Below are 115,343 nucleotides of genomic sequence, written 5' to 3' on the forward strand. Positions count from 1 at the left end.
GCATATTGCCACGGCCAATGTGATGGCAGGGCTGGGCGATATTTATCTGGTGGGTGGGGTGGAACACCTCGGCCATGTGCCGATGACACACGATCACGATCCGAATCCGGCGCAGAATCTCAGGGTTGCCAAAGCGGCGGGAATGATGGGTTTGACGGCAGAATACCTGGCCAGGATTCACGGTATTACCCGTGAACAGCAGGATGAATTTGGCGTTCGCTCCCATCACCTGGCGGCCAAAGCACGGACAGCAGGTCGGTTTGTCGACGAAATTGTTCCGCTTGAGGCCCACGATGAGAATGGCGGTCTCTATTTAATGCAGGAAGATGAAACGATCCGCCCTGAAACCAGCCTAGAGGGATTATCACAGCTGAAAACGGTGTTTGATCCGGTCAACGGCACGGTGACTGCTGGTACTTCCTCGCAGATTACCGATGGCGCAGCGGCGATGCTGGTGATGTCTGCCGAGCGAGCTACCGCTTTGGGTCTGACGCCCATGGCAAAAATCATTTCGGTGGCGGCTGCGGGTGTTGACCCCTCGATCATGGGCTATGGACCAGTGCCCGCTACCCGTGCGGCATTGAAAAAGGCCGGACTGACCATTGCTGATATCGATTATATGGAATTGAATGAGGCGTTTGCCGCTCAATCCCTGCCGGTGTTAAAGGATCTTGGTCTGCTGGACGTGATGGACCAGAAAGTGAATGTCAATGGTGGTGCCATTGCGCTGGGACATCCGCTGGGCGCCTCCGGTGCCAGGATCAGCGGGACACTGTTGAATATTCTTCGTCAGCACAACGGTACACTGGGGGTTTCAACCATGTGTATCGGGTTGGGGCAGGGTGTGACGACTGTGTTTGAGCGCTTGAGTTAGCAGGAGGTTTTTGGTCGATTCGCGGCTAAATCTCGCCACTTGATACAACCCAAAAAAGCCGGCCTTAGGCCGGCTTTTTTGGGTTGGGAATGTAGGGATAACCCGGTTATTCCATTATTAGTTATCTTCTTCGACGGCTTCTTTGGCTTTATCCCACTGTTCGTCAGAGGCCTCTTTGGCTTTATCCCACTGTTCGTCAGAAGCCTCTTTGGCTTTATCCCACTGTTCTTCAGTGGCTTCTTCGGTCTTTTCCCATTGCTCGGAAGAGGTCTCTTTCACGTCCTCCGCCATGTTTTCCATGCCTTCCTTCGCGTCCTCTGCCATTTCTTCAACGGTCTCGCCAGTCTCTTCCATCGCCTGTTCGGTATTCTGAGCAGCCTCTTCCATCACGGGTCGCTCATCGGCTCCTTCGTCTTCTGCGCAGGCTGACAGTAAAAAAACGGCTATGATCGGTGTTGCCAGATACGCCAGTAATTTGCGTGGTTTGTTCATAATACTATCCTGTTGGTTCGGTAAATGTTGCGTGACTCGTTGTAGTGGATCTTAGGTTCTTATAATTTTTCTTCCATCAGTAAAGACACTCGATTGGCGTTCGTCAAGTTAATCGCCGCAAGACTTTCTCGACGTAGACGTTTCTCCAGCAGTCACGCCATTGATTTCACTCGGCGGGATGGCGGCTTTTTTGCTAGACTCTGCTGCAAAATGACCGGAGCTGATCAGCTTGGATATTCTCCGAACGAAAAACCCTGAACATGCCCTTGAACAATGGCTTGCCAAGTCGGTGACCCCCTGGGATTGTGTGGCTCTCCGCTATGAGTATGTGCAGTATTACCTGCCCGGTTCGCCAATCATTGAGTTACTGGCTATTTTTCAGAAACTGGAGGGTCAGACAACCTTCACGGTAACCGCGCTGGATAAATTGCTCGTCGATCAGCTGACAGTGCTGGATCACGATTGTTTCGACCTGGGTGATTTCTGTGTTGCCTATGGTTTCCCACTGCTTTTCCTCGATCGCCCCATGCGCCTGGAGCCAGTAGCCATTGACAAGCCCTGGGGGCGGGAAATCTGGTTTACCGGTATCGAGCAACGCGGCCAGTCCTATGTCAGTGATGGAGCCGCTCGCAGCCCGTTGCCCTGGGTGCTCTCGGCTGCACCACGACGACTGGCGGCTGGCGCAGAACGCCATATCAATCTGCTCAAGATACTCGACCCATTGCCGGAGGAAGTTTACGGCGACCTGTATTTTGAGCTGCATGAGGAAAAACGCGAAGTCTACGTGGTCACGCACATTGACCGCCACGCCTGGCCGGAAGGCAAGGGCGCCATCCGTTTTGGTTTTGATCCCGAGGTCAAGGCGGCCTATGCCTCTGATGATGATTTCAGGGCGGACTTTCTGGCGGCCGTGAAACGCTATGAAGTTGTTCGCCGCGAGATCGATGACCTTTTTGACGAGCGGCGCGAAGCGCTCGGTATTGACGCCAATGTGCCGGTGCCGGCCAGTAGCCTGCAGGACTGGTTCGACGAGCTGCCGGAGCACCTGCAGCAGCGGGAGCGTCAGTTGCGAGAGGATATGAACCGGTTTACGGCCCTGTTGCCACTCTCCGTAGGCAATGTGGTCAAGGTCCCGCTACTGACACCCCATGCCCTGCAACACGGGGTTCGCACGGTGGAATTCCAGACCCCAGTCTATGAGCGGAGGATTTTGTCATTCGCCCAGAAGGTTCTCACCCAGGGACATTGGGATACGGAGCAGGCGGTAGCCATGATGTTGCTTGAGACCCCGGGTTTGCCGGAGCTGACCATATTGGAGGAGAGCCTGGGTTATCTGTTGGTTGAAGTGGTGACCTTCGATGATTTCCGTGTGTGGCGGCTGACCCTGCTGCCCGGGTCAGGCTATCTGGTGCCTGCGACGGGCTGTTATGGCCTGTTGATGGCGATTGATGGTGTGGTTGTATTGGGTGGGCACCATCTCCTGATGGAAGAGGCGGTTTTGTTGCCCGCTGAACGAACGGAGACGCTGTTGATCAATCAGTCTGCAGAAGATGCTGTCGTATTGATTGCCCGGCCAACCTGACGTTTTTTAACATTGCTGCGGATCGTGATACGAGGCCATCGGTTGTTGCTCAGGTGTGTGCGCTGTGGCAAAATCCACCCCCTTTGTCGAAAGCGGCTGCCTGCCGCATGATTCGATATTACCCGGCTTATTGCGGACGTGGCGGAACTGGTAGACGCGCCAGATTTAGGTTCTGGTATCGAGAGATGTGAGAGTTCGAGTCTCTCCGTCCGCACCATGAAATTAATTAAGTTAGCGAACTATTCAGAGGACAATCATGCAGGTTTCTATCGAAACAACTTCTGGTCTCGAACGTAAAATGACCCTGGGCGTACCGGCAGAGCGCATCGACGCCGAGGTGAACGAACGCCTGAATAAAGCCAGCAAGACAGTTCGGCTGGACGGTTTCCGCAAGGGCAAAGTGCCCATGAATGTATTAAAAAAACGTTTTGGTGAGAGCATCCGCCAGGAAGTTATTGGCGACGAGCTGGGTCGCACATTTGCAGAAGCAATTGCTCAGGAAAAGCTGAAGCCCGCTGGACGTCCTGCGATAGAGTCGGTGAAAGATGAACCGGGTCAGGATCTCGAGTTTGTTGCGACCTTTGAGGTCATGCCTGAGGTTGTTTTGACAGATTTGACGAAAGTGAGCGTCACCAAGCCGCTCGCCAAAGTGACAGAGGACGATGTCACCGCGATGATTGATGCATTGCGCAAGCAGAATGCCAGCTGGGAAGAAGTCAGCCGTCCCGCTATTAATGGCGATGAGGTCAATATTGACTATATCGGTATTATGGATGGCAAGGAATTTGATGGGGGTTCCGCCAAGGAATTTATGCTTGATCTCGGTGCGGGTAAGGCGATTCCGGGATTTGAGGAAGGCGTCGTGGGCATGTCTGCCGGTGAGGAAAAAGTACTCTCATTGACCTTTCCTGAAAACTATCACGCTGAAGAGCTGAAAGGGAAACCTGTCGAGTTCACCATCAAGGTCAATGCGGTAACCGAGGCCGTCATGCCGCCGCTGGATGAAGCGTTTTTTGCGCTCTATGGCATGGAGCAGGGCACCGAAGAACGATTCCGTGAGGTGGTTCTCGTGAACATGGAGCGCGACCTGAAGCAGGCACTGCAAACCAAAACCACGGGCCGGGTCATGGAGCAGCTATGTAACCTGCACAGTGAGCAGGAAATCCCGGAGGTGCTGGTTGCCAGCGAAATCACCAAGATGAAAAAACAGATGGCCGAGCGCATGGGCGGTGGCACCAGTAACTTTGATCCCGAGTTGTTGCCCGATGACATGTTTATTGACCAGGCGAAGCGTCGTTCCATTGTCAGTTTGATCATCAATGAAATCGTTAAAACCGAGAAAATCGAAACCAGTCCTGAAAGGGTTCGGGACCGCATCGAAGAGATGGCTTCCACTTATGAGAAGCCGGAGGAAGTGGTCAAATATTACTACAGCAGCCAGGAGTTGATGAAGGGCGTAGAGTCTGCAGTACTCCAGGATCAGGTGATTGACCACGTGCTTTCAGTAGCGACAGTCAATGAAGAGGAAGTCGATTACCAGAAAGCCATTCAACCGGATCAGGACGGCACGGCAGACTTCTAGTATTCCTTTAATCAGACCACCTGGGTTTCAGTTGTGTCCCCGGTGGTGTGTAGCGACGGGCCCCAAGCTTCACGGATGTTTGGGGCCTGTTGGTTTTCAGGGACCGGGAGTAGCCCGGGCTGCTTGCCTTCTCCCTACCGCTGGTTACAATGCTTCAACAGGTTTTTTCTTGAGTAAATATCTATGAAATTTGATCTATCTTCGACGTCCGGTCTCGATGTGAACAACGCAGGTGGTCTGGTACCCATGGTGGTGGAGCAATCTGCCCGCGGTGAACGTTCCTATGACATCTATTCCCGTTTATTAAAGGAGCGTGTTATTTTTCTGGTGGGACCTGTAGAAGATTACATGGCCAATCTGGTGGTGGCGCAGTTGCTGTTTCTGGAGTCGGAGAATCCTGATAAGGATGTCCATCTGTATATCAACTCGCCCGGTGGATCAGTGACCGCGGGGATGTCAATCTACGACACCATGCAATTTATCAAGCCCCATGTCAGCACCATGTGCATTGGTCAGGCCGCCAGTATGGGTGCCTTTCTGCTGGCCGCCGGTGAAGCCGGGAAACGTTACTGCCTGCCAAATTCCAGAGTCATGATTCACCAGCCCAGCGGCGGCTCTCAGGGGCAGGCATCTGATATTCATATCCAGGCTCAGGAAATTCTCAAGATACGGGAACGTTTGAATGAGCGTCTTGCCTTCCACACCGGCCAGTCAATAGAACAAGTCGCCCTGGATACTGAGCGGGATAAGTTCATGAGTGCTGAAGAATCGAAAAAGTATGGCATGATTGACGAGGTGCTGGACAAGCGCCCCTAGAGCCGCTAGGCTTTTTAAAGAGAAGATTTGTTTTATCTATTTGATATAGAAGAGTTTTATTTTCCCTTATCGGTTAAAGATAAGTAGATTTATAGAGACAGTATTATGAGTGATGAGAAAACCGGAAAAGGGGAAGACGACGGCAAGCTGCTGTATTGTTCTTTCTGCGGCAAAAGTCAGCACGAAGTTCGCAAGCTGATTGCAGGTCCGTCGGTGTTCATCTGTGACGAATGTGTAGACCTCTGCAATGACATTATCACGGAGGAGATCCAGGAGGCTGACACAGAATCCGCTGGCGAAGACCTGCCAAAGCCCAAAGAAATCAATGCGATTCTCGATCAGTATGTGATTGGTCAGGTGCGTGCCAAGAAAATCCTCTCTGTCGCTGTCTACAATCACTACAAGCGCCTGCAGAGTGGTGCCAAGGGTACCGAAAAGGATATCGAGCTGGGCAAAAGTAACATTTTGCTGGTTGGCCCCACGGGCAGTGGTAAGACGCTACTGGCGGAAACACTGGCTCGCCTGCTGGATGTTCCCTTTACTATTGCCGATGCGACGACCCTGACGGAAGCGGGTTATGTCGGGGAAGATGTTGAAAATATTATTCAGAAATTATTGCAGAAATGTGATTATGACGTTGAGAAAGCCCAGCGCGGTATCGTCTATCTCGACGAAATTGACAAGATTTCCCGCAAATCGGATAACCCCTCCATTACCCGTGATGTGTCAGGCGAGGGCGTTCAGCAAGCCCTGTTGAAATTGATTGAGGGCACAGTTGCCTCGGTGCCGCCACAGGGTGGACGCAAGCATCCCCAGCAGGAATTTTTGCAGGTGGATACCGGTAACATCCTTTTCATCTGCGGGGGTGCCTTTGCCGGTTTGGAGAAGGTTATCCAGGAGCGTTCCGATAAAGGTGGTATTGGCTTCAGTGCCCAGGTGAAAAGCAAGGACACCAGCAAGAATATTGGCCAGACCCTGGCAGACCTGGAGCCGGAAGATCTGGTGCGCTTTGGCCTGATACCGGAGTTCGTGGGTCGTCTGCCAGTGATCGCCACCCTAGAGGAGCTCGATCGCGATGCGTTGGTGAACATTCTTGTCGAACCAAAAAATTCCCTGATCAAGCAGTACGAAGCCATGTTTGAAATGGAAGGGGTGGAATTGGATATTCGTCGCGATGCGCTCGAGACCATTGCCGAGCGTGCGCTGGAGCGGAAAACCGGCGCCCGCGGGTTGCGCTCGATTATCGAAAATGTCCTCCTGGAAACCATGTACAGCATTCCCTCTATGGATAATGTCTACAAAGTGGTGATCGATAGCACGGTAATTCGCGGTGAGTCAGAGCCGCTATTGGTTTACGAAAATAAAGAGCAGCAAAAAGCTGCCAGTGATGAGTAAGTCATTTTTTATCCCCGAAAGGCCCTGCGGGGCCTTCTTTTTTGCCTGAAGACATTTATCTGTCGTCGGTCACTTGTATTTACCCGTGTAAACCCCATATTTGCAGTAAGCTAATTTGGATTGAACCGCTCGCTAATAGAGGTTAAAGAATGGGACAGAACGCTGTGCATAATCAATTGACAATGCTGCCTCTGCGAGACGTGGTGGTGTATCCCCATATGGTGATTCCACTGTTTGTCGGTCGGGAAAAATCGATTCTGGCCCTTGAAGAAGCCATGGTGCAGGACAAGCAGATTCTACTGGTGGCGCAGAAGGCTGCGGCGGAAGATGATCCCACGCCAGATGATCTCTACCGTGTGGGAACACTTGCTACGGTGTTACAGATGCTGAAGCTGCCCGATGGCACAGTCAAAGTGCTCGTTGAAGGGGTTGAGCGCGTTACTATCCAGAAGATTGATGAATCGCCCGGCTACTTTGTGGGTGTCTACGACCTGATGTCCGACGAGGTGTTAGCCAGTAAAGAAGCCGAGGCATTGATGCGGTCGGCACTCACTCAGTTTGAACAGTATGTCAATCTGAGTAAAAAAATCCCCTCAGAGGTCGTCAGTACAGTCGCCGGCATAGAGGACCCCAGTCGTTTGGCCGATACCCTGGCCACACACATGGCTCTCAGTGTTGAACAAAAGCAGGGGATACTTGAAACACCTTCTCTGGCGCATCGACTGGAGACATTGTTGGGCCTGATGGAATCCGAAATCGAGCTTTTTGAAGTCGAACAGCGGATTCGTGGGCGCGTCAAAAAGCAAATGGAGAAAAGCCAGAAAGAGTATTACCTCAACGAGCAGATGAAAGCGATTCAGAAAGAGCTCGGCGAAGTTGAGGAGGGCGGCAATGATATCGAGCAGCTGGAAACGAAAATCAATGAAGCCGGTATGCCGAAATACGCTCTGGACAAGGCAAAGTCAGAGCTGAATAAGCTGAAAATGATGTCGCCGATGTCGGCTGAAGCTTCCGTCTTGCGCGGCTATATTGACTGGATGGTCAGTGTGCCCTGGAAAAAACGCTCTAGGGTTCGCCACGACCTCAAGCGTGCTGAACGCATTCTCCACGAGGACCACTACGGGCTCGAGGAGGTCAAGGAGCGGATTCTGGAATTTCTGGCGGTTCAGCAAAGGGTAAAAAAACTCAAAGGACCCGTGTTATGTCTGGTGGGGCCGCCGGGGGTGGGCAAGACCTCGCTGGGTGAGTCTATCGCCAAGGCGACCGGCAGAAAATACGTGCGTATGTCTCTGGGCGGTGTCCGTGATGAAGCTGAAATTCGTGGCCATCGCAGAACCTATATCGGGTCCCTGCCAGGCAAGCCGATTCAGAAGCTGGCCAAGGCCGAGGTAAAAAACCCGTTATTTTTGCTGGATGAAATCGACAAGATGGGCATGGACCATCGCGGTGATCCCGCTTCAGCGATGTTGGAAGTCCTCGACCCGGAGCAGAATAACAGCTTCAACGACCACTACCTGGAAGTCGATTACGACCTCTCCGAAGTCATGTTCATCTGTACGGCAAACTCGATGAATATCCCCGGCCCTCTGCTGGATCGTCTCGAGGTTATCCGGATTCCCGGTTACACCGAACAGGAGAAGATCAATATTGCGCTCAAATACCTGCTGCCAAAGCAACGCAAGGCCAATGGCCTGAAGCCGAACGAGCTGACCATGGACGACACCGCGGTGATGGACGTTATTCGTTACTACACGCGTGAAGCGGGTGTACGGGGTCTGGAGCGCGAATTGGCTAAAATCTGTCGGAAGGTGGTTACCCGGAACGTACGTGATGGTGTCAGGGAATCTCACCACATTACTTCCGCTGAGCTTGAAGATTTGCTGGGTGTTTACAAATATGACTTTGGTCGCGCTGAGGAAGAGAGTCAGATTGGGCAGGTTACCGGTCTCGCCTGGACCCAGGTGGGTGGTGAGTTGTTGACCATCGAGTCTTCTGCGGTGCCAGGTAAGGGGCAGGTGGTTAAAACCGGCTCCCTTGGTGATGTGATGCAGGAATCTATCCAGGCGGCGTTGACGGTAGTTCGCAGTCGGGCAAAAGCACTGGGCATCAAACGCGATTTTTACCAGACAGTAGATCTGCATATTCATGTGCCCGAAGGGGCGACACCCAAGGATGGCCCCAGCGCGGGTATCGGAATGTGTACTGCTTTTGTTTCGGTGCTCACTGGTATCCCGGTGCGCGCTGATGTGGCCATGACCGGAGAGATTACCCTGCGCGGGCAGGTATTAAGGATTGGCGGCCTCAAGGAAAAATTACTGGCCGCGCATCGCGGCGGTATTCGCACGGTGCTTATACCCTACGAAAATGAGCGTGACCTCAAAGAGATACCGGAGAATATTAAAGCAGATCTTGATATACATCCGGTCAAATGGATCGATGAAGTTCTGGAAATTGCGTTGATTCGCAAACCTGAACCGTTGTCTGATGAAGAGTATGATCGCGTCGACAAAGATGAGACAAAAACCCACGGTGACGCTGGAACCCGCATAAATACTCACTAAACTGCTTGACCGGTTTTCGGGGGGTTGGTATAACGTTGTAGTCATCTTACATGCCACAGCCTGCGGGAAAGCAGTAAAGTCGTGTGTTACAGGTGAACAGTCTTACTAAACATAACAAGGGGATTATTGTGAATAAATCTGAACTCGTTGATGCTATTGCCGATGCCGCTGATCTTTCCAAAGCGTCTGCCGGCCGCGCGCTGGATGCCGCTATTGACGCTGTAACCCGTACCCTGAAAAAAGGTGATCCGGTTTCGCTGGTAGGTTTTGGAACGTTTGCTGTTAAACAGCGTGCCGCTCGCACTGGTCGCAACCCTCAGACCGGCGCAGAAATCAAGATTGCCGCTGCCAACGTACCTAGCTTTAAAGCTGGTAAAGCTCTGAAGGACGCTGTTAATAAATAAAACGGCGTCTGCTGTTTGTCTTTGTTGTATGTTGAAAGGCGCATCAGCGATGCGCCTTTTTTTATAAAATAACCCTATCCGTTCAAACAAAACCAAATCAAGAGATTTCTATGCTGCAGGACTTTCGAGACAACCTCAAAGGCTCGGCCAAAATTGTATTGGTCGCTATTATTATTGTGCCGTTTGCCCTGTTCGGTGTGGATGCAATTTTTCTCAGCGGTAGCTCAGTTGAAGAAGCTGCCAGCGTCAATGGTGAGACCATTACAGAGCTTCGTCTGCAACAATCCGTGGCGCTTCAGAAGCAACAGATTCTCAACAGGTACGAAGATCTCGATCCATCCATGATCAACGATGAGCAGCTTCGCGGCCCCGTTCTGCAACAACTGATTCGCCAGAAAGCCGTTGAGCTTGCTGCCCGGGAACAGGGCATGGCTATCGACGACAAAATGATTTATCGCCTGCTGCTTGAGGTCCCTGACTTTCAAGTGGAAGGTAAGTTTGATGCCCAGCGCTATGAGTTTGTGCTCAGGCAGATGGGGTACACCCCGAATTCCTACAACAAATTGCTTCGTGCAGATATGTTAAACAGTCAGTTTATGCAGGGGGTAAGCAATACCGGATTTTCCACGGAGCGGGAAAACCAGCTGCTGGCCAGCATCACTGAGCAAACCCGGGATTTTTACTATCTGACGATTCCACGGGCGCCAGTATTGGAAGCGATCTCCATCACTGATGAGGAAATCGAGTCTTTCTATGAGAGCAACAAAGACCAGTTTATGGCAGACGAACAGCTGGTGATGGAGTACATAGAATTGCGTCCTGACGATCTGGTGCAGGAAGTCGTAGTGGAAGAGAGCGTTGTCAACGATGTGATCGAGGCCAGGATCAGTGCCGCCAGTGCCAAGCAATCCCGACAGGTCGCGCAGATTCTGCTTGAGAAGCAGGACGATGGCAGTCATCTCGACAAAATTTCCGACATTCAACAGCAGTTGGAAGCTGGTGGGGACTTTGCTGTGCTTGCGGAGCAGTACTCCGAGGATTACGGCACGGCTGAACAGGGGGGCGATCTTGGCTTTGTACAACGAGGCGATCTGCCGGAATCATTGAGTGTGGCGCTGGACAGCCTGTCTGTTGGTGAGATATCTGAGCCGGTTGAAACCGATCTCGGTGTCCATCTGGTCAAGCTGGTGGCAGAACAAAAGGCTGACTTGCCCAACCGCGATGACATCGAGCCGGGTATCCGGCGTGAGCTTCAACGGCAGTTGGCACTGGAGTTGTTGCCAGAGAGAATTGAGGAGCTCAAGGATCTTTCCTATAATGCGCCCTCCCTGGAAAGTGTTGCCGATAGGCTTGATCTGACACTGCAGGTTACCGAACCATTCAGCCGCAACGGTGGCGAGGGCATTGCAGGCAAACCACAGGTCATTACTGCTGCATTCAGCGAGCCGGTTCTGGAAAAAGGTCTCACCAGTGAAGTGCTCGACCTGGCAGATGACCACGTGGTCGTTTTGTCGCTTCGGGAGCGAATTCCTTCACGGCTAAAACCCCTGGCGGAGGTCAAGCCTCGTATCGAGCAGATAATCAGGAAGGATCGTGCGGACAGTCAATTGATGGAGCGTGCTGAGACATTGGTCGCCCGTGTTAAAGGGGGTGAGTCAATTGAAGAAGTGGCTAAAGAGGGGGCGCTCCAGTGGCAGGTTAATCTGAACACAAAGCGCTTTAGCGGTAAGCTCAATGAAGAGATTCGCCAGTGGGTCTTTTCCATGGCAGAGCCTGTGGATAGTGCTGTCGTTAGTGATTTTGCCCTTACCGATGGCGATCATGTGATTGTGTCTCTGACCCGGGTCACCGAGGGAGACTTCAGCAAGCTGAGTGCTGAGCAGAAGCAAGTGCTTTCCACCACGGTTGCCCTGACAGCCGCCAGTCGCGATTACCAGGCTTATGAGACCCTGTTGGTTGAACAGGCAGACATCGCATCTAAATACTAGAGAGGTGTATCGATACACCAGGATTCGTCTCACTTGCTATGGTTTATAACGGTGGCACTGGAGGTGTTGTGATAATGGGGTTGTGATGTGGTAGCCAAGATATGGTACCGAGTATACAACCGATGGATCTGGAGTTTTAAAGCATGGCAGATTATCAATATGATCTGGTAATAATTGGCAGTGGCCCGGCAGGCGAAGGTGCGGCAATGTCCGCAGTGAAACAGGGCTGGTCAGTGGCAGTAGTTGACGACAGGCCTATGGTGGGGGGCAACTGTACCCATCTGGGGACCATCCCTTCAAAAGCCTTGCGCCATGCAGTCCGGCGCATGGTGCAGTTCAATACCATGCCCATGTTCCGTGCAGTGGGCGATCCCCGTTGGTTCTCCTTCCCTGATTTGATGAAATCTGCAGATGATGTCATTCGCAAACAGGTTGAAGGTCGTACGAAAGATTATGCCCGCAATCGCATCAAGCTCCATTTAGGGCGAGCCAGTTTTACGGATGCTCATCATATTTCCATCAAACAACCTGATCACACACGTGAAACGATCAAAGCACGATTCTTTTTGATCGCAACGGGTTCAAGTCCCTATCACCCGGACGATGTGGATTTTGATCATCCCTGTATTTTTGATAGTGATTCCATCCTGAGCCTGGATCGAACACCTCGCAATATTATTATTTATGGTGCCGGGGTGATCGGTTGTGAATATGCCTCGATTTTTGCAGGGTTGGATACCCGTGTCGACCTGGTGAACAGTCGCTCCGGGCTGCTGTCGTTCCTCGATGATGAGATTTCAGATGCACTCAGCTACCAGCTTCGCGATCTGAATGTCACCGTTCGGCACAATGAAGAGTATGATCATATAGAAACCCGTAATAACGGTGTCACTATGGAGCTGAAATCGGGTAAACGGATTCACGCTGAGGCGCTGCTCTGGTCCAATGGCCGCTCTGGTAACACTAGAGGTATGGGGCTGGAAGAGCTGGGTCTGGTTGTTAATGAGCGCGGTCAGCTGGAGGTCAATGGGCACTACCAGACGACAGTCCCGCATATTTATGCGGCCGGCGATGTGGTGGGCTGGCCATCATTGGCAGGTGCGGCCTATGACCAGGGGCGGTTTGCTGCCGCACACATGTGTGGTGCCGCACGCGAATATCACGTTGAAGACGTTGCCACCGGTATCTGGACGATTCCGGAAATCAGCTTTGTCGGCAAGACCGAGTCTGAACTCACCGAACAGCAGGTTCCCTATGAGATAGGCCGGGCTTACTTCAAGAACATCGCCCGCGCCCATATTTCCGGCGAAGAAGTTGGTGTGTTAAAGATATTGTTTCATCAGGAAACGCTGGAAATCCTCGGTGTCCATTGTTTCGGTGCGGAGGCATCGGAAATTATTCATATCGGCCAGGCCATTATGAACCAGTCCGGCGACGCCAATACCATTGAGTATTTTATTCGTACCACATTCAACTACCCGACCATGGCGGAAGCCTACCGGATCGCTGCTATTAATGGGATGAATCGGCTGTGTCGCGAGTCGCGTAAACTGGTGATCTGATTGCTGGAACTGGAAAACCCTGCGCCGTTTGATTGTGCAGGGCTGCAGAGGTATTACTCTGTGGCGGTACTTTCCGGTTCGGTGCGTTTTAGCACCGAATGGAGTACGTGCTCATATTCAAAATAGACGTGGAATTCAGGGTACTCCCAGGATGAAATCGGCGGTTCTCCCACCGCGGGTTTCATACTTAAGGGCTCACCAAATTTAGCGCGAACCCTGTCCTTGCTGATGCCTCGATCTGGCTTCGCAATGGCCTGATTTTCCGCAGACTGCTGTCCAATGGGAATAATAATCCGTTCGGCGCTCGCAGCCAGGGGCAGGCTTAATAGCGCAGAAAAAAGCAGTATCAGTGGTTTATTCATGATCAAATTCCCTAGAGTTCAGGCGTATCCGGTTTGGTTCGGGGTTGCCTTTGTCGGTTTTAATTATAGTAAGCTGAAATGCGGGAAGTGCAACTGCCAAATTGGCGGGGATCAGACAAACCGTTTACCTGTCGGATAAAATGTTCCCTTGTTTGACTCCAGGGATTCCGATTTAATGCCTTCCCATGACTACTAACCTGCCTTTTTTTATCGGTCTGCGTTATATCCGCAGCAGACGCAAAAATGGTTTCGTATCCTTTATATCATTATTGTCTTTTGTCGCGATGGCACTCGGGGTGACGGCCCTCATCCTGGTTCTTTCGGTGATGAATGGTTTCGATTACGAAATCAGGCAGCGAATTCTCAATGTGGTAGCCCATGCGGCAATATTTAATGAAGACGGTGTCCACAACTGGCAGCAATTGGGTGCCGATGCAAACCTCGTCCGGGGTGTTGAGGCGTTTGCTCCCTACGTCGAGGGGTATGGGCTGTTGTCTTCAGATGCCCAGGGACAGGGTGTTTTGATACAGGGTATAGACCCGCTATTGGAAGACGCAGTCAGCCCGATCAGCGAGCATATGATGGTGGGTGAGATGGCGTTACTCCAACCGGGCGAGTACGGCATCGTTATCGGTCATCTGCTCGCCCGGTCGCTTGGGGTTATTCGGGGCGATTATGTGATGCTGTCGTTGCCTGAGCTGAATGTGACGCCGGCGGGTATTTTTCCGCGATATAAACGGTTTCGCGTATTTGGTGTGTTTCAGGTGGGTGCGCAGGTGGATTCGGGGCTGGCCTTTGTTCATTATCGGGATGCCCAGAAGCTGTTTCGCACCGGGGATGCAGTCACAGGCGTGAGGTTGCGACTCGCCAATCCCTTTGATGCAGGTGACATTGTTGCCACATTGAATAACGATATGGGTCCCAAATTCAAAGCCAAAGCCTGGACGGAGGACATGGGTAATTTATTCCAGGCGATAGAGCTGGAGAAAAAGGTAGTCAGCTTGTTGTTGGCAGCCATTATCGCCGTCGCGGCTTTTAATATTATTGCCAGCCTGATTTTGATGGTGGCTGATAAACGCCAGGATATCGCGGTGCTCCGCACCCTGGGTGTCGAGGCTGGAACGATTTCACGAATTTTTATGGTACAGGGTAGTGCCGTAGGTGCTTTTGGGGTGTTCTGTGGTGTGATCTTTGGCAGTTTGCTGGCCCTGTGGATTGGCGACATCGTCCACTGGCTTGAATATGCGGTAGGCTTCAGGGTCTTTGATCCGGATGTCTATTTCATCAGCCAGCTACCCTCCAGGCTGTTGTGGCAGGATGTCCTGATGATAAGCGGACTGGGTTTCGGCTTAAGCCTGTTGGCAACCCTGTATCCGTCATACCGGGCGGGACAGATTTTACCGGCGGAGGCCTTGCGTTATGACCACTGATTCAACCGCAGTGATGCACTGTGACAACCTAGCCAGACACTACCGTCAGGGAGTAGAGCGGATTGATGTGTTAAAGGGGTTGTCACTGGAGGTTCACAGTGGCGAGAGAATTGCGATCATCGGAACATCGGGTTCCGGAAAGACCACCCTGTTGAACCTGCTGGGTGGACTGGATGACCCGGACGAGGGCTTCGTCAATGTGATGGGGGCGGCGTTGAAGCCAATGAACGAATCGAAGCGGGCTCGCTGGCGCAATCAGCACCTGGGGTTTGTCTACCAGTTTCATCATCTGCTGGGCGAGTTCAGCGCACTTGAAAATGTCGCCATGCCGCTGCTGGTGGCAAAAACACCGGTGGCCGAAGCGAAGGCGCTGGCCCGGGAAATGCTCGACCGGGTTGGCCTGGGTGCACGTTGCGATCACAAACCCTCTGAGCTGTCCGGTGGTGAACGGCAGAGGGTCGCCATTGCCCGGGCGCTGGTGAGAAAACCGGCCTGTGTGTTGATGGATGAACCGACCGGCAACCTTGACCCTGTCACAGCAGAGACGGTGCTGGCGCTTCTGATGTCATTAAACCGTGAGTTGGCGATCAGTTTTGTGGTGGTCACCCATGATGCGCAGGTCGCGGCCCGGATGGATCGGGTGCTCTCCCTCACGGAGGGTTGTCTGACGGATGTCACTGGATCCCGCTCCACGGGTCAGGGATTGTAGCCGGCCGTGTTCAGACCCCTAACCGTCTTTATCGGATTGCGTAATTTTACCTCTGGTGCTGGCAACCGGATGGTGTCGTTTATTTCACTGCTGGCCATCCTGGGACTGGTGATGGGCGTTGCCCTGCTGGTGGTGGTGATGTCAGTGATGAACGGATTTGATCGGGAAATGGAATCTCGCATCCTCGCAGCGGTGCCCCACATACGATTGTTTAACGAGCATGGTGTTCAGCAGAGCGACAAGTTGCGCGATATTCTGGAGCAGCAGCCGAATGTCCGCGCCGTGATGCCGTTTACCCGGCTGGAGGGCATGCTGACGTCTCGTGGCAGAACCAGACCAGTGGAAGTGATGGGGTTGGAGCCGTCCCTGGCCGATCCGTTCATGGGTATGTTTGTCTCTGCGGAACTAATGGGGCAGCTGGCTGTTCATTCCAATGGCCTTTTGATGGCGGGTGAGATTGCCAAAAAACTGTCGTTGTCAGCGGGCGACCGGGTGACATTGCTGGTGCCTGCCTCCGGAGGTGGCGGGCTCCAGCAAGCCCCCAAGGTGTCGACGTTTACCTTGTTGGGTACCTTCGATACCCGTACGGCGGCTGACCAGAGCCTGGTGTTGGCCAAGCTTGAAACAGCCTCCAGGCTGGCGGGACATACGGGTCTGGCCCAGGGGTTGCAGGTGCGGGTGGCCGATGTTTTTGAGGCGCGCCAGACCGGTTATGCCCTGTTGCAAGTGCTGCCGTCCGGTTACCGGTTTTCCGATTGGATACAGACCCATGGCAACCTCTATCAAGCCATAAAAATGTCTCGTAACCTGGTTTCCCTGCTGGTTTTTCTGATTATTGCCATCGCTGTTTTCAATGTCATCTCAATGTTGATGATGACTGTGATCGACAAGCGTGCCGAGATCGCGATTCTCAAAACACAGGGGTTTGTCCGGCATGAGATTGTTGCCATCTTCCTCACACAGGGTGCGCTGATTGGTTTGTTTGGCACCCTGCTGGGTGTGCTGCTGGGTGTGGTGGGGGCCTTGAATGTGACGGCCGCAGCTCGGTGGCTTGAGTTGTTGATGGGTCGCCCGTTACTCAACTCGGAAATCTACCCGCTTGACTACCTCCCCTCGGCGCTGCTGTGGAATGATGTGGGGATGATTGTCGCAGTGGCTTTAGCACTGAATTTTCTGGCGACTCTTTACCCTGCTATCCGTGCTGCCAATACTCGCCCTGCAGATGTTCTGAGGTACGAATAATCGCTTGTTATCGGTTAAGGTTTATTTCTCTGATTTAATAGTGCGGCCGCGTGCCCCTGGCGTTTTTTCTTGCGAATACCCCAGTTTTTGACCACCTTCCACCGCCACAGATTCAAAATGGTCAGATAGCCCATGATGCCGCTGACCAACCCGCAGACCAGGCTACCGGTCAGCAATGGCAGCCAAATTCTACTACCCTGTGCAACCGCCCAGTCCCAGCTGAGCTCAATGACAAGGTGAGATTCTCTTTGACCCAGTAGCCAAGTGCCCACGCTGTAGGCAAACAGGAACATCGGTGTGATCGTCAGCGGGTTGCTGATCCAGATCAGTGCCACCGCCAGAGGCAAATTACTGCGGAATATCAATGCCAGCAACACCGCCACCAGGGTTTGTCCCGGAATCGGCAGGAAAGCACAAAATAGCCCGATGAAAAAAGACGTTGAAATCGAGGCACGGTTGATATGAAACAGGTTGGGGTCTTTCAGCAGGGGACCCATCCAGCGGATAGGGCGCACGTGAAGGATCTTGTGTGGATCCGGCAGAAAGCGGCGTAAAATTTTTTTGGGCATAAGTTCGGGCTGATGTGGTGGCGTGCGGGGCCGGAATTATGATCAGTTTTTGCCCCGTAGGCCACTGATCAGGTCAACTGGATAGTTGTTTCTACCAGCGTAACATGGTCAGATCGGTGAGATTATTTTAATCTCCTGAATCTTACCTATCATTAAAAACAGGTCAAAATAAAATATGGAATCAGTCACGTCAGGTTGGGTTTACTTCACGCTAAATTCTCTGGCCGTCATTTTTGTGCTTACTTTTGGTCTGGTAATCCTCACGCTGGTTGTCTTCTATATCATCGATATTACCCAGACTAGGCATGCGGTTCGCCGAAACTACCCCATTGTCGGTCGTTTTCGTTACCTGTTTGAACACATGGGCGAATTTCTCCGTCAATATTTTTATGCCATGGACCGCGAGGAAATGCCCTTCAATCGGGCCGAGCGCGCCTGGGTCTACCGGGCGGCCAAGGATGTGGATAGAACGCTGGCCTTCGGTTCAACCCGTGACCTGCGCCCACTCGGGTCGGTATTTTTTGTCAACTGCGCCTATCCCACCCGTGGCGAGGATGCGGTGGCGCCCAGCCCCATCACCATTGGCCCCTATTGTGAAACCCCTTTCACAACGGCTTCCATTCTGAACATTTCCGGTATGAGTTACGGTGCGCTGTCCAGGCCGGCATTGCAGGCGCTATCCCGAGGCGCGGCCAAAGCCGGTTGCTGGTTAAATACTGGCGAAGGTGGCTTGTCGTCCTACCACCTTGAGGGCGGCTGCGATATTGTTTTTCAGATTGGCACTGCCAAATTTGGTGTTCGGGATGAACAGGGGCGGCTCAGCGAAGAACGGTTGGCCGGAATTGCCACACATCCGCAGGTCAAAATGTTTGAGATCAAGCTCAGTCAGGGTGCCAAGCCGGGTAAGGGCGGTATTCTGCCCGGGGCCAAGGTCACTGAAGAGATTGCCCTGATTAGGGCCATTTCGGTGGGTGAGGACGCAATCAGTCCCAACCGGCACCTGGAAATCACCAATGCCGGGAGCCTGTTGGATATGATTGAGCAGGTGCGCAGGGTTACGGGAAAGCCCGTAGGATTCAAAACGGTCATTGGCGATACCGTCTGGCTGGAAGATCTCTTCAAACTGATATTGGCAAGGGGCATTGAATCGGCCCCCGACTTTATTTCGATCGATGGAGCAGAGGGTGGCTCAGGTGCCGCGCCTCAGGCGTTGATGGATTATATGGGGCTACCCATCCGCGAGAGCCTTCCGGCGGTCGTTGACCTGTTGCATGGCTATGGTCTCAAAGAGCGCATCAAGGTAATTGCATCGGGAAAACTGATTGTGCCCTCCGGGGTGGCCTGGGCGCTCTGCATGGGCGCGGATTTTGTCAACTCCGGGCGTGGCTTCATGTTTTCTCTCGGTTGTATTCAAGCCATGCAGTGCAATAAAAATACCTGCCCCACCGGTGTCACGACCCATGACCCAAGATTGCAGCGGGGGCTGGATCCCACCCTGAAGTCCGAGCGGGTGGCAAATTATGTGGCAAACATGACCTACGATGTCGGTATGATTGCCCATTCCTGTGGTGTTTTTGAGCCCCGCCAGTTGCGCCGCCATCACGCCAGAGTGGCTACCAGTTCCGGGCGTTCGGAAAGCCTTGAAAGTCTTTATCCTTCGGAACAGATGGGCGCCAGGTTGTTTCCCCCGGGAAATATTGATCAATGACGTCACAGCGATGTCATAGTTAAAACCGGTCAGCCGGGAGAAAAGGGGTATGGTTCATGGGGCAATCCATCGATAAAACCAGCTTCACGCCTGCTGACTTCAAGCGGTTTGAAGAAAAATTGCATCATTGCCTCGAAGCGCTGGATAGTCTTTTGGCCCGGCCGGGGTTTGGCCAGGGACGCGCCAGTATTGGCGCAGAACTGGAGTTGTATCTGGTCGACGGGCGAGGTGGGCCACTATTGCGTAATCTGGAGGTTCAGGCGCAAAGCAACGATCCCAGGTTGACCCTTGAACTGAACCGCTACAATCTCGAGTTTAATCTGTCGCCGGTGTTTGCTGCTGGCCAGCCGTTTACTGCCATCGAGCAGCAAATGCTGGAAACCCTGGCGGATTTACGGTCTCTGCTGGATAAAGAGGGGAGTGACGTCGTACCCATCGGTATTCTGCCCACCCTGGGGCCCGACCACTTCGGCGAAGCTGTGATGACTGATACGCCGCGTTATCAAGTTCTCGCCGAGGCCATCCGGCAATCGCGAACGGATGTTTTCGGCATCAATATCGACGGTCCCGACCCTATTCATCTGGTCCACGGTGATGTGACACTGGAGGGCGCCTGCACGTCTTTTCAGTTGCACTACCGCGCTGACCCCGCCCGGTTTGGCATGCTGTGGAACGCCATTCAGCTGGTTACCCCATTGCTGGTTGGTGTCGCCGCCAACTCGCCACTGTTACTGGGTCACCGACTCTGGCACGAAACCCGGGTACCCTTGTTCAGGCAATCCATTGATGACCCTGAAGTCGGGCCTGATGGCTGGAGCAAGCCGGCCCGAGTCAGCTTTGGTCACGGCTGGTTGCGGGGTAATGCACTGGAATTGTTCCGGGAAACCGTGCAACTCTACAAACCTCTGATGCCGCTGGTCAGTGCGGAAGATCCCCGGGCCGTGGTGGCAGGTGGTGGTATGCCGCTGCTTGATGAACTCTGTTTGCATGATGGAACCATCTGGTCCTGGAACCGGCCAATTTTTGATCCCGAGGACGACGCTCATGTGAGGATAGAGATGAGATCATTGCCAGCAGGACCTACGCCACTGGACATGGCGGCAAATGCGGCGCTGTTTATCGGGCTCGCCGAGGGGCTGGCCGATCAGCTGGAACCCTTGTTGTCGGCGTTGCCGTTTAGCTATGCCGAGGAGAACTTTTACCGGGCGGCCCGGGATGGTCTACAGGCCCAGGTACTATGGCCGAATGCGCGACAGAACGGTTTGCAGGAGCAATCTTTGGTCGGTGTATTAGAGCAGTTGTTACCCACTGCGGAGCGGGGTTTGGCCAGCATCGGGGTCGATGAAAAAGAGCGCCGTAAGTGGCTGAAAGTCATCAAGGACAGATTATCAACCGGGACTAATGGTGCGAGCTGGCAGTTGGCTCAATTCAATCAATTGATGTCAACCGGCATGAACCGGAAGGAGGTTTGCCGGCAGCTGTTGGCCGCTTACCAGGCGCGCTCAATAGCCAACATCCCGGTATCCCAATGGGCTGATATTGAGCAGGCAGAGGCGTGAATATGCAGTTTAGCAAGGCCTTCAGAATGCTCCAGAAGCTCTCGGCAGAAGATGTGCCTGCATCCGTTGCCGATTTTCTTGTTCAGTTAGGCGGGCCAGCGGTGATCAAGCTGGATGGTCGCGATAACCGCCGTTGCCGTTTTGTGGTCACCCTGCTGCACGGCAATGAACCCTCCGGTTTGAAAGCGATCCACCAATTGTTGCGCGAGGGCTTTGAACCGGAGGTGGATACCTATCTGGCCATTGTCTCGGTCGAGGCGGCATTGACTGAACCACAGTTCAGTCACCGCTATTTGCCAGATCAGCGTGACATGAATCGGCTGTTTGCTCCCCCCTACACAGATGCTCAAGCGATGTTGGCTGCTGAGTTGCTGGATATCATTCGCCGGGTGGGGCCCGAGGCCGTTATTGACCTCCACAATACTTCCGGTGATGGACCCGCTTTTGCGGTCGCTGTGGAAGAGCAGCCCATACATATGGATATCGCCATTCTCTTTACCCATCGGCTCATTATTACCGATATCCGTCTGGGGGCGTTGATGGAGTCACGAGACCTCAATTGTCCGGTGGTGACGATCGAGTGTGGCGGCGCTGCTCAGGCGCTGTCAGACACGATTGCCCGACAGGGATTAAAACGATTTATGACGGAAGCAGAGCTCGCCAGGCCGATGCTCCCCGACTCAGAGAAATTGGCGGAGCGGGATATCTATCGGCATCCGGTAAGGGTGGAGCTGAAACCTGCAGGATGTCTGTGCTACGCAGAGGAACCCTGCCCCGATATGGATATTACCTTGCCGCTCCACCTCGACCGGCGAAATTTCGGCATCGTCGGTCCGGATTCGCCGCTGGCCTGGCTGAGCCGACAGGGTATTGAGAATCTCAGGGTGGTCGATGCCAGTGGCCGTGATGTCATTGATGACTATTTTGTTTCACGGGAGGGTAAACTTTACCCGCGAATTTTCCTGAAGCTTTTTATGGTGACGACCAATCCTTCGATAGCGGTGAGTGATTGTATTTTTTATGCGGTGAAAGAAGTGGATCATACCCATTTGCAAACGACCCTGATGACTTGATCCGATTGCTTCTGGAGCCCGGGATTACAGTGATCGAAAGTAGTTGGGGACCAATATCGAGGCCGGTCCCTGATGGCATTCGTCAAACTGCGAACCGTTGGTCGAGGTCTCCAGGTTGAGTTCAACCGTCTGTGCCCCGGCAGCTTTGGCGATGGCAAAGAAGCCGGCAGCCGGATAGACATGACCTGAGGTGCCAATAGCAATAAACAAATCGCACTGGTGTAAAGCCCGGTGGATTTCATCCATAAAAAGTGGCATTTCACCAAACCAGACCACGTGGGGGCGGAGCGTGGCTATTTTGTCGCAGCATGGGCAGGGTATCGATGACGCAGTATGCTGGTGGCAGTCAAAAATGTTCCCGGTGGCGCTGCAACGGGTTTTCAATAACTCACCATGCATATGCAGAACATGGCTGCTACCGGCCCGCTCATGCAGGTTGTCGATATTCTGTGTGACCAGCGTGAAGTTGCCGGAGAAGCGTTGTTCAAATTCAGCCAGTGCGATATGGGCCGGGTTGGGGACGATACCCGGATCCAGCAGTTGCCGTCTGCGTTCATTGTAGAACTGGTGTACTGTGGCCGGATCACGGGCAAAGCCCTCGGGTGAGGCAACATCCTCTACCCGATGGTTCTCCCAGAGCCCATCGCTGGTTCGGAAGGTCTGTATGCCGGATTCAGCGGAGATTCCGGCACCGGTTAAAACAACGACGGATTGACAGGTTTTGGTGGACATAGGGCATCTATTCCAATTTTTTCAGTTTGGCCGGCAACTATCGCCATACCGACACTGGTTCTGTACAAGCCCGCAAGGGTCAGAAACCAGACGAATATTCGCAGGATAATACAATGAGAGATACCCGACCGTTTCTGCTCACTACCGATTTCCCCCAGTTGCAGAGAAGGGGTTTGTCGACGCTCCAGGTGAACTTGGGCTATCTCTGCAATCAGAGCTGCAGCCACTGTCACGTCAATGCCGGGCCAAACCGCACCGAACTGATGGATTGGGAGACTGTCCAGCTGGTATTGCGGGTATTGCGCGAACGACAGATTGCTACACTCGATCTGACCGGTGGTGCGCCGGAGATGAACCCCCATTTTCGCCTTCTGGTATCAGTGGCGGTCAAGCAGGGTGTTACCGTCATTGATCGGTGTAATCTGACCATCCTTCTTGAGCCAGACCAGGCCGATCTGGCGGAGTTCCTGGCAGCCCAGGGTGTAACTGTAGTCGCATCGTTGCCCTGTTACACGGAGCAGAATGTTGCCGAGCAGCGCGGCAAGGGTGTTTTTCAGCAAAGTATCGAGGCGCTGCAAAAGCTGAATGCGCTGGGTTACGGGCGAGAGCCAGACCTCGCATTAAACCTGGTTTACAACCCCAACGGGGTATTTCTTCCACCCCCGCAGCAGCAGCTTGAACAGGAATACAAAACCCGTCTGCTGGAAGATTATGGCATCGTGTTCAATCAGCTTTTTACCATCACCAATATGCCGATCAGTCGCTTCGGTGCCACGTTGCTGGCCCGGGGTAACTATGAATCCTATATGCAATTGCTGAAGGACCATTATCACCGCGAGCATCTGGAAACGGTCATGTGCCGCGATACCGTCAGTGTGGACTGGCTGGGCTATCTCTATGATTGTGATTTCAACCAGATGCTTGAGATGCCCATGTCCGCCCCTAGCGAACACATTGCCTCAGACCGTCGACCACATTTGCGCGAACTATTGCAGAATGATCTGTCCGGACGACCGATTGCCATTGGTGACCACTGCTACGGCTGTACTGCGGGCAGTGGCAGTAGCTGTGGCGGTGCGCTGGGCTAATGGCCGGTTTGCCGCTCAGTATAGTTATTCCGGTGCTCAATGAAGGTGCCGAGATAACGTCCTGTCTCCAGTGTTTACAAGGGCTTCGCCAGGCCGGGGTTGAACTGATCGTGGTGGATGGGGGAAGCTCGGATGATTCGGTGGCACGAGCCAGTGCCCAGGCTGATCTCGTCATCAGCAGCCCCAGCGGCCGCAGTTTGCAGATGAATGCCGGGGCGGCAGAGGCTTGCGGTAATTATCTGCTGTTTCTGCACTGTGATACGCGATTGCCTGACGAGTTTTCCAGCCTTTGGCTGTCGGACAATGACTGGGGATTTTTCCCGGTCAAACTGAGAGGAGCCGGTTGGGCTTTTCGGGTGATTGAGCGGGCGATGAGTTATCGGGCGCGTCTCTCCGGTATTGGCACTGGCGATCAGGCGCTGTTTGTACGCCGCGATATGTTTAATCAGATTGGCGGTTTTGCCGCTATCCCGCTGATGGAAGATGTGGAAATCTGTCGGCGCCTGAAGGCCCTCTGCCCACCCAGGGTGCTGCCTTCCCCTGTTGAGACTTCTGTTCGTCGCTGGCAGCAGCGGGGGATTGTGAACACGGTACTGCAGATGTGGTGGTTGCGGTTGGCGTTTTTTCTGGGCGTGTCCCCAGCACGTCTGGCCAGGCAGTATTACCCAGAATGATGCCCCGATCCTCCGATAACTGCCTGATACAGTTTGCCAAGGCTCCACTATTGGGTGCTGTAAAAACCCGCTTGGAACCCGTTTTGGGGCAGGCGGGTTGTGTGGCGCTTCACCGGGCGCTGGTCAGCTGGGTATTCAGCCGCCATTTGCCAGTGGGGCAGGTTGACAGCGAAGTCTGGTCTGACCGTCAGCACCCTTTTTTCGATGCTCTCCTGGATCCTGCGGGTGTGCCGTTTCGCCTGCAGGAGGGCACCGACCTTGGCCAGCGCATGTCCCACGCTTTTGCTGATCGACTACCGCATTACCGCAACGTGTTGTTGATCGGCAGCGATTGCCCGGGAATTGATGGTAATTATATTGCGGCTGCGCTCAAGGCGTTGCAGACAGTCCCCGCTGTATTGGGTCCGGCCCGTGATGGCGGCTATGTGCTGGTGGGGCTCAATCGACCTTGTCCGGGTATTTTTGAAGACGTGCCATGGGGAACCGGGAGGGTTATGGAGGTGACGCGGCAGCGCTTGATGGCGAACTGTTTGCAGTGGCTTGAGCTGGATACACTGGTCGATATTGACCGAAATGAAGATCTGCACTATCTAGTAAGTAGCGTTGAGCGGGAATTATTTTTTAAGAAATATTTAACTTGCTGATATTAAAAGAATTATTTTTCTTGACCAGTTTCTGTTTTGCGCCTATTTTTGCGCAAAATCAGTGGTGCTTGACCCCCGTCCCGCAGGGGTCGTTTTATCGGGATCCAGGAGTTTCGATATGAGTGGCGAAGAAGCTTTACAAGATGATGATTTCGATGGTGAGGGTGACGATGCCGGTCAGGAAACTGAAACGGCTGAGGTTGTCGTGAAAATAGTCAACTCAGAGGCCAGAAGGCGTCTCGAAGATCGCCTCGAAGAGCGTCGACTGCAAAAATTGATACGTGATTACGACTACGATATCGACTGACGGCCGTCATTCACGGTTTTTTCTTGATGACGGGTAACTTTTTCCCTCACCACCCCGAGTTTTGGCATAATATCGTCTGCGCTTCTGGCTGGATGTTTTCTGTTGTCCCAAACTCCACAACTGATACTGGACTCGATTGCTTTTGAACGGGACGACTGTTTGTTGTTCTCCGGGATCTGTCTGTCGCTGGAGTCTGGAGAAATTCTACAAATAGAAGGGCCCAACGGGGTCGGCAAGACCACATTGCTGCGAATTCTTTCGACAGCCTTGATGCCCACCGCCGGCAAGCTGCTTTGGCAGGGCAATGATGTGGCCCGCCATCGCCAGCTGTATTTGCAGAATCTATTATTTCTTGGTCACTTGCCTGGTCTGAAGCAATCACTGTCACCCATTGAAAACCTGATCTGGTGGCGCCGGATTTACCGGGACCGTAGCCCCCTGACAAATGAAGAAATCCTTGGCTCGCTGGGTTTGTGCGGCTATGAGGATATCCCCTGTTATGCGCTATCTGCCGGCCAACAGCGGCGGGCCGTACTGGCCCGTTTGTTGGTGACAGAAGCGCCCCTCTGGATACTTGACGAGCCGTTTACCGCGATTGACAAACAGGGGGTCGCCGACCTCGAGGCACTCCTGATTGCACATGCCCGGCGCGGTGGTATGGCAGTCCTCTCGACACATCAGGACCTGGGTATTGCCAATGTGCGCCGTTTTCCTCTGGTGGCTTCGGCGGAGGTCGTTTGAGTATGGGCTATGGTTTTGCCGCGATATTGCGCCGCGATTTGCTGTTGGCATTCCGCAACCGGGGTGAGATAGCGAATCCGATCATCTTTTTCTTCATTGTTGTGACCCTTATTCCCCTCGGGTTGACACCTGAGCCCAGCCGCCTGGCTGAAATTGCACCCGGTATTTTGTGGGTCATGGCGCTGCTGGCTTCGCTACTTTCAGTGGAGGGGCTGTTCCACAGTGATTACCGGGATGGCACACTGGAACAGTTGGTCATTTCCCCACAGCCGCTCTATTTAATGGTATTGGCAAAAATTTTGGCTCATTGGTTGATAACGGGGCTGCCATTAACCCTCCTGGCGCCGGTTTTAGGTATGATGTTGTCCCTTCCCGCGGCGGGATATCTGCCATTGGTTCTGGGCCTGCTGATGGGCACCGCAGTATTGAGTTTGCTGGGTGCGATAGGTGCCGGACTGACGGTTGCCCTGCGCAAGGGCGGATTGTTGCTATCACTGATTGTGATGCCACTGTATATGCCAGTGCTGATCTTTGGTGCCAGCGCGGTTCAGCGATCTGTAGATGGGTTTTCGGTACAGGGCCCGTTGGCGGTCATGGGCGCGCTGCTGGCTTTTTCGCTACTGATTGCACCGTTTGCCACGGCCGGTGCTCTGCGGGTCAGTATGCACGGTTGACTATTTGGTCGGTGGTTCGATCAAAAATAAGGTTAAAAACACTATGTGGCAATGGTTTCATCGCTTGGGCTCGCCCCGCTGGTTTTATCAGACCAGTGGCAAGTGGCTCCCCTGGCTGGGGGGTATCACCTTTCTATTACTGATCATCGGATTGGTGTGGGGGCTCGGTTTTGCACCCCGGGATGCGAAACAGGGAAACAGTTTCCGAATTATTTATATTCATGTGCCAGCCTCTTTTCTGGCACTGGCCGGTTACTACGTGATGGCGATTGCCGGTGCCGTGGGTCTGATCTGGAAAATGAAGCTGGCGGATATGGTGATGAAGTCAGCGGCACCACTTGGTGCAGCGCTGACCTTTGTCGCGCTGGTTACCGGAGCCATTTGGGGAAAACCCACCTGGGGAACCTACTGGGTTTGGGATGCTCGAATTACCTCCATGCTGGTGTTGTTGTTTTTATACCTGGGGGTGATGGCCCTGCAGCACTCCTACACAAGCGTCGATGCCGCGAACAGGGCGAGTGCGGTATTGTCACTGGTGGGTATGGTGAATATTCCGATTATTTATAAATCCGTTGACTGGTGGTACACACTACATCAGCCTGCGACCATCAAATTTACGGAAGCCCCCACCATGCACCCTGATATGTTTCACCCGTTGCTGGTAATGATAGCGGGCTTTTATTGTTTTTATGCGCTGGTGCTGATTCTCAATACCCGCTCGGAAATTCTGCATCGCGAGCGTCGGTCCAGTTGGGTAAAGGATGTTGTGTTACAAAATCAAAGGTGATGGACGTTGATATTCCGTTTTGACAGTTTTCAGCATTTTTTGCAGATGGACGGGCACGGTGCCTACGTATGGTCGGCCTACCTGATAGCCATCCTTGTCATGGTCTGGCTTGTAGTCAGTCCGTTATTTCGGCAATCGGGCGTGCGACAGGCTGTTGCCCGGGAGCTGCGTCGTGAAACTGTCAGGCAGGGCAGTTCAGGCCAGGCAGGTAAAGAGTGACCCCAAAGCATGCTTGCAAAAAACAGAGTTAGACTATGATGCATCCGATTCGTCGACAGCGACTGTTTTTAGTCATTTTTATTGTAGTGGCGGCATCCCTGGCCGTGGGTTTGATGACCTATGCCCTGCGGGATAACATCAATTTGTTTTATCCCCCTTCTGAGATTGCTGCTGGTGATGCGCCATCGGGTGTCCGCATTCGCGCCGGGGGTATGGTGGTAGACGGGAGTGTCGAACGGGCACGTGATTCGCTGTTTGTCCGTTTTTTGGTGACAGACGGTGAAGCCGAGGTGGAAGTCCACTATACCGGTATTCTGCCTGACCTGTTTGCTGCGGGCGAAGCTGCTGTGGTCACAGGTGAGTTGAATGAGCAGGGCATTTTTATGGCGTCTGAAGTGCTGGCAAAACACGATGAAAATTACACCCCTCCGGAAGTGGCAGATGCCATGAATGCCGCTCACGAACGGGCCCAGCAATCGGCGGATGAATCCTGACAGAAAAAACCGGGTACTAACCTATGCTTGCAGAATACGGTCACTTTGCGCTTATCCTGGCACTGATTTTAGCTTTGTTGCAGTCTGGGATACCCCTGGCTGGTGCAACTTTGGGCAACCGCTTGTGGATGGCCTCGGCGAGACCGCTGGTGGTTGGTCAGACCGTGATGGTGGCTTTCAGTTTTGGCTGTCTGGTGGCGTTATTTCTCAACGACGATTTTTCCGTGCGCTACGTCGCCGCCAACTCCAATTCTTTACTCCCGGATTATTTCAAGGTCAGTGCCGTGTGGGGCGCCCATGAGGGTTCCCTGTTGTTGTGGGCATTAATCCTGGCGGCGTGGAGTTTTGCTGTGGCACTGTTCAGTCAGACTCTGCCGAAGGAACTGGTGGCAAGGGTGCTGGCGGTGATGGGGTTGATCAGTGTCGGCTTCTACCTGTTCATGCTGTTCACCTCCAACCCGTTTGAGCGCAGCCTGCCGTTTTATCCTGCGGAAGGCGCCGACCTGAATCCGCTGTTGCAGGATGTCGGGCTGATTGTTCACCCGCCGATGCTGTATATGGGTTATGTGGGCTTTTCGGTGGCTTTTTCGTTTGCTGTGGCGGCTCTGCTCGCCGGTCGTCTGGACGCCGCCTGGGCTCGCTGGACCAGACCCTGGACCAATATGGCCTGGGTATTTCTGACACTCGGTATTGCGCTGGGCAGTTGGTGGGCCTATTACGAACTGGGTTGGGGCGGATGGTGGTTCTGGGATCCCGTCGAAAACGCCTCCTTCATGCCATGGTTGGTGGGAACAGCATTGATCCACAGTCTTGCAGTGACGGAAAAGCGTGGCGTATTTCGCAGCTGGACGCTGTTGTTGGCGATTTTTGCCTTTTCGCTCAGCCTGCTCGGGACGTTCCTGGTCCGTTCCGGGGTGCTGACCTCGGTGCATGCGTTTGCTGCTGATCCGGAGCGAGGGGTTTTTATTCTGGTGTTCCTGGCGCTGGTGGTGGGTGGCTCGTTGTTGCTTTATGCCCTGCGGGGACCTTCGGTGAAGGGAGTGACCCATTTTACCGGTGTTTCCCGGGAAATGTTCTTGCTGGGCAACAATATTCTGTTGGTCAGTGCCATGGTCATTATTCTGCTGGGGACACTTTATCCCCTGTTTGCCGATGTGCTTGACTGGGGAAAAATTTCTGTGGGGCCGCCCTATTTTAATCTGTTTTTTGTTCCGCTGATGCTCATTCTGGCAGTATTTATGGCGGTAGCTCCCGTGATGCGCTGGAAGCGGAACAGCCTTGCCGGCCTGCGGCGGTTTCTGACGCCACCACTGCTGATTTCATTGCTGGCAGGCGCATTCTCGCCACTGCTGTTTAATACGGACTATTCTCTGGTCATTGCGGTGACGATGGTCGTGGCAATCTGGGTCCTTGCGGTGACATCACTTGATCTCTGGCAGAAATCCGGCCATTCCCGTTCGAGATGGCACGGCCTGGCACGGCTCAAAGGCAGTTACTATGGTATGGTCCTGGCGCATCTCGGGGTGGTGGTCTGTATGGTGGGGGCTGCTGTGACAACGGTTTACAGTATTCAGCGGGATGTGAGGATGGTGCCGGGCGACCAGGTGGAGATGGCTGGGTATCAGTTCGAATTTGTTGAGGTCCGCAAGGTACAGGGACCCAACTATATTGCGGACCAGGCACTGATCATAGTGACCCGCGATGGAAAACGGGTGAATGAACTAAAGCCTGAAAAGCGGCGCTATGTGGCCAGTGGTCAAACCATGACCGAGGTGGGCATAGACGGAAACCTGTGGCGTGACCTTTATGTGGCATTGGCGGAGCCGTTAGAGGGTGGGGCCTGGGCGATCAGGGTGCATTTCAAACCCTTTGTCCGATGGATATGGCTGGGCGCCTTGCTGATTTCCATTGGCGGATTGATTGCCGTGCTGGACAAGCGATATCGGCGACAGCGGGTTACCCAGACCGGTTCGGGTATCCTGGCAGGCAACGTTTGAATGATCGGGTGGTGATGTGTCCAGATTAAAGCTTTTTTTGCCCTTGATGGTGTTTGTGGTGCTGGCCATTTTTTTACTCAATGGCCTGGAGCGTGACCCCAATGCCATGCCCTCGGCGCTGATTGATCGGCCCGTTCCGGTATTTTCTCTCCCGGTACTGGGTGATGAGACGCGTTCAGTGACGGAGGCGCTGTTTCAGGGTGAGCCCGCACTGCTTAATGTCTGGGCCACCTGGTGTGTTGCCTGCCGGATCGAGCACCCCTTTCTCAACAAGTTGGCTGATCAGGGGATACGTATTATCGGTCTCAACTACAAGGACGATAATGATGCGGCTAAAAAATGGCTGATGGATAAAGGTGACCCCTATGCGTTGAGTGTGATTGATGCGCGGGGACGAATGGGGCTGGACCTCGGCGTCTTTGGTGCGCCTGAAACCTACGTCGTGGATCGTACCGGCACTATACGTTACAAGCATATTGGTGTTGTGGATGAGCGCGTCTGGAGAGACAAGTTGCTGCCCGTATGGCAAGAAATTCAATGAGGTGACAGGTCGTATGTCTGAAGAAGATTATCAACGAGGAATGAGAGTGCGTCGCCAGGTGATGGGCGATGAGTTTGTCGATCGATCCATGGCGGCGGCTACCGCGTTTACGCAACCCGTTCAGGACTATATCAATGAAAACTGTTGGGGTTCCGTGTGGGCGCGTGACTCCTTGCCTCTAAAAACCCGCAGCATGATTACGATTGCCGTTCTGGCAGCACTCAAAGCACCAGCGGAGTTAAAAGGTCACGTGCGCGGTGCGCTGCGCAATGGTTGCACGGTTGAGGAGATTCGCGAGGTATTGTTGCATACGGCACCCTATATCGGCGCGCCTGCCCTCCAGGAGGCGTTTCGTGCAGCAAAGGAAATCGTTGAAGATCAGTGAGGGGGGGACACGGCACAGCCAGTCTGTTTATGTCCTCCTGGGAAACATCAGGTGATGCCTCGCCAGCTCGCTCAACGATGGACTGTTCGGATGTTAACGCAGGAAAAACGGGATCAGGTATGCACAGGGTTTTAACCGTCGGGACTTTCTTACTGTTGATGCTGGCCGGTGCCGGATCGGTCGGGGCCGCTGAAGATGTACAGACATTTTCCTCCGATGACAAACGACAACGGTTTCACGAGCTGGTGGCTGAATTGCGTTGTCCAAAATGCCAGAACCAGACTCTGGCAGATTCCAATTCCCCTATAGCCCAGGATCTCCGCGGTGAGATCTACCGGATGCTGGAAGACGGGAAAACAGACAGTGAAATTGTCGACTTTCTGGTTGATCGTTATGGTGAATTTGTCATGTATCGCCCGCCGGTCAAAAATACCACACTGATACTCTGGCTGACGCCATTGCTTCTGGTGGTGATTGGTATTGGTATTTTATGGAGGGTATATCGTCGCCAGTCCATGGATGCGCAGCCTGTAAATACCCGGCCCGACGGAGCGCTGGCAACGGCCGGCAGCAGTGAAGCATTATCGGCGAAAGAGCAGGCGCAATTACAAACGCTGCTGGGGGAGAGCGAACAGTCGGGGTCAGATGATGAGAAAAACAGCGGTGGGGTAGAGCGATGATCTGGTCAATCCTGGCTTCTCTTACCTTGCTGGCCGCTATTTTTGTGATTTATCCGCTGCTGCGAAAAGCGCCCCGCGTGCAGTCAGAGGAAGGGCAACAGGCCAACATTGTCTTGTTTCGTGAACAGCTGTCGGAGCTCGACCGCCAATTGGCCGATGGTGAAATGGATGAGCCGCAGTATCGCGAGCTGGTCGCGGAACAGAAACGCCTGCTACTGGCAGACGAGTCAGATTTACCGGTGACAGAATCCACTCGATCCCGTGGCGCCTGGTTGTTGATGGTGGGCCTGTTGCTGGTGCCCCTGTTGGCTTTCAGTCTTTACCAGCAACTGGGTTCCAGCGAGGATGTGCTGATCAGTGAGCTGATGGAGCAGCGTCTTGTAAACCGGGACAGCGAAGCAGATGCTGAAATCCGCCAGCAGCTGCAACAGAAGATTGCCGGCCGTCTGCAAGACCAACCGGATAATGTGTATTACCTTGTTACGCTGGCCCGTATGCTGCTTGAGGACGGTGAGTTTCTACAGTCCAGTGCCACTTACCAGCGTGCTGTGCGGATTGCTCCCGAAGACGCAGACCTTCAGGCAGAATATGCCCAGGCGGCTTATTTCTCCTCCGGAAACCGTTTCAGTCCTGAAGCTGATTCCGCGCTCGAGAGTGCATTGGCCCTTGACCCCAATAATCTCACCGCTCTGGGCCTGAAGGGCATCCGTGCATTTGAATCGGGCGATTATCTCGTGGCGATTGCCAGCTGGCAAAATGCCCTGCAGGCGATCCACCCCTCTACGCCCCAGGCTGAATCCCTGAAGGCGGGAATCGAGCGTGCCCGTGAACAAATGGGAGATAACTTGCCCTCCCTGCGTGTGAATGTCTCATTGGCACCGGAGCTGACTGCCGATTCAGGACAGGTGATTTATGTGTTTGCCCGGGAATGGCAGGGCTCACCAATGCCTCTGGCCGTGGCCAGATTACAGGTGGCTGACCTGCCGACCACCGTCATTCTTGATGATTCAATGGCAATGCCCAATGGCAAGTTACTCTCTTCAGCTGATCGGATTGAGGTGGTGGCGAGGGTTTCAGCAACGGGCTCAGTGGCTCCGTCAGCAGGTGATCTGGAAGGTGCCAGCGAGGTCCTCTCCATGAAAAAACAGGGCATTGCCGCAACCATCCTTATCGACAGGAAATTATAGGATCACCGTTGCTTGTGGACGCTGCCCAGCTGTGTAAAATCGCAGTTTTCCAGTCGTCCGATAACGACCGGCTGATACGGCTGTCAATGCAACAAAACTTCTGGCAGGAATGCCATTAAAAAGAGACATCATGCGCCTCAAATGTATCAAACTGGCAGGCTTCAAGTCGTTTGTTGACCCGACCACTGTGTCTTTTCCAAGCAACCTCTGTGCCGTTGTCGGTCCGAATGGTTGCGGCAAATCCAATATCATTGATGCAGTGCGTTGGGTTATGGGCGAAAGTTCTGCCAAACATTTGCGCGGCGAGTCCATGACCGATGTCATTTTTAACGGTTCCGGTGGGCGAAAACCTGTGGGCCAGGCTTCGATAGAACTGGTCTTTGACAACTCCGATAGCACTCTGGGTGGCGAGTATGCGAGCTGGAGTGAAATTTCCATCAAGCGCAAAGTCACCCGAGATGGCCAATCCCAATACTACCTGAACGGCAGCAAATGCCGTCGACGGGATATCACGGACATATTTCTCGGTACCGGGCTGGGCCCGCGCAGCTATGCCATCATTGAGCAGGGCATGATTTCCAACTTGATTGAAGCCCGCCCCGATGAGTTGCGTGTTTATATCGAAGAAGCTGCGGGGATTTCAAAATACAAGGAGCGTCGACGGGATACAGAAAACCGCATCCGTCGCACCCAGGAAAACCTGGAGCGCCTCACCGATATCCGCGAAGAGCTGGGTCGGCAACTGGGCCGACTGGAGCGCCAGGCGCAGGCCGCTGAGAAGTACACCGAATTCAAAAAGGAAGAGCGCCGAATCAAGGCAGAGCTGCAAGCGCTTCGCTGGCGATTGCTGGAGGAACAGATTGTCGAGCGCCGCCAGGTCATTTCCGGTTTTGAGTTAAAGGTTGAGGCACTGGTTACCGAACGCAGTGCTTGTGATACAGCGGTGGAGCGTCACCGTACCGAGTACACGGAGTCGGGTGACAGGTTTAACGAGGTGCAGGGGCGCTATTACAGCATTGGCGCTGAGGTGGCAAGAATCGAGCAGGCCATCCAGCATGTGCAGGATCGGGCCCGCGAACTGCAACAGGACCTGATGCAAACGGACCGTAATTTTGCCGAGTCTGAAGAGCATCTGCGTGTCGATCGAGAGAAGGCTGAGAGGTGGCAGGGTGAATTGCTGGAAATCGCGCCTCAGTTGGAAAAGGCGAATGCCGCCGAGAAGCTTTCCCAGAGTGCATTAGGTCTGGCTGAGGAAACCATGCAGGCTTGGCAATCCCAGTGGGACGAGTTCAATCTCAGATCCGGCGAGCCCCGCCAACAGGCGGAAGTAGAGCAGTCCCGTATTCAACACCTGGAACAGGCGTTGCGTCGACTGGCCGAGCGGATAGAGGCAGTGCAACAGGAATATCAGGGCCTTAGTGACAGTCCGGTGCAGGAAGAAATTGCCTTGGTACAGGCGCAGCTGGCGGAGGTCGAGCTGGCCCTCGGAGATCAGCAGGCACGTCTGGATAGCCTGAATATTGAGGTTGAAAATACCCGCCAGAAAAGTCTTGAAATTGGCGCTGAGCTGGATCAACAACGGGGCCAACTGCAGGCCATGCTTGGCAGACAGTCATCGCTGGAGGCGCTGCAGCAGGCTGCATTAGGTGGCGAGGGTGACCAGCAACAGTGGATCGAGAACCAGGAACTGACCGGACACCCGAAACTGGCAGAAACCCTTCAGGTGGAGCCGGGTTGGGAAACGGCTGTGGAAACAGTGTTGGGTAATTACCTGCAAGCGGTTTGCGTTGATGATTTCACCTCGATGAGCCGTCAGCTCGATACGTTCGGCAAGGGGCATCTGGTTTTGCTGGATCGCGCCGGAAGTGATGTGAGTCAACCGGCATTAGCCAGCTCTCTGGCCAGCAAAGTCACGGGTGAATGGGCCGGGTCATTATTAACTGGCGTGTTGGTCGCTGAAGATCTCTCTGCAGCATTGTCGATGCGCAAGACGTTGGCCGCAGCGGAATCTGTCATCACGCGAGACGGATTGTGGCTCGGTGCCAACTGGCTCAGGGTGGCTCGCGATCAGGATGCCCGTGCCGGTGTTTTAAAACGACAACAGGCACTCGAGTCACTGACCCGTGAGCTGTCTGAATGTCAATCGATTATTGATGTGCAGTCTGACGAGAAAAGTACCACAGAGCAGGTATTGCGGGAGCTCGAAGTCAGTCGCGAAGAAATTAGCCGCGACATGACTGAGCAGCAGCGCCACTACGCGGAGCTTCGCTCCGTGCTGGCTGCCAATCAGATGCAGGTGGAGCAGTTTGCTGCCCGTCGCACCCGCGCCGAAAATGAGCTCAATGAAGCGTTGCAGCAGCAGCAACTGGAGCAGGAAAATCTCAAAACTGCCCGACAATCCCTGTCAGTCGCCATTGAAATGATGGAGCAGGATAGCGTCCGGCGTGAGCAGTTGCTGCAGCAGCGAGACAGCTTTCGCGCTGAGCTCGATCAGGCGCGGCAGGCCGCCCGACACGACCGCGATCACTGCCATGAGCTGGCCATGCGGGAAAAGTCGGTCAGTACACAGTTGCACGCTATCCTCGAGGGAATTGAGCGTTTGCAGGTGCAGGTGGCCCGGCTTCAGGAGCGCCGCGAACAGCTGCATGCGGTATTCAATCAGCATGAAGATCCGACACTGCAACTTCAGGAAGATCTGGCTGAGCAATTGGAGCGGCGTCTGACAGTAGAGAGAGAGCTCACCACTGCGAGACAGGCACTGGAGACGATCGAAGAGCAAATGCGCGAAACCGAAAAACGGCGTAGCCAGCTGGAGCAGCAGATACAGACCGAACGGGTGGAGCTGGAACAGCATCGGCTTTCCGCCCAGGATCTGGCTACTCGCAGTAAAACGATTGCGGAACAAATCAGTGAGCATCGCTTTGACCTGGATGGTCTGCTGGCGGCGCTACCGGATGATGCGGATCTCTCCCAGTGGGAGGGCGAACTGGAGCGGGTGGCCAACCGCATTCAGCGGCTTGGTCCGATCAACCTCGCTGCAGTTGATGAGTTCAAGCTGGAGTCGGAACGAAAAACGTATCTGGATGCCCAAAATGCCGAGCTTGAAGAAGCGCTGCAGACGCTTGAGGATGCAATCCGAAAAATTGACAGGGAAACCCGCACCCGATTCAGGGAGACCTTTGATCTGATCAACAGCTCCCTGCAGGAACTGTTCCCTAAATTATTTGGTGGCGGTCACGCCTATCTGGAACTGACGGGGGATGACCTACTGGATACTGGCGTTACGATTATGGCGCGACCACCGGGTAAGAAAAATACTACCATTCACCTGTTGTCGGGCGGTGAAAAAGCCATGACAGCTATTGCACTGGTGTTTTCAATTTTTGAATTGAATCCTGCGCCATTTTGTATGCTTGATGAGGTGGACGCACCGTTGGATGACGCGAATGTTGGCCGCTATGCCAGAATGGTGGAAGAAATGTCTGCCAGAGTGCAATTTATTTACATATCCCACAACAAGATTGCCATGGAAATGGCCAATCAGTTGATGGGGGTTACCATGCATGAACCTGGGGTGTCACGTTTGGTCAGTGTGGATGTTAATCAGGCCGTGGAGTTGGCGGAAGCCTAGGGCCTGTTAACAGGCCCCGGTAAATTACCCCGGTTGACCAGGCGGCTATTGCTGTTGCCGTAAGGTTATTAAATTCGCAAAGCGAAATTTTGACAGGATAAAAAAGACGATGGAATTTGGTGCTCGCGAAATGATGCTTGCATTGGGCGTGCTGGTTGTACTGGCGATTGTCCTCGATGTGATCCGGCGTGTGCGTAATGCCCGTTACGACAGAATTCATATGTCTAAACGAAAACAGCCCATTTTTGATAGCGATGCCGGGCGGGATGAATACGGTAGTGAGTTGCCCGGCGGCGGCGCACGGGTTGTCGGCTATCGGAATGAATCTGATGTTGAGGAAATGAGTCGGGCTGTCAGGCAGCGTGCCGAGGCCAATAAACCTAAATTGACGACGCCCTTCAAGAAACCGGAACAATCCAGTCTTTTTCAGGAGGATCCGGTCCCACCGTCCAGACCTGTCCATGTGGAACCGGTTGAGACTGCTTCCGTTCCCACTGGGGAGGTTGCTGAGAATGAAGCTGTTGAGAAAGACGTTGTTGAAAAGGACGTTGTTGAAAAGGACGTTGTTGAAAAGGACGTTGTTGCGAAGAAGGTCGTTGAGAAGGAAGATTTCGACAAAAATGCCGCTGAGAAAACAGCATCGGGTTCAGAGCGTGCCCCTCGGAAACCCGCCTCTGTCGTCAGTGTGGTGGTGATGCATCTGATGGCAGGAGAGGGCAAGGTGTTTGCAGGGCAGTCTCTACTGGATGCCTTGCTTGCTGAGGGACTGCGTTATGGCTCAATGAAGATTTTTCATCGCCATGTCAGTGACGATGGCTCCGGGCCGGTACTTTACAGTGTGGCCAATTCTGTTAATCCCGGTACTTTTGACCTGAACGACATGGAGCAATTTACCACACCGGGTGTCAGCTTCTTCTTTGCCATGGAGGATGTTGATGATCCTGCCGCTGCTTTTGAACTGTTGTTGGGCGCTGCCAGACAGATAGCCACTGACCTCGGCGGCACCTTGAAAGATGAAAGCCGCAGTGTCCTCACCCGGCAGACCGAAGAGCACTATCGGCAGCGCATAGCAGACTATTGCCGCATCCAGTTATCCGGAATTGAGTAATGGCCTCACCGGACTCTGCCGTTCGGGAGGAAGCGGCTGCGCTGCGCAGGCAGCTGAATGATCATAACTACCGTTACTATGTGCTGGATGAGCCTTCGGTTCCGGACGTTGAATATGATCGCTTGATGCGGCGGCTCAACAGGCTGGAAACGGAGTTCCCCGCGCTAAAGACCCCGGACTCACCCACCCAGCGTGTGGGCGGCCAACCGCTCAGCAGCTTTGAGCCGGTTACCCACGAAGTTCCTATGTTGTCGCTGGATAATGCCTTCAGTGACGAGGAGCTGGTGGATTTTAATCGCCGCTTGCAGGATCGCCTTAAGAGCAAAGATTCGCTGATTTATGTGTGCGAGCCGAAACTGGATGGGGTGGCGGTCAGCCTGCTCTATGAACACGGTTTTTTGGTGCGCGCTGCCACGCGGGGCGATGGTGCCACCGGCGAAAACATTACAACGAATGTTCGCACGATTAATTCTGTTCCTCTCAGGTTGCAAGGTGAGAACTTGCCGGCGGTTCTGGAGGTAAGGGGTGAAATTTATATGCCCCGGTCCGGGTTTGAGCAACTGAATGCCAGGGCCAGATCCACTGACCAGAAACTGTTCGTCAATCCCCGCAATGCAGCAGCGGGGAGCTTGCGGCAACTGGATTCGAGAATCACCGCGTCGCGACCGCTGGAAATGATGGCTTACAGTCTGGGTCGTCTGGAAGGGCTCCCGCGGCCAGCTACGCATATGGACACGCTCCATTTGTTGAAAAAACTCGGCTTTCTGATCAGCCCCCATATTGAGTTGGCAGAGGGCATTCAAGGCTGTATTGATTACTATCAGAAAATGATCTCTGTTCGGCAGCAGCTGCCTTACGATATTGACGGGATTGTATACAAGGTTGATGACCTCGGGGTTCAGCGGCGGCTGGGCTTTGTGGCCAGGGCTCCCCGCTGGGCGATTGCCCGTAAATTTCCCGCTCAGGAAGAGGTGACCCGGTTGCTGGATGTCGAGTTTCAGGTGGGGCGAACGGGTGCAGTAACCCCTGTCGCCCGGCTGGAGCCGGTGTTTGTAGGCGGTGTTACGGTGAGTAATGCAACCCTGCACAACCAGGATGAAGTGGCCAGGTTGGGTGCCAAGCTTGGCGACAGGGTGATTGTGCGCCGTGCCGGGGATGTCATCCCCCAGGTGGTTAAAGTCATCCTCGAAGATCGGCCATCCGACGCCAGAGATGTGGTGTTTCCTGATCATTGCCCGGTTTGTGGATCACCGGTGGAACGGGTCAAGGGCGAAGCGGTAGCCCGTTGTTCCGGTGGACTGATTTGTCCTGCGCAGCGCAAACAGGCGATCAAGCATTATGCCTCCCGCAAGGCGATGGATATTGATGGCCTTGGCGACAAGCTGGTTGAGCAACTAGTGGATAGGGGACTGGTCAGCTCGGTAGCTGACCTTTACAAACTGACAGTCGATCAACTGGCGGGTCTGGAGCGAATGGCGGACAAGTCTGCTGCCAACCTGCTGGCTGCTGTGGCCGCTTCAAAGCAGACCTCGCTGCCACGCTTTATTTATTCACTGGGGATTCGTGAAGTGGGTGAGGCTACGGCGCGCAGTCTCGCAGAGTATTTTGGCAATCTTCAGGCTCTACAGTCAGCGGATGAAGAGCAGCTCCGGGAAGTACCCGATGTGGGACCGGTTGTGGCACATTTTGTGAGCACTTTTTTTCAACAGCCGGAGAACCGGCAGATTGTGGAAGCGCTGCGTGAAGCGGGTGTGCATTGGCCGGATATGGTGGCACCTGATAAATCATCGCTGCCACTGGCCGGCGAAACCTGGGTGCTGACCGGCACACTGACCTCGATGGGAAGATCCGAGGCAAAAGAGAAGCTGCAGCAATTGGGAGCACGTGTGGCGGGCACTGTCTCGTCTGCTTCTGCTTGTGTGGTGGCAGGGCCCAGCGCCGGTAGCAAGCTGGCAAAGGCCAGAGAGCTGGCGGTGCCGGTCATGGATGAAGATCAGCTGTTGGCCCTTTTCAAGACGCACGGACTGTTTTGAAAAACAACAATTTCACTGTCTCCTGAATAGCTGCTTTGTGAGCCCTTAAAGGCACTTTTTCTGACTGTTTTTATCGCAAATGACTGACAACCCTAACGCCTTAACGGAGAGTCCGACCGGCAGCTTTCGTTTTTACCTGCAGGGTATGGGCGTGAGCTCCTTTGCGCACGGTTTGCAAATCGTGCTGTTTCCCTGGCTGTTGGTCGGTGTCTTGAATGAACCGGCCGAGCGTGTTGGTATCGCGCAGATGGCCCTGATGCTGCCACAGCTGCTATTTGTATTGTGGGGTGGTGTCATGTCGGATAATCGCCACCCCGGACAGCACCTGTTTCGGCTTTACCTGCTCTATAATCTGCCTTGCCTGTTGCTGATGGGAACACTGTGGTCAGGGCAGCTATCCTTCAGTGTGATGCTGCTCTACGGGGTCTGTTTTGGCACCATCACCGCGTTTGTGCAGCCCGCCAGGGAAAGTCTGTTGTCGCGTGTTGTTGACGGTCAGTTGCAACAGGCTGTCGCGAGGGCCTCTTTTGTGCAGTTTACCGCCCAAAGTGCCGGTATTCTGCTGGCCGGCTATATGGATCGCATCGGCCTGTTGCCGTTGATTGGTCTTCAATTGGTAATGCTGGCCACTTCCGGCTGGTTGCTGCGAAACAGTCTCGGTTATTTGCCTGAGAGCAGTATGGGACGCCGCGGTTCTACGTGGGTGGACATGATGTCCGGCTTGAAACTGGTTTGGCATCACCGGCGGTTATTTCAGTTGATGATGGTGGTTGCGGCAACCGGTTTTCTCGGTTTTGGGCTCTACCTTGTTGCCATGCCCCTCCTGACCCGTGAGGTTTACCAGCAGGGGGCGTCCTTTTTTGCGTCCATCCAGTTTACCTTTATGTTGGGTGTGATCATTTCCAATGTGATTATTATTCGACTGGTGGGGCGGTTCAGACAGCCCGGCAGAGTGCTGTTGGCCAGTTTGCTGATACGTGGACTATTTCTGATCATCATCGCCCTTCACCCACCCGTCTGGCTATTATTTTTACTGGTGTTGCTGTGGGGTGGCGCCTCGGGGGTTGCAATGATGCTGGGCCGCTCTCTGACCCATGAGGAGTCACCTCAGAAGTATCGGGCAAGGGTAGTCTCTGTTTACCAGTTATCGCTGTTTGGTGCTGCGACAGTCGGTGCGTGGCTCAGCGGTCATGCCATTGCCTCCGTGGGGGTGCTGGCAGCCATTGGTACGTTGGGCGCATTGACCGTAGTGGCGGCGTTGGTTGCCATTAAGTTCAGCGATCTCTGGCAACCATTACCCAACGACTCTCGTGAAGGTTGATCGGTTCAGCAGGATTCGCGAAAAGCCAGCAGGGCTGCAGTGACTGCCACATTCAGTGATTCCACGCCATTGTGCATGGGAATACGAAGGTGGGTTGTACAGCAGTCGTTGACAGTTTTGGAAACCCCTTCTGTTTCATTGCCCAGCACATAAATGACTGGTGTTTTCGGTCGGAAATCAGTGAGTGTGCTTGCTCCGTGGGAGGACAGTGCGCAGCAGGTGACGCCCCGTTGCTTGAGCACCTCAAGCGCCTCTGTCAGATTGTCGCAGTGAATCAGTCTGCTCTTGAACAGTGTTCCCGCGCTGGCCTTTATGACCAGCGGAGAAATGGCGGCAATACCCTGGGCGGGTAACAGTAGACCATGGCAGGGGCTGGCGGTTACCGAGCGGATAATCATGCCGAGATTTTGTGGATTGGTGATCCCGTCCAGCGCAATCAGGCTGTAATTGCCCGCTGGTGGTTTGGCGAGAAAGTCTTCCAGCAACAGGTGGTGGGGGCAAGCCAGATCCGCTGCCACGCCTTGATCCTGCTTGCCGTTGCGAGAAATACGCGACAGCGCCTGACGGCTGTGAAACTTTATCTCCACGCCCCGAACTTCGGCCAGTTTCATGATCTGGGCAATGATACCCCCCGTCTGATTGGACTCGGCAAGGTGGAGCCGGTAGCAGGGAATGTTATGGTCTTCGAGTGCTTCGAGCACCGGCTTTCGCCCATAGATGGTGAGCATTTTGTCAAAGAAACGCTTTCGCTCGAGATACTCGCCCCTTTGGGCGGGCGCATTATAATGCTGTGTCATTGTGTGCAACCGGTAATCGATAAACCCGTATTATAAGCCTATGCAGAAGTTAACCGATAAACAGTTAGATCATTTCAGGGATATGTTGGAACGCTTGCGGATCGAGCTCCGTGAGTCGCTGGATCTATCCACAGATGCGAGCCGAACCGTGGCCCTCGACCAGACCATGGTCGGCAGGTTATCGAGAATGGATGCACTGCAACAGCAGCAGATGTCCCATGCCAGTAGAGCTGCTTATCGCAAGCGCCTGGTGGCGGTAGAGCAAGCTTTGCGGTTACTGGATGACGGGGAATACGGTTGGTGTGAGCAATGCGGCGAGCTGATTGATACCCGGCGGCTTGAGATAAAACCTGAATCGGCTCGCTGTATTGGTTGTCAGCAGCGCAGTGAAACCGGGGAAACCTGATGCTGCAAAGTTCGTTAACTGAAAAGTTCGTTAACTGATTTCTTGCGGATTTGTCGCCGATTCAAGAATGGCTTTGTAGGCTTTGATGGTTTCTGCCAGCCCCAGAGTAATCGCGTCCACAATCAGCGCGTGACCGATTGAGACTTCTTTCAGGCCGGGAATGGTCGAGAACCTGGGCAGGTTGTGCAGGTTGAGGTCGTGTCCGGCATTGACACCCAGACCGAGTTCTGTGGCCAGTAGCGCCGCCCGTCGGTGCTGTTGATACAGGTTTTCCAGTGTATCCGGGGCACTACTGTTCCAGGCTGCGGCATAGGGACCGGTATACAGCTCAATACGGTCCGCACCGAGCTGTTTTGCCAGCTCAATCTGTTCAGGAATGGGATCCATAAACAGGCTGACCCGGATTTTGAGAGACTTCAGTTTTTCGATAACCGGTAATAGTTTGTCTGCTGTTTTGGTCAGATCAAAACCGTGATCAGAGGTGAGTTGGTGATCCGTATCCGGCACCAGTGTGCACTGGTCGGGCAGTGCGGATTCTGCGAGCGCTGTCAGGCCTGGATAATCGCCTTTCTGTGCTGCAAACGGATTGCCCTCAACATTGAATTCTATTTCAGGTAAAGGTTTGAGCAGCTCGGCCAGTTGCAATACATCGCCGGGTCGGACATGGCGCTGGTCCGGTCTGGGGTGCACCGTGATGCCGTTCGCGCCATGGCTGATACAGGCCCTGGCATGCTCCATCAGATCCGGGTAGTTCCCTTCACGGGAGTTGCGAATCAGGGCGATTTTATTGAGGTTGACGCTGAGGGCGATACTCATGTTTTATTGGGCATCCAGGAGGGTTGCTTCAATAATCCGCACTGGTTGCCTCGGGACATCATCATGGGGGCCTGACTTCCCGACCGGGACACGGGCAATTTTGTCTACCACCTCCATGCCTTTGGTCACTTTTCCAAATACCGCATAACCGGGATTCTGCGGGGTCTTATCCAGATTCCAGTTGTCGTCAAGGTTGATAAAAAACTGGGCCCTGGCGCTATTGGGATCGGATGTTCTCGCCATGGCCACCGTGCCCCTATGATTTTTGAGTCCATTATAGGACTCGTTTTTGATCGGTTTGCTGGCGGGCTCCCTGGGACTCATGTACTCATTGAAGCCCCCGGCCTGAATCATGAAACCCTGTATGACTCGGTGGAAAATCAGGCCGTCATAATGTTTGTTTTTCAGGAGCTGGACGAAGTTGGCGACGGTCGTGGGTGCTTTTTGCGGGTCCAGTGCCAGCTGAATATCGCCCATGCTGGTTTTTAGCAAGACCTGCACAGGTTTACTGGGGGCTGCAAAAGTGGCCATTGTGCTCAACAGTAATACCGTTGCTGTTATGAGATGTTTCATTGGTTTATCCCCACTCCGAGAATCGTCTGCGTCTTTTTAACCTGGGCAGGATGACGGTTAACATTGACCCCATAAGCACGGCGAGGGCGCCATAGAGGAACCAGGTGTTTCTTTCGCTGCTCTCCAGTTGATGATTGGCTGCTTTCAATACATCGATTTCATTTTGCAATATCCCGTTACGCTCCAGCAGCTCCTGGTTCTGCGCATTCATTGAAATGGCATTGGCAGACATTTTCTTGATAGATGATAGTTCGCTGCTCACTTCATCATTCGTCTCTTTTAAGTGATCAAGCTCGGAAAGCGATTGGGCGTTCTCTTCCTCAAGCTGTGCTAGCTTTTCTGTCAGTTGCTGGACTTTTTTCTCGGCGGCAGCCAGCTGGGTTTTCATGCGTTCGACCAGGTCGCGTGCAACAGGTTCTTTCTGCAGATACTGTGATGGCATCCAGCCATCAAGGCCACTCGCCGTAGTGACATGTGTCCAGCCCTCACCGTTGGTTTCCACCAGTGTCATGCCGGTGCCGCTTTTAATGCCACGGTGCAGGATGGCACACCTCGCGCACGGTGAGGATCGCAATGGAACTGTATATTCGTCAGAGACATAAATTGTCTCCGCATTAACCGGACTTGCGAGCAGTACTAATACTGCCATTGAAAGTAGTCGCATGATTTTGAGCATAAATGTCTCTAACGGCTGTGATGAGTTCAAGGCAGTACCTTTTTAAATGGTTTGACCATAACGCTGGCATAGACCCCAGCACTGTTGTAAGGATCGGCGTCGGCCCATTTTGTTGCAGCTTCCAGTGATTCAAATTCTGCTACGATCAAGCTACCGGAAAAGCCCGCTTCGCCGGGGTTTTCGCTATCGACGGCAGGATGAGGTCCTGCAAGCAGTAATCTCCCTTCCATTTTCAGGGCCTCGAGTCTCGCCAGATGGGCGGGTCTGGAGGCCAGTCGCAGTTTCAGGCTGTTTGCTACATCCTGGCTGATAATGGCATACCACATGGGCTCATTTCTCTTTTTTATCGTGGTGGTGGATAACATCTTCAAGGGATAAACCGGTCAATTTGGTAATTCCCCTGAAGAGATAAAACAGTGCTCCCATCAACACCAACATGGCTGGAAGGGCAATGACCGGAAAACTCAGCGCCGTCATTTTGCCCAGTTGATCGTTAAATTCAACTGTACCCGGTTGCGCCGTGATCAGCAGCGTAGCCAACAGATAATTCAGTAATGATGAAAGGAAGAAAGATCCAGCTACCATCCATGATGCATTGGCCAGACATTTTTCGAAGTGCAGACCATTGCCTCTTTCTGTCAGTGCGGCGGCCACACGATCTGTTTGGAGTATTTTGTCGTTGTAGAGAAACGTTTTTACCAGTGGGTAGGGCGTTTTCAGGGAGACAATGGTGGCCAGCCCGAATATGGCGGGAATAAGCGCTTCTTTTATGGCGATATAGGCCGGGTCCAGTTCAAGAAGACTGATTCCGCCCGTCAAAAAAACACTGACCACACCCAGCGCGGAGAAGAAGTTAATTCTTCTGGCAGTAACAAAGTCTTTAAGTCCGTAGATGACAGGAAAAGCCAGCGCCACCACAATAGCGAGCCGGGTGCCGAGGTAGTCGTCACCACTGAGTTTGGTCAGAATTACTGTGGGAATAATGATGTTGAAGAGCAGGTTCAGAAGCAGGCTTTCACTTTTGCCGTTATGGGCTTCGGTGTTTTGGGGCGTTGGGGACAGTTCGTTCATTAGCGGGGTTATAAGTCAGTCTGTGTGTGGCCCGCCATTGTAAGGTAAGGCGATCAGTTTATCGACCGGAAGTGACCTTTTGTCAATACCCTTCGGGTGCCGGAAAAGAAGAGATAAAAAGCAGCCAACTTATTGAATTTTGAATAAAAATAAGGCAATAATGCAGAAATCATCGCAATAGATTTAAGAAAAAGTCTTATCTCCTTGATTAAAAAGGAAAAAAATATGGGCGTTCTCGGTATGAGTAAAAAGCCGAAGCAGCAGCTGCAAGCGGATGCGGAGTTTGGCGACCTGTTGATAGCCTACCTGGAACAGCTTGGGGTGGAGTATATATTTGGTATTCCTGGTGGAGCTATTGAGCCTCTCTACAATGCATTAGCGCGGAGCGAACGCCGAGGCGGCCCCCGTGCGGTTATCGCCAGGCATGAAACCGGTGCTGCCTTTATGGCCGACGGCTATGCCCGGAATACCGGTAAGCTGGGTGTTTGTTGTGCAACCACCGGCCCCGGTGCCACCAACCTGATTACAGGTGTGGCCTCAGCTTATGAAAACAATATCCCTATGTTGGTGATTACAGCCCAGACAGCACTGTCTACGTTTGGACGAGGTGCATTTCAGGAGTCATCCTGTACGGGTATCAATACGGTCGGCCTGTTTGAGCACTGCACTCGCTACAATACTCTCATCTCTCATGTCGAGCAGTTTGAAAGCAAGCTGGCAACTGCTGTCATGACAGCCTTCCAGTCCCCCTCCGGCCCAGTTCATCTCAGTGTGCCCCTTGACGTTATGCGGGCTGTGACCGAGACCAAAACACCTGCCTATAACCTCTCCGACCTACTGGAACGTCCGTCATTAATGGATGATCTTGCTGTCGACAAGCTTTATGAGGAGATTGTCTCTGCCAAGAATCCGGTGTTTCTGGTTGGTGATGAAGCCAGTGAAGCCATTGGCAGTATTTTGAGCCTCGCTGTCGAAGTTGGCGCGCGATTATTGGTGACACCGCACGGCAAAGGGTTGGTGAGCCCGTACCACCCTCTTTTTCGTGGAGTGATTGGTTTTGCCGGACATGGTAGTGCGAAAGAGGTTTTAGCGGATAAGTCTGTTGATCTCGTGGTAGCAATTGGAGCAAGTTTGGGCGAGTGGGCAACAGATGGGTGGGATACAAAATGGCTGCTAACCAAACGTATGATTCATGTGGAGTCTGCCGAAGTTAATTTTACCCGCAGCCCTATGGCCAAGTTGCATGTGCGCGGCCGCCTTTCTTCAATTTTTGAGCGACTGGTTTCACGCTACGAAGGTGACTGCAGGATTAAGCTACATGCAATCGATGCGAGCGTACCCAATAAAACTCATGCTGATGATGTTGAGCATGAGCGCTATTTCACCATGGACGATGAAGAGGGCTATCTTTCCAATGCCTCCCCTATTAAACCTCAACGGTTGATGAGGGAGTTATCCAACCTGTTTCCGCCCAATACACGCTACCTTGCAGATACGGGTGCGAGCTTTGCCTGGGCGACACATTACCTTCATCCCTATGATCGCCGGATTGCAGGTAAGCGAGATGCCCATGGCGGGTTATTTCGTGCAGCACTGGAGTTTGCCTCTATGGGTTGGGCGATAGGGAGTTCTATTGGTACAGCCTTGGCCCGACCGGGTAATCCCGTTGTATGTATTACGGGTGATGGCAGTGTTTTGATGAATGGGCAAGAAATTACAGTTGCCACACAGGAAAAATTACCGGTGATTTTTGTCGTGCTCAATGATGGGGGCTACGGTATGGTAAAACATGGGCAGAGGCTTACCGGCGCAGAAAATATTGGTACTGAAATACCTGAGACTGATTTTGCTGCGTTTGCCAAGGCGATGGGGGTTGAATCTCATGTCATCAATTCACCGGACGACCTGTTGTCACTGGATATCGACGTGATTTGTAATCGACAGGGTCCCACATTGCTCGATGTCAGAATAGATAGGGACGAGGTTCCACCTATCGGCGTCCGAACCAACCTGATTACACAATAATTATGATTGACGAAGATAAACAGGAAAAGATCACCACCAAAATCTGGCGTGAAGTGCCCGAGGACGACAATCCATTTGCGGCAGCTGCCTGCTATTGCGCCGGCTTTGACGTGTTTGGGGATGTGTTGCGCAATGCCAGCTACATTGATTATCTGTACCTGCTTTTCAAGCACGAGCCGCCCACAGCGGGGGCGTCAAAGCTTCTGGAGGGTCTGGCACTTGCTTTAGCCAATCCGGGGCTGCGCGACCACAGTGTACGTGCAGCGATGTGTGCGGCTGTGGGCGGGTCTACCCGGGCATCGGCACTGATTGCCTCAATTTCAGTGGGGGCGGGAAACCTGGGTGGTGGCCGCGAAGTTTATACGGCGGTTAACTGTTGGCAGGCATGCGGTACGGATCTTGCTGCTTGGGAAGCGATCATTAAATCCCCCCCACAGGAAGAACGAGTTGATGTCTGGATGCCGATGGAGCATGCCCCGGGTTTTGATCCGAATGGGGTCAGCTGCCCTAAACCTGTCAGACAAACCCTGGCGTATCTTGCTGAAATAAGTGATGGGAATAGCCTTGCCTGGCTGATGCAGCACCGTGAAAAACTTGAAGCTTTTGCGAAGGCGCCTCTGGCGATGTCCGGTGTCGCGGCTGCCGCAATGAACGATTTGTCACTCTCCGCTGAAGAATCGGAAATTCTTTTTATGCTGCTTCGGTTGCCCGGCGCAGCGGCGCATTCAATTGAGCAGGAAAAACTGGGATGGCGTCGATATCCTTTTTTTGGAAATGGCCTGAAACTTATGCCTTACGATCAAGTGAGTGATGAGGATTGAGCATGCCCGATGACCTGCAAAAGTACGAAGACAATTGGGAAACATCCATGGGGGCATGGTTCCCGGGAGAAAAAGTTACATTAAGGGGCAAAGACGTTCTAACGGAATTGAACGATTATCGCTGGTTAGAGTACCTCTTGTTTAGTGTCACTGGTCGCTATTCCCCCAGGCTGGCAAGACTCATCGAGGGCATGTGGGTTATTTGTACCAGCTTCCCGGACCCCCGTTTATGGAATAACCGTATCGCAGCTTTGGCCGGCACTGCCCGCTCTACCGGAGTTCTCGGCTCGGCGGGAGCCTTGGCTATTTCAGAGGCGACAATATACGGATTAAAGCCCATTAAAGGCGGAATGGACTTTTTATATCGTATATCAGAAAAACTTTATGCTGGAGAAGAGCTTGGGGATCTGGTTTCTGCTGAAATGAAAAAATACCGGGGTATCTATGGTTATGGTCGGCCTGTTGTCGATCAGGATGAACGCGTCGGTCCTCTGCTCACCTTTGCTCAGTCTCTTAATGCTGGCCAGGGGCCATTTACCAAGTTGGCATTTGACGTGGATGACTATTTGGCAAACTCGAGATACAAGTATCGCATCAACGCATCTGGTGTGGTCGCGGGATTATTGGCGGATGAAGGGATAGACCCCGAACAACATTACCATCTGGCTACGCTTACTTTTACGGCGGGGGTTATTCCCTGCTTTATGGATGCCAGCAAGAAACCGGAAGGTGCTTTTTTTCCATTGCGGACATCTCGTATCAATTATGAAGGCACAGAAGAATTGAGGGCTTGGGGTAAATAAACAATGAAAAAAATGATATTTGCGTCATTCTTGATAATGGCTTCATTAATAGCCATTGCCGATGAGCCGGTGGTTGACTCCGATCTGGAGCTGATGTCCCTGTATGGTGGCGAAGAATTTATCAGTATTGCCACCGGGGTGACCCAGCCCATTGCCAAGGCCCCGGCCGTTGCCTCCGTTGTTACCGCAGAAGAAATAGAAAAAATCGGCGCGCGCGATATTGATGATGTGCTGGAAACCATACCTGGATTGCACGTGGCAAAAGATAGTACTGGCTATAATCCGATCTATACCTTCCGTGGCATTTACGCGGGCTTAAACCCCCAGGTTTTAATGTTGATTAATGGCATCCCGATTACCAACCTGTTTCAAGGGGACAGAAACCTTGTCTGGGGAGGTATGCCAGTCCAGTCGATATCCCGAATTGAGGTGATTAGAGGGCCGGGATCCGCCCTGTATGGCGCGGATGCTTTTGCCGGTGTTATCAATATTGTCACTCATGAGGCTAGCGGTGAAGAGCATTTTGAGGCTGGTGCCCGGTACGGTACATTTAATACCAAGGACTTTTGGGTCAGTAAAGGTGGTTCGATAGGTGAGCTGAAATTTTACGGCATCCTGGAGGGGCAAAAAACCGACGGTTTTAACGAAAAAATAAAAGCGGACGCCCAATCCCTCTGGGATATGTTTGGCGGCACCAATGCCTCTCTGGCGCCGGGTTCCGTGAACACCCAGCGCGAAAACTATGATGCCCGATTGGAGTTGGTCTATAAAAACCTGACGCTTCGTGGTGGACTGCAGTCGCGGAATAATGCGGGTGATGGCGTTGGTGCCGCGCAGGCGCTGGCAGAAAATAACAGGTTTTCCAGCCAAAGATTCAACACTGATCTGACCTATGACAATAAGGCGATAATCAAAGATCTCTCTTTAAAGGTCCAGGCCAGTTACCTGCACACCACCCAAGAAGTGGAGGGCGATCTGGTGCTTTACCCGGCGGGATCGACGGGGCCCTTCTTTGATTCTTTCGGTGTGCCGCTCTATCCGGGTGGCTTTCCGGACGGTGTGATCGGTAGCCCGGAAGTCTACGAGCGTCACTCCAGGTTGAATGTTTCCAGTTTTTATACAGGGATTGAAAAACACGAAATTGGTTTTGGTACCGGCTATTATTATGGTGATCTATACAAAGTAAAGGAATCAAAAAACTTTGGCATCAATCCGTCCACCGGTTTCCCCATTATGCCTGGAGACCCGGTGGTGGATGTGAGTGACACACCTTTTGTTTTCCTCGAAGAAGACGAGCGCGAAAACAGCTACTTTTTTTTGCAGGATATCTGGCAGCTTGCCAACGACTGGGAGCTGACCGCAGGCGTTCGTTATGACCATTACTCGGATTTTGGCGATACGGTAAACCCGCGTTTTGCACTGGTCTGGTCCACCACCAGGAAACTGACCACCAAACTCATTTATGGTGAAGCATTCAGGGCACCCTCCTTCGCACAAACACGGAATATTAACAACCCGCTTCTTTTGGGGAATCCAACACTGGATCCTGAAGAATTGAAAAGTTACGAAATTGCCTTTGACTATCGTCCGAATTACGATCTGATACTCAACGTCAATGCGTTTTATTATGAATGGGACGATATTATTCAGTTTGTCTCTGACCCCGGTGGCAGTACCAGCACGGCCCAAAACTCGGGTGAGCAAACCGGTCACGGCATGGAGTTTGAGGCACGCTGGAATGCAACGGAGCGCCTCAAACTGATTGGCAATTTCGCCTGGCAGAAATCTAAAGACAGAAATCTCGATACAGACGCTGCAAACTCGCCGGAAAAACAACTTTATGCTCAGATGGATTGGCAGTTTTCCGAGCATTGGAATCTAAACCTGCAGGCGAACTGGGTCATGGATCGGAATCGTGCAGGGGGTGACCTCCGTTCTGATATTGATAATTATGCCCTCATCGATGTGACACTGCGTCGCAAGTCCCTGTGGAGCGGGATAGATGTGGCGTTGATTGTCAAAAATCTCTTTGATGAAAATGCGCGTGAGCCCAGCCCAAATTCGGATTTCGGGGCTTTTATACCCGATGATCTACCATTGGCGGGTCAGACTATCATGGCTGAAATACGTTATAACTATTAGGGAATGCTGCAGTCGGTCATTCGACAGGATCCAAGGATGAAACAACTTTTTCTTAACGCTTCTGTATTTTCCAGCCGCTCGTTTTTTAGGGCGGCTATGCTGTTTTCTATGCTATTTTTATCGGGCTTGAGTAGCCATACAGTCAGTGCTGAGTTGCTGGTTCTCTATCCGGAGATTCGCGCTCCTTTCTCAAAAATTTTTGAAGATATTTCGGCCGGCGCAAAAGAGGAATTCCGGGGGCGAACAACGCTTGTTTCTCTGGACGAAAATGAGCTGGCCTCGCCCATTCTTCAAGCAAATCGCCCCGATGTTGTATTGGCCCTGGGCCAGAGAAGTGTGCTAAGCCTGGCGTTGGAAAAAAATCAGATACCCACCGTGCTGGGAGCAGTCAATGATGCACAATATCCGTTTCCGGGAATTTTAATGATTCCCGATTCAAAGGTGATTCTGGAGAAACTGATTATGCTGTCTCCTGCTGTCAAGCGGGTTCATGTGGTAAAAAAAACCCAGGGAGAGGATATTCAGTTACTTGGTGCCAGTGAGTTTCTGGCCAGCCGGGGGAAGGAATTGATTATTCATCAGGGTTCAGATATCAGAGAGGCAGCCGCTATTTATGCCGAGCTGACCAAACACGCAAGCTCGGGTGATGCCGTCTGGATTTTGCAGGATGGCTCTTTTGTGAATAGCGCGATTTTATCGATGCTGTTGGATGTAGCATGGAAAAAAAATCTGGTGGTATTTTCCTCGAATCCACTGCACGTGAAACACGGTGCATTATTTGCCGTTTATCCGGATAATCGAAAGATGGGTGCAAGCCTCGGCAACCTTGCCAATAGAATACTCACCAGTGACGTTGATCAGAAGATGAGCCCGCTTCAGGACGTCCTGCTGGCGGTTAATGAGCGGACGGGAAATCACTTGGGTCTGTCTCTTTCTTCCAAGGTCAGGGACGAAGTCAATCTGTTGTTGCCAGCCAGGTAACTATTGAACTATGGGGCTTTCCAGAAACAAAACCACTAACATGAAATTCAGGCACCAACTGGCCTTGATTTTTGTGGTTGGTATTCTGGTGATGGCACTGATCACTTCTCTCGCTGTCAGCAATATTTCAAGTAAAATTTTTCGTGATGGCCAACTGCAACAGGGCTTTCAGGTAACAGAGTCGCTTGCCAGACAAGGTGAGTTGTCGCTCCTTTACCAGAGTCGTGAGAGCGCCAAGGATCTGGTGGATAACGCACTTAACTTCCCCGGCGTCAAAGCGGTAACCGTGATGCTGGAAACGGGTGAAATTCTCTATGCCGGTGGTGATGAGACGCTGCAGGTAGGAGATCACTCAGATGAAGTCAGCCTCATTCACGAAGATGATGACCACTGGGTGTTCAACGCGCCTGTTGTCGCCGGGAAGACTGAGGATGCCCTCTGGGAGGAATATTCTGATGATGGCAAATCAGAGCGGGAGACATTGGGTTATATCTCGGTTGTTGTAGGTAAGGATGCGTTGATTCTGATGGAACAAAGTATTCTGCAGAGCAACCTGTTCATTTCCATGATTATTGCTGTGATTCTGCTGTTGCTGCTGCTGGGAATTTCCCGTCGCCTGACCAATCCTCTGGAAAAGCTATCGATAACCATGAAGCGCGCTGAAGAAGGGGATTCAGTGATTCGTGCGGATCTTGGTGGCCCCGCCGATATTACCGACATGCAACACGCTTTCAACTCCATGATGGAGGCCCTGGAAAGTCGGCAGCAGGAGTTGGTGAGAGCCATGTCTGCGGCGCTGGAGTCCGCCCGTATCAAAGGAGAATTTGCGGCCAATGTGACGCATGAATTGCGCACTCCGATGAATGCAGTCCTCGGCATGCTGGATCTGTTGATGACCATGGGGTTGAGCCCCAAGCAGCTTGAGTATGTGGAAACAGCAAAGACCTCTGGTGAAGGCTTGCTGGAATTGATCGATGAAATTCTTACTTTCTCGGAAATTGATACCCATAACCTGACCATTGAGAAGGAAGACTGCTATCTTTCCGAGCTGCTGGATGAAGTGACGGGCCTGCTGGCAAATCAGGCGCTGAAGAAGAAAATTGACCTGGGATACCTGACCAGTGAGCAGGTGCCGTCCGTCATTCATGGCGATGCGTCGAGGATTCGGCAGGTACTGATTAATCTGTTGGGCAATGCGATCAAATTTACCGATATTGGGGAAGTCGCGGTCTATGTGACGGTCATTGAAAAAGATGAAAATGCCCCTCCTGAGCAGGTCATGTTGCAATTTGAGGTTCGGGACTCCGGTATCGGGATTACGGTTGAAGACCAGAATCGTATATTTGAGGCCTTTACCCAGGTGGATTCGTCCAGCACAAAACAATATGAGGGCACCGGTCTCGGGCTGGCGATCAGCAGGCAAATTGTTGAGCTGATGGGTGGCCATATCAGGGTGTCCAGTGAGCAGGGCAACGGCAGCTCGTTCTGGTTCACCTTGCCCACAGAAATAAGAGGCGCTCAAAATACCGGGACGACTACAGCTACCACCCTTTCTGGCAAGAGGGCTTTACTGGTTGATAACAGTCCCATCGTGCGCGCCTTTGGCGTACAACAACTGAATCGGTTGGGCATTCGTTGCGATTCAACCGATTCAGGATTCAAGGCACTGGAACTCATCCGCAAAATGTCTGCGGATGATGAGGTGCTGGATATTCTCTTGATTGATGAGGATATGCCGGGACTGAAGGGGCCTGATTTTCTCAAGCTGGTCAAGGAAGAGCATTCCCTGAAAGATACCTTGATAGCGATTCTCAATAATCCCTGGGTAACTGGCGGCCTCGAAAAAATGGCTGGCATGGCGCGTCTCAACAAACCCTTGAGAACCACCGAAATAAAAGGTTGCCTGGAACAACTATTCCTTGGTATCGCCGAGTCTGATGAGAAAAAAACAACCTCTAAAACGATCAATAAGCTGTATAGCCGACCGCGAAGAATTCTGGTGGTGGATGATAACCGTCCCAATCAAAAAGTAGCGATTGCCATGCTTGAGCGTATGGGGTGCCAGTGCGAGTTGGTCGAGACGGGTAAGGGCGCTGTCGAGGCGGTCATTCGCAACCGCTTTGATGCGGTTTTGATGGACTGCTACATGCCGGTCATGAATGGATATGATGCAACCAGACAAATCAGGATGTACGAAGGTGGTCATGATGACAGCCCCGGCATTCCTATTATTGCGATGACCGCCAACAATACCCAATTGGAAATGGATCGTTGCATGGATGCGGGGATGGACGACTTTTTGTCAAAACCCCTGCGGATAGATGATCTGGAAAAAATGCTCCTGAAGTGGGTGCCGGCAGACAAGGATGAATCCATCACTAACGAGACGGGTGATGATCTCTTTTCTGTTCGTGGTGTGGACGTCTCTGGATTCAGTTATGACCCGCTGGTCATTCAGGAGTTGAAAGCAAGCGTTGGGGAAGTGATCGTTTCAATGATTGAAGCGTTCCTCGAAGACACACCTGTGTACCTCCAGTCACTAAAACACGCGATTACAGAAAATGACGGGCGCCAGGTGAGAGAGCTCGCACACACGGTGAAGGGTAGCGCGTCCAACTTTGGTGCCCGGCGTGTCACAGAACTGGCCAAAATGATTGAAGAGAAAGGTGCGATAGACGATTTGACGGGTGTGGATGGCCTGTTCGAACAACTCAAAGAGGCCTTTTCTGTTCTCAGCAAGGATCTTCAGGAATACATACCCGAGTCGGACGATGCCGACAAAGTCCGCAAAAAGAGCTATCACATACTGGTGGTCGATGATGACCGCTCCATGCGACTGGCGTTAAAAAACGTTTTCAAAAATGAGGATTACGTGATTGAGGAGGCCGGCAATGGCATGCAGGCGATTTCCATGTGTCAACGTGATATGCCCGATCTGGTGTTGATGGATGCCATGATGCCCGAGGTGGATGGCTTCACTGCCTGTGAACGAATCCGTCAACTACCTAACGGCGCCAATACGCCGGTACTGATGATTACGGCACTGGATAATGAGGAAGCCATCGTCAAGGCTTTCGCTGCCGGTGCTTCAGACTACGTTCCAAAACCCATCCATTTTGCCGTGCTCAAGCAGCGTGTATCGCGATTGATTCAGGCGAATAAGGTAGAGAAGCATGTCAGACAATTGGCCTATCATGATCCGTTGACTGGTCTGCCCAACAGGACCAATCTGATGCAACAGCTCAGGGTGATGGTCAACCGTGCACAGATTGAGGAAAAGATGGTTGCCATCATGTTCCTCGACCTTGATCGTTTCAAAATGATTAACGATACACTGGGTCATGATGCCGGTGATCTGTTGTTAAAAGCCGTATCGGAGAGGATACAGCGCTGCGTAAGAAACCAGGATTTCGTGGCACGACTCGGCGGTGATGAGTTTACTGTGGTTCTCGAGGGGGTGACGGATCGGGATATCGTTTCCAAAATTGCGGGCAAAATATGCGATGCATTGGGCCAGCCGTTTGTTTTTTTACAGCAAAAAATGTTTGTCACCACCAGTATCGGCATTTCGGTTTTTCCCGATGATGGACAGGATGTGGGCTCGCTGATGAAACATGCCGACTCAGCGATGTTCCGTGCCAAGGAACACCGCAATGGCTATTGTTTCTACATCAAGGGCATGGAAGACGAAATGGTGCGTCGTATGGAAGTCGAGCGCGAGCTTCGCCACGCCGCTGCAGATGATGAGTTGATACTCTATTATCAACCCCAGATAGATACGGCGTCAGGGAAAATGATCGGAGCCGAGGCTCTGATCCGGTGGCAGCACCCCAAACACGGACTACTGTCCCCCGATACGTTTATTCCCCTCGCGGAGGAATCTGGACTGATCAACAAAATCAGTGACTGGGTTCTCGAAAATGCCTGCAGACAGCTCAAAATCTGGCGTGACAATGGCAACCAGATGAAGATGGCTGTAAATCTCTCCAGCAAGGATCTTCAGCTGGAGGATTTTCGTCAGAAAATAAGTAATCTTATCGACAAATACGAGATCAGCCCGCAATCTCTGGAGCTGGAAATTACTGAAAACACGCTGATGGAAAATCCCGAAGCCTTGGAGCCCGACCTGAATGCACTTCGCAAGATGGGCCTGACGTTGGCGATTGATGATTTCGGCAGTGGATTCTCGTCACTTAATTACCTCAAGCGATTGCCGGTCGATGTGCTCAAAATTGACCGGATGTTTATCCGGGATATCGATCGGGACGAAAATGACAAGGCGATTGTCAGCGGGGTGGTGGCATTGGCCAAGAGCATGGGGCTGAGTACGGTTGCCGAGGGTGTGGAAACGGAAGAGCAATACCGTCTTCTTCAGCAATTGGGTTGTGATACGTGTCAGGGCTATTATTTTGGCAAACCTGTTTCGGCGGCAGATTTTGAGAGGACTTTTCTTCGCCCCGCTTTTGATGCATGAATGTTTTTGATTGTTCTTGGGATTGGCGTGCCTGTTTAATGGCCCCTGACCACTTCAATCAGAAATACTTTTCTGCCTTTATTGACCGGCAAATGTGTAATAATTGCGCGGAAATTTACAGATGTTTGCCCCATGAGTCAGTTTTTCTCTATTCACCCTGAAAATCCCCAGCTGCGACTGATTCGTCAGGCCGTGGAAATTGTCCGTGCCGGTGGTGTTATCGTCTATCCCACCGATTCTGCGTATGCCCTCGGTTGTCAGATTGGCGACAAAAAAGCGCTGGACCGAATCCGTCAGATCCGCCAATTGGACAAACATCACAATTTTACCCTGATGTGTCGTGATCTTTCCGAGCTGTCGGCTTACGCCAGGGTGGACAATCAGGTGTTTCGCCTGTTGAAGACCTATACGCCAGGACCCTATACATTCATCCTGGACGCGACCGCCGAAGTACCCCGTCGGCTTATGCACCCGAAACGGAAAACGATTGGGCTCCGGGTCCCGGGTAACCCAATCGCACTGGCGCTACTTGAAGAGCTGGGTGAACCCCTGATGAGTGTCACACTGATTATGCCGACGGATGAATACCCGTTGACGGATCCCTATGATATTCGTGATACCCTCGAACATCATGTGGATCTGATCGTTGACGGGGGCTATTGTGGTCTTGAGGCGACCACCGTGGTTGACCTCTCCGGTGAGGTGCCCCAGGTTACCCGCCAGGGGGTTGGTCGGTTTGAAGACGTTATTATCTGACCGTATTATCTTCGACCAGTGGCTGTGATTGCCAGTCACCGTATAATATCCGGGCCCAATACCAGGGCCCCCATACCATCTGCCTAAAGTGATTTATGATCATGACAGCTGCTCCGGAAGGAGAGACAACACAAGCGGATCCGGTGTCCGAGATACTGCCTCACCCCTTACAGGGGGAAATGCCTTTTGCTGTCGTGTTGGGGCGTCAGATTACTGAGATACCCAAGGATCTGTACATTCCACCTGAAGCGTTGGAGGTCTTCCTTGAGGCATTTGAGGGTCCCCTGGATCTGTTGCTTTACATGATTCGACGGCAAAACCTGGACATTCTCGAGATCAACGTTGCGGAGATTACCCGGCAGTACATGGTTTACATCGAGATGATGCAATCCATGCAATTGGAACTGGCTGCCGAATACCTGTTGATGGCAGCCATGCTGGCCGAGATTAAATCCCGTATGTTGTTGCCCCGTCAGGTGGCTGAAGAGCACGAAGAGGACCCCCGGGCCGAGCTGATCCGCAGGCTCCAGGAATATGAACGCTTCAAACAGGCTTCCGAAGACATTGATGACCTGCCGCGCCTCGGTCGCGATGTGTTTCTGGCCACGGCAAAAGCACCGGATTGTCGGCAGGTACGGCCTGAGCCAGACGTTGCCATGAAAGAACTGCTGCTGGTGCTTGCCGATGTGCTGCGCCGTGCGCAGATGTTCGAGAGTCACAAGGTACAACTGGAACGATTGTCCACCCGGGAGCGAATGTCCCAGGTACTGGAAGCCCTGAGGGGTAAGCAGTTTCTGCCGTTTGTCAGTTTGTTCAAACTGTCAGAAGGTCGCGGTGGTGTGGTGGTCACTTTTTTGGCGCTGATGGAATTGATCAAAGAATCTCTCATTGAAATTGTACAGAGCGAGCCCTATGGACCTATTCATGTTAAGGCTCGCTCCTAGCAGGGGTAACAGGCGTCATAACGATGGAAAATGATCAGTTAAAAAAAATCGTAGAAGGTGCTTTGCTGGCCGCTGGGCGATCACTGGACATTGGTCATCTGCAACAGCTGTTCGATATCGATCAGGTACCGGAAAAGGATCAGCTGCTGGCGGTCATTGAAGAGATCGATGCAGACTGCGGCGATCGCGGATTTGAGTTGAAACGTACCGGCAGCGGCTACAGGATTCAGGTTCGGCAGGAACTGTCGCCCTGGATCAATCGCCTCTGGGAAGAAAAACCCAAAAAATACTCCCGTGCATTACTGGAAACCCTGGCGCTGATCGCCTATCGCCAGCCGCTTACCCGGGGTGATATTGAAGAAGTTCGGGGGGTATCTGTCAGTTCGGAGATTATCAAAACGCTTTTGGAGCGCGAGTGGATCAGGGCCGTCGGTCACCGTGATGTGCCGGGTCGTCCTGCATTGTATGCAACCACGCGCGAATTTCTCGATTATTTCAGCCTGAGCAGCCTCGACCAATTGCCGCCATTGAATGATATTCGCGATATTGATGATATCAATCCCTCATTGACACTTGATATGTCCGCACAGAAGCAGAGTGATATAGATGCTGGTGAGGTTTCAGTGGCAGCAGTTGAAACAGAGGATGCCGGGGTCGAATCCTGCCCAGATGATAATGACAATACTGAAATCAACCCACCTTCCGGCGATTGGCAACACTGATGTCTGAAAAATTACAAAAAGTACTGGCTGCTGCTGGCTATGGCTCCCGTCGTGAACTTGAGCAATGGATTACTGATGGGCGTGTGGAGGTCAACGGAAAGCCGGCGAAGCTGGGCGATCGTGTCACCGCTGAAGACGCCATAAGCGTCGACGGCAAGCGCATCAAATTAGCTGCGGCTGACCAGAAAATTCGCGTGCTGCTCTATAACAAGCCCGAGGGCGAAGTCTGTACCCGGTCTGATCCCGAAGGCCGTAAAACCGTGTTTGACCACCTGCCCAGATTGACAGGCGAGCGCTGGGTCGTGGTGGGCAGGCTGGACATTAATACCACCGGTCTGTTGCTGTTTACCAACAATGGTGAGTTGGCCAATCGTCTGATGCATCCCTCCTACCAGGTGGATCGGGAATATCTGGTACGGGTTCACGGTGCTGTTGACGACGCCATGATCAAGCGCCTGCGTGAGGGCGTGTTGCTCGAAGATGGTCCGGCCAAATTCAGCGATGTGGTGCCCGGAGAGCGGGTGGGCAGCAATGGCTGGTATACCGTAGCGCTGATGGAGGGCCGCAACCGTGAGGTGCGGCGTCTGTGGGAGTCCCAGGGCGTTGAAGTCAACCGTCTGAAACGCGTTCGGTTCGGGCCAATTTTTATGCCTTCCTATGTGCGCATGGGGCAGTGGATAGAGCTTGATGACCGTGCGTTGGCAGACCTGTTGGCTGCGACCAATATGCCTGCCAGCAAAAAACAGCGTAAACAGTTACCTGAAGACAGAAAACGCTGGGAGCGCCAGATGAAACGACTGCGTTCCAAGGGGCCATCGTCCCGATAATTCGGTCCAGCTGTGGGGTGACAGGGAATGGTGTTTTGACAAAACGAGCATTTGTAACCGGTGCCACCGGGTTTGTGGGAGGTGCGCTCTATGGTGCGCTTTTCCAGCTGGCGGCTGAATTGCCAACCCTTCAGAAAATTGCCATAGCAACGGTTGCGGGCGTTCCCCTCAGCTTACTGATCGCCACCGCCGTGTATTTGTTCGTAGAGCGGCCCTTTATGAATATGCGCGGTGGTCGCCGGCGTGAAGTTCCGGCGATGCCGGTCAGTGGTTAGGGGCAAGGCCTGGGTTTGTTTACTGCGCGTCCAGAGATTGGCCGGTTATCCCTTCGCTGGCACTGCCCATAAGGTAAAGGTAGGTGGGCATAATGGCTGCCGGAGTGGTTACGGTTGCAGGGTCTTCCGCCGGAAATGCCGTTGCCCGCATGCGAGTGCGGGTTGCCCCGGGGTTGATGCAGTTCACCCGGATGTTGCTGGTACCCTCCAGCTCATGGGCCAATACCTGTGACAAGCCTTCAATGGCAAATTTGGAGACCGCATAGGCACCCCAATAGGGTTTGCCCACTTTGCCGACACTGGAGCTGGTGAAGATAATCGAAGCGCTATCTGATTTTTCCAGCAGGGGCAGGAGCGCTTTGGTCATGAGAAATTCGGCCGTCACATTCACCTGCATGACTTTTTGCCAGCTGGCCAGCGTGTAATTGGCGATGGGTGTGCGCTGTCCCAATTCCCCGGCATTGTGAAGCAGACCGTCCAGTTGGCCGAATACCTCTTCCAGACGGTCGTGCATGTCACGGTAATCTTTCTCCACCGCACCATCCAGAGAGATGGGATAAATACCCGGTTGTGCGCCGCCAGCCTTTTCGATCTGGTCGTATACCTCTTCAAGCTTGGGGACCGTGCGGCCGATGAGGATGACGGTGGCGCCATGGGCCGCGAAAGTTCTGGCGGCCTCGGCACCAATGCCATCGCCTGCGCCGGTGACAGCGATAACCTTTCCGTTCAGCAGGTTATCGGGTGCTTGATACTGCTTGTGATTCATGGGGTTTCCTCTGAAAAATCAAGGGTGATAACTGATGGGCATCATCGACAGTATAGGTGGCCCCCCAGCTGCCCGGATCTTCGCTGTCGTCCAGATAGCCGTAGGCGGCGGCGATAGTGGCGGTGCCGGCGCGCATTCCTGCTTCGATGTCCCTGAGATGATCACCAATAAAGACGGCCGCCTCTGGAGCAATAGCCAGTTCCCGCAATGCAAGCAGGACGGATTCCGGGTCTGGTTTGGTGTGGGTGACATGATCCGGGCAAATAATGGTGCTTGGCGCGGATGTTAGGTGGAGCCGCTCCAGGAGGGCCAGGGTATACCGTTCCGGTTTGTTGGTCACAATGCCCCAGGGGATCTGATATTCAGCCAATTCTGCCAACAGCTCGACAATGCCGGGAAAGGGCCGGGTCCGTTCTGCCAGGTTATCCATATACAGCGACAGCAACTCCTGGCGCAGGGGCTCAAAATCCGGATGGCTGTTGTGTAGTGAGAAAGTCTTGCTGATGATCCCCGCCGAGCCGTGAGTCACCATTTTGCGAATGTCGCCCTCGGTCAGCAGGGGCATCCCTCTGCTGTCCAGCAACCGGTTGGTGCAGGTCAGAAAATCCGGTGCGGTATCCAGCAGGGTGCCGTCAAGATCAAACAGGACAGCCTGAAATGTTGGTTGTTTGGCCATTAAACTGGATATCCCATCAGGCGGGTTTGCGCACGCAGATCATGTAATTGACGTCCACATCGCGATCTGTCATCCGGTAGCGGCGGGTCAATGGGTTGTAGACCATGCCCGTCATGGCTTGCAGCTCGAGTCCACACTCCCTGACCCACTGACAGAGCTCTGAGGGGCGAATAAATTTGCCGTAGTCATGGGTGCCCCTCGGCAGAAGACGCAGCAGATATTCCGCACCGATAATGGCAAACAGGTAGGCTTTGGGATTGCGGTTAATCGTTGAAAAGTACAGGTAGCCACCTGGTTTTACCAGTCGCGCACAGGCGGCTATGACGGACAGCGGGTCTGGCACGTGCTCGAGCATTTCCAGGCAGGTGACAATATCAAATTGTTCGGGATGTTGTGCAGCCATATCCTCTGCAGTACTGCGCAGATAGTTCACAGCAACACCGCTTTCCAGCCCGTGCAGTCGGGCGACCGCCAGCGGTGCCTCGCCCATGTCGATGCCGGTGACGTCGGCGCCACGATGAACCATGGCTTCAGCCAGAATCCCTCCGCCACAGCCCACATCCAGTAATTTTTGCTCTGCCACCGGGGAGTAGCTGTCGATCCAGTTAGCCCGCAGCGGGTTGATGTCATGCAGGGCCTTGAATTCACTTTCCCGGTCCCACCAGCGACTGGCCAGGGCTTCAAATTTGGCGATCTCGGCACGATCGATATTGGACGATGACATGTTGGATCCCCAGTTGGACATGTGGCGAATTTAAAGGTGCTTCAGCTTTTACCGGTAAACTTGCGTTGCCATTGTCTGGCTTTGATGATGACTTCCTGTTCGTTGATGGTCTGCAGTTGCCGTTCCAGCATCAAGGCTCGACCATTGACCCACAGGTGGCTGACGCGACTTCCGGAGTTGGTGTAAACCAGTTGAGAGGCTGGATTATACAGCGGTTCAGTTTCGATTGTCCCAACCTCTATCGCTACCAGATCTGCCGCTTTGCCCGCTTCGATACTGCCAATGCGATCTCCCCAGCCCAGCGCTCTGGCCCCATTGATAGTGGCCATTTGCAGGGTGCTATGTGCATCGGCAGCACCGGGATCGCCGGAAACGGCCTTGGCGACGATCGCCGCTGTGCGCATTTCGCCAAACATATCCAGATCGTTATTGCTGGCGGCACCGTCAGTACCCAGTGCGACGTTGATCCCACGCTCCTGGAGCTGCGCCAGCGGACAGAATCCGCTGGCCATTTTCAAATTGGACTCCGGACAGTGAATAACATGCGCGTTGAAACTGGCGATGGTTTCCAGGTCGCTCTCGTCCAATGCCGTCATGTGTACACACTGGGTGAGGGGTGAGAGGAACTCCAGAGCCTTGAGTCGCTGAATGGGCCGCAATCCGTACTGGCCCAGGCTGTCTGCAACCTCACCCGCGGTTTCATGCAGATGAATCTGGACACAGGTGTCCAGCTCCTGGGCGTAAGTGGCTATCTTGCGGAGTGGCTCATCGGAGAGGGTGTAGGGTGCATGGGGGCCAAAGGCAATGCGTGTGAGGTCGCGTCCTTTGTAGTCATCCCGCAACTGCAGTCCCTTGTGGATATACTCATCGGGTCCGCGTCCCCAGGGGGAGGGAAAGTCGAAAACCGGAAAAGCGATTTGGCTGCGAATGCCGGCATGGCTGGCCACCCTGGCAGCACTTTCGGGAAAGAAATACATGTCAGAAAAACAACTGGTACCGCTGCGAATCATTTCCGCAACCGCGAGTTCAGTGCCGTCCTGCACAAAGCTGTCACTGACCCAGTGCATTTCGATGGGCCAGATATGCTCTTCCAGCCAGGTTTTCAGTGGGTAGTCGTCAGCATAGCCGCGCAGCAATGTCATGGCTGCATGACCGTGGGCGTTGACCAGCCCCGGCATTAGAATATGATTCGGCATCGACACCTGTTCACGGGCGCAGTACCTTCGCTCTGCTTCAATGCGTGGCAGCAGGGCGAGAATGTCGCCATCGCGGATAGCCACGCAGCAGTTTTCGTAAACCTGGCCTTCCGGGATGATCGGGATAATCCAGCGCGCTGAAATCAACAGATCTATGGGTTCAGGCGTCATGATGGGCCGTTCCTTGAATCGGTAGCAGGTCGCGCAGTATACCCGCAGAAAAAAGATCATTAAACAAAGGCATACAAGGGCGTTTCAGGTGTATTTTGTGGTATGATCCGGCGCTTGTTTTGGCGCCATTCAGGCGCCTGAACGTCCAAAACAAGCAGAAAGGGATCGAGCAGCAGTATGGGTGAATTAGCCAGAGAAATCCTGCCCGTCAATATCGAAGACGAATTGCGTCAGTCTTACCTCGATTACGCGATGAGCGTCATTGTCGGCAGGGCACTTCCCGATGTTCGCGATGGTCTTAAACCGGTTCACCGGCGCGTACTCTTTGCCATGAGCGTTCTGAATAATGACTGGAACAAGGCTTACAAGAAGTCTGCCCGGGTTGTGGGTGATGTGATTGGTAAGTATCACCCCCACGGTGATTCGGCTGTTTACGACACGATTGTCCGCATGGCCCAACCGTTTTCCCTGCGCTACATGCTGGTGGATGGGCAGGGTAACTTCGGTTCCATCGACGGTGACTCTGCGGCGGCAATGCGTTACACCGAAATCCGCATGTCCAAGATTGCCCACTCGTTGCTGGCCGATCTCGAGAAAGAAACCGTCAATTTTGTTGAAAACTACGACGGTACAGAACTGATTCCCCAGGTGCTGCCGACCCGTGTCCCCAATCTGTTGGTAAACGGTTCCTCCGGGATCGCGGTCGGTATGGCCACCAACATTCCGCCGCATAACCTGCGGGAGGTGGTGGCTGGCTGTTTGGCGCTGATCGATAACCCAGACATCACTATTGATGAGCTGATGGCCTTTATTCCCGGTCCGGATTTCCCTACGGCGGCCATTATCAATGGTCGAGCCGGCATTATTCAGGCTTACCGCACAGGCCGAGGTCGCATTTATGTGCGGGCCAGAGCAGAAGTGGTGCGCGATGAGAAAACCAGTCGCGAAATAATCATTATTCACGAAATCCCCTATCAGCTGAACAAGGCGCGATTGATAGAGCGCATTGCCGAGCTGGTCAAAGAGAAAAAAATTGAGGGTATTTCGGAGCTGCGGGATGAGTCCGACAAGGACGGCCTGCGGGTTGTTATCGAGCTTAAAAGAGGGGAGTCGGGCGACGTTGTACTGAATAATCTGTATGCCCAAACCCAGCTGCAGAACGTGTTTGGTATCAATATGGTGGCGCTGGTTGACGAGCAGCCCCGCACACTCAACCTCAAGGAAATGCTGGAAGCCTTTGTTCGCCACCGACGCGAAGTGGTGACACGCCGCACCGTTTATCTGTTGAGAAAGGCCCGGGAACGGGGCCATCTGCTGGAAGGTTTGGCCGTCGCCATTGCCAACATCGATGCTGTCATCGAGCTGATCAAGGCATCTCCGTCCCCCGCCGAAGCCAAAGAGCGTCTGATTGCCTGCGGTTGGGATGCCTCGGCAGTCGGCCAGTTTCTCGAGCATACCGGCAGCCACGCCTGTCGCCCCGAAGATCTGGATCCGCAATTCGGTATACGTGACGGCAAGTATTTCCTTTCTCCGGCCCAGGCCCAGGCCATTCTCGAATTGCGCCTGCACCGCCTGACCGGGATGGAGCATGACAAACTGTTGGCCGAGTACCAGGAAAAACTTGCAGAAATTGCCGAGTATCTGGCGATCCTTGATTCCCACAGTCGTCTCATGGACGTCATCAGGGAGGAATTGCGTGAAGTCAGTGAGGAATTCGGTGACGATCGCCGCACAGAAATTATCGAATCGCAGCACGATCTGACCATTGAGGATCTGATTACCGAAGAGGACCGGGTGGTGACCATCTCCCACGGTGGTTACGCAAAAACCCAGCCCCTCAGTGATTATCAGGCACAGCGCCGTGGTGGTATGGGCAAGTCTGCCACAGCGGTTAAGGATGAAGACTTCGTCGAGCATCTGCTGGTGGCCAGCACCCATAGTACGATTCTTTGTTTTACCAGCCGGGGTAAGGTCTTCTGGCTGAAGGTCTACCAGATCCCTCTGGCTGGCCGCAATTCCCGTGGGCGGCCTATGGTGAATTTGCTGCCCCTCGAAGAAAATGAGCGAATTACCTCCATTCTTCCCGTAGAGGATTATACGGCTGACCGGTTCGTGATCATGGCCACGGCCAATGGCACCATAAAGAAAACATCGCTTGATCAATATTCCCGTCCGCGCAGTGTCGGACTGCGGGCGGTGGATCTGGTGGAGGGTGATCACCTGGTGGGCACTGCGATTACGGACGGTAACTGCGATGTGATGCTGTTTAGCAGCGAAGGTAAGGCAGTTCGCTTTGCGGAGGCGGATGTGCGTGCCATGGGGCGGGTTTCCAAGGGTGTCCGCGGTATGCGGTTGCCCGCCGGTCATCAGGTGCTGGCTATGGTGATTCCCCAGGAAAACGGTTATGTGCTGACAGTGTCACAGAAAGGTTACGGCAAGCAGACGGCCCTGACTGAATTTCCCACCAAGGGTCGCGGTGGCAAGGGTATGATTGCCATGCAGTCCACTGACCGCAATGGTCCCCTGGTCGGTGCTGTCCAATTATTTGATGGCGATGAAATTATGTTGATCTCCGATCAGGGCACCATGGTTCGCACCCATGTGGGCGAAATCTCTGTGCTGGGTCGCAATACCCAGGGGGTTCGTGTCATCCGTCTCAAAGAGGGCGAGGCGCTGGTGGGTATGGCCAGGATAGAGGAACAGGAACCGTTGCTTGACGAAGAGCTGGAAGCCTAGCAGGGAGACGGTATGGCAGACGAAAACAAGCTCAGCCAGCTTCGCGAGCAAATCGATGCAATAGATGACCAGATCCTCACCCTGATCAGTGAGCGCGCCAGTTGTGCCCAGCAGGTGGCTGAGGTCAAACGTGCCGAGGGGGATACCATATTCTACCGGCCTGAGCGGGAGGCCCAGGTGCTTCGCCATGTCATGACGAAAAATCGGGGGCCGCTGGATAACGAAGAAATGGCCAGGCTGTTCCGGGAAATCATGTCCGCCTGCCTGGCACTTGAACAGCCGGTAAAAGTCGCTTTTCTGGGCCCCGAGGGCACTTTCACCCAGGAAGCCGCACTCAAGCATTTTGGCCATTCAGCACTGGCCGTGCCCCTCGGTGCAATCGATGAAGTCTTTCGGGAAGTGGCCGCCGGTGCAGTGAATTATGGTGTTGTGCCCGTGGAAAACTCCACGGAAGGCATGATTAACCACACCCTGGACACCTTTCTTGACTCCACCCTGAAGATTTGTGGTGAAGTGGAGCTGCGAATTCATCACCACCTGCTGGTCGGACCCAACACGCATCCCGACCGGATTACCCGAATCTATTCCCACGCGCAGTCATTGGCTCAGTGTCGTCAGTGGCTTGATGCCCACTACCCAAAAGCCGAGCGTGTTGCGGTCAGCAGTAATGCAGATGCGGCCAAACGTGTCATCGGTGAGTGGAACAGTGCCGCTATTGCCGGTGATATGGCCGCTGAGCTCTATGACCTGCAGAAGTTGTCAGAAAAAATTGAAGACCGGCCAGATAACTCCACCCGGTTTCTTATTATCGGTCGGGATGCCATACCGCCCAGCGGTGACGACAAGACCTCTATCATTGCAGCTGTTCGCAATGAGCCGGGTGCCCTGCATCAGCTGCTGGAGCCTTTCCACCGCCAGGGTGTGGATTTGACTCGGGTGGAAACGCGACCATCGCGGACCGGAAAATGGACTTATGTGTTCTTTATTGATTTTGAAGGACATTGTGACAATCCCAAAGTGGCGGAAGTGCTCCGAGAGGTGGCTGCTTTCGTCGCTGACCTCAGAGTGCTCGGCTCCTATCCAAAAGCCGTCTTGTAACCAGGCGTTGGGTTGATACTTATGCGTATGAACTTGAAGAGCCTGGCGTTGCCAGGCGTACAACATTTGCAACCCTATCAGGGCGGCAAGCCCCTCGATGAACTGGAACGTGAGCTCGGTATCTCCGGTGCAATTAAGCTGGCAAGCAATGAAAATCCGTTGGGTTTGAGTGAGCTGGCGAAAGCCGCTATAGAAGCCTCGTTTGAAAATGGTGCTCGCTATCCCGACGGAAACGGGTTTTATCTCAAGCGCCGGCTCGCCGAAAAATTGGCTGTTTCTGTCAGTCAGCTGACGCTGGGTAACGGATCCAATGAAGTTCTGGAGCTGCTGGCGAGAGGTTTTCTCGGTCAACAGCACAATGCCATCATTGCTGAACACGCCTTCGTGGTCTACCAACTGGTAATCACTGCGCAAAATGCCAACGCGATTGTTGTTCCGGCCAGTAACTGGGGCCATGATTTATCAGCTATGGCCGCCGCTGTGAATGAAGACACGCGCTTGCTGTTTATCGCCAACCCCAATAATCCGACCGGGACCTGGGTGTCGCTTGCATCAATTAAAGCGTTGTTGCAAGAGCTGCCAGACACTGTGCTGGTGGTGGTGGATGAAGCCTATTTTGAATATGTGGACCAACCCGGTTATGGCTCTGCCCTCGAGTTGATTGACGACTACCCCAATCTGATTGTTACCCGAACCTTTTCCAAGGCCTATGGTTTGGCGGCCTTGCGCATCGGCTACTCGGTATCTCATCCGGATGTGGCGGATATCCTCAACCGTCTTCGTCAGCCCTTCAACGTTAACAGTCCAGCACTGGCCGCCGCACTGGCGGTACTGGATGACGATGATTACCTGCAGCGCAGTATCGACGTCAATCGCGCTGGTTACGACCAGCTGGTGGCCGGTCTTGATGCCCTCGGGCTGGGGTATATTCCATCGGCAGGTAACTTTATCGCTGTTCAGGTCCCGGGGGATGCGCCGACCCTTTACGAGGCACTGCTGCGCCAGGGCGTCATTGTTCGCCCCATTGCTCTGTACGGTATGCCCCACCATTTACGGGTTTCTATCGGTCTGCCCGATGAAAATCAGCGCTTTCTCGACTCACTGGGCCGGTTGCTTGCTGATGGGGACAGAGCCTGATGAGGCCTGCCATCAACCGTCTATTGGTAGTGGGGCTTGGCCTGATTGGCGGCAGCCTGGCGAAGGCCGCCCGTGAGCGGGGACTTTGCCGGGAGGTAATTGGCAGCTCCAGAAATCCCGATACGCTGCGCAAGGCGCTGGCAACCGGTGTGGTTGACCGGATCGTAACCGATATTGGTGATCTGGCAGCGGACTTGGGTGAGGGCGACGTGGTTTTGGTGGGCGTGCCGACCCTGACCGTTCCGGATATTATGCGCCAATTGCAACCACTGCTGGCGGATAGCGTAACGGTGACCGATGTGGCCAGCGTCAAGGGCAGTGTCGTGGCCGCAGTGCGGCAAGCTTATGGCAAAATGCCCGCCCAGTTTGTGCCGGGGCATCCGATCGCCGGTTCGGAAAAAAGCGGTGTGGATGCGGCAAATAGCGCTTTGTTCGACGAGCACAGGGTGATTTTGACCCCTTTGCAGGAAACCGGTGAGGAGCATTTGCAGCGCGTCCGCGATCTTTGGCGGGGCGCGGGTGCCGTGATCAGTGAAATGACGGTGGCAGAACACGATGAGGTTTTGGCGGCCACCAGTCATTTACCTCACATTCTGGCTTACACGTTGGTGGATACACTCGCAGGTATGCGTGAAAACCGCGAGATCTTCCGTTACGCGGCCGGTGGATTTAGAGATTTTACGCGTATTGCCGCCAGTGATCCGATGATGTGGCACGACATTGTCATGGCGAACGACCAGGCGCTGCTAGCCGTGCTGGAAACGTTTACCGATCATGTGGATCAGCTGAAAGATGCTATTCAGAACAAGGACAGCGAGTACCTGCTGGGGGTGTTTACCCGCGCCAGGGAAGCGCGCAACCATTTCGCTAAAATGCTTGAAAACAAGGCTTACCTGGAGCCCATGACACAGACTATTGACTACCGGGTTTCCCCCGGCAATTCAGTTACCGGCAACATTCGTGTGCCCGGTGATAAATCCATATCCCACCGCTCGATCATGTTGGGTTCGCTTGCCGAGGGTGTCACCACCGTGACCGGCTTTCTCGAGGGTGAAGACAGCCTCGCCACGCTTCAGGCGTTTCGGGATATGGGTGTGGTTATCGAGGGTCCGCAGAGCGGCCGTGTGGTGATACACGGCGTTGGCATGGCCGGTCTCAAGGCGCCGGCCTGTCCGCTGTATCTCGGTAATTCCGGGACATCAATGCGTCTGCTGGCCGGATTACTGGCCGGTCAGGCCTTTGACGTGGAACTGACGGGAGACGAGTCTCTGTCGACGCGGCCTATGGAGCGTGTGGCAGCACCTTTGAGGCAAATGGGTGCTGTTATAGAATCGGAACAGGGTGGCAGGCCGCCGCTTCGTATCAGGGGAGGGCAGGCGCTCAAGGCCATCGATTATTGCCTGCCGATGGCCAGTGCCCAGGTGAAATCCTCGGTATTGCTGGCCGGTCTCTATGCCCATGGGACTACCCGGACCACAGAGCCGGCGCCGACGCGGGATCACACCGAACGGATGTTGACGGGTTTTGGCTATCCGGTTCAGCGAGAGGGTGCGGTTGCGCAGCTCGACGGCGGTGGAAAACTGTATGCCACGAACATCGATGTGCCGGCAGATATCTCATCTGCGACTTTTTTCATGGTGGCGGCGGCCATCGCGCCGGGTTCCGATGTGACGTTGACCCATGTGGGCGTTAACCCCACCCGCATCGGTGTCATCAATATCCTGCAGATGATGGGCGCAGACCTGGAGCTCACCAATTACCGTGAAGTCGGCGGCGAGCCGGTGGCCGATATCCGGGTCCGCTATGCGCCACTTCATGGAATTGACATTCCCGAAGATCAGGTGCCTCTGGCCATTGATGAGTTTCCCGCTCTGTTTGTGGCGGCAGCCTGTGCTGAGGGAACAACCCGCCTGACCGGTGCCGAGGAATTGCGGGTGAAAGAGAGTGACCGGATCAAGGCCATGGCAGATGGCCTGACCTGCCTGGGTATCCAGGCGCTTCCTACCCCGGATGGCATTGAAATTCAGGGTGGCACATTGCGTGCTGGAGAGGTGGACAGTCTGGGCGATCACCGTATCGCCATGTCCTTTGCGATTGCCTCGCTGAGGGCACAGGGAAATATTCTGATACGAAATTGTAACAATGTGGCGACATCATTCCCGGGCTTTGTGGCTTTGGCCAACAGTGTCGGTTTGAGAATTGTCGAGGAAATACGATGAGTGAAAAAAGAGTACCAGTCATAACCATTGATGGACCGAGTGGTTCAGGAAAGGGGACCATCTGTCAGTTGCTGGCTGCCAAATTGGGGTTCCACTATCTCGATAGTGGTGCGCTCTACAGGCTGCTGGCTCTGGCGGCAAAACGTCATGGTGTATCGCTGGATAATATGGAGTCTTTGGCTGTGTTGGCGGCCCATATGGACATTTCATTCAAGACGCGCGATAACGGCAACACGCCAAAAGTGATGCTGGAGGGAGAGGATGTGTCCGCGTTGATTCGCTCCGAGGGAGTGGGGACTAACGCCTCAGTCGTTGCCGCGTATCCGGAAGTGCGCGATGCCCTCCTGCAGCGTCAGCGAGCTTTTGCCGTGTCGCCGGGCTTAGTGGCGGACGGCCGCGATATGGGGACCGTGGTTTTCCCCGACGCCATCGCCAAAGTCTTCCTGACAGCGAGCTCGGAAGAGCGGGCGCAAAGACGTTATAAGCAGTTGATAGATAAGGGGGAAAGTGTTAGCCTTGCCGCCCTCGTAGAGCGGGTTCAAAAACGGGACGAACGGGACATGACACGCAAAGTGTCGCCGATGATTCCTGCGACCAACGCCGTGGTGTTGGACAGTTCAGCCTTGACCATCGAGGAAGTATTGCAAAAGGTGGTGGATGTGGTCGCGGCAAGCGGCATACAGCCACCGCAATAAACCGGGTTTGTGGTGTTTGGCCAGTAACGCACCATGTCACCCTGAAACCAACAGCCCGCATAACTGGTAGTGCGGTTTGAGAGTCAAATGACTCGATTTTTACAGGTACATCTCAATGAGCGAAAGTTTCGCAGATCTGTTTGAAGAAAGTTTAAAAACTATTGAAATGAACGCCGGCGCAATCGTCACCGGTGTCATTATTGATATCGACAAGGACTGGGTAACGGTTCATGCCGGGCTAAAATCCGAAGGTGTGATCCCAAAAATACAGTTTATTGATGACAACGGTGAGTTGGACATCAATATTGGTGATGAAGTCCAGGTTGCCCTTGAAGCCGTAGAAGACGGCTTCGGCGCCACTCGCCTGTCCCGGGAAAAAGCGCGTCGCGCAGAATCCTGGATTGAACTGGAAGCCGCCCACAAGGCGGATGAAGTGGTTACCGGCATAATCAGTGGCAAGGTCAAAGGCGGCTTCACGGTCGATGTCAATGGTCTGCGGGCTTTCCTTCCCGGCTCCCTGGTCGATGTTCGCCCGATTCGCGATACGGCTCATTTAGAAGACAAACCTCTCGAATTTAAAGTCATCAAGCTTGACCAGAAACGTAACAACGTCGTGGTATCACGCCGTGCCGTGATGGAAAAAGTGAATTCCGAAGAGCGCGATGAACTGCTCGCCAAACTGGAAGAAGGCATCACCCTGAAAGGTATCGTCAAAAACCTCACCGATTACGGTGCTTTTGTCGATCTCGGCGGTATTGATGGCCTGCTTCATATCACGGATATGTCCTGGAAGCGTATCAAGCACCCCAGCGAAATCGTCAATGTCGGTGATGAAATCGATGTCAAGGTGCTGAAGTTTGATCGTGAGCGCAGCCGTGTGTCTCTGGGCATGAAACAAATGGGTGAAGATCCCTGGGCCGATATTTCCGGTCGCTACCCGGAAGGTGCCCGTGTCAAAGCGGTCGTTACCAACCTCACCGACTACGGTTGCTTTGCCGAGCTGGAAGATGGTGTTGAAGGTCTGGTCCACGTTTCTGAAATGGATTGGACCAACAAGAACATTCATCCATCCAAGGTTGTTCAGTTGGGTGATGAAGTCGAGGTCATGGTGCTGGACATTGACGAAGAGCGCCGTCGTATTTCACTGGGTATCAAGCAGTGTCATATGAATCCGTGGGATGAATTCGCCATGAATCACAGCAAGGGTGAAAAAATCTCCGGCAGTATCAAGTCGATTACTGACTTCGGTATCTTTATCGGTCTGAACGGTGGTATTGACGGACTGGTTCACCTCTCCGATATCTCCTGGCACGAAACCGGTGAAGAGGCGGTACGCAACTTCAAGAAAGGCGATGAAGTTGAAACCGTGATACTTTCCATCGACCCGGAAAGAGAGCGTATTTCTCTGGGCATGAAGCAGTTGTCAGATGATCCCTTCTCTAACTACGTCACTGAAAATGACAAAGGTGCGATCGTCAATGGTGTCGTCAAGGAAGTGGATGCCAAGGGCGCAGTGGTTACTTTGAGCGGTGATATCGAAGGCTATTTAAAAGCCTCTGAAATTTCCCGTGAGAAGGTCGAAGATGCCCGCAACGCGCTGAATGTTGGTGATGAGGTGGAGGTCAAGGTGATTAATGTGGATCGCAAGAACCGCACTATCAACCTCTCTATCAAAGCCAAAGATGTCGCTGAGGAAAAGGCAGCCATCAAGGAACATCGCAAGTCTGAAACAGATAATATTGCACCGACCACCATCGGTGATCTGATCAAGGCCCAGATGGACACCAAAGAGAAGTAATGATTAGATTGGGGTAATGGAGACATTACCCCTTTTCTTATGAAATCAGAACGTTATGACAAAATCAGAACTCATCGATTATATCGTTACCCAGCAGGATCAGCTTCCCCCCAGGGATGTGGAAATTGCTGTCAAAATGATCCTGGAGCGCATGACCCATGCGCTTGTGAACAATGATCGCATTGAAATTCGCGGTTTTGGCAGCTTTTGCCTGCATTATCGTGCACCCAGGGTAGGGCGTAATCCCAAAACTGGTGATTCGGTTAAGTTGTCGGGTAAATATGTTCCTTATTTCAAACCTGGCAAGGAGCTTCGCGAACGCGTTAACAGCAGTCTCGAGGCAGATTGAGTCTGCGGGTTCGATGACACGATAAACAAGACCAACCATCGGTAGTTTGGTTACAATAAACGGCAAGTACTTTGACTTGCCGTTTTTTTATGGGGATTTTATGGCATTGCTAAAAAAACTCTGTTTGTTGTTGCTCGGTTTGGTGGCAATTCTGCTGGGTATTGGTCTGGTGTTAACCAACCCGGATACCATCACGATTGATTTCTTTGGCCGTGAGTTGGGGCCGTTGCCCCGCGGCCTCTGGCTCTTGGCGGCACTTTTTGCTGGCTGCCTGATGGGTGTGCTTGCCAGCCTGCCGATGCTGCTGCGGCTCCGGCGACGTGTCCATGTGCTAAATCAGCAGCTCATCAAATTGAGAGTGGCTCCCGCCCGCGCACAAAACAAAACGGAGTAGCCCAATACCCTACATGGTGGATCACTTATTAATTATCGGGTTATTGCTGTCTTTTCCGCTATTCTGGTTTGCCGGTTATACCCGTGGCAAGAGCAAGCGTTTGGCGAACAGTGAAGGGGACCTTGCTCGCCATTACTTTCAGGGCATCAATTTCCTCCTCAACGAACAGCCGGACCAGGCTATCGATACCTTTATCCGTTCTGTCGAAGTCACACCCTATACGTTGGAAACCCATCTGGCGCTGGGGAACCTGATGCGGCAACGGGGTGAAATAGAACGGGCCATCCGGGTTCATCAAAATCTGCTTTCACGGCCTAATCTCAATAACGATCAGTCGCAACAGGCCCACCTGGAACTGGGCAGGGATTTTTTAAAGGCAGGTTTGTTCGACCGTGCAGAACGCCTGTTTCTGGAGTTGCTGGAAGACCCTGGCAGTGATTTTCGGCAGGTGTCACTGCAACACCTTGTACAAATATACCGTGGTGAGCAGGAGTGGGAAAAAGCCATTCGCGCTGCCGGAATGATGGATAAAAAGCGGTTTTCACGGTCTGTGGATAAGCTGAATATCGAGCAGGCGCAGTTCTGTTGTGAGCTGGCCGAACAAGCGATTGATATGTGTGACCTGTTGCAGGCCAGACGTCATATTAAAGCAGCTTTGAAGTACAACAGGAATTCAGCCAGAGCGAATATACTTTGGGGGCGTCTGGAAATACACGCATCAAACAGCCGAGAGGCACTAAAGCGCTTCAGCATGATTCCCCGGCAACAACCCGAATATTTACCGGAAGTCCTCCCCCTGGTCAGGCAGTGCTACGAACAACTTGGTGATGAATCCGGACTTCTAGTGCAACTGCAGTCCTGGCTGAAAGCCTATCCCGGCACCAGTTTGCTGCAAATGGTGGCGGATGTGATGGTAAAACAGTGTGGAGAACAGCAGGCAACAAATTTTTTAATGGGCTATTTGCGAGAGCATCCGTCCATCCGGGGACTGCAAACATTGCTCAGGATCTCTGCCGACAGAGATGCCGGTGCAGAACAAGAGCAGTTTCACTTGTTGCAGGGACTACTGGACAGTTTGCTGGCGCGCCGTTCGCAATACCGCTGTGTTCAGTGTGGTTTCAGCGGCGCTCAGCTCCACTGGCTCTGTCCCCAATGCCTGCGTTGGGAAACGGTCCAACCTGTTCGGGGAATTGATGGCGAGTGACCACTGACCGAAGGCACTATTTTTAACATGAGAATAACCGATGACACACTCCACTGACAGTAAGGTAATCGTCGCACTGGACTACAATACAGCGGCTGCGGCAGAGCGATTTGTGGCCGAAGTCTCCCCCGATCTGTGCAAACTGAAGGTCGGGAAGGAGCTTTTTACCCGTTCAGGCCCACAGTTTGTTACTACCCTGGTTAACCGGGGATTTGATGTCTTCCTGGATTTGAAGTTTCACGATATACCGAACACGGTTGCCGCTGCAGTCAAAGTCGCTGCTGATCTCGGTGTATGGATGACCGATGTGCATGCGTCCGGTGGCCGACGGATGATGGAAGCTGCCCGATTGGCCAGCGATCAATCCGGTACCAATATGCTGTTGATAGCAGTGACCGTATTAACCAGTTTCTCTGCAGAAGATCTCGCGGAACTGGGTATCGGGTGTACCCCGGAACAGCAGGTGCACCGACTGGCAGCGCTGGCAAAGGCTTCGGGTATGGATGGTGTTGTCTGCTCCGCGATGGAAACCCGGGGACTCCGCAATTTGCTCGGTAACGACTTTACCCTGGTGACACCGGGTATTCGTCCTGTGTCGGCTGTGGCGGATGACCAACGGCGGGTTGTCACTCCTGCGCAGGCGATTGCCAATGGTAGCAGTTATCTGGTGATTGGCCGACCGATTACCCAGTCGCCGGATCCGGTGAAGGCGTTACTTGCCATCAATCGAGAAATTTTGCAAGATTGATTCGCGGTACACGATGTGTCGCTTCTATGAAATGGAGTGCCCCTGGCACAAGGAGTTCGAAATGAAAAATGTAAAAACACTTCCCGGCGTTCTGTTGTTATCTCTGCTTGCAGTATTACCGTTCTGGCAGTCAGTTACGGCTGAAGAGGCCTCCCCTCAAGAGGTGATGCAGCAGACCGCGATGGTCAATATCAATACCGCCACAGCTGATGAACTAGCCAGTCTGCTAAAGGGTATCGGTGAAAAGCGAGCCGTGGCAATAGTGGCTTACCGGGAGGAAAATGGCCCATTCACGACGGTGGAACAACTGCAGTCGGTTAAGGGCGTGGGTGAAAAGGTGCTGGAGCAGAATCGTGCTAACCTTTCGGTGAAGTAGTTTATACCGAAACCCCGGGGCCAGCCTTTTGGCTGGCCTTTTTCGTTGATTGAAGAGACTGAATATGAGCGGCCTGACTGACTATATCCGCCTATTGGAAACGTTGGACCGGTCGAATCTTGAGCAGTTGAAAGGGGTGCTCAGCGAGGCTGTGGTTTTTTCTGATCCGTTCAATCAAGTGAACGGTGCCGATGCTTATCTGGCGCTTTTGCGTGAGATGTTTGAGCGGCTGGACAGTGTGAGCTTTACCGTTCACGACAGCCAGCAACAGGATACTGTCGCCTATTTATATTGGACATTTTCTGGAAACAGTAATGTGACCGGCCAGTTGGAGTTTCAAGGTAGCAGTCGACTGACCTTTGATGCATCAGGCAAAATTGTCCGCCATCAGGATTTCTGGGACAGCGCCGACCTCTATGAAAAAGTGCCTGTGCTGGGCACCCTGTTTCGCTGGTTGAGACGGCGGGTTGCCTTCCGGGAGCACTGACGTTTCAGCAGTTGAACCCGGTCGTCATTGTTATCTGTTGCTTTGGTGTTCCAGTACGAACAGACCCACATCAATGGCACCTTCTTTAAACCCCCCTTCGCAGTAACTCAGATAATAGCGCCACAGGCGATAGAAACGCTGATCAAAACCGAGGCTACTGATTTTCGGCCAGCGTTCCTCGAAGCGCTCCCGCCAAAGCTCAATTGTTCTGGCATAGCCCTCACCAAACATTTCCTGGTCGACAAGACAAAAGCCGTGTTGTGAAAACTTTTCCTGCAGGGCCGTCACGCTGGGCAACATGCCACCGGGGAATATGTGGCGCTGAATGAAGTCAGCCTGCTTGCGGTAGACCTCGAAGCGCTTTTCATCGATGGTGATAATCTGCAGTACGGCCCTGCCACCGGGTTTCAATACGCCTTTGAGTTTTTTGAAGTAGCTGTCCCAGTGGGCCTCACCCACCGCCTCAAACATCTCAATCGAAACGACCCCATCGTACTGTCTTTTCAGGTCTCGATAATCGGTCAAACCGATCGTGACCCGATTTGCCAGACCTGCATCCGTGAGCTTGTCCTCGGCCCAGCGCCGCTGCTCCGAAGACAGGGTGATGCCGTGAACCCGGACGTTAGCGGTTTCGGCAGCCTGTAGGGCAAACTCACCCCAGCCACAACCAATTTCCAGCAGCTGATCCTGTTCTCTGGGCGCAAGCAGATTGAGAATACGTTGATATTTTTTCGTCTGAGCCTGTTGCAGGGATTGCCGGAGATCATCATCAAACATTGCTGCAGAGTAAGTCATCCCGGGGTCGAGCCATTCCCGATAAAAATCGTTGCCCAGATCGTAATGCGCGGCAATATTTCGGCGGCTGCCCCGGCGCGTATTGCGACGGCTCCAGTGATAGAGGTTATAGAGCAAGTCATTGACATAACCGGCTTTCGCCATACTGTTCAGCGTCGGTTCATTCTGAATCGCCCAGCGGATCAGGGCGGTCAGCTCAGCGCTGTCCCACTCACCGCCCAGATAACTGTCAGACCAGCCATTGGTGCCACCAAAGAATAACCGGAACAGGGGGGCCATTGAGTGAAGCCTGACAGAGGCGGCAGTATCACCCTGACCAAACAGGTGCCTGTGGCCACTGGGAAACTGCAGCGATAGCACTCCCTGACAGTGAGCCAGCTTTCTCCGCAACAGCCGAATAATTTGCGTTTCCAACCACGCTGGTGAACTTGCCGGTTGCCTTGGGGTGATACCGTCGGCATCGAGGTCAGAGCTGTTCATGGTGCAATACTCCATCTTTGTCCCGCCAGCTAAAATTGCGGGCGTTCTTCGTGGTTTTCCTGGGTTGCAGGGGTAACCCCTTCAGCCACAGGCGCAACGCCTGCCAGTGAATGGCACCGATAATTTTCAGGGTCATTAGCGGATGGCTGAAAAAAAGCCGCAGCAATGTCGCATCGTTGAGTGTTCGATACCGACCGTTCAAGGTGGCCAGCAGCACGTGGTTGCCGGGTTTGTCTGCCCGTTCATCGGATTGCCTGATGAAGACAGACACCTGCTGTTGGTCGGGTGGCAGAATCCGGAAGCGATAATGGGTCGCCATCGGCATGAACGGGCTGACGTACATGGCCTTGTCGGCCCGCTGGTCAACCAGGTTTGCTTTCCGCTGTGGGTCCACCGGAATCAGGTAGGTATGTTTCTGTTTGAAGGTGTTGCTGACCTCGTAGAGCACGGCAGACAACTGCTGCTGGCTGTTGTAGCAGAAATAGATACTCAGTGGGTTAAATACATATCCCAGTATCCTCGGATAGCAGAGCAGCTTGATATGGGCAGTGGCGTGACTGAAACCGCGCTCGGCCAACAACCGGCGGGTTCGTCCCCCGAGGTCTGATTTCCCGCTGCCGTGATCTTTCTCGTAAAAGGAAAACAGATTGAAACGATTGAGGGAAAAGAGCCGTAGCCGACGATCCAGTATTTCCAGCTCATCGAGGTCGAGATACAACGAGAAAACCCGGTAGGTAAACCGGTGTTTTTTTGGGCGCAGACGCTGATGCATGACCTGGCCACTGTACAGCGCCGATTCCAGTTTCTCAGGCACAGTACAATTCCGCAGCAGTGTTGGGCATTGAATCAGTATTGATTGCAATCCGGGAGTTCGGCTCTTCCAGTTGCCAGGGGCGTGCCACACCACCCAGCGCTTCGGCGACAGCCAGTCCGGATTGCAGGCCGTCCTCATGGAAACCGTAACCGAAATAGGCGCCACAGAACCAGGTATGCTGTTTGCCCTGCAGTGACCAGAGTTGCTTCTGGGCGGCCAGTGATGATTGGTCAAACGCGGGGTGGTCGTAAAAAAAACTTCTGATAATCGTGCCGGACCTGGGCATTTTCAGGGGGTTTAAAGAGACCATTACCGGTTGTTCGGTAGCAAGCGGCTGGAGCTGGTTCATCCAGTAGCTGACGGACACTTTCCTTTTCTGGTCACTGACCAGCTGCTCGTTTTTTGATGCGGGTTTGTTGCTGGTCAGATAATTCCAGCTGGACCAGACTTGTTTACGTTTTGGCATCAAATCGGTGTCCAGATGAAGAAAAGCCCGGTTGCGCTGGTAGGGGAAACAGCTGAGCAGGGCCTGCTCTTCGGTTGTCGGGTCAGCCAGCAGGGCAAGTGCTTGGTCACTGTGGCAGGCAAAAACGACGCCATCGAATATTTCCCGGTTGCCGTGAATGTCGTCCAGAGCTACCTGTTCCCCCAGTCTTGTGACGGACTGAATACGGGTATTCAATCGAATGGAACCCTGCAGTGCGGCAGCAATTTTATCCACATACTGACGACTGCCACCGACCACCGTACGCCATTGTGGTCGGTTATTTACCTGGGTCAAACCGTGGTTGCTGCAAAAACGCATAAAACTCAGGGCGGGATAATTCAGCATTTTGTCGACAGGTACTGACCAGATTGCCGCGCCCATGGGCAGCAGGTGGTTGTTGATAAAGGATTTGCCGTAGTGGTGTTTTTCCAGTAATTCCCCGAGGGAAAGTTGCTCAAGCTCGGCAGCCTGGAGCAATTTCGGTGATTGCCGATAAAAGCGCAGCAGATCGGCCACCATTCCCCAGAAAGCCGGTCGGAACAGGTTCCGTTTTTGTGCCAACAGCCCCGACAGACCACTGCCGGAATATTCGAGCTCCCCGCCGTTCACCGACACGGAAAACGACATGTCGGTATCACAGGTTGTCACCCCCAACTGCTCAAAAAACTTCACCAGGTTGGGGTAGTTGACGGGGTTGTAGACAATGAAACCGGTATCAACACTGATGGCCCGTTTGTCCAGATCAAAGGTTACCGTATTGGAGTGTCCCCCCAGTCGATCATCCTTTTCAAATAGCGTCACATTCTGTGATCTGCTCAGTAGCCAGGCACAGCTCAAACCCGAGATGCCCGAACCAATCACCGCAATATTCTTGCGGGGTGGGGCGTCTTGCGCTGAATTTTTCGGGGTGGAGGTCTTCATTGTTCAGTCCGTACCAAATGGGTTGCTGATATTACGCAGGAAGTGCGGAGAGGGATCACCCTTTTATTTGGCTTTATCGGGCGCGAGCGCTAATCTCTGTGATCTATCGAGACTGACCACGCGTAAGGAGAGTCATGCAAGACCAACCGCCGGGAGATGAAGCGTTGAGCGTCGTGGCATTAAGAGCAGAAAAGGCATCCGAGGCACCGGTGAAAGACTGGTCTGCAATGCTGGCAGAACTGGCCATTTCCCGGGACCGGCAGTTGTTTATCCGCCTGTTTCGTCACTTTTCGCCCAGAATCAAAGGTTACATCATGAAACTGGGCCTCACGGAGGCCACCGCCGAAGAATTGACTCAGGAGGCCATGTTATCCGTCTGGCGAAAAACCCATCTGTACGATCCCGGCAAGGCTGCTGCCAGCACCTGGATCTATACCCTGGCGCGAAACCTGAGCATTGACTGGATGCGCAAACAGAAATATCCGGAATACGACCTGGATAGCTGGCATGAAGAGGCGGGTGAGCCCCCTGTGCTGGAGTTGGCTGAGCAGGCTGTCATGTCTGATCAGGTCGCCATGGCCATTCGTCAACTCCCTGATAATCAGGCCCAGGTCATTATTATGTCTTTCTACGAGGGGCGCTCCCATTCGGAGATTGCCGACAGGCTGTCGATCCCCCTGGGTAGCGTCAAATCCAGAATTCGTCTGGCATCTGAAAAGTTAAAACAGGCGTTGAGAGGTAACCATGACCATTAATCATCATCTCGATGAGGCGACTCTATTCAGTTATGTGGCTGGCGCCTTGGGTCAGGGTCCCGCCCTTGTGGTCGCCTCACATCTGGCGATGTGTAATCTCTGTCGTCAACGGTGCCGCGAGCTTGAAGCAATCGGCGGTGCATTGCTGGAAAACATTGCCCTGGCGGCGGTCAGTGACAGTACTCTGGCATCGGTGCTCGACCGACTGGATCAGGATGTTATCCCCGAAGCTGCCGCACGACCGGCACCTGTGGCAAACAGTGAAATTCCGGCACCACTGGCAAGCTATGTGGGGGATTCACTGGAGGATCTGTCCTGGAAAAAGCTGGTACCGGGCGTCTGGGTGCATGACCTGCCCAGCCAGGGTAAGGGCATCACCCGCCTGTTGCGTGTCGCACCGGGCAAAGCCGCGTTACCCCATAGTCATCGGGGCAGTGAGCTGACCCTGCTGCTGCGGGGCTCCTATTCCGACGAAGTGGGGCGGTTCAGTACGGGCGATGTTGCCGACCTGGACGATCAGATTACTCACCAGCCACTGGTGGATAGCGATCACGATTGTATCTGTCTGATCGCTACGGAGTACCCACTCCGCTATACCACGCTATTTGGCAAAATTACCCAGCCACTTTTCGGTTTCTAGCCAGTGGCATGCCCCGCCGCTCTGTGCAAACCATTTAACGGACCTGTCTACAGGAAAACCCTCAGTGAAATTCGTCTGGTTCCGCAACGACCTTCGCGTAGCTGATAACCCCGCCCTGTTCCGGGCCTGTGACGATGCCGTCGGTCAGGGCGTGCTCGCTGTGGCGGCCATCTGCCCCTCGCAGTGGGCCCGTCACGATGAGTCCCCGGCGAAAGTGGAATTCTGGTTGGCCAACTTGCGGGGTCTTCAGCAACAACTGACAGCGCTGGGGATTCCGCTCAAGTTGGTCCATGTGGATAGCTTTGCCGACCTGCCAGGAAAGTTGTTATCACTGGCCGAGCAACTTCACTGTGATGGCCTTTATCTCAATCGTGAGTATTGCCTGAATGAAAATCTTCGCGATAAACAGGTTGTCGCCAGATTTCGCGAAGCCGATATTCCGGTTTACGGCCTGCACGGTGATCTGGTATTTGCCCCGGGAAAAGTGATGAACGGCCAGGGCCTGCCATTTCGGGTTTTTACACCTTTCAGCAAAGTCTGGCGACGCCTTTTTATCGAGCAGCACCCTATGCCATTGCCGGCCCCTCCGGTACAACTTTCGCCCCCTTTACCGAACGGTTTGGTCGCCGATGTGATTCCCGACAGGGTGGATTATGCGATCAATAATGGTAGCCACTGGATTCCGTCGCTGTGGCCAGCGGGCACAGAATCTGCTCATACTCGATTGACGGATTTTGTTTCGATTCGCGTAGAGGATTATGCCGCTGACCGGGATTTCCCCTCGCTGGACGGCACCTCGACACTATCCCCCTATCTCAGCTGTGGTGTGATTTCTCCGCGCCAGTGTCTGGCGGCACTGGCGGCCTCGTCAGAAAGCACGATCTGGCTGGACAACCAGTGGGTGACCGAAATTATCTGGCGTGAGTTTTACCGCCATCTGCTGATGCATTTCCCGGACATGAATTGCTGGCAACCCTTCAGACCCGAGGTTGAATCCCGTATTCGCTGGCTGGACGATGATCGGTTATTTGCTGCCTGGTGTCGGGGTGAAACCGGTTTTCCAATTGTCGATGCGGGTATGAAACAGCTGCTGGCGACCGGCTGGATGCACAATCGCCTGCGCATGATCACTGCCTCTTTTCTGACCAAGCTGTTGCGGCAGGATTGGCGGAAGGGCGCCTGTTTCTTTATGAATCACCTGATCGACGGGGACTTTGCATCCAACTTGGGTGGTTGGCAATGGAGTGCATCGGTGGGGGCGGATGCCGCACCGTACTTCCGTATTTTCAGCCCCATGCGCCAGGCCGAGCGGTTCGATCCAAAAGGTGACTACGTGGCGCACTGGTTGCCTGAGCTCAAGGAGCTGAAGGGCATGCAGCGACACGACCCGGCATTTGCCGCCAAAGTCGGGCGACCCGCGCCCATCATCGATTACAGTAAGGCCAGAGCTGCCAGCCTTGCGGGCTACCAACGGCAGTAACCCCATTCGGTCCTGTTTTGCCAACGTGTCCCGTTTTAACAGATTGGCAGCGCAGCCCATCAGGATTTTTTTGTGTCGATCGCGCAAGCGTTGCAGATCCCCCTTTGGCAGGCCCGGCGGTAGCGTGCCCGTGCAAAATGTTCGTAGGTCCAACCCAGCAGTGGCGTCAGATGAAGGTATTCAACGGTTCTGGCCAGATATCGGTAGACGGGCAGGGCGTGCCACAGGGTGAGGAATGCCTCGGCCCCCCGGGTCACGTTGCCGGCCCTGTCGATCACATGAAACCGGCGCATGGCCTCGTCCAGTGTGATGCCGAACTCATCGAGGAGCTCGGTGCCCTTTGAAATATCATTCCAGACAAGCTGACCGGTATGATCCCGCCTGACGTAATGGTGGATTTCTTTTTGGCAGAGGGGGCAGCTGCCATCATAGAAGACAATGACCTTGCCCGGCTTGTTCAGCGCCAAGGGGTAGGTATTCCCGATTCCAGGGTCGGATACAGCTGCTTTATTCGTCATCCTGGTATGCCCGCAGATTGATGGAAACAGTTTTAAGATTGGTGAGCAGTTTGTCGGCCAGATGATTGGCGCTCAGCCACGCCCCCTCGCTGTCGGTGTACGCCAGCCAGTCGGAGCAGACCCCAATTCTGTTTTTTGGACACCACAGATACTCGGCGGAATCAGCAGACCGGTGCCTGGCGTATAGCCAGCGATGGGTGCGCAGTGCGGCAATCTCCAGGGGTTCCTCCATGATGGATTGGAAGGCTTTAATCAGCTCGGCGCCCACCTGTTTGGGGGCAGACGCTTTATGAGCTGCGCTCCACTGTGGGTTGGCTTCCAGCAGCCAGGTTTCAGCAAATGGTCCGGCGCTGCGCCCGGGTTTGCTGCTGTTGCAGATGGCCCTCGCCAACAGCGGGTGTCTGCCGCTGAACAGATCAACCGATTTTTTGGTCTTCTGACGCAAACCCAGAGCGACCACCCAGCTGGGTATCGATTCTGCAGATCTTGCCACTTCGGCAAAGCGGGGTATTGCTGCCAACAGCGGTTCGGCCTGGGCTGCCGGGGTCGTGACAATGACGGCTTGGTGAATATTTAACAGCTGGCCGGTATCGCTTTCGACGGCGACGCCCTCCGAGCCGGGATGCAATTTGCCCACCCGGGTTGCCGAACAGAATACTGCGTTACCCAGCAGGTTTCGTGTCAGGGTGGTCTGTTTTGGTGCTGCCAGATACACCGAAATAGGATCCAGCTCCAGACCGGTAAAGTCCCTGTGTGATGGAGTAAAACGCTGTATTTCGGGCCGATCCTCCAGCCAGCTCCGGAACTTGTCTGAAACGGGTTCAAACCAGGGTGCGCCGAGGTCCACGGTTGCCTCTGATAGACCACTGCTGGCCTGGCGGCCCCCCGTACCACGACTTTTCTCGTAGACGGTGACCTGATAACCCACCTCCAGTAAGCGCTCGGTCAAGGTGGTGCCAGCCAGACCGGCACCGATCACGGCAATGCTCTGATCTCTCATTGGTATCGTCAACTTGGCGTGCTCCGACTCTGGTGGACGTTATCGGTTCAATTCAAAGAAGTGCCTTGACAGCTTTGCGAAACCGCCGGCTCTCCGGTGAGGTGACACTGCTGAACACATCGACTACTTCGCCCTCGCGGTTGATCAGGTACTTGTAGAAATTCCATTTCGGATAGGTGCCCGACGTGTCGCCGAGGTAGGTCCAGATAGGGTCGGCATCACCCTTGCGTACGCGGGTCTTGGCGAACATCGGAAATTGCACACCATAGGTGACACGGCAGAAATTCTGAATTTCTTCGGCTGTCCCCGGCTCCTGATTGCCAAACTGATTGGACGGAAAACCCAGCACCACCAGGCCCTGATCGCCGAATTCACGATAAAGTGCTTCCAGTCCCTCGTACTGCCCGGTAAACCCGCATTTGCTGGCGGTATTCACAATGATCAGCACCTTGCCGGCGTAGGTCTTGCAAAAGTCCACCGGTTTTTCATCGATCAAATCCGGCGCAGTAAACTGATAGATATTCATGCAGTTGGCCTGTTGGGTGTCAGTGTCTGTCGTTATTGCTTCCTCCGATGCGGCGACATTGACGCAGAGGATTGACAGAAAAATGGTCATGATCAGGGTGAGTCTGTTCAAGGGAATATCACTCCTAAAAGGTCAGCGACATAACGGGCCCAGTGGCGGTGGTAACGTTACCGGCACAGGCTTCATCGTGGCTGACGATCTGCAACAGTTCAGCGCGGTGCACGCCAGCGGAGCGACAAAGCGCATAGGCCTCACCCAAATGGCGGCAGGTCACCACCCCTCCCTCGCGGGTCCTGATCAGTTGCTTTCGCAATTGCCCATTATCAAAAAAGGCCACCTGAAGCACCATGGGGGCACAGGTGTTCCGGATAAACCGGACGGTATCCAATTGCCGCATTTTTCGTAATCGCTTCAAAAGCTTGATTGTCATTTATTGCCACCTGTTGATGGTGCTGTTGTCTCTGATCAATACGCGCTGTCGGGTTGCCTGGATCAGTGACCGATGATCTGACTGTAGTGGTAAATCGTAACAGTTCCATTACAACGGGAGATCAAATCTTGTTTTCTGGCATTTCCGAGTGTTTCTGGATCAACCTCACCGGTTTTCAGCTCATCTGGTGGTTATCTGTGTTATTGGGCAATAGTGCAGCTCCAGTAGTTTTATTACTGCTGGCGTTGCATATCGCCTTTCACAGTCAGCCTGTAGGGGAGATCCGCGTATTACTGGTGTGTGCAATATTGGGCTTTACGGTTGATGCTCTGCTTACCCTCGGCGGGGTGTTTGTTTTCAATCAGGGTAGCCCCTGGCCCCCGGTCTGGCTGGTGCTGCTGTGGCTGGGTTTTGCCGCCACCCTGCGTCAATGCCTCCGGTTTTTTTCCAGGCGCTACCTGCTCTCCGCAGCCGCCGGATCGGTGGCCGGGGCACTGACCTACTGGGCGGCGGTTAAGCTGGGGGCAGCAGACTTCGGTTTTGCTGTGGTTCCTTCCCTGATGCTTCTGGCGGTCGTCTGGATGGCTTTGTTTCCCGCACTGATGTCGCTGGCAGACCGGCTGGGAGGTGACCGTGTACAGGTTTAGTGCGTCACTGCTGCTGATGTTGTTATCACTGTTTGTTGCTTCGGTACAGGCTGTGCCCGTGCCGGATCGGTTGCACTCTGTCGGCCATGCAGAGCTCCGGGTCTTTTTTATGAAGATATACAGAGCCGAACTCTACAGCGCTTCCGGACGCTACGAAAAATTACAGGGGCCTCTGATGCTGAGGCTCACCTACCGACGGGATATCAGCAACACCAGACTGGTGAGTGAAACCCGTAAACAGATCGGTGATTTGCCGGACGAGCAACTGGATCGATGGATGACGCGCCTGGCCAATATGTGGCCAAACCTGGCAGAGGGGGATGAGCTGACCTTTTATATGGATCCGGAAGGCCGGGGTCACTTTCATCACAATGGTCAATACATCGGTTCCCTGGAGGATCCTGTGTTTGCCAAGGCCTTTTTGAATATCTGGTTGGCAGACGATAGTGCCTATCCAAAACTGACCCGAAAACTTCGGGGAGAACGCTGAAAAGAGGAGTTTTTAATGGTCCGCAATGTATCAAAAAGTATTTGTCTCGCTGGCCTGTTATTGGCTGGTTGCTCCTCCACGATCACGGATTACCAGCATGAAACGCCGGAGCTGCACCTGGACAGATTCTTCAACGGCCATCTGGTGGCCTATGGCATGGTACAGGATTTTCGCGGCAAGGTGATTCGCCGTTTCAGGGCGGAAATCAATGCCTCCTGGCAGGATGGCGAAGGGGTTCTGGATGAACAATTTTTCTTCAATGACGGTGAACAGCAAACCCGCTGCTGGCGCCTCACCAAAACCGGCAATCAATATACCGGTACGGCCGGTGATGTGGTGGGTCAGGCATCGGGCACTACCGAAGGCAATGCGCTGAACTGGCAATACGTGCTGGAAATTCCTGTCAACGGCAAGGTGCGCCACATCAAGCTGAATGACTGGCTCTATCTGGTGGATGAGAACAATTTGATCAACCGCGCCACCATGAGCAAATTTGGTATCCCTGTGGGTGAGATCACGCTTTACATTCGCCGTGAGTCTGATCAACCGGCCAATGATGCCTGGCCAGCCTGTCAGTCCTAGGGTGTCATTTTGCTGGATTATCATTTAGAGCATTATTTTTGAGACGGTAAAGACAATCATGAATGTTAAACAGGAAATGCAAATACCCTGGCACTGTATATGGATTACCGGTGCAGGGCGGGGTATCGGTGCGGCACTGGCACGCTTGCTCTGTGAGTGTGGCGCAACGGTCTATGGTTCTGCCCGCAATCTCGACGAGCTAAACCAGCTGCAGTCATCGCTGGTCTCTGCGCCCGGGAAATTTATTCCGGTTCCCCTGGATATCCGTCGCCCCGCCGAAATAGCCGCTCTGTTTGAACGCTGGGACAGAGAACAACGGTTTCCGGAACTGGTGGTATTGAACGCAGGGACCCACGACCCCGCCAGTGCCGAGGCCTTTTCTGCCCAGCGCTGTCGCAGACTATTGGATATCAACCTTCAGGGCACGATCAACTGCCTCGATCCGGTGCTGCATCGTTACCTTGCGGGCCGAAAAGGCCACATTGCTGTGATGGCCTCCGTAGCAGGTTACCGGGGCCTGCCGACGGCGGCGGCTTACTGTGCCAGCAAGGCGGCATTGATCAGTCTGTGCGAATCGCTGTACATGGATTTACACGGCACCGGGGTGCGATTGCAGGTGATTAACCCCGGTTTTGTCCGAACACCGTTGACCGATACAAACACCTTTCAGATGCCCGCGCTGATGGAGGTGGATGATGCCGCTATGGCTATTTATCGGGGACTGCTGTCCAGTCGCTTCGAGATTGCTTTCCCGCGGCGATTTGTGTTCTGGATGAAATTGCTGCGTCTGCTGCCCAATCGGCTTTACTTGTCACTGATGCGCCGGGCGACCCAAAAAACCCTATGAATCCTGTGTGACTTAAAGATCATCCGGGTTGCCAGCCTGCCTATCGCCGACTCTATAGTTGACTCTATAGCCGTCTATAGCGCCTCGAAATGATCTGTCAGCAGGCAGTCATAACGCTGTTTGTCGTAGGCTTTAATCGGCTCGATATCAGCAACGCCGATGATGCCCTGCTCAGCGGCACTGGCCAGAGCCAGATCCAGATTATCCGGATGCTGCAGAAGCCCCTTGTTGCGTGCCCGAACGAATGCCTGCCAGGGTTTGTCTATTTTGAGCAATGCCTGATAGGTGGATTCAACCCGCCCCACAGGATCCAGTGGATCTTCGTTGAGATACACGAATTGGCTCAGTGCCTGCCGCACGGGGTTTGGCTCCATGATCAGACCGCCGAGTCGACGAATCTGATGATCATCCGGGGCCCGGTGAATACGCCCCAAAGGAAAGCAGGTGAAGGCCAGAATTCTGCCGAGCCACCGCAGAGGGAAGTTGTCACAAAATGACAACAACGCCTGTTGGGCTCTGAACAGGGAGCGCTGCACCGCATAGCGGGCGTGTGCTTCTGTAGCATCGCTCTGTTGGTTGGCATCGTGGTATTTGAGGATGCTGCAGGCAATAAACAGTTCGCTGTGGACGTCGCCAAGGCGGGCGGACAACAGCTCCCGCCGCTTGATATCCCCACCGAGGATACCCAGGGCCACGTCGGAGCAACTGGCCAGAGCCGCGCTCAGATGGTTGATGCGCTGATACCAGCGGCGACTGAAATCAGAGGCGTCGTCGGGCACCGGGCTGAAGCGTGACGCGGTGACGCCATACAGCTTGAGCCGTGCGATATTGCTGAAAATGTGTCCCAGGTGATGCTGAAAAAGGGGATCAAATTCTGCCAGTCCCGCTTGCTCATCGTCATGTTGCAACGTTTTTAATTCGGCATAGAGATAGGGATGACAGCGCATGGCACCCTGGCCAAAAATCATCAGGGAGCGGGTCAGAATATTGGCGCCTTCCACGGTGATGGCCACCGGTACCGAGTGGTACATCGAGCCGAGAAAATTGCGTGGGCCCAATTGAATGGCCCGGCCACCCACCACGTCCATGGCGTGATTGACGATCTGCCGCATCCGTTCAGTGGCATGGAGCTTGGCCATGGCGGTCAGCACCGAGGGCGCACCATCCGCCAGTCCCCGGGTCACCATCTGCCGCATCGCTTCCAGTGTATAGGCACCTGCGGCAATTTCGGCGGTGGCCTCCTGAACGCCCTCGAATTTGCCAATTTCCATATTGAACTGGCGGCGGATCCGGGCAAAGGCCCCGACCGTGAGGTAGCACATTTCGCCGCTGGCGGTTGCCAGTGCCGGCAGGGATACACCGCGTCCTGCGCCCAGACATTCGATCAGCATCCGCCAGCCTTTACCGGCCATTTCAGCACCGCCGATAATCCAATCGATAGGAATAAACACGTCAGTGCCACTAATAGGCCCGTTCATGAACGGAGCCCCCGGATTGTGGCGGCGACCAATCTCGACTCCGGGGTGATCGGCGGGCAACAGAGCACAGGTAATGCCGTATTCCACGGTGTCCGGGTCGCCGAGTAAGCCGTCAGGATCCCGCAGTTTGAAGGCGAGGCCAATTGCTGTCGCCACCGGTGCCAGGGTGATCCAGCGCTTGCTGAAAGTCAGGCTGAGACCGAGTACTTCCTCGCCGTTATGTTGCCCTTTACAGACAATACCGAGATCCGGAATCGAGCCCGCATCTGATCCGGCCTCCGGTCCCGTCAGACCGAAGCAGGGGAGTTCTGTGCCGTTGGCAAGGCCTGGCAGCCAGCGCTGTTTCTGTTCTTCTGTGCCGTATTTTACCAGTAGTTCTCCAGGCCCAAGTGAGTTGGGTACCATGGCGGTGACCGCGGCCGTGGGTGAACAACTGGCAATTTTGCTCATGATGCGGCTCTGGGCATAAGGGCTGAAATCCAGCCCGCCAAACTCCTCCGGGATGATCAGACCGAAAAAGCCGTGTTGCCTCAGATAGTCCCAGACTTCTGGCGAGAGATCCTGTCGCTGATGAACATCCCACTCGTCGATAAGCTGACAAAGCTCCACCACTTCGTGGTCGAGGAATTGTTGTTCCCGCTCACTGAGCCGGGGTAGGGCAATCGCAGCAAATTGATGCCAGTCCGGTTTGCCGCTGAACAGCTCTTTTTCCCACCAGGTGGTGCCAGCTTCCAGGGCTTCCTGCTCGGTTTTACTGATGGTGGGCATGGACTTTCGCAGCATGTGATACATCGGTTTAATCAGCAACTGCCGACGCCACCGGGGGTGGTTGAGGATGATGGACACACCGATCGTCACCAGTAATATCAGCCACATACTGCTGCAATAGATCGTCAGTAAAACACTGCCGACCACCATCACCAGAGAGCCGGTTTGCAATGGCGGGCGGTAATAAAATACAGCTGTGAGTAAACCGATAAACAGCAACAGTGATAACAACATAGTCTTTTCACCCTTTTTTCGGCAGGCCTATGAGGCCTTCTTGCATACCAATGATTGCAACCTTAGACGATTCCGTGCCTCTCGCCCAGTGGTTGTTGTATCATCATGATCGTCTAGGATAGTCTGGATTTTCTGACCTGCAGTGATTTGGCGCAGGTGAGAGAGCATCTCACAGCAATGGATCACCATTGAGTTCCGGCTCGAGCTCCCGGAGCTGACTGCGACCATCGATAAAACAGGATCTTTTGTCACCCTTGTCTGCGATCAAAAACACGCACCTCGATCTCGATAAGAGAGCACTGGCCAATCGTTTTGGCTCCCGTGCAGGGAGTTATGAGGCTGCGACGCCGGTTCAGCAGGTCATGGGGCAATGCCTGCTGGACAAAATCCGCCGCGAGCAACCCGATGCGGATGTTCAGGAAATTCTTGAAGTGGGTTGCGGCACCGGTCGGTTGACCAGGGCGCTCAAAGCCCTGTTTCCCTCAGCGAAGATAACGGCCATCGATATTTCACAGGAGATGATCGACTATGCCACGAAACAGGTGCCGGGACCTGACTACCTGGTTATCGACGCTGAAGAGTACTTGCAATCACTGAATCGGCAGTTTGATCTGATTGTCTCGAATGCAACGGTACAATGGTTTGTTCATCTCGATAAGGCTATTGAAAGAATGTGTTCGGTCCTTGCTCCAGGCGGGTTCCTGGCGCTGGGCACCTTCGCCGAGCGCACCTTCTGTGAGTTGGCAGACGCATTTAATTGCGCCTATCAGAAAAATCAGCTCGCTGTTCAAAATCATGTGGTGCCGATGAAGTCTGTCGATTATCTCCGCCAGATACTGCCGGAGGCCGAGCTGGTTGAGCGGGATATTCTCGCGCATTTTGCCGATGTCAGGACGTTTTTACAGTCCATTAAAGATGCCGGGGCAGTGAACTCCCAGGTGGGCCAACGACCGATTCCGAGGGCTGTGCTCAGGGATATGCCCCACTACTACGAAGCGCTCTATCAAAAACCCGGTAGCCGCGAAATTCAGGCCACCTACCACACCTGCTTTCTGTTCTATCGCCGGCCCATTGGTTAGAGTCCGGCCACAATGTTGTTCAACTCCTATCTTTTCCTGCTGGTTTTCCTGCCACTGGTGTTGGCCGGTTTTTATGGCGTGGGGCATCTTGCCGGGCGTACCGGAGGGTTGCTCTGGCTGGTTGTTGCCTCGTTGATTTTTTATGCCAGCTGGGAGCTGTCCTACCTCTGGCTATTACTGGCATCACTGTTATTCAATTATCTTGCTGCACTGCTCATCCGTAAACTGCCCCGTTACCGGCGGCTGTGCCTATGGATTGCAGTACTGGCCAATGTGGCGCTACTGTTTTATTTCAAGCTGGTCATTGCTGTTTTTGGTGGCAACGGCGCAGCCTTCAGTACGACCCACCATATTCTGATCCCCCTTGGGATATCTTTTATTACTTTCCAGCAAATCGCCTTTCTGGTGGATACCTACAAGGGCAAACTTACGGAAGGCAGTGCACTGGAGTACGTGCTTTTTATCACGTTCTTTCCACAGTTAATTATGGGTCCGATTGTTCATTACCGTGAACTCCAGCCCCAGTTCAGGAAGGCCGGGTTGTTTCGCTGGAACCCGGACAACTTCTCCCTGGGAATGTGTATTTTCATTGTTGGTCTTTTCAAAAAAGTGGTGCTGGATAACGCTGACGGATTTTTCGACAATTTCCCTCTACACCAGTGAGCCATTTCCCGAGCCGGTCGATAAACAGCATCGAATGCAATGGTATTGGGAATCGAGTCATTACAATCATCAAATGGGGCGGATGGTCATCGACCGCTTGTGGAACAACGACGACAGTCATGATGGTTTTGGCAAAAATCTTACTGCTGAAAACATCGCCGGGTGGCTGGGCGAGGAGCGGAGCAATCTGAACGCGTTGGTACGCAGTCAGCCGGGGCTGGTAAAGGAAATCAGCGATTTAATTCGCTAGGGTCCACCCACAGCTTATTTGTTGCATCTGTTGTGACTAAAAAATGCCAATCCAGGAGGGAGCGAGAAATGAATTTACCGCTTCTATATTATTGAGTGGCGATCAACGACGGCTGGCGTTTTGAGGGTCCCAGCTTGAGGATTCTCCGCGATTGAGCTGGCATCGCTCAAGGCCGCAGAGATAGCGGACAGCATTCTCACCAATAGTTGCGATTGATTCACTCCGCCATTAGGGGCGAGCGCACTATCCGGCCGTGGTTAATGCGCTTTTTGGTGGCTGCCCGCCAGCAGACAGTAGAAGGCTGGCAGTACAAACAGGGTCAGCAATGTCCCGATACCGAGCCCGGTGGCAATGGTCAGGCCAATGGCAAAGCGACTCTCTGCACCGGGTCCCGCCGCCATTAACAATGGCACCATGGCAACAACCAGTGCCACGGAAGTCATCAGGATAGGACGCAACCTGATGGCTGAGGCCTCTATCACGGCGTCGAGTTTGCTGAGTTGTCGGTCGGCCTGCAGCTGGTTGGCAAATTCCACGATCAGAATACCGTTCTTGCTGACCACGCCGATCAGTGTGATCAGTCCCACCTGGGTATAAATATTCATGGTCGCCGCGCCCATCATGATAAACGCCATGGCCCCGGCCACCGACAGCGGTACCGTGACCAGAATAATGATCGGATCGCGCCAGCTTTCAAACTGGGCGGCAAGCACCAGGTAAATGACCAGCAGGGAGAGGAAAAAAGTCACCATCAGGGCGCCGCCCTGTTGCTTGAACTGCCGCGACTGCCCTTTGTAGTCGTAATTGAAGCCCGCCGGAAACAGCTCGGCTGCTTTTTGCTCAAGAAATGTGATGGCATCGCCCATGGCGACGCCGGGTTGGGTGACACCTTCCAGCGCGATGGCATTGAGCTGATTGTGCTGGGTACGGGACGAGGGTTCGACCTGTTGCTCGAAATCCACCAGGTTGCTGAGTGGAATCAGGTCACCCGAATCGGCCCGGATATAGTAGTTTTTCAGGTCGTCTATTGACGCCCGAGCGCTGCGCTCCACCTGGGGAATCACCTCGTAGGAGCGGCCCTGCATGTTAAAACGGTTGATATAGCCGCCGCCGAGCATATTGGATAGCGAGCGACCGATATCGCCCATGGATAGTCCCAGGTCGGCGGCCCGGTCGCGGTCGATCACAATCTTGTTGATCGGGCGATCGATCTCAATGGATTTCTGCAGGAACATGAAATTGCCGCTGGCCATGGCGCTTCCCAGCAGTTCATCGGCCAGCGTATCGATCTCTTCATAGCTTTTGCCCGAGGTAATCACGAACTGCAGCGGCAGGCCATTGCCGGCTCCCGGTATCGGCGGCCGGGGAAACACAGAGATGCGCACACCGGGGATTCTGGACATGGCCTGCTGCATGAGGGGTTCCACTTCGAACTGGGATATCTCCCGCTCGTCCCAGGGTTTCATCTTGAAGCCGCCAAACATGGAATTGGCACTGCCTCTGCCGATCAGCAGGAAGGTCTCGTCATAGCCCGGCAATTCCTCAAAAATCTCCTGCATTTGGTTGCCGTAACCTTCCATATATTCCAGTGTGGCCGTTTGGGGGGCCGTTCCCATAAATAGCAGAATGCCCTGATCCTCTGGCGGCGCCAGCTCGTTCTGGCTCAGCTGCAACATGAAATAGATGGATGCGAGAAGTACCAGCGCGAAAAAAACCACGACCCAGACCGACTGCAGTACGAAAGCCAGTGAACGCTGATAACCGCTGGCGAGTCGGTTGAAGCTGCGTTCCACAAACCCCTCAAAGCGGGAGGGGTTGCCGTGGGGTTTGAGTATCTTGCCGGATATCATGGGGGACAGAGTCAGGGCGACCACCCCGGATATCAGTACGGCGCCCGCCAGTGTGAAGGCAAACTCCGTAAACAGGGAGCCAACCAGCCCGCCCATGAAGCCGATCGGTGCGTAGACGGCCACCAGGGTGGTGGTCATGGCGATAATCGGGGTTGCCATCTCCCGGGCGCCGTTCAGGGCTGCCTCGAAGCGGCTTTCGCCGTTTTCGATATGTCGGTGAACGTTCTCCACAATAATAATGGCATCATCTACCACCAGCCCAATGGCCAGCACCATCGCCAACAGTGTCAGCAGGTTGAGGGAGAAGCCCAGCATCAACATGATCAGTGCGCCACCAATCAGCGACAGTGGTACGGCGATGGATGGAACAATCGCGGCCCGCAGGGAACCCAGCGTAAGAAAGATCACCAGCAGGACGATAATCACCGCTTCGCCCAGGGTTTTGATGACCTCCTTGATGGAGCTGTCGATAAACTCCGAGGCATCGTAGGGCAATTCCACCAGCATGCCTTCGGGCAGCTGTGAGCGAATATCCGGCAATTCAGCGCGCACCAGCGCGGCAACATCCAGGGGGTTGGCGCCCGGTGCGATCTCGATGGCGATGTAGGTCGAGGGCTTGCCTTTGTAGTTGTTGATGGAGTCGTAAGTCTGTGATCCCAGCTCGCTGCGGGCAATGTCGCCCAGACGAATGATGCTGTCGTCGGTCTGTTTAATGACCAGGTTGCGAAACTGCTCCGGATTGTTGACGTCGGTGTTGCTGGTCAGATCAATGCGCACCAGTTCGTCCCGGGTGCTGCCGATACCGGCGAGATAATTGTTGTTCAGCAGAATTTCGATCAAGTCGCGCGGGGTCATGTCGATTGCGGCGAGTCGCTGCGGATCAATCCAGACCCGCTGAGCAAAGGTCCTGCCCATCAACTCGGCCTTGCCGACCCCGGCCAGCGCCTGCAGTCTCGGCTGCACCTGTCGGGTAAGGTAGTCAGTGATCTGTGGAACCTTGATGGTGTCGCTGTAGAAAGCGATATACATCAGCGCGGTACTGTCCCCGGTGGTCGAGCTGATGACCGGGTCCCGCACGGCCTCCGGCAACACATCCCGCTTCGAGGCGACCTTGGCCTGAATTTCCGCCAGTGCATCATTGGCGTCGTAGTTCAGGACCATTCTGGCCTCAATGGTCGAAATACCTTGCTGGCTGGTGGAGGAGAGGTAATCTATCCCCTCGGCTTCAGCAATGGCCTGTTGCAGCGGGATGGTCACGAAACCCTTGACCAGTTCGGAATCCGCCCCCGGATAGGCCGTCGATACTGTCACCGTCGTGCTCTCCAGTTCCGGGTACTGGCGGACTTCCAGTTCCAGAATTGCGCGCAACCCCATCAGTAGAATGAGCAGACTGACCACGGTGGCCAGCACCGGTCGGCGAACAAAAATATCCGTAAAACGCATTAGTTGGTAGCCTTGTCAGAGGTCACCGAATCGACAATCTCAACGGCCTGGCCGTTGCGGAGCCGTAACAGGCCGGTGGCAACCACCTGTTCATCTTTTTTCACGCCGCTGGTGACCGATACCCTGCCGTCCCGGACTTCGCCAGTGGTGACACTGCGCCGCTGCACCATTTTTTGCTGGTCTTCTCCGGACTCGATGACAAACACAAAGTCGCCATAGGTGTTGTAGGAGATTGCCGTGCGCGGCAGGGTGAGCACCCGATCCTGCTGACCGCGATAGGTGCTGACATTGGCAAACATTCCCGGTCGCAGCCGATGTTCCGGGTTGGGTAATTCGGCGCGTACGGTGAGGGTTCTGCTTTCCGTGCTGACGGAGGTCTCCAGGGCCAGCACTGCGCCACTGAACAGTTGTCCGGGATGGGCGGCGACACGGACTTCAACCCTGTCCCCCACACTGATGCGCGGAAGCTCCCGTTCGGGAATCGTAAAATCCACATAGATGGGATCGAGCATACTGAGCTGGACGATCGGAGTGCCCACTTGAAGAAATTGACCGAGATCGACCATACGCAGCCCGATAATGCTGTCGAAAGGAGCCCGGATACGTTTCTTGTTCAAAATGGCCTGTTGTTCGTGAACCCGGGCCTCAGCAGCTTCCAGAGTGGCTTTTGCTTCATCAAAAACCGACTGGGAAATGGTTTTTCCCTTGATCAGATTGGAATAGCGCTCGAATTGCTGAAGCGCCAGCCGCTGCTCGGCCTTCAGGGTTTCCAGGCCGGCCTGGTCTGTATCGGTGTTGAGTTTTAAAAGCAGATCACCGGCACTGACCTGCTGGCCGGATTCAAATTCAATGCTCTCAACCACGCCCGCCATCTCGTTGGCAATCCGTATACCGTTGACTGCCCGAACACTACCGATCGCCGAGAGTGACTGCGGCCAGGAATCTTCCACCACGCGGGTTGCTTCTACCACCGCAGGTGGCGGAGCCTGACTCATCAGGGTTTGCTGCTGTTTTATCTGCTGCATCTTCCAGGCGAACAGGCTGCCCAGAACCAGGGTTAGCACGACAATAACAGTAATCAGTCTGGCGGTAGTTTTCATAGGCTTAACGAACACTTTTCTTTTGAGGCGGGTGTTGCGGAGGTTAAAACATCCGGCACCGCGAAGGGTAAGCAAACATTTTACACAGTTATCTACGATTGGCGATAAACGCTCGTCCAATTGTTTTGTCTTATGCAAGATCAGTCAGATTCAACCATAATCAACCAGATACAGCCATCAATAGAAGGATGTTTTATGTTATTCAGGCAGTTATTTGACAATACTTCTTCCACCTATACGTATCTGCTGGCCGATGAAACCACTCGGCGGGCGATTCTTATCGACCCCGTATTCGAGCAGGCCCAGCGGGACATAGCGCTTCTGCGGGAGCTGGATCTGTCACTGGCGTTGGTAGTGGATACCCATGCCCACGCCGACCACGTGACAGCAGCCTGGTTATTGCAGCAAAAGACCGGTTGCCAGATCGCCTCGGCAAAAGTGATCGGTGCGGAGCACGTCAATCTCGCTCTGGAAGACGGGCAGGTTTTTGGTGTTGACGGTATTCAGCTGAAAGCCCTGTCAACTCCCGGACATACCAACGGTTGCATGAGCTATGTGCTGGAAGATCAGGCGATGGTTTTTACCGGCGATACGCTGTTGATCCGGGGCTGTGGTCGCAGTGATTTTCAGGAGGGCAGTGCCCACAACCTGTTCCACTCGATCACTGATAAGCTGTTCAGCCTGCCCGATCACTATATGGTCTATCCCGCGCACGATTACAACGGCAGAACCCAGAGTGCCATTGGCGAAGAAAAAGCCTTTAACGCCCGTGTCGGCGGGGGAGCCGATGAGCATGACTTTGTTGAATACATGCATGCCATGAAACTGCCTCATCCCAAGAAAATTGACGAGGCAGTTCCCGCCAATCATCGCAGTGGTTGTCCGGAAAATGGTTTATTGCCGGAAGAACCCGGTTGGGCCGATATCAAGGTGACCTATGCCGGTGTGCCGGAGGTGGATATTGACTGGCTGCAGTCCCACCGTTCAGAGGTCACACTGCTGGATGTGCGGGATATCGATGAGGTTCGCTCGGACAAATCCCCGGCCCTCCAGTCTGACCTGCTGATTCCCCTGGATAAACTCCGGGAGCAGGTGGCCGAGGTGCCGAGCGACAGGCCCGTCGTGGCCCTGTGTCGGTCCGGGCGACGTTCAGCGATGGCTGTGTCGATTCTGACGGAGGCCGGCATTCAGCAGGTCGCCAGCCTTCGGGGCGGCATCATCGCCTCTCTGTAGGGTATTCAGTCACCCCCGTCCTTGCTAGACTACTTATTCTTTTATGATATATGCATATAACTAAATTGAAGTGACGTCTATCCCGTCATTCAAGTGAACAGGTTTGGTATGAAAACAGGAGGTCCTCGCCATGAGTAATCAAGACCCAAATCACGTGCAGCCCGAAAAAATCTATTCCGTCCTGATTGTCGGTGGAGGTGCCGGGGGTATTGCGGTGGCGGCCAGCCTCCACAAGCGCGACCGAAAACTGGAAATAGCCATTATTGAACCGTCGGATACGCATCATTATCAGCCCGGATGGACCATGGTGGGCGGGGGCATCTTTCGCCCGGAGATCACAGCCAAGGCGATGGCCAAGGTGATGCCCGGTTTTGTCACCTGGCATCAACAACAGGTTGTATCCCTGGAGCCAGGTCAGAATTGTGTAACGCTCTCGGATGGCACGGTTCTGGGCTACAAGACCCTGGTGCTTGCTCCCGGGCTGGAACTGAACTGGGCTGGCATTGACGGGCTGGCGGAAAGTCTGGGACAAAATGGTGTCACCTCCAATTATCAGGAGGGTATGGCCCAATACACCTGGGAAATGGTCCAGAAAATGAAAAAAGGCACTGCATTGTTCAGCCAGCCGCCGATGCCCATCAAATGTGCCGGCGCCCCCCAGAAGGCCCTGTACCTGTCATCGGATCACTGGCGCCGCAATGGTGTGTTGGACAACCTTTCGGTTCAGTTCCACAACGCGGGTGCCGTGCTGTTTGGTGTACCGGACTATGTGCCGGCCCTGCAGTCGTACATCGATCGCTACGGGATTGATGTCAATTACCAGAGCAATCTGGTCTCGGTTAATGGCCCGGCCCAGAAAGCCGTGTTTCGTATCTCGGATGCCGAGGGCGGCAGTCAGGATCGGGAAATAAGCTTTGATATGCTCCATGCGGTGCCACCCCAGCGGGCACCTGCATTCATCCGTGAATCCAGTCTGGCTAATGAAGCCGGCTGGTTGGATCTGAAGAGCGATACGCTTCGTCACAGCCACCATGAAAATATTTTTGGCCTGGGGGATGTCAGCGGCACGACCAATGCGAAAACCGCCGCTGCCGTTCGCAAGCAGGCTCCAGTGGTTGCCGAAAACCTGATCGCCCATCTCAACGGCCAGCCGCCGACGGCTGAATACCTGGGTTATGGGTCCTGCCCACTCACTGTCGAGCAAGGTCGGATTGTCCTTGCCGAATTTGGCTACGGCGGCGAGCTACAGCCGACTTTCCCGACCTGGGTAAATGACGGCACTAAAGCCACCCGGGCAGCCTGGTGGCTAAAGGCAAAACAACTGCCAATGCTTTACTGGCAGGTCATGTTGAAGGGGCATGAATGGCTGGCAAAACCGAAAAAACTGTCGAAATAAAGTGGGCATCCGTTTGTGCCACGCTTGGGGCTCTGGATTTCGGATTACATGCCTTGTTTCTTGATCGGGCAGCGCATGACCTGCAAATGTCCTACTATGGGCAATATACCCACAGGGAAGTTGGCCTATGCGACACTTTATCCGCCACCCCTCAGATTTCCCCATTCTCATTTCCTCTGAAGAGAGCAGCAACGGCGATCAGGCCAGTCTCTGCAATATCAGTCAGGGTGGCTTTGCCTGCCGGCTGCCACGGGCGTTCTCGCTGGGCACCGCTGTGACGCTGTACATTCCCTCACTGCAACCGGATTATCGGGTCTCCGGTCGGGTGACGCGATGCATCCCCTGTGCCAGGGGGTTTCGGGTCGGCATCCAGTTCAACGATAAAGCGGAGTCCTTTAAAAGCAGAATGGTAGAGCAGGTCTGCCTGATAGAACACTATCGTCGGGAGCTCGATCGGGAGGGTCGGGTGCTGGACAGTGAAGCGGCGGCACAAGAGTGGATAGCGCGTTTTGGCAGCCAGTTTGCCAAGTCCTTTTCCGGTTAGGCCGGGCAGTCTGTCGGTCGCCTGTTTCCCTGCCCCTGGCGCCTCGGTGAATTCCTTTGCTGCAACCTGCGATACTGGTTCCTTGAGATATTGGGGTGGGGTATAGAGGTATGGGGCCAGAGTAAAAATTATTTCACCTTTAATGCTGCTTTGTAGCACCATAATTAGGCATGGGCAGAGATGTGGAAAATTTTAGGCGCGTTAACCTCGGTTGCTTTAGATTTGCCACCGATGAAGCCGCTCGATAGAGGTGGACCCTAACGATGAACACACTGTTTGATAGTTGTACCCCTGTTACCGATGAAGTGCTCGCCGTCGTTGCCCATATGCCGACGACAAGCTTACCAGTGTTGATGAATGATGCGTTTGCCCTGCGACTGAGTGATGCCGATTTGATGCGCATTGCGGTATTGCTGGCGAAGAAAAGTTATGACGAGGGAGGCTGTCCCATCGGAGCGGTGATTATCGATAATGCCTCGCGCCGGATTGTTGGGAAGGGCCACAATACGCTGGTGCAGGAGAATCACCCCTACAACCACGGTGAAACTGCGGCCATTCGTGATGCCGGACGGCTGGATTTCAGTCTTACCACACTGTTCACTTCACTGAGTCCCTGTGCTATCTGTGCCACTTTGTTACACATGCGTGGTTTTGCCCGGGTGGTGGTAGGCGATGTCAGCAATGCTTCGGGTGCTGAGCCGCTGTTGCGCAGTAAGGGTGTGGTGGTGGACATTCTGGAAGATCCGTTAGGTGTTGCGCTGTATGCCCGTTTTCGGGTCGAGCAACCTGTGCTGGAGCTGGAAGATTGGCAGGGGCTTGCAGCGACTCACAAATGTTGATGCAGTCGAAGCTAAAATAAAGGGGGGGTAAACAGCAGCCCCCTGTTCTCGCCCTGTTTTGTATTGACGGTATTATTGCAAACAGCCGTGTCAGGTAATTTTACAATGTGTGTGCTAAGAATGGTCATCATTTACGGTAACCTGCTGTAAATTATATATTTTTATTCGATTGGCATCATTTATGCTTATAGATACATTGACCACTTGTTGAGCTTTTCTTGGTTGAGCTTTTCGACAGTACCGCAAGGATCAAAGTGGTGCGGATTAATTAATTTAAGCATGGAGAATTAACATGTCATTAGCACTTAGAAGCAAGATTCCATCTCTTTTTCTGGCGTCGAGCTTACTTTTCGTTGGTGGGAATGCCTCTGCGGCATTGTTAGATGCCTTCGAGAACGGGGGGTTCGAAGGGTATACAGGAAATACAAATTCATTCAATTCCGATGTCCCGCCCGGCTGGACAACCACTGAAGGGACACCGGATGTGTTTAATGCCAGCACGAATTTCCGAGGCTTTACCTGGAAGGCCAGTAGCACTGGCGGTGATTTTCTGCATGGCATTGGTTGGGACGGCAGGGCGGGATCGCCTTACGTCGAAAGTGCTCTGCAGGTTGGTCTGGGTGGATTGGTGATTGGGCAGCAATACGAGATCTCGTTTGAACAGAGTATCAGCCACAGTGATTTTTCTGAGGCCGGAGGCTACTGGGAAATTATCTTTGGAGCGGAATCGCAGAACGCTGCACCGATGGAGCTGCCCACTTTCGGGGAAGCTGCTGACTGGATCTGGCAGACGTTAATCTTTACTGCGACCAGTGAGATTCAGACGCTCGAAGTTGTTGCACACAGCACGTTTGGTGATCGGGCTGACCTGGGCATCGATAGCTTCTTTCTGGGCGACCCCGGAACCAATCCTGATAACCCGGATACGCCCACTGACCCCACCCCTCCAACCGCGTTGCCAGTACCGGGTTCTCTTCCGTTGCTTGGCTTAGGGCTGGGGGCCCTGCTGTTGGTGGCAAGAAGGCAGCGCCAATCCTGATGGCTACGCTTTGGGCCGGCTGTGAAGCGATTCCAGATGGCCCATCGCTGCTTGCCTGATTGGACCGGTACGCAATGAATGCTGGGCTAGGCTCAGTCCTGACCTCTCAGCAAGGTCAGGTTTTGTGAAAGGCAAGCGTGTCGGATAGCTGTTATATCTCCATTTGTCCCCCCGGATAATCCGGGGGGACACCTTAATATTATTCACCCACTCCTCGCATTTATTGGACATCAATAAGCACTTGGCTTTTGGCTTTTGGCTTTTGGCTTTTGGCTTTTGGCTTTTGGCTTTTGGATTTTGCTGTTGCCAAGTGGTTAAGCGAGCAGGCGATGGGGTTTCTCCCGAGCATGCCGCACTCATTGTGTAACTGTGTTCAGAGGACACGAGAATACAGTTCGTCGCCAACCCAAAGGGTGCTGGCCAGTGTTGTTGTGAAGAGGGACAGTTGATCGTGTAGCGGGTTGAACAGTGCCGGAAGTTGGCTTTGGTGCAGATTGGTGCAGGAGAGACGGAGTCGCCGGTCAAGCAATTAAAGCAATAAAAAAGGGCTGCATTTCTGCAACCCTTTAATTTATATGGCTCCTGCTTTATATGACTTCACCTGCTGGGCTCAAACCAGTGGCCCAATGATTAGCCTCAATAGGTATTACCCATAAAAGAGCCTTGTTATACGAGTTTTTTTAGCTCGATGCGCGTGGTGGGCTTACATAAAAATGGTACTTTTGTCTAATTACTCATCAACACACTTCAAAGCACCAGTAGGGCACTTGGCAACCGTCGCTCGAATGTTATCATCTGGCTTTTGACTAGTATCGATCACCATGTTGCCGTCAATCACCTTAAAAACCTCTGGTGATCTTTTCACGCATTCGCCTGAATGTTTACAGATATTGCTGTCAAATGTAACTTTCATGCTGGTTAACCCCCTTGTTGATTTATTGTTATCCAAGGCTTGCCACGCAACAAGCGAGTTGCTAGTAGTAAATATAGAGTTTTTGGCAATAAATTCCAGTCCTTACCCATCACTCTTAACTCACGAACAAGTAGGCGTTCGGCAGTGAGGTTTTAGCTCGTCGGGATTCTTATGTCTGTTATCAATCAGCTTGAAGCAGCATTTAATGCGTTCGCCAATTTTATGTGGAGCACGCCTTTGGTTGTGCTTTTGGTGGGTGGCGGCATTGGCTTGATGCTGTATTCACGTTTTCGTCCATACCGCCATCTGGGTCATGCGCTGGCCTTATTACGTGGGCGCTATAACGATGAGCACGACCCTGGGCATGTTTCCCATGCCCAGGCCTTGAGCACAGCTTTGTCGGGCACGCTGGGTCTCGGCAATGTCGCAGGGGTTGCGATCGCCATCAGCGCGGGTGGGCCGGGCGCTGTTTTCTGGATGTGGGTGACGGCCATTATCGGTGTAACAACCAAGTTCTATACTGCGTCGCTGGCGGTGATGTATCGAGGCAAGGATTCAAGCAGTGTACTTCGTGGCGGCCCAATGTATGTGATAAGCGAAGGCCTTGGTAAGCGCTGGTATCCCTTAGCTGTTTTATTTGCCGTAGCCGGCGCGCTTGGGACATTACCATTGTTTCAGACAAATCAGTTTGTCGGCCTGTTGCGTGAGGTCGTGGCAATACCGATAGGCCTTGCTACAGAAAGCCAGCATATGGCGTTTGATATCATTGCGGGCGTTGTTCTGGCCATTTTGGCCTTGCTCGTCGTGCTGGGTCGTATAGAACGCATTGGCCAGTTAACGGTGCGACTGGTACCGAGTATGGTGCTGCTTTATATTGGCATGACACTGATTGTGTTAATACGATATTGGCAGGATATCCCTGGGGTGTTCATGCTTATTGTCAACGACGCGTTCAGCGGCGCCAGTGTAGCCGGTGGAGCTCTGGGAACCGTCATCATGATTGGCGTGCGCCGTGGTGCTTTCTCCAATGAGGCGGGTATTGGCACAGAATCGATGGCCCATGGTGCAGCTAAAACCAGCGAGCCAATACGTGAAGGTGTCGTGGCCATGACCGGCCCGATTATCGATACGCTGATTGTTTGCTCATGTACCGCATTTATGATTCTACTGACAGGCGTTTGGCAAACCGGCGGCGACATGGAAGGTGTTGCACTCACTGCTGCAGCGTTAGAAAAGGTTTTCTCCCATAGTGGCATTTACTTGCTTTTGCTGATGGTTGCGTTACTGAGCTTTTCGACCATCGTCACTTTCTGGTTTTATGGCTCCACGTGCGTTGGCTTTCTACTGGGTGCAGACAAAGCGCATTACTACACGCCGCTCTATTTGCTCATGGTGATCGTAGGCGCAGTCACCACGCTTGAGTTGGTCAACGGTTTATTAATTGGTATGTATGCGGTGATGGCTATACCAACGATGATTTCTACTTTTTTGTTAGCACCGCGAGTCAACGAAGCAGCGCATCATTACTTCCGTAAAATGGATAGTCTGACCCAATAATGGCTACCCAGGTTATACGTCCTGATCACTTGATAGACCTGGCGGTAGGCCAACCAGAACCGGATTTGTTGCCGGTTGATTTGTTTGGCTCACTGTCGGTTGAACAACAAAACCTGGCTTATGGCGAGCAGGCCGGTGACGAAACATTCCGGCAGGCGCTGTCTGCATGGTTGTCAGAAGATTACGATCAGCCGGTCAGCGCTGAACAGCTATTGCTGACGAACGGATCGTCCAATGCGCTCGATATGATTTGTTCACAATTGAGCAAACCCGGTGCAACGATCCTGGTAGAAGACCCCAGCTATTTTATTGCACTTAACTTATTTAAAGAGCGCGGTTTCAATGTTGTTGCATTGCCGATGGATGAAGACGGTGTCGAGCTACAGGCGCTCGAACAGGCCATGCAGAAATATAAGCCTGCTTTTTTTTATACAATTCCCAGCTTTCATAATCCATCAGGTATTACGCAGTCGCTTAGCCGGCGGCAAGGTATAGTAAAACTGGCAGCACAAACGCAATGCCCTGTTGTTGCCGATGACGTTTATCAGTCGCTTTACTTTGGTCAGAAACCCCCTGCACCTTTGGCGTGTTATGACCATAACGCGCCTGTTTTATCTGTAGGCTCTTTTTCAAAAATTCTTGCACCCGGATTGCGGCTTGGCTGGATTCAGGGTGCCGGTGATATTTTTCACAGGCTCAAGAATTCGGCGTTACTGCAAAGTGGCGGCGGCTTGGCGCCTGTCACTTCGGCATTGGTTGGGCCTTTGATTGCCAGCGGTGAATTTCAGAAGAACCTTGAGTGTTTGCGGCAAAGCTATGCAGCCCGATCTGAAGTGCTGTTTGATGGGCTAGTGTCAACGATTGGTGACCGGATAAGTATCAATAAGCCCAACGGTGGGTACTTTTTATGGGCAAGTTTTGTTGATGGGCGAGACGTCGCTGCAAAGCTTGATGAGGCCAGGCAAGCTGGTGTCGGCTTTTTACCCGGTAAGGTTTGTTCCGCCAACGGTCAATTCCTCTCGAGTATGCGCCTGTGCTTCGCATGGTATCCGCAACAGCAGCTCATGACTGCTTCCGAACGTCTGGGGTTGGTATTCTCTTAAGCTCTTAACTATGTATGGGTGCGTTCACCAATTGCTGCGTCGTTGCGTCATAAGGATGCTGAGGTGAATCACAAGAAAGTTTATCGGCTTTACCGTGAGGCTGGACTGGCCGTCCGCATTCATCCTTGAGGCATCAGGCATCCTTGGAGTTTGTCTCTGTCCCTCCGGTTTGGAACCACTGATTCAAAAGTAACGGACATTACTAGGGAGCAGTTGGATCAAATACCGGAGACAGGTCAGTCAGGGCCGTCATTTCAAGAGTAGAGAAACGGTTGTAGGCTCATAAATTGAAGCAATAAAAAAGGGCTGCATTTCTGCAACCCTTTGTTTTATATGGCTCCGCCTGCTGGGCTCGAACCAGCGACCCAATGATTAACAGTCATTTGCTCTACCAACTGAGCTAAGGCGGAACGGTCAAGAGGCGCGTATCTTATAGATCGACTTTGGGGTAGTCAAGCCCCGTCGGGGCCGCGTCACTGGGGTCTTTTCTGGCGTATAATACGCGGTTTTCTGCACTGATTCGGAGCGATTCAAACGTGTCAAAACCCTTTACGGTCAAGAGCCCTTACCAGCCAGCGGGCGACCAGCCCGCAGCGATTGAGAAACTGGTGGCCGGGCTTGAAGCGGGGCTGGCGGCGCAGACGCTGCTGGGGGTCACCGGTTCGGGCAAGACATTTACCATTGCCAATGTGATTAGCCGGGTACAGCGTCCCACCATTGTGTTGGCGCACAATAAAACGCTGGCAGCTCAGCTCTACGGCGAACTTCGGGACTTTTTTCCCGACAATGCAGTGGAGTACTTTGTCTCCTACTACGATTACTATCAGCCCGAAGCGTATGTGCCTTCATCGGATACCTTTATCGAGAAGGACGCCTCCATCAATCAGCATATCGAGCAGATGCGCCTGTCGGCTACCAAAGCACTGATGGAGCGCAAGGATGTGATTGTCGTCGCGACCGTATCGGCAATTTACGGTTTGGGTGATCCTGAGTCCTACCTGAAGATGGTCCTGCACCTGGTGCGGGGCGACCGGGTGGATCAGCGCGCTATCCTGCGGCGCCTCGCCGAGTTGCAGTACACCCGAAACGATGCTGTATTTCAGCGCGCCACCTATCGGGTGCGGGGTGATGTGATCGATATTTATCCAGCGGATTCGGACAGCGAGGCCGTCCGGGTCGAGTTATTTGACGATGAAGTGGAAAACCTGTCGATGTTCGACCCGCTGACCGGTGAGGTGTTTGGCCGGGTGCCCCGTGTCACCGTATACCCCAAATCCCATTATGTGACACCTCGTCAGACCATACTTGACGCGATGGAACACATCAAAACCGAGCTGGCGGAGCGACTGGAACAGTTGCGCTCGGTGAACAAACTGGTGGAGGAGCAGCGCCTGCGCGAGCGCACCCGCTACGACCTGGAAATGATGCAGGAGCTCGGTTACTGCACCGGCATTGAAAATTACTCGCGCTATCTTTCTGGCCGGGAACCCGGTGAGGCGCCGCCCACGCTTTACGATTACCTGCCCGCGGATGCCTTGATGGTGATTGATGAATCCCACGTGACGATTCCCCAGTTGGGTGGCATGTATCGCGGTGATCGTTCGCGCAAGGAAACCCTGGTGGAATACGGTTTCCGGTTACCTTCAGCGCTGGATAACCGCCCTATGCGGTTCGATGAATGGGAGCGATTGGCGCCACAGATGATCTTTGTCTCCGCCACCCCGGCCAAGTATGAAGCAGAGAAGGCGGGGCAGGTGGTGGAGCAGGTGGTCAGGCCCACCGGGCTGGTGGATCCATTGATCGAGGTTCGTCCGGCGACGTCCCAGGTGGATGATGTGCTTTCCGAGATCAGCCGCTGTGTGGCGAATGAGGAGCGCGTGCTGATTACCGTGCTGACCAAGCGGATGGCGGAGGATCTCACCGAGTATCTGGCGGAACACGGGGTGCGGGTGCGCTACCTGCACTCGGATATTGAAACGGTGGAGCGGGTGGAAATTATCCGCGACCTGCGGCTCGGTGAATTTGATGTGCTGGTGGGCATCAACCTGTTGCGGGAGGGGCTGGATATGCCGGAGGTGGCTCTGGTAGCCATCTTTGATGCCGACAAGGAAGGATTTTTGCGCTCCGAGCAGTCGCTGATCCAGACCATTGGCCGGGCGGCGCGAAACGTGGCTGGCCGTGCCATTCTCTACGCGGACAAGGTTACCGGCTCCATGCAACGGGCCATGGATGAAACCGAACGTCGTCGGGACAAGCAGATTGCCCACAATCTTGCCCACGGTATTTCACCCAAGGGTATCTATAAATCGGTAGCGGATATTATGGAAGGGGCCCGAATGATCCCCGGTAAAGGAGGGCGCAAGGTGGCGGATGCGCAGGCCACCTATCAGTCACTCAAGGACAGGCCGATAGTCAGCAGCGGTGATGTGTGGCGTCAAATAGCGGCGCTGGAGGACAAGATGTTCGAACACGCCAAGAACCTGGAGTTCGAGGAGGCGGCCCGACTTCGGGACGAAGTGGGCCAGCTCAAGCGGTTGGCAGACGGGGTTGGCTGACGGGCAATGTTGCCCATCGACTTTTCCTCAGAAGCTTTTGACGCGCTCACACTTGCCGGCGTACCGCATCTGACGGCCTTTATGGCCCCCCTGGTTGACATTAAACCCGAATTCTCCAATGCCGGTATTAAGCATGAAATCACCGGTAAGCGGCTTCAGAATGAACAGTATTGACTCGTTTTTGGCAGTGATACTCCGGCCTGATCGCTCTGTTATCTCGAGATCAAAGGTCCCCGATGCGTCTTTGTTGTCACCATGAAGTCGAAGATTATCGCCCTCGATGGTCACTTCCAGGTCACCACCATCCGTGCTGACACCCGAGCCGGTTGCCACCTGATAGATATGAACATACCTGCAGAGATGGAGCTCTTGTTCGTTTGCATACAGGTTGGCGCTCATCAGCAGTGACGCACACAAGGCAACGAAGATACCTTTTTTCATAATGACCAAACCTTTTATCAAGTTGACGGCCTCCCCGTTTTTTTGGGGGGCTCAGTTGCTAAACATACTAACATGTTACCGCACTGGATCAGGTCTGTATGTGGCTGCGGGCGTTTTGTCGATAGGTGGTGCTGTTCGGAACATGGCGTGGCCAGCTGCTTGGTGGGCGTAGTGGCAGCCAGAAATGACAAAATAATTAACATTAAGTAACTATTTTATCTATTTGATATAAAAGGTTAATATTTTCAATTAACCTGTTATTTTTAGATAAAAAAAGCCCATCGTTGTCGATGGGCTTTCTGTTTGGTAGGCACGAGTGGATTCGAACCACCGACCCCCACCATGTCAAGGTGGTGCTCTAACCAACTGAGCTACGTGCCTGCTGACTTGCTGAAATCAGGAAGGCGCGTAATTTACCAGCGAGCATCTCTTCTGACAAGCTTTATGGGGTCCTGACAAGCGTTATGTCGCTTTTCCCGCTGTTGATGGCGGCTTGCTTATGCAGGGTAAGCCGGTAAAATGGCCGGCTCACAAATTGGCGCTGCCCCCGCAGCATAAACCATGTGGCCTTTGGTAGGGGCCACCACTGGAAAGGATTAGAAAATGCCCGTAGTAACCCTCCCTGACGGCAGTCAACGCAATTACCCGAACCCTGTGACTATCCATGAGGTGGCCGCTGATATTGGCCCCGGACTGGCAAAGGCTGCACTGGCCGGCAAAGTTGGCGACGATCTGGTAGACACCTCTTATCTGATTGACGCAGATACCGAGTTGGCCATTATCACTGAAAGGTCCGACGAGGGTTTGGAGGTGATTCGTCACTCCACCGCCCACCTGTTGGCCCAGGCCGTAAAACAGTTATTTCCCAGTGCGCAGGTCACCATCGGCCCGGTAATTGATAACGGCTTTTATTATGACTTTGCCTATGAGCGGCCATTTACCCCGGAAGATCTCGACGCCATCGAGCGAAAAATGGCCGAGCTTGCCGAGGCGGATGCAACGGTGGTACGTCGTGAATTGTCCCGCGACGAGGCTGTGGCCTATTTTCGCGGCATCGGTGAGGCCTACAAGGCGGAAATCATCGAAAGCATTCCCCCGGACCAGACGCTCTCTCTCTATAGGCAGGGAGATTTTGAAGACCTCTGCCGTGGACCGCATGTGCCCTCAACGGGAAAACTCAAACACTTCAAGTTGATGAAAGTGGCCGGGGCCTACTGGCGGGGTGACTCCAGTAATGAAATGCTGCAGCGCATCTATGGTACGGCCTGGTCGAGCAAGAAAGAATTAAATGCCTACCTGTTCAGGCTGGCAGAGGCGGAAAAGCGCGATCACCGCAAACTGGCCAAGAAATTCGATCTGTTCCATATGCAGGAAGAAGCCCCGGGGATGGTGTTCTGGCATCCGAAGGGCTGGAGCATCTATACCCAGATTGAGAGCTACATGCGCGATGTGCAGCGCAGCAATGGCTATCGGGAAATCAAAACGCCCCAGGTGGTCGATCGATCCCTTTGGGAGCGGTCCGGTCACTGGGATATTTTTCGGGAACACATGTTTACCGTGGAATCCGAATCGCGAGATTACGCAGTAAAGCCGATGAACTGCCCCTGTCATATCCAGGTATTCAATCAGGGCCTGAAAAGTTATCGCGACCTGCCACTGCGATTGGCAGAATTCGGTTCCTGCCACCGCAACGAGGCCTCTGGTACTTTGCAGGGTCTGATGCGGGTGCGGGGTTTTGTTCAGGACGATGCGCATATTTTCTGTGCCGAAGCGCAGATTCAGGACGAAGTCTCCACCTTTGTGGATCTGCTGTTTCAGGTCTATCGGGATTTCGGGTTTGAGGACGTGATCATCCGGCTCTCCACCCGTCCCGAGCAGCGGGTTGGTAGTGATGCCGTTTGGGATAAAGCGGAGCAGGCACTGGCAGATGCGCTGTCTGCAAAAGGGCTGGACTATGAGTTGTTGCCAGGAGAGGGTGCTTTCTACGGTCCAAAAATCGAGTTCTCTCTGAAAGACTGCCTCGAACGGGTCTGGCAGTGCGGTACGATTCAGGTGGATTTCTCCATGCCGGGACGGCTGGATGCCCAGTATGTGGCCGAAGACGGCTCCCGCCAGGTGCCGGTAATGTTGCACCGCGCCATCCTCGGTTCTTTCGAGCGATTTATCGGTATTCTGATCGAACATTTTGAGGGCGCTTTCCCGGTTTGGCTTGCACCCCAGCAAGCGGTGGTGATGAATATTACCGATGCGCAGGCAGATTATGTCCATCAGGTGGCTGATACCTTGAAAAACAAGGGCTTCCGGGTGGAAAATGACTTGAGAAACGAAAAGATCGGCTTTAAAATCCGCGAGCACACAATTCAGAAGATTCCCTACCTGTTGGTAATCGGAGATAGGGAAGTAGAAACGCAGACCGTGGCAGTGCGCACGCGAGGCGGTGAAGATCTGGGCATCATGCAGGTTTCAGATTTTGCCGAACTTCTCGCACAAGACGTACAGCGCCGCGGTCGCGTTATTTAAAGACAATAGTCGGAGATTAAATTATCAAGAAAAATTATGGCAAGGGGGCAGCAAAACGGTCTCGAATGAATGAAGAGATCGACGTCCCCGAGGTTCGATTGGTTAACGCCGATGGTGAACAGGCTGGCATTGTCAGCATTGAAGATGCCCTGAGTGCAGCCCTGGCTGCCGGTCTGGATCTGGTGGAAATTGCCCCGGATGCCGAGCCGCCCGTCTGCAAGGTCATGGACTACGGCAAGAAGCTGTTTGAAGTGAAAAAGCAGCAGGCTGCACAACGCAAGAAGCAGAAGCAGACTCAGGTCAAGGAAATGAAGTTTCGTCCGGGAACGGACATCGGAGACTACCAGATCAAGTTACGCAACCTGATCCGGTTTCTCGAAAATGGGGACAAGGCCAAGGTAACCCTCCGGTTTCGCGGTCGCGAGATGGCTCACCAGGAACTCGGTATGGAAATGCTCAAGCGTATTGAGCTGGACCTGGAGGAACTGGGTTCTGTCGAGCAATTCCCCAAAATGGAAGGGCGGCAACTCACTATGGTGATCGCCCCCAAAAGCAGGAAGAAGTAACCCGACCCCTCTGGCCTCTGGTCGTATCAGGATTCACCGGGCACTACCCGCGCGCAGCCCCTGGCAGACTGTCCGGGAGTGACTTCTTCATTATTTAACCCGTCTATAAACGGAGACACAAAATGCCAAAAGCAAAAGTACATAGCGGTGCGGCCAAGCGCTTCAAGAAAACCGGCGCTGGCTACAAGCACAAACACGCCAACAGAAGTCACATCCTCACAAAAATGTCGCAGAAGCGTAAGCGTCACCTGCGTGGCACCAGCACCATGAATGGTTCTGATTCGCCCCTGGTCGATCGTATGTTGCGCTCCTGATTAACCGATTATTTGAGAGGATATTGATATGTCACGTGTAAAAAGAGGTGTTGTCGCACACCGTCGCCACAAGAAAATTCTGAAGGCTGCAAAGGGCTACTACGGTGCTCGCAGTCGTATATTCCGCGTTGCCAAACAGGCTGTCACCAAAGCGGGTCAGTACGCCTACCGTGACCGCCGTGTCAAAAAGCGTACCTTCCGCGCCCTGTGGATTACCCGGATCAATGCGCAATCACGCGCTGAGGGTATCAGCTATAGCCGTCTGATCGCGGGACTGAAGAAAGCCAATATTGAGCTGGATCGCCGTGTGTTGGCTGACCTTGCTGTTCACGATAAAGCGGCATTTGCTGCTGTCGCAGAACAGGCGAAGGCTGCCCTGGCTTGATATATTTGTGCCGGGATTTTCCCGGCATTAAATAATGCAGATTGAAAAGGGAAAGGGCCTCAGCTCTTTCCCTTTTTTGTTTTTGATATGAACCGGTTGATAAGGTTGTGAGCATGGAAACCCTTGAGCTTCTGGCCCGTGAAGCGCAGCAGGCCATAGAGCAGGCGCAGGATTTGGCAGCACTGGATCAGGTGCGGGTCGAATATCTCGGCAAGCGAGGCAGGCTGACGGATCTGTTAAAAGGGTTGGGCAAACTCTCGGCTGAAGAGCGCCCCTCAGCAGGTGCGAAAATTAATGAAGTTAAAGAGCAGCTCCAGAGTCAGATCAATCGCTGTCGCGATGATTTGGAAAATGCGGATCTGGAGGCCAGGCTGGCCAGTGAAGCAGTGGATGTGACACTGCCCGGGCGGGGTGAAGACAGCGGCGGACTGCATCTGATCACCCATACCATGGAGCGGATCGAGTCCTTCTTCAGCCGGGTTGGTTACCGGGTGGAAGAGGGCCCCGAGATTGAAGACGATTATCACAACTTCGAAGCCCTGAATATTCCATCACACCATCCGGCCAGGGCCATGCACGACACTTTTTATGTGACGGAAAATACCGTGCTGCGCACCCATACCTCGCCGGTGCAGATTCGTACCATGAAGACCCAGGAACCCCCAATTCGCATTATCTGCCCCGGGCGTGTCTACCGCTGTGATTCCGATCTGACCCACACCCCGATGTTCCATCAGGTGGAAGGTCTGGTGGTGGATCGCGATGTCAGCATGGCCGACCTCAGGGGGACCATCGATCAGTTTCTGAAGGCCTTTTTTGAGGCGGACCTGCCGGTGCGCTTCCGCCCCTCCTATTTTCCGTTTACCGAACCCTCTGCCGAGGTGGACATCCAGTGCACCAACTGTCGCGGTGCCGGCTGCCGCATCTGCAAGAATACCGGGTGGCTGGAGGTGATGGGTTGCGGCATGGTGCACCCCAATGTGTTCGGTCATTGCGGTATTGATGCCGAGAAATATTCGGGTTTTGCCTTCGGCATGGGCGTCGAGCGGCTGGCGATGTTGCGCTACGGGGTCAGTGACCTTCGTCTGTTTTTTGATAACGAAATACAGTTTCTAAAACAGTTTTAAAACAAATAGATACATTATTTATCTAAAGTAAATAATTTGATTTGGTGAGCAATGAAATTCAGTGAATCCTGGTTGCGTGAGTGGGTTAGTCCAAGTATTGACACGGCAGAGCTGGTTGCTCAGCTAACCATGGCGGGTCTCGAGGTAGACGCGGTTGAGGCCGTGGCCCCGGCGTTTGATGGCGTGGTGGTTGGTGAAATTAGCGCCGTGGACCCACATCCCAATGCCGATAAATTGCGAGTCTGTCAGGTGACCGGCGCTGCCGGTGAAACGGCCCAGGTGGTTTGTGGCGCACCCAATGCCCGCCAGGGACTGAAAGTGCCCTTTGCAACGGTGGGCGCCACGTTGCCCGGCGATATGAAAATCCGCAAAGCCAGGCTGAGGGACGTGGAGTCCTTCGGCATGCTCTGCGGTCAGGATGAAATTGGTTTGGGCGGTGATGGCTCCGGCCTGTGGGAGCTGCCCTCCGATGCACCAACGGGTGCGGATCTGCGCGACTATCTGAGTCTCAACGACCAATTGATTGAGGTCGACTTGACCCCCAATCGCGGCGATTGTCTGAGTATTCGGGGTCTGGCCCGCGAGGTGGGCGTATTAAATACGGTCGCGGTGGCCGGGCCTTCCCTTGATCCTGTCTCAGCCACGGTCGATGACCATTTGCTCACTGCGCTGGACGCCCCCGCTGCCTGCCCCCGTTATGCGGGTCGGGTGATTCGCGATGTCAATCTGGCTGCGCCATCTCCCCTGTGGTTGCAGGAAAAACTGCGCCGTAGCGGTATTCGCAGTATCGATCCGGTGGTCGATGTGACCAACTATGTGATGCTCGAGCTGGGTCAGCCGATGCACGCCTTTGATCTCGCCACGCTGGATGGTGGCATTCGGGTGCGCATGGCGGAGCAGGGTGAGTCACTCGAATTGCTGGACGGCTCCAAGACCACATTGAACGACGACACACTGGTCATTGCCGATCACCAGAAACCGCTGGCTATCGCCGGAATCATGGGCGGCAAACTGTCTGCCGTCACGGCAGATACCCGGGATATTTTCCTTGAAAGCGCCTATTTTGATCCGCTGTCGATTGCCGGTCGTCCACGCAATTACGGACTCCATACGGATTCATCCCACCGCTTCGAGCGCGGTGTTGACTGGCAGTTGCAGTCTCTCGCCATCGAACGGGCCACCGCGCTGTTGCTGGACATCGTCGGGGGGCAGGCCGGGCCGATAACTGTAGCCGAGTCGGCAGCACATTTGCCACGATCTGCAGAGGTGAGGCTGACCCGGCGCAAACTGCAACAGCAGTTGAGTCTGTCGCTGGATGCCGAGCTGGTTAGCGGCATGTTACAGCGTCTCGGTCTGGAAATTCTTGCCGAGGATGAAGACGGCTGGCGCTGCAGGGTTCCCAGTTGGCGCTTCGATATTGCGATTGAAGTGGACCTGATTGAGGAAGTGGCCCGCATCTACGGTTACAACCGCTTGCCGACCGCCACGATCAGCGCCAGT

Annotated in this window: 108 protein-coding genes and 3 tRNA genes (2 of these 111 cut by a window edge); 83 read left to right on the forward strand and 28 right to left on the reverse strand. The window is 53.6% G+C overall.

Features of this window, described 5'->3' with window-relative positions; genetic code table 11:
• A protein-coding gene (gene fadA, locus QZ516_RS07170) for an acetyl-CoA C-acyltransferase FadA (RefSeq protein ID WP_297187978.1) crosses the window boundary here: on the forward strand, positions 1 to 874 show its 3' portion. 305 nt of this gene lie to the left of the window's left edge; 874 of the gene's 1,179 nt are visible here — the last part of the coding sequence; its start codon lies beyond the left edge, outside the window; it ends in the stop codon at positions 872 to 874.
• Positions 875 to 991: 117 nt separating this feature from the next.
• On the opposite strand, the gene QZ516_RS07175 is transcribed toward fadA, so the two are convergent.
• Positions 992 to 1,366: a hypothetical protein gene (locus QZ516_RS07175; protein WP_297187980.1), complete on the reverse strand. Its 375-nt coding sequence runs from the start codon at positions 1,364 to 1,366 to the stop codon at positions 992 to 994.
• Between the two features lie 229 nt (positions 1,367 to 1,595).
• Between QZ516_RS07175 and QZ516_RS07180 the strand changes: the two genes are divergently transcribed.
• From QZ516_RS07180 to sthA, 9 genes are all read left to right on the forward strand, one after another.
• Positions 1,596 to 2,948: a hypothetical protein gene (locus QZ516_RS07180; RefSeq protein WP_297187982.1), complete on the forward strand. Its 1,353-nt coding sequence runs from the start codon at positions 1,596 to 1,598 to the stop codon at positions 2,946 to 2,948.
• 132 nt (positions 2,949 to 3,080) lie between these two features.
• Positions 3,081 to 3,165, forward strand: a tRNA-Leu gene (locus QZ516_RS07185).
• A 39-nt stretch (positions 3,166 to 3,204) separates the two neighbouring features.
• The gene (gene tig, locus QZ516_RS07190; RefSeq protein WP_297187984.1) at positions 3,205 to 4,530 is read left to right on the forward strand and encodes a trigger factor; all 1,326 of its coding nucleotides are present in this window, start codon (positions 3,205 to 3,207) and stop codon (positions 4,528 to 4,530) included.
• Positions 4,531 to 4,713: 183 nt separating this feature from the next.
• Entirely contained in the window at positions 4,714 to 5,346 is a 633-nt protein-coding gene (gene clpP, locus QZ516_RS07195) for an ATP-dependent Clp endopeptidase proteolytic subunit ClpP (protein WP_297187986.1), read from the forward strand.
• Between the two features lie 105 nt (positions 5,347 to 5,451).
• Positions 5,452 to 6,741: an ATP-dependent Clp protease ATP-binding subunit ClpX gene (gene clpX, locus QZ516_RS07200; protein WP_297187988.1), complete on the forward strand. Its 1,290-nt coding sequence runs from the start codon at positions 5,452 to 5,454 to the stop codon at positions 6,739 to 6,741.
• Between the two features lie 149 nt (positions 6,742 to 6,890).
• Entirely contained in the window at positions 6,891 to 9,302 is a 2,412-nt protein-coding gene (lon, locus tag QZ516_RS07205) for an endopeptidase La (RefSeq protein ID WP_297187990.1), read from the forward strand.
• Positions 9,303 to 9,430: 128 nt separating this feature from the next.
• Positions 9,431 to 9,706 (forward strand): HU family DNA-binding protein, encoded by a 276-nt coding sequence (locus QZ516_RS07210; protein WP_036860706.1) that lies wholly within the window; start codon positions 9,431 to 9,433, stop codon positions 9,704 to 9,706.
• A gap of 110 nt (positions 9,707 to 9,816) precedes the next feature.
• The gene (locus QZ516_RS07215; RefSeq protein ID WP_297187993.1) at positions 9,817 to 11,694 is read left to right on the forward strand and encodes a SurA N-terminal domain-containing protein; all 1,878 of its coding nucleotides are present in this window, start codon (positions 9,817 to 9,819) and stop codon (positions 11,692 to 11,694) included.
• 143 nt (positions 11,695 to 11,837) lie between these two features.
• On the forward strand, positions 11,838 to 13,256 hold the full coding sequence (gene sthA / locus QZ516_RS07220; protein WP_297187995.1) for a Si-specific NAD(P)(+) transhydrogenase: 1,419 nt from the start codon (positions 11,838 to 11,840) through the stop codon (positions 13,254 to 13,256).
• Between the two features lie 53 nt (positions 13,257 to 13,309).
• Here the strand turns inward: sthA and QZ516_RS07225 are convergent, their stop codons facing one another.
• Positions 13,310 to 13,618 (reverse strand): hypothetical protein, encoded by a 309-nt coding sequence (locus QZ516_RS07225; protein WP_297187997.1) that lies wholly within the window; start codon positions 13,616 to 13,618, stop codon positions 13,310 to 13,312.
• A gap of 185 nt (positions 13,619 to 13,803) precedes the next feature.
• Here QZ516_RS07225 and QZ516_RS07230 point away from each other — a divergent pair, with 185 nt between their 5' ends.
• From QZ516_RS07230 to QZ516_RS07240, 3 genes are read left to right on the forward strand one after another with little or no spacing between them, the layout of a single operon-like run.
• A complete protein-coding gene (locus QZ516_RS07230; RefSeq protein ID WP_297187999.1) occupies positions 13,804 to 15,048 on the forward strand; it encodes a lipoprotein-releasing ABC transporter permease subunit in 1,245 nt (414 codons plus the stop codon).
• Positions 15,038 to 15,757 carry a lipoprotein-releasing ABC transporter ATP-binding protein LolD gene (gene lolD, locus QZ516_RS07235; RefSeq protein WP_297188000.1) on the forward strand — a complete coding sequence of 240 codons (720 nt, stop codon included), beginning with the start codon at positions 15,038 to 15,040 and terminating at the stop codon, positions 15,755 to 15,757. The genes QZ516_RS07230 and lolD overlap by 11 nt, the downstream gene beginning before the upstream one ends.
• A gap of 6 nt (positions 15,758 to 15,763) precedes the next feature.
• Positions 15,764 to 16,999 carry a lipoprotein-releasing ABC transporter permease subunit gene (locus QZ516_RS07240; RefSeq protein ID WP_297188002.1) on the forward strand — a complete coding sequence of 412 codons (1,236 nt, stop codon included), beginning with the start codon at positions 15,764 to 15,766 and terminating at the stop codon, positions 16,997 to 16,999.
• Between the two features lie 14 nt (positions 17,000 to 17,013).
• On the opposite strand, the gene QZ516_RS07245 is transcribed toward QZ516_RS07240, so the two are convergent.
• Positions 17,014 to 17,568 carry a DUF2062 domain-containing protein gene (locus tag QZ516_RS07245; protein ID WP_297188004.1) on the reverse strand — a complete coding sequence of 185 codons (555 nt, stop codon included), beginning with the start codon at positions 17,566 to 17,568 and terminating at the stop codon, positions 17,014 to 17,016.
• 175 nt (positions 17,569 to 17,743) lie between these two features.
• Between QZ516_RS07245 and QZ516_RS07250 the strand changes: the two genes are divergently transcribed.
• The 3 genes from QZ516_RS07250 to QZ516_RS07260 are packed head-to-tail and all read left to right on the forward strand — an operon-like array spanning position 17,744 to position 21,908.
• Positions 17,744 to 19,276 carry an FMN-binding glutamate synthase family protein gene (locus QZ516_RS07250; protein WP_297188006.1) on the forward strand — a complete coding sequence of 511 codons (1,533 nt, stop codon included), beginning with the start codon at positions 17,744 to 17,746 and terminating at the stop codon, positions 19,274 to 19,276.
• A gap of 56 nt (positions 19,277 to 19,332) precedes the next feature.
• The gene (locus QZ516_RS07255; RefSeq protein ID WP_297188007.1) at positions 19,333 to 20,835 is read left to right on the forward strand and encodes a glutamate--cysteine ligase; all 1,503 of its coding nucleotides are present in this window, start codon (positions 19,333 to 19,335) and stop codon (positions 20,833 to 20,835) included.
• A gap of 2 nt (positions 20,836 to 20,837) precedes the next feature.
• The gene (locus QZ516_RS07260; RefSeq protein WP_297188365.1) at positions 20,838 to 21,908 is read left to right on the forward strand and encodes a succinylglutamate desuccinylase/aspartoacylase family protein; all 1,071 of its coding nucleotides are present in this window, start codon (positions 20,838 to 20,840) and stop codon (positions 21,906 to 21,908) included.
• Positions 21,909 to 21,932: 24 nt separating this feature from the next.
• Here the strand turns inward: QZ516_RS07260 and cobB are convergent, their stop codons facing one another.
• Positions 21,933 to 22,640 carry a Sir2 family NAD+-dependent deacetylase gene (cobB, locus tag QZ516_RS07265; protein ID WP_297188009.1) on the reverse strand — a complete coding sequence of 236 codons (708 nt, stop codon included), beginning with the start codon at positions 22,638 to 22,640 and terminating at the stop codon, positions 21,933 to 21,935.
• Between the two features lie 113 nt (positions 22,641 to 22,753).
• Between cobB and arsS the strand changes: the two genes are divergently transcribed.
• The 18 genes from arsS (at position 22,754) to QZ516_RS07355 (ending at position 41,151) form a co-directional block, all read left to right on the forward strand.
• Positions 22,754 to 23,728, forward strand: a complete 975-nt coding sequence (gene arsS / locus QZ516_RS07270) for an arsenosugar biosynthesis radical SAM (seleno)protein ArsS (RefSeq protein WP_297188011.1) — start codon at positions 22,754 to 22,756, stop codon at positions 23,726 to 23,728.
• A complete protein-coding gene (locus tag QZ516_RS07275) occupies positions 23,728 to 24,402 on the forward strand; it encodes a TIGR04283 family arsenosugar biosynthesis glycosyltransferase (RefSeq protein ID WP_297188013.1) in 675 nt (224 codons plus the stop codon). Before arsS ends, QZ516_RS07275 begins: the two co-directional genes overlap by 1 nt.
• Positions 24,399 to 25,046, forward strand: coding sequence for a TIGR04282 family arsenosugar biosynthesis glycosyltransferase (locus QZ516_RS07280; RefSeq protein WP_297188014.1), 648 nt, complete (start codon positions 24,399 to 24,401; stop codon positions 25,044 to 25,046). Before QZ516_RS07275 ends, QZ516_RS07280 begins: the two co-directional genes overlap by 4 nt.
• Positions 25,047 to 25,164: 118 nt before the next feature.
• Positions 25,165 to 25,353, forward strand: coding sequence for a PA3496 family putative envelope integrity protein (locus QZ516_RS07285; protein ID WP_297188017.1), 189 nt, complete (start codon positions 25,165 to 25,167; stop codon positions 25,351 to 25,353).
• Between the two features lie 102 nt (positions 25,354 to 25,455).
• Positions 25,456 to 26,094, forward strand: coding sequence for a cytochrome c biogenesis heme-transporting ATPase CcmA (gene ccmA, locus QZ516_RS07290; RefSeq protein WP_297188018.1), 639 nt, complete (start codon positions 25,456 to 25,458; stop codon positions 26,092 to 26,094).
• Positions 26,095 to 26,096: 2 nt separating this feature from the next.
• Positions 26,097 to 26,768 (forward strand): heme exporter protein CcmB, encoded by a 672-nt coding sequence (ccmB, locus tag QZ516_RS07295; RefSeq protein WP_297188367.1) that lies wholly within the window; start codon positions 26,097 to 26,099, stop codon positions 26,766 to 26,768.
• 43 nt (positions 26,769 to 26,811) lie between these two features.
• Positions 26,812 to 27,555 carry a heme ABC transporter permease gene (locus tag QZ516_RS07300; RefSeq protein WP_297188020.1) on the forward strand — a complete coding sequence of 248 codons (744 nt, stop codon included), beginning with the start codon at positions 26,812 to 26,814 and terminating at the stop codon, positions 27,553 to 27,555.
• A gap of 6 nt (positions 27,556 to 27,561) precedes the next feature.
• The gene (gene ccmD, locus QZ516_RS07305; RefSeq protein WP_297188022.1) at positions 27,562 to 27,774 is read left to right on the forward strand and encodes a heme exporter protein CcmD; all 213 of its coding nucleotides are present in this window, start codon (positions 27,562 to 27,564) and stop codon (positions 27,772 to 27,774) included.
• 38 nt (positions 27,775 to 27,812) lie between these two features.
• Complete coding sequence (ccmE, locus tag QZ516_RS07310; protein ID WP_297188369.1) at positions 27,813 to 28,268, forward strand: cytochrome c maturation protein CcmE; 456 nt, start codon at positions 27,813 to 27,815, stop codon at positions 28,266 to 28,268.
• 23 nt (positions 28,269 to 28,291) lie between these two features.
• Entirely contained in the window at positions 28,292 to 30,265 is a 1,974-nt protein-coding gene (locus QZ516_RS07315; RefSeq protein ID WP_297188024.1) for a heme lyase CcmF/NrfE family subunit, read from the forward strand.
• Positions 30,266 to 30,281: 16 nt separating this feature from the next.
• The gene (locus QZ516_RS07320) at positions 30,282 to 30,806 is read left to right on the forward strand and encodes a DsbE family thiol:disulfide interchange protein (RefSeq protein WP_297188026.1); all 525 of its coding nucleotides are present in this window, start codon (positions 30,282 to 30,284) and stop codon (positions 30,804 to 30,806) included.
• 13 nt (positions 30,807 to 30,819) lie between these two features.
• Positions 30,820 to 31,191: a carboxymuconolactone decarboxylase family protein gene (locus QZ516_RS07325; protein WP_297188028.1), complete on the forward strand. Its 372-nt coding sequence runs from the start codon at positions 30,820 to 30,822 to the stop codon at positions 31,189 to 31,191.
• 119 nt (positions 31,192 to 31,310) lie between these two features.
• Positions 31,311 to 31,871 carry a cytochrome c-type biogenesis protein gene (locus tag QZ516_RS07330; RefSeq protein WP_297188030.1) on the forward strand — a complete coding sequence of 187 codons (561 nt, stop codon included), beginning with the start codon at positions 31,311 to 31,313 and terminating at the stop codon, positions 31,869 to 31,871.
• On the forward strand, positions 31,868 to 33,058 hold the full coding sequence (gene ccmI / locus QZ516_RS07335; protein WP_297188032.1) for a c-type cytochrome biogenesis protein CcmI: 1,191 nt from the start codon (positions 31,868 to 31,870) through the stop codon (positions 33,056 to 33,058). The genes QZ516_RS07330 and ccmI overlap by 4 nt, the downstream gene beginning before the upstream one ends.
• Positions 33,059 to 33,188: 130 nt before the next feature.
• On the forward strand, positions 33,189 to 36,689 hold the full coding sequence (smc, locus tag QZ516_RS07340) for a chromosome segregation protein SMC (RefSeq protein WP_297188034.1): 3,501 nt from the start codon (positions 33,189 to 33,191) through the stop codon (positions 36,687 to 36,689).
• A 109-nt stretch (positions 36,690 to 36,798) separates the two neighbouring features.
• Positions 36,799 to 37,797 (forward strand): cell division protein ZipA, encoded by a 999-nt coding sequence (gene zipA, locus QZ516_RS07345; RefSeq protein WP_297188036.1) that lies wholly within the window; start codon positions 36,799 to 36,801, stop codon positions 37,795 to 37,797.
• Positions 37,797 to 39,830: an NAD-dependent DNA ligase LigA gene (gene ligA / locus QZ516_RS07350; protein ID WP_297188038.1), complete on the forward strand. Its 2,034-nt coding sequence runs from the start codon at positions 37,797 to 37,799 to the stop codon at positions 39,828 to 39,830. The genes zipA and ligA overlap by 1 nt, the downstream gene beginning before the upstream one ends.
• Before the next feature lie 79 nt (positions 39,831 to 39,909).
• Entirely contained in the window at positions 39,910 to 41,151 is a 1,242-nt protein-coding gene (locus tag QZ516_RS07355) for an MFS transporter (protein ID WP_297188041.1), read from the forward strand.
• 5 nt (positions 41,152 to 41,156) lie between these two features.
• On the opposite strand, the gene QZ516_RS07360 is transcribed toward QZ516_RS07355, so the two are convergent.
• The gene (locus QZ516_RS07360) at positions 41,157 to 41,948 is read right to left on the reverse strand and encodes an RNA methyltransferase (protein WP_297188043.1); all 792 of its coding nucleotides are present in this window, start codon (positions 41,946 to 41,948) and stop codon (positions 41,157 to 41,159) included.
• A 40-nt stretch (positions 41,949 to 41,988) separates the two neighbouring features.
• On the opposite strand from QZ516_RS07360, the gene QZ516_RS07365 reads away from it, so the two are divergent.
• Entirely contained in the window at positions 41,989 to 42,354 is a 366-nt protein-coding gene (locus QZ516_RS07365; RefSeq protein ID WP_297188045.1) for a TraR/DksA family transcriptional regulator, read from the forward strand.
• 30 nt (positions 42,355 to 42,384) lie between these two features.
• On the opposite strand, the gene QZ516_RS07370 is transcribed toward QZ516_RS07365, so the two are convergent.
• The 5 genes from QZ516_RS07370 to QZ516_RS07390 are packed head-to-tail and all read right to left on the reverse strand — an operon-like array spanning position 42,385 to position 45,490.
• Positions 42,385 to 43,170, reverse strand: coding sequence for a pyridoxine 5'-phosphate synthase (locus QZ516_RS07370; protein WP_297188046.1), 786 nt, complete (start codon positions 43,168 to 43,170; stop codon positions 42,385 to 42,387).
• 3 nt (positions 43,171 to 43,173) lie between these two features.
• The gene (locus QZ516_RS07375; RefSeq protein ID WP_297188048.1) at positions 43,174 to 43,743 is read right to left on the reverse strand and encodes a peptidylprolyl isomerase; all 570 of its coding nucleotides are present in this window, start codon (positions 43,741 to 43,743) and stop codon (positions 43,174 to 43,176) included.
• Between the two features lie 4 nt (positions 43,744 to 43,747).
• On the reverse strand, positions 43,748 to 44,449 hold the full coding sequence (locus tag QZ516_RS07380) for a TIGR04211 family SH3 domain-containing protein (RefSeq protein WP_297188050.1): 702 nt from the start codon (positions 44,447 to 44,449) through the stop codon (positions 43,748 to 43,750).
• On the reverse strand, positions 44,446 to 44,745 hold the full coding sequence (locus tag QZ516_RS07385) for a YciI family protein (protein WP_297188052.1): 300 nt from the start codon (positions 44,743 to 44,745) through the stop codon (positions 44,446 to 44,448). The genes QZ516_RS07380 and QZ516_RS07385 overlap by 4 nt, the downstream gene beginning before the upstream one ends.
• Positions 44,746 to 44,749: 4 nt before the next feature.
• Complete coding sequence (locus tag QZ516_RS07390; protein WP_297188054.1) at positions 44,750 to 45,490, reverse strand: VC0807 family protein; 741 nt, start codon at positions 45,488 to 45,490, stop codon at positions 44,750 to 44,752.
• A 225-nt stretch (positions 45,491 to 45,715) separates the two neighbouring features.
• On the opposite strand from QZ516_RS07390, the gene QZ516_RS07395 reads away from it, so the two are divergent.
• The 11 genes from QZ516_RS07395 to QZ516_RS07445 all read left to right on the forward strand — a co-directional run bounded on the left by QZ516_RS07395 (position 45,716) and on the right by QZ516_RS07445 (position 60,260).
• A complete protein-coding gene (locus tag QZ516_RS07395) occupies positions 45,716 to 47,515 on the forward strand; it encodes a thiamine pyrophosphate-binding protein (protein WP_297188055.1) in 1,800 nt (599 codons plus the stop codon).
• Between the two features lie 2 nt (positions 47,516 to 47,517).
• A complete protein-coding gene (locus QZ516_RS07400; RefSeq protein WP_297188056.1) occupies positions 47,518 to 48,336 on the forward strand; it encodes a hypothetical protein in 819 nt (272 codons plus the stop codon).
• Between the two features lie 2 nt (positions 48,337 to 48,338).
• On the forward strand, positions 48,339 to 49,139 hold the full coding sequence (locus QZ516_RS07405; protein ID WP_297188057.1) for a hypothetical protein: 801 nt from the start codon (positions 48,339 to 48,341) through the stop codon (positions 49,137 to 49,139).
• Between the two features lie 36 nt (positions 49,140 to 49,175).
• Positions 49,176 to 51,281 carry a TonB-dependent receptor gene (locus QZ516_RS07410; protein WP_297188058.1) on the forward strand — a complete coding sequence of 702 codons (2,106 nt, stop codon included), beginning with the start codon at positions 49,176 to 49,178 and terminating at the stop codon, positions 51,279 to 51,281.
• A 108-nt stretch (positions 51,282 to 51,389) separates the two neighbouring features.
• A complete protein-coding gene (locus QZ516_RS07415; RefSeq protein WP_297188060.1) occupies positions 51,390 to 52,262 on the forward strand; it encodes an ABC transporter substrate binding protein in 873 nt (290 codons plus the stop codon).
• Between the two features lie 40 nt (positions 52,263 to 52,302).
• Positions 52,303 to 56,736, forward strand: a complete 4,434-nt coding sequence (locus QZ516_RS07420; protein WP_297188062.1) for an EAL domain-containing protein — start codon at positions 52,303 to 52,305, stop codon at positions 56,734 to 56,736.
• Between the two features lie 132 nt (positions 56,737 to 56,868).
• Positions 56,869 to 57,492, forward strand: coding sequence for an L-threonylcarbamoyladenylate synthase (locus QZ516_RS07425; protein WP_297188063.1), 624 nt, complete (start codon positions 56,869 to 56,871; stop codon positions 57,490 to 57,492).
• A gap of 101 nt (positions 57,493 to 57,593) precedes the next feature.
• Positions 57,594 to 58,436: a ScpA family protein gene (locus tag QZ516_RS07430; protein ID WP_297188064.1), complete on the forward strand. Its 843-nt coding sequence runs from the start codon at positions 57,594 to 57,596 to the stop codon at positions 58,434 to 58,436.
• 23 nt (positions 58,437 to 58,459) lie between these two features.
• Complete coding sequence (scpB, locus tag QZ516_RS07435) at positions 58,460 to 59,158, forward strand: SMC-Scp complex subunit ScpB (protein ID WP_297188065.1); 699 nt, start codon at positions 58,460 to 58,462, stop codon at positions 59,156 to 59,158.
• Positions 59,158 to 59,985 carry a 23S rRNA pseudouridine(2605) synthase RluB gene (rluB, locus tag QZ516_RS07440; RefSeq protein WP_297188067.1) on the forward strand — a complete coding sequence of 276 codons (828 nt, stop codon included), beginning with the start codon at positions 59,158 to 59,160 and terminating at the stop codon, positions 59,983 to 59,985. Before scpB ends, rluB begins: the two co-directional genes overlap by 1 nt.
• Positions 59,986 to 60,020: 35 nt before the next feature.
• The gene (locus QZ516_RS07445; RefSeq protein WP_297188069.1) at positions 60,021 to 60,260 is read left to right on the forward strand and encodes a hypothetical protein; all 240 of its coding nucleotides are present in this window, start codon (positions 60,021 to 60,023) and stop codon (positions 60,258 to 60,260) included.
• Between the two features lie 19 nt (positions 60,261 to 60,279).
• On the opposite strand, the gene QZ516_RS07450 is transcribed toward QZ516_RS07445, so the two are convergent.
• From QZ516_RS07450 to QZ516_RS07465, 4 genes are read right to left on the reverse strand one after another with little or no spacing between them, the layout of a single operon-like run.
• The gene (locus tag QZ516_RS07450; protein WP_297188070.1) at positions 60,280 to 61,026 is read right to left on the reverse strand and encodes a YciK family oxidoreductase; all 747 of its coding nucleotides are present in this window, start codon (positions 61,024 to 61,026) and stop codon (positions 60,280 to 60,282) included.
• Positions 60,995 to 61,702 carry an HAD-IA family hydrolase gene (locus tag QZ516_RS07455; protein ID WP_297188071.1) on the reverse strand — a complete coding sequence of 236 codons (708 nt, stop codon included), beginning with the start codon at positions 61,700 to 61,702 and terminating at the stop codon, positions 60,995 to 60,997. The genes QZ516_RS07450 and QZ516_RS07455 overlap by 32 nt, the downstream gene beginning before the upstream one ends.
• A gap of 16 nt (positions 61,703 to 61,718) precedes the next feature.
• A complete protein-coding gene (gene ubiG / locus QZ516_RS07460; RefSeq protein WP_297188073.1) occupies positions 61,719 to 62,426 on the reverse strand; it encodes a bifunctional 2-polyprenyl-6-hydroxyphenol methylase/3-demethylubiquinol 3-O-methyltransferase UbiG in 708 nt (235 codons plus the stop codon).
• Positions 62,427 to 62,467: 41 nt separating this feature from the next.
• The gene (locus tag QZ516_RS07465; RefSeq protein ID WP_297188075.1) at positions 62,468 to 63,793 is read right to left on the reverse strand and encodes a TRZ/ATZ family hydrolase; all 1,326 of its coding nucleotides are present in this window, start codon (positions 63,791 to 63,793) and stop codon (positions 62,468 to 62,470) included.
• Between the two features lie 177 nt (positions 63,794 to 63,970).
• Here QZ516_RS07465 and gyrA point away from each other — a divergent pair, with 177 nt between their 5' ends.
• From gyrA to QZ516_RS07525, 12 genes are all read left to right on the forward strand, one after another.
• Positions 63,971 to 66,529 carry a DNA gyrase subunit A gene (gene gyrA, locus QZ516_RS07470; protein ID WP_297188077.1) on the forward strand — a complete coding sequence of 853 codons (2,559 nt, stop codon included), beginning with the start codon at positions 63,971 to 63,973 and terminating at the stop codon, positions 66,527 to 66,529.
• A 12-nt stretch (positions 66,530 to 66,541) separates the two neighbouring features.
• A complete protein-coding gene (gene pheA, locus QZ516_RS07475) occupies positions 66,542 to 67,627 on the forward strand; it encodes a prephenate dehydratase (RefSeq protein ID WP_297188078.1) in 1,086 nt (361 codons plus the stop codon).
• Positions 67,628 to 67,648: 21 nt separating this feature from the next.
• Entirely contained in the window at positions 67,649 to 68,764 is a 1,116-nt protein-coding gene (gene hisC / locus QZ516_RS07480) for a histidinol-phosphate transaminase (RefSeq protein WP_297188080.1), read from the forward strand.
• Positions 68,764 to 70,983 (forward strand): bifunctional prephenate dehydrogenase/3-phosphoshikimate 1-carboxyvinyltransferase, encoded by a 2,220-nt coding sequence (locus QZ516_RS07485; RefSeq protein ID WP_297188082.1) that lies wholly within the window; start codon positions 68,764 to 68,766, stop codon positions 70,981 to 70,983. Before hisC ends, QZ516_RS07485 begins: the two co-directional genes overlap by 1 nt.
• Positions 70,980 to 71,678 (forward strand): (d)CMP kinase, encoded by a 699-nt coding sequence (gene cmk, locus QZ516_RS07490; RefSeq protein WP_297188084.1) that lies wholly within the window; start codon positions 70,980 to 70,982, stop codon positions 71,676 to 71,678. Before QZ516_RS07485 ends, cmk begins: the two co-directional genes overlap by 4 nt.
• 115 nt (positions 71,679 to 71,793) lie before the next feature.
• Positions 71,794 to 73,476 carry a 30S ribosomal protein S1 gene (gene rpsA, locus QZ516_RS07495; protein ID WP_297188085.1) on the forward strand — a complete coding sequence of 561 codons (1,683 nt, stop codon included), beginning with the start codon at positions 71,794 to 71,796 and terminating at the stop codon, positions 73,474 to 73,476.
• Positions 73,477 to 73,531: 55 nt separating this feature from the next.
• On the forward strand, positions 73,532 to 73,825 hold the full coding sequence (gene ihfB, locus QZ516_RS07500) for an integration host factor subunit beta (protein WP_297188086.1): 294 nt from the start codon (positions 73,532 to 73,534) through the stop codon (positions 73,823 to 73,825).
• Between the two features lie 100 nt (positions 73,826 to 73,925).
• Positions 73,926 to 74,219, forward strand: a complete 294-nt coding sequence (locus QZ516_RS07505) for a LapA family protein (RefSeq protein ID WP_297188088.1) — start codon at positions 73,926 to 73,928, stop codon at positions 74,217 to 74,219.
• A 13-nt stretch (positions 74,220 to 74,232) separates the two neighbouring features.
• On the forward strand, positions 74,233 to 75,423 hold the full coding sequence (lapB, locus tag QZ516_RS07510; RefSeq protein ID WP_297188089.1) for a lipopolysaccharide assembly protein LapB: 1,191 nt from the start codon (positions 74,233 to 74,235) through the stop codon (positions 75,421 to 75,423).
• 40 nt (positions 75,424 to 75,463) lie between these two features.
• Entirely contained in the window at positions 75,464 to 76,171 is a 708-nt protein-coding gene (pyrF, locus tag QZ516_RS07515; RefSeq protein ID WP_297188091.1) for an orotidine-5'-phosphate decarboxylase, read from the forward strand.
• A gap of 61 nt (positions 76,172 to 76,232) precedes the next feature.
• On the forward strand, positions 76,233 to 76,547 hold the full coding sequence (locus tag QZ516_RS12755) for a helix-hairpin-helix domain-containing protein (RefSeq protein WP_365333235.1): 315 nt from the start codon (positions 76,233 to 76,235) through the stop codon (positions 76,545 to 76,547).
• Between the two features lie 64 nt (positions 76,548 to 76,611).
• Entirely contained in the window at positions 76,612 to 77,034 is a 423-nt protein-coding gene (locus QZ516_RS07525) for a nuclear transport factor 2 family protein (protein WP_297188093.1), read from the forward strand.
• Between the two features lie 30 nt (positions 77,035 to 77,064).
• Here QZ516_RS07525 and QZ516_RS07530 read toward each other — a convergent pair whose 3' ends face one another.
• The 3 genes from QZ516_RS07530 to QZ516_RS07540 are packed head-to-tail and all read right to left on the reverse strand — an operon-like array spanning position 77,065 to position 80,531.
• Positions 77,065 to 78,309: a cyclopropane-fatty-acyl-phospholipid synthase family protein gene (locus tag QZ516_RS07530; RefSeq protein WP_297188096.1), complete on the reverse strand. Its 1,245-nt coding sequence runs from the start codon at positions 78,307 to 78,309 to the stop codon at positions 77,065 to 77,067.
• On the reverse strand, positions 78,296 to 79,123 hold the full coding sequence (locus QZ516_RS07535) for a DUF1365 domain-containing protein (protein ID WP_297188098.1): 828 nt from the start codon (positions 79,121 to 79,123) through the stop codon (positions 78,296 to 78,298). Before QZ516_RS07535 ends, QZ516_RS07530 begins: the two co-directional genes overlap by 14 nt.
• Entirely contained in the window at positions 79,116 to 80,531 is a 1,416-nt protein-coding gene (locus QZ516_RS07540; protein ID WP_297188099.1) for an FAD-dependent oxidoreductase, read from the reverse strand. The genes QZ516_RS07535 and QZ516_RS07540 overlap by 8 nt, the downstream gene beginning before the upstream one ends.
• A gap of 134 nt (positions 80,532 to 80,665) precedes the next feature.
• Between QZ516_RS07540 and QZ516_RS07545 the strand changes: the two genes are divergently transcribed.
• The 3 genes from QZ516_RS07545 (at position 80,666) to QZ516_RS07555 (ending at position 83,406) form a co-directional block, all read left to right on the forward strand.
• Positions 80,666 to 81,286, forward strand: a complete 621-nt coding sequence (locus QZ516_RS07545; protein WP_297188102.1) for a sigma-70 family RNA polymerase sigma factor — start codon at positions 80,666 to 80,668, stop codon at positions 81,284 to 81,286.
• Positions 81,276 to 81,926 carry a ChrR family anti-sigma-E factor gene (locus QZ516_RS07550; protein ID WP_297188104.1) on the forward strand — a complete coding sequence of 217 codons (651 nt, stop codon included), beginning with the start codon at positions 81,276 to 81,278 and terminating at the stop codon, positions 81,924 to 81,926. Before QZ516_RS07545 ends, QZ516_RS07550 begins: the two co-directional genes overlap by 11 nt.
• Positions 81,927 to 81,990: 64 nt before the next feature.
• On the forward strand, positions 81,991 to 83,406 hold the full coding sequence (locus QZ516_RS07555; RefSeq protein ID WP_297188106.1) for an FAD-binding domain-containing protein: 1,416 nt from the start codon (positions 81,991 to 81,993) through the stop codon (positions 83,404 to 83,406).
• A 59-nt stretch (positions 83,407 to 83,465) separates the two neighbouring features.
• Here the strand turns inward: QZ516_RS07555 and QZ516_RS07560 are convergent, their stop codons facing one another.
• From QZ516_RS07560 to QZ516_RS07575, 4 genes are all read right to left on the reverse strand, one after another.
• On the reverse strand, positions 83,466 to 83,924 hold the full coding sequence (locus QZ516_RS07560) for a DUF393 domain-containing protein (RefSeq protein ID WP_297188108.1): 459 nt from the start codon (positions 83,922 to 83,924) through the stop codon (positions 83,466 to 83,468).
• Complete coding sequence (locus tag QZ516_RS07565; RefSeq protein ID WP_297188110.1) at positions 83,914 to 84,924, reverse strand: NAD(P)-binding protein; 1,011 nt, start codon at positions 84,922 to 84,924, stop codon at positions 83,914 to 83,916. The genes QZ516_RS07560 and QZ516_RS07565 overlap by 11 nt, the downstream gene beginning before the upstream one ends.
• A gap of 52 nt (positions 84,925 to 84,976) precedes the next feature.
• A complete protein-coding gene (locus QZ516_RS07570) occupies positions 84,977 to 85,450 on the reverse strand; it encodes a glutathione peroxidase (protein WP_365333316.1) in 474 nt (157 codons plus the stop codon).
• A gap of 124 nt (positions 85,451 to 85,574) precedes the next feature.
• The gene (locus QZ516_RS07575) at positions 85,575 to 85,880 is read right to left on the reverse strand and encodes a hypothetical protein (RefSeq protein WP_297188114.1); all 306 of its coding nucleotides are present in this window, start codon (positions 85,878 to 85,880) and stop codon (positions 85,575 to 85,577) included.
• A 128-nt stretch (positions 85,881 to 86,008) separates the two neighbouring features.
• On the opposite strand from QZ516_RS07575, the gene QZ516_RS07580 reads away from it, so the two are divergent.
• Genes QZ516_RS07580 through QZ516_RS07595 form a run of 4 tightly spaced genes read left to right on the forward strand, consistent with a single transcriptional unit; the run spans position 86,009 to position 88,446 of the window.
• On the forward strand, positions 86,009 to 86,527 hold the full coding sequence (locus QZ516_RS07580) for a DUF2878 domain-containing protein (RefSeq protein WP_297188116.1): 519 nt from the start codon (positions 86,009 to 86,011) through the stop codon (positions 86,525 to 86,527).
• Positions 86,514 to 87,017: a chalcone isomerase family protein gene (locus QZ516_RS07585; protein ID WP_297188118.1), complete on the forward strand. Its 504-nt coding sequence runs from the start codon at positions 86,514 to 86,516 to the stop codon at positions 87,015 to 87,017. Before QZ516_RS07580 ends, QZ516_RS07585 begins: the two co-directional genes overlap by 14 nt.
• 15 nt (positions 87,018 to 87,032) lie before the next feature.
• A complete protein-coding gene (locus QZ516_RS07590; protein WP_297188119.1) occupies positions 87,033 to 87,599 on the forward strand; it encodes a DUF3833 domain-containing protein in 567 nt (188 codons plus the stop codon).
• A 58-nt stretch (positions 87,600 to 87,657) separates the two neighbouring features.
• The gene (locus QZ516_RS07595) at positions 87,658 to 88,446 is read left to right on the forward strand and encodes an SDR family NAD(P)-dependent oxidoreductase (RefSeq protein ID WP_297188121.1); all 789 of its coding nucleotides are present in this window, start codon (positions 87,658 to 87,660) and stop codon (positions 88,444 to 88,446) included.
• Between the two features lie 74 nt (positions 88,447 to 88,520).
• Here QZ516_RS07595 and QZ516_RS07600 read toward each other — a convergent pair whose 3' ends face one another.
• The gene (locus tag QZ516_RS07600; protein WP_297188123.1) at positions 88,521 to 90,926 is read right to left on the reverse strand and encodes an acyl-CoA dehydrogenase; all 2,406 of its coding nucleotides are present in this window, start codon (positions 90,924 to 90,926) and stop codon (positions 88,521 to 88,523) included.
• Positions 90,927 to 91,180: 254 nt separating this feature from the next.
• Between QZ516_RS07600 and QZ516_RS07605 the strand changes: the two genes are divergently transcribed.
• From QZ516_RS07605 to QZ516_RS07615, 3 genes are read left to right on the forward strand one after another with little or no spacing between them, the layout of a single operon-like run.
• A complete protein-coding gene (locus QZ516_RS07605; RefSeq protein ID WP_297188124.1) occupies positions 91,181 to 92,005 on the forward strand; it encodes a methyltransferase domain-containing protein in 825 nt (274 codons plus the stop codon).
• 12 nt (positions 92,006 to 92,017) lie between these two features.
• The gene (locus tag QZ516_RS07610; protein ID WP_297188126.1) at positions 92,018 to 92,668 is read left to right on the forward strand and encodes an MBOAT family O-acyltransferase; all 651 of its coding nucleotides are present in this window, start codon (positions 92,018 to 92,020) and stop codon (positions 92,666 to 92,668) included.
• A gap of 34 nt (positions 92,669 to 92,702) precedes the next feature.
• A complete protein-coding gene (locus tag QZ516_RS07615; protein ID WP_297188128.1) occupies positions 92,703 to 92,918 on the forward strand; it encodes a hypothetical protein in 216 nt (71 codons plus the stop codon).
• Positions 92,919 to 93,175: 257 nt separating this feature from the next.
• Here the strand turns inward: QZ516_RS07615 and QZ516_RS07620 are convergent, their stop codons facing one another.
• Complete coding sequence (locus tag QZ516_RS07620; protein WP_297188130.1) at positions 93,176 to 96,211, reverse strand: efflux RND transporter permease subunit; 3,036 nt, start codon at positions 96,209 to 96,211, stop codon at positions 93,176 to 93,178.
• On the reverse strand, positions 96,211 to 97,311 hold the full coding sequence (locus QZ516_RS07625) for an efflux RND transporter periplasmic adaptor subunit (RefSeq protein WP_297188132.1): 1,101 nt from the start codon (positions 97,309 to 97,311) through the stop codon (positions 96,211 to 96,213). The genes QZ516_RS07620 and QZ516_RS07625 overlap by 1 nt, the downstream gene beginning before the upstream one ends.
• A gap of 195 nt (positions 97,312 to 97,506) precedes the next feature.
• On the opposite strand from QZ516_RS07625, the gene QZ516_RS07630 reads away from it, so the two are divergent.
• The 5 genes from QZ516_RS07630 to QZ516_RS07650 all read left to right on the forward strand — a co-directional run bounded on the left by QZ516_RS07630 (position 97,507) and on the right by QZ516_RS07650 (position 102,362).
• On the forward strand, positions 97,507 to 98,544 hold the full coding sequence (locus QZ516_RS07630) for an MBL fold metallo-hydrolase (RefSeq protein WP_297188134.1): 1,038 nt from the start codon (positions 97,507 to 97,509) through the stop codon (positions 98,542 to 98,544).
• A 130-nt stretch (positions 98,545 to 98,674) separates the two neighbouring features.
• Entirely contained in the window at positions 98,675 to 99,940 is a 1,266-nt protein-coding gene (locus tag QZ516_RS07635; RefSeq protein WP_297188136.1) for an FAD/NAD(P)-binding oxidoreductase, read from the forward strand.
• A 127-nt stretch (positions 99,941 to 100,067) separates the two neighbouring features.
• The gene (locus QZ516_RS07640; RefSeq protein WP_297188138.1) at positions 100,068 to 100,484 is read left to right on the forward strand and encodes a PilZ domain-containing protein; all 417 of its coding nucleotides are present in this window, start codon (positions 100,068 to 100,070) and stop codon (positions 100,482 to 100,484) included.
• 263 nt (positions 100,485 to 100,747) lie between these two features.
• Positions 100,748 to 101,323, forward strand: a complete 576-nt coding sequence (locus QZ516_RS07645; RefSeq protein WP_297188140.1) for a nucleoside deaminase — start codon at positions 100,748 to 100,750, stop codon at positions 101,321 to 101,323.
• A gap of 292 nt (positions 101,324 to 101,615) precedes the next feature.
• A complete protein-coding gene (locus QZ516_RS07650; RefSeq protein ID WP_297188142.1) occupies positions 101,616 to 102,362 on the forward strand; it encodes a PEP-CTERM sorting domain-containing protein in 747 nt (248 codons plus the stop codon).
• Between the two features lie 730 nt (positions 102,363 to 103,092).
• Here the strand turns inward: QZ516_RS07650 and QZ516_RS12760 are convergent.
• Positions 103,093 to 103,275 (reverse strand): (4Fe-4S)-binding protein, encoded by a 183-nt coding sequence (locus QZ516_RS12760; protein WP_365333249.1) that lies wholly within the window; start codon positions 103,273 to 103,275, stop codon positions 103,093 to 103,095.
• Between the two features lie 171 nt (positions 103,276 to 103,446).
• On the opposite strand from QZ516_RS12760, the gene QZ516_RS07655 reads away from it, so the two are divergent.
• Genes QZ516_RS07655 through QZ516_RS12765 form a run of 3 tightly spaced genes read left to right on the forward strand, consistent with a single transcriptional unit; the run spans position 103,447 to position 106,064 of the window.
• A complete protein-coding gene (locus QZ516_RS07655) occupies positions 103,447 to 104,832 on the forward strand; it encodes an amino acid carrier protein (protein ID WP_297188144.1) in 1,386 nt (461 codons plus the stop codon).
• Positions 104,832 to 105,935: a PLP-dependent aminotransferase family protein gene (locus QZ516_RS07660; RefSeq protein WP_297188146.1), complete on the forward strand. Its 1,104-nt coding sequence runs from the start codon at positions 104,832 to 104,834 to the stop codon at positions 105,933 to 105,935. Before QZ516_RS07655 ends, QZ516_RS07660 begins: the two co-directional genes overlap by 1 nt.
• Before the next feature lie 18 nt (positions 105,936 to 105,953).
• Positions 105,954 to 106,064: an IS3 family transposase gene (locus QZ516_RS12765; RefSeq protein WP_365333253.1), complete on the forward strand. Its 111-nt coding sequence runs from the start codon at positions 105,954 to 105,956 to the stop codon at positions 106,062 to 106,064.
• Between the two features lie 205 nt (positions 106,065 to 106,269).
• On the opposite strand, the gene QZ516_RS07665 is transcribed toward QZ516_RS12765, so the two are convergent.
• Positions 106,270 to 106,345: transfer RNA gene (locus QZ516_RS07665), tRNA-Asn, on the reverse strand.
• Between the two features lie 126 nt (positions 106,346 to 106,471).
• Here QZ516_RS07665 and uvrB point away from each other — a divergent pair.
• Positions 106,472 to 108,490: an excinuclease ABC subunit UvrB gene (gene uvrB / locus QZ516_RS07670; RefSeq protein ID WP_297188148.1), complete on the forward strand. Its 2,019-nt coding sequence runs from the start codon at positions 106,472 to 106,474 to the stop codon at positions 108,488 to 108,490.
• A gap of 27 nt (positions 108,491 to 108,517) precedes the next feature.
• Here uvrB and QZ516_RS07675 read toward each other — a convergent pair whose 3' ends face one another.
• Positions 108,518 to 108,931, reverse strand: coding sequence for a hypothetical protein (locus tag QZ516_RS07675; protein WP_297188149.1), 414 nt, complete (start codon positions 108,929 to 108,931; stop codon positions 108,518 to 108,520).
• A gap of 304 nt (positions 108,932 to 109,235) precedes the next feature.
• Positions 109,236 to 109,312 (reverse strand) — tRNA-Val (locus tag QZ516_RS07680).
• 222 nt (positions 109,313 to 109,534) lie between these two features.
• On the opposite strand from QZ516_RS07680, the gene thrS reads away from it, so the two are divergent.
• From thrS to pheT, 6 genes are all read left to right on the forward strand, one after another.
• Positions 109,535 to 111,451, forward strand: a complete 1,917-nt coding sequence (gene thrS / locus QZ516_RS07685) for a threonine--tRNA ligase (RefSeq protein ID WP_297188151.1) — start codon at positions 109,535 to 109,537, stop codon at positions 111,449 to 111,451.
• Positions 111,452 to 111,474: 23 nt separating this feature from the next.
• A complete protein-coding gene (gene infC, locus QZ516_RS07690) occupies positions 111,475 to 112,017 on the forward strand; it encodes a translation initiation factor IF-3 (RefSeq protein WP_036860592.1) in 543 nt (180 codons plus the stop codon).
• 122 nt (positions 112,018 to 112,139) lie between these two features.
• Entirely contained in the window at positions 112,140 to 112,331 is a 192-nt protein-coding gene (gene rpmI / locus QZ516_RS07695; RefSeq protein ID WP_036860590.1) for a 50S ribosomal protein L35, read from the forward strand.
• Positions 112,332 to 112,359: 28 nt separating this feature from the next.
• The gene (rplT, locus tag QZ516_RS07700) at positions 112,360 to 112,716 is read left to right on the forward strand and encodes a 50S ribosomal protein L20 (RefSeq protein WP_036860588.1); all 357 of its coding nucleotides are present in this window, start codon (positions 112,360 to 112,362) and stop codon (positions 112,714 to 112,716) included.
• Positions 112,717 to 112,829: 113 nt separating this feature from the next.
• Entirely contained in the window at positions 112,830 to 113,843 is a 1,014-nt protein-coding gene (pheS, locus tag QZ516_RS07705) for a phenylalanine--tRNA ligase subunit alpha (RefSeq protein ID WP_297188154.1), read from the forward strand.
• A gap of 51 nt (positions 113,844 to 113,894) precedes the next feature.
• Positions 113,895 to 115,343: the 5' portion of a phenylalanine--tRNA ligase subunit beta gene (gene pheT, locus QZ516_RS07710; RefSeq protein WP_297188156.1), read on the forward strand. The gene runs 933 nt beyond the window's last position; the window shows 1,449 of its 2,382 coding nt (coding positions 1–1,449); the start codon lies at positions 113,895 to 113,897; its stop codon lies off the right edge, out of view.

Source organism: uncultured Porticoccus sp. (assembly GCF_913061305.1).
Lineage (GTDB): Bacteria > Pseudomonadota > Gammaproteobacteria > Pseudomonadales > Porticoccaceae > Porticoccus.

Bases quoted from the DNA above. Each gene is read 5' to 3' on its own strand.
- QZ516_RS07175 (WP_297187980.1), bottom strand. From the start codon at position 1,366: ATGAACAAACCACGCAAATTACTGGCGTATCTGGCAACACCGATCATA.
- tig (WP_297187984.1), top strand. From the start codon at position 3,205: ATGCAGGTTTCTATCGAAACAACTTCTGGTCTCGAACGTAAAATGACC.
- clpP (WP_297187986.1), top strand. From the start codon at position 4,714: ATGAAATTTGATCTATCTTCGACGTCCGGTCTCGATGTGAACAACGCA.
- clpX (WP_297187988.1), top strand. From the start codon at position 5,452: ATGAGTGATGAGAAAACCGGAAAAGGGGAAGACGACGGCAAGCTGCTG.
- lon (WP_297187990.1), top strand. From the start codon at position 6,891: ATGGGACAGAACGCTGTGCATAATCAATTGACAATGCTGCCTCTGCGA.
- QZ516_RS07215 (WP_297187993.1), top strand. From the start codon at position 9,817: ATGCTGCAGGACTTTCGAGACAACCTCAAAGGCTCGGCCAAAATTGTA.
- sthA (WP_297187995.1), top strand. From the start codon at position 11,838: ATGGCAGATTATCAATATGATCTGGTAATAATTGGCAGTGGCCCGGCA.
- QZ516_RS07225 (WP_297187997.1), bottom strand. From the start codon at position 13,618: ATGAATAAACCACTGATACTGCTTTTTTCTGCGCTATTAAGCCTGCCC.
- QZ516_RS07230 (WP_297187999.1), top strand. From the start codon at position 13,804: ATGACTACTAACCTGCCTTTTTTTATCGGTCTGCGTTATATCCGCAGC.
- lolD (WP_297188000.1), top strand. From the start codon at position 15,038: ATGACCACTGATTCAACCGCAGTGATGCACTGTGACAACCTAGCCAGA.
- QZ516_RS07245 (WP_297188004.1), bottom strand. From the start codon at position 17,568: ATGCCCAAAAAAATTTTACGCCGCTTTCTGCCGGATCCACACAAGATC.
- QZ516_RS07250 (WP_297188006.1), top strand. From the start codon at position 17,744: ATGGAATCAGTCACGTCAGGTTGGGTTTACTTCACGCTAAATTCTCTG.
- QZ516_RS07255 (WP_297188007.1), top strand. From the start codon at position 19,333: ATGGGGCAATCCATCGATAAAACCAGCTTCACGCCTGCTGACTTCAAG.
- QZ516_RS07260 (WP_297188365.1), top strand. From the start codon at position 20,838: ATGCAGTTTAGCAAGGCCTTCAGAATGCTCCAGAAGCTCTCGGCAGAA.
- cobB (WP_297188009.1), bottom strand. From the start codon at position 22,640: ATGTCCACCAAAACCTGTCAATCCGTCGTTGTTTTAACCGGTGCCGGA.
- arsS (WP_297188011.1), top strand. From the start codon at position 22,754: ATGAGAGATACCCGACCGTTTCTGCTCACTACCGATTTCCCCCAGTTG.
- QZ516_RS07275 (WP_297188013.1), top strand. From the start codon at position 23,728: ATGGCCGGTTTGCCGCTCAGTATAGTTATTCCGGTGCTCAATGAAGGT.
- QZ516_RS07280 (WP_297188014.1), top strand. From the start codon at position 24,399: ATGATGCCCCGATCCTCCGATAACTGCCTGATACAGTTTGCCAAGGCT.
- QZ516_RS07285 (WP_297188017.1), top strand. From the start codon at position 25,165: ATGAGTGGCGAAGAAGCTTTACAAGATGATGATTTCGATGGTGAGGGT.
- ccmB (WP_297188367.1), top strand. From the start codon at position 26,097: ATGGGCTATGGTTTTGCCGCGATATTGCGCCGCGATTTGCTGTTGGCA.
- QZ516_RS07300 (WP_297188020.1), top strand. From the start codon at position 26,812: ATGTGGCAATGGTTTCATCGCTTGGGCTCGCCCCGCTGGTTTTATCAG.
- ccmE (WP_297188369.1), top strand. From the start codon at position 27,813: ATGCATCCGATTCGTCGACAGCGACTGTTTTTAGTCATTTTTATTGTA.
- QZ516_RS07315 (WP_297188024.1), top strand. From the start codon at position 28,292: ATGCTTGCAGAATACGGTCACTTTGCGCTTATCCTGGCACTGATTTTA.
- QZ516_RS07325 (WP_297188028.1), top strand. From the start codon at position 30,820: ATGTCTGAAGAAGATTATCAACGAGGAATGAGAGTGCGTCGCCAGGTG.
- QZ516_RS07330 (WP_297188030.1), top strand. From the start codon at position 31,311: ATGCACAGGGTTTTAACCGTCGGGACTTTCTTACTGTTGATGCTGGCC.
- ccmI (WP_297188032.1), top strand. From the start codon at position 31,868: ATGATCTGGTCAATCCTGGCTTCTCTTACCTTGCTGGCCGCTATTTTT.
- smc (WP_297188034.1), top strand. From the start codon at position 33,189: ATGCGCCTCAAATGTATCAAACTGGCAGGCTTCAAGTCGTTTGTTGAC.
- zipA (WP_297188036.1), top strand. From the start codon at position 36,799: ATGGAATTTGGTGCTCGCGAAATGATGCTTGCATTGGGCGTGCTGGTT.
- ligA (WP_297188038.1), top strand. From the start codon at position 37,797: ATGGCCTCACCGGACTCTGCCGTTCGGGAGGAAGCGGCTGCGCTGCGC.
- QZ516_RS07355 (WP_297188041.1), top strand. From the start codon at position 39,910: ATGACTGACAACCCTAACGCCTTAACGGAGAGTCCGACCGGCAGCTTT.
- QZ516_RS07360 (WP_297188043.1), bottom strand. From the start codon at position 41,948: ATGACACAGCATTATAATGCGCCCGCCCAAAGGGGCGAGTATCTCGAG.
- QZ516_RS07365 (WP_297188045.1), top strand. From the start codon at position 41,989: ATGCAGAAGTTAACCGATAAACAGTTAGATCATTTCAGGGATATGTTG.
- QZ516_RS07370 (WP_297188046.1), bottom strand. From the start codon at position 43,170: ATGAGTATCGCCCTCAGCGTCAACCTCAATAAAATCGCCCTGATTCGC.
- QZ516_RS07375 (WP_297188048.1), bottom strand. From the start codon at position 43,743: ATGAAACATCTCATAACAGCAACGGTATTACTGTTGAGCACAATGGCC.
- QZ516_RS07385 (WP_297188052.1), bottom strand. From the start codon at position 44,745: ATGTGGTATGCCATTATCAGCCAGGATGTAGCAAACAGCCTGAAACTG.
- QZ516_RS07390 (WP_297188054.1), bottom strand. From the start codon at position 45,490: ATGAACGAACTGTCCCCAACGCCCCAAAACACCGAAGCCCATAACGGC.
- QZ516_RS07395 (WP_297188055.1), top strand. From the start codon at position 45,716: ATGGGCGTTCTCGGTATGAGTAAAAAGCCGAAGCAGCAGCTGCAAGCG.
- QZ516_RS07400 (WP_297188056.1), top strand. From the start codon at position 47,518: ATGATTGACGAAGATAAACAGGAAAAGATCACCACCAAAATCTGGCGT.
- QZ516_RS07405 (WP_297188057.1), top strand. From the start codon at position 48,339: ATGCCCGATGACCTGCAAAAGTACGAAGACAATTGGGAAACATCCATG.
- QZ516_RS07410 (WP_297188058.1), top strand. From the start codon at position 49,176: ATGGCTTCATTAATAGCCATTGCCGATGAGCCGGTGGTTGACTCCGAT.
- QZ516_RS07415 (WP_297188060.1), top strand. From the start codon at position 51,390: ATGCTATTTTTATCGGGCTTGAGTAGCCATACAGTCAGTGCTGAGTTG.
- QZ516_RS07420 (WP_297188062.1), top strand. From the start codon at position 52,303: ATGAAATTCAGGCACCAACTGGCCTTGATTTTTGTGGTTGGTATTCTG.
- QZ516_RS07425 (WP_297188063.1), top strand. From the start codon at position 56,869: ATGAGTCAGTTTTTCTCTATTCACCCTGAAAATCCCCAGCTGCGACTG.
- QZ516_RS07430 (WP_297188064.1), top strand. From the start codon at position 57,594: ATGACAGCTGCTCCGGAAGGAGAGACAACACAAGCGGATCCGGTGTCC.
- scpB (WP_297188065.1), top strand. From the start codon at position 58,460: ATGGAAAATGATCAGTTAAAAAAAATCGTAGAAGGTGCTTTGCTGGCC.
- rluB (WP_297188067.1), top strand. From the start codon at position 59,158: ATGTCTGAAAAATTACAAAAAGTACTGGCTGCTGCTGGCTATGGCTCC.
- QZ516_RS07450 (WP_297188070.1), bottom strand. From the start codon at position 61,026: ATGAATCACAAGCAGTATCAAGCACCCGATAACCTGCTGAACGGAAAG.
- QZ516_RS07455 (WP_297188071.1), bottom strand. From the start codon at position 61,702: ATGGCCAAACAACCAACATTTCAGGCTGTCCTGTTTGATCTTGACGGC.
- ubiG (WP_297188073.1), bottom strand. From the start codon at position 62,426: ATGTCATCGTCCAATATCGATCGTGCCGAGATCGCCAAATTTGAAGCC.
- QZ516_RS07465 (WP_297188075.1), bottom strand. From the start codon at position 63,793: ATGACGCCTGAACCCATAGATCTGTTGATTTCAGCGCGCTGGATTATC.
- gyrA (WP_297188077.1), top strand. From the start codon at position 63,971: ATGGGTGAATTAGCCAGAGAAATCCTGCCCGTCAATATCGAAGACGAA.
- pheA (WP_297188078.1), top strand. From the start codon at position 66,542: ATGGCAGACGAAAACAAGCTCAGCCAGCTTCGCGAGCAAATCGATGCA.
- hisC (WP_297188080.1), top strand. From the start codon at position 67,649: ATGCGTATGAACTTGAAGAGCCTGGCGTTGCCAGGCGTACAACATTTG.
- QZ516_RS07485 (WP_297188082.1), top strand. From the start codon at position 68,764: ATGAGGCCTGCCATCAACCGTCTATTGGTAGTGGGGCTTGGCCTGATT.
- cmk (WP_297188084.1), top strand. From the start codon at position 70,980: ATGAGTGAAAAAAGAGTACCAGTCATAACCATTGATGGACCGAGTGGT.
- rpsA (WP_297188085.1), top strand. From the start codon at position 71,794: ATGAGCGAAAGTTTCGCAGATCTGTTTGAAGAAAGTTTAAAAACTATT.
- ihfB (WP_297188086.1), top strand. From the start codon at position 73,532: ATGACAAAATCAGAACTCATCGATTATATCGTTACCCAGCAGGATCAG.
- QZ516_RS07505 (WP_297188088.1), top strand. From the start codon at position 73,926: ATGGCATTGCTAAAAAAACTCTGTTTGTTGTTGCTCGGTTTGGTGGCA.
- lapB (WP_297188089.1), top strand. From the start codon at position 74,233: ATGGTGGATCACTTATTAATTATCGGGTTATTGCTGTCTTTTCCGCTA.
- pyrF (WP_297188091.1), top strand. From the start codon at position 75,464: ATGACACACTCCACTGACAGTAAGGTAATCGTCGCACTGGACTACAAT.
- QZ516_RS12755 (WP_365333235.1), top strand. From the start codon at position 76,233: ATGAAAAATGTAAAAACACTTCCCGGCGTTCTGTTGTTATCTCTGCTT.
- QZ516_RS07525 (WP_297188093.1), top strand. From the start codon at position 76,612: ATGAGCGGCCTGACTGACTATATCCGCCTATTGGAAACGTTGGACCGG.
- QZ516_RS07530 (WP_297188096.1), bottom strand. From the start codon at position 78,309: ATGAACAGCTCTGACCTCGATGCCGACGGTATCACCCCAAGGCAACCG.
- QZ516_RS07540 (WP_297188099.1), bottom strand. From the start codon at position 80,531: ATGAAGACCTCCACCCCGAAAAATTCAGCGCAAGACGCCCCACCCCGC.
- QZ516_RS07545 (WP_297188102.1), top strand. From the start codon at position 80,666: ATGCAAGACCAACCGCCGGGAGATGAAGCGTTGAGCGTCGTGGCATTA.
- QZ516_RS07550 (WP_297188104.1), top strand. From the start codon at position 81,276: ATGACCATTAATCATCATCTCGATGAGGCGACTCTATTCAGTTATGTG.
- QZ516_RS07560 (WP_297188108.1), bottom strand. From the start codon at position 83,924: ATGACGAATAAAGCAGCTGTATCCGACCCTGGAATCGGGAATACCTAC.
- QZ516_RS07565 (WP_297188110.1), bottom strand. From the start codon at position 84,924: ATGAGAGATCAGAGCATTGCCGTGATCGGTGCCGGTCTGGCTGGCACC.
- QZ516_RS07570 (WP_365333316.1), bottom strand. From the start codon at position 85,450: ATGAATATCTATCAGTTTACTGCGCCGGATTTGATCGATGAAAAACCG.
- QZ516_RS07575 (WP_297188114.1), bottom strand. From the start codon at position 85,880: ATGACAATCAAGCTTTTGAAGCGATTACGAAAAATGCGGCAATTGGAT.
- QZ516_RS07590 (WP_297188119.1), top strand. From the start codon at position 87,033: ATGGTCCGCAATGTATCAAAAAGTATTTGTCTCGCTGGCCTGTTATTG.
- QZ516_RS07595 (WP_297188121.1), top strand. From the start codon at position 87,658: ATGAATGTTAAACAGGAAATGCAAATACCCTGGCACTGTATATGGATT.
- QZ516_RS07600 (WP_297188123.1), bottom strand. From the start codon at position 90,926: ATGTTGTTATCACTGTTGCTGTTTATCGGTTTACTCACAGCTGTATTT.
- QZ516_RS07610 (WP_297188126.1), top strand. From the start codon at position 92,018: ATGTTGTTCAACTCCTATCTTTTCCTGCTGGTTTTCCTGCCACTGGTG.
- QZ516_RS07615 (WP_297188128.1), top strand. From the start codon at position 92,703: ATGCAATGGTATTGGGAATCGAGTCATTACAATCATCAAATGGGGCGG.
- QZ516_RS07620 (WP_297188130.1), bottom strand. From the start codon at position 96,211: ATGCGTTTTACGGATATTTTTGTTCGCCGACCGGTGCTGGCCACCGTG.
- QZ516_RS07625 (WP_297188132.1), bottom strand. From the start codon at position 97,311: ATGAAAACTACCGCCAGACTGATTACTGTTATTGTCGTGCTAACCCTG.
- QZ516_RS07630 (WP_297188134.1), top strand. From the start codon at position 97,507: ATGTTATTCAGGCAGTTATTTGACAATACTTCTTCCACCTATACGTAT.
- QZ516_RS07635 (WP_297188136.1), top strand. From the start codon at position 98,675: ATGAGTAATCAAGACCCAAATCACGTGCAGCCCGAAAAAATCTATTCC.
- QZ516_RS07640 (WP_297188138.1), top strand. From the start codon at position 100,068: ATGCGACACTTTATCCGCCACCCCTCAGATTTCCCCATTCTCATTTCC.
- QZ516_RS07645 (WP_297188140.1), top strand. From the start codon at position 100,748: ATGAACACACTGTTTGATAGTTGTACCCCTGTTACCGATGAAGTGCTC.
- QZ516_RS07650 (WP_297188142.1), top strand. From the start codon at position 101,616: ATGTCATTAGCACTTAGAAGCAAGATTCCATCTCTTTTTCTGGCGTCG.
- QZ516_RS12760 (WP_365333249.1), bottom strand. From the start codon at position 103,275: ATGAAAGTTACATTTGACAGCAATATCTGTAAACATTCAGGCGAATGC.
- QZ516_RS07655 (WP_297188144.1), top strand. From the start codon at position 103,447: ATGTCTGTTATCAATCAGCTTGAAGCAGCATTTAATGCGTTCGCCAAT.
- QZ516_RS07660 (WP_297188146.1), top strand. From the start codon at position 104,832: ATGGCTACCCAGGTTATACGTCCTGATCACTTGATAGACCTGGCGGTA.
- QZ516_RS07675 (WP_297188149.1), bottom strand. From the start codon at position 108,931: ATGAAAAAAGGTATCTTCGTTGCCTTGTGTGCGTCACTGCTGATGAGC.
- thrS (WP_297188151.1), top strand. From the start codon at position 109,535: ATGCCCGTAGTAACCCTCCCTGACGGCAGTCAACGCAATTACCCGAAC.
- rpmI (WP_036860590.1), top strand. From the start codon at position 112,140: ATGCCAAAAGCAAAAGTACATAGCGGTGCGGCCAAGCGCTTCAAGAAA.
- rplT (WP_036860588.1), top strand. From the start codon at position 112,360: ATGTCACGTGTAAAAAGAGGTGTTGTCGCACACCGTCGCCACAAGAAA.
- pheS (WP_297188154.1), top strand. From the start codon at position 112,830: ATGGAAACCCTTGAGCTTCTGGCCCGTGAAGCGCAGCAGGCCATAGAG.